Consider the following 87,679-nt stretch of genomic DNA (forward strand, 5'->3'; position numbering starts at 1 on the left):
CGAGAAGGCCGCGGCGATGGCCAAGCTGGACGAGGCCTCGCGCGGGCACGAGGAGTACCGCCTGCGGCTGGCCGCAGAGAAGGACGTCCGGCTGGCCGGGCTGGACGCCCAGCGGCAGATCGCGGAGGCCCAGGCGGCGCTGGTCGCGGCCGGGCTGGAGAAGGCGAAGATCGACATCGTCGGCGGGGACTCGGTGTTCTTCGACAGGCTGGTGCAGTCGGTGTCGGCCGGCAAGAGCGTGGACGCCTTCGTCGGCCACTCGCAGACCGCGCAGACCCTGGCCGGGCCCTGGCTGGACGGGCGGGCCAGCTTCACCGAGGACCTCACCAGGGTGCTCTCCTCGGTCTCCACGGCCGACGTGCAGAACCTGACGGTGTCCGCCCTGCTGATGAAGCTGATCGGCTCGGGGGCGGGTGACCAGGCCGGCCAGCTGCGCCAACTGCTGGATTCGGCGCGGCAGCTGGGCGTCGCGGAGACCCCGATCGGGGCGCTGGCCGGTGGCCTCGCCTCCGTGAACGGCTCCAAGTGACCTGCTGCCCGCCGGGCAACCGAGTCGACCGATTCAACTGAGTCAACTGAGGAACGTGACCGTGACCGTGGACGCCCTCGACGCCCGGCTCGACGCCGGAACCTACGAGGTCCTGCGCGACCGGCTCGCCCGAGCCGCCGCCGAACTCGCCGACCGGGCCCAGGCGTTGAACGCCCGCCGGGTCGCCGAGTTCGGCGGCGGGGAGCTGCGGCTGGCCGGCACCGGGCGGCTCACCACCGCCCGGGCCTGCCTGCCCCAGGACCTCACCGCCGCCGGCGGGCTGCTGCTGCTCGGCACCCGCGCGGCCGAACTCACCGACGGCGAAGGGGACTTCACCGACGTCCTCGGCCTGCACCACCCCGACCTCTCCCCCGCGCCCGCCGAGGGCACCCTGCTGGACGACCCGCGGCTGCACCAGGACCTCGCCGACCTGCGGCGCTACTTCCGCGACGCCCGGCTGGAGCGGCTGCGCCCGGTGGACGGCCGGCTGCTCGCCGTCTTCCGCACCGGCCCGGCCGCCGCCGACGTCCGGGTGCTGCGCTGGCGCCTGGACGGCGACGCCCGGCCCGGCTACCTGGACGGGCGCGGCGAGCGCGACCACACCCCCGCCGACGGCCGGCAGCTGCCCTGGACCACCCTCACCCGGGACGACCAGCTGCCCGCCGGCCCCGGCCGCCCGCCCCGCGCCGACCTGGCCGGCGAGCTGCTGGTCGGCGTCGACGGCGGCCGGCTGACCATCGCCGCCCCGGACGGCCGGGAGCTGCACCGGGAACCGCTGGTCGAGGCCCTCCAGACCCTCGCCGACGCCCGGATCGCCCACGCCCGGCTCGGCACCCTGCTGCTGGTGCGCGTGCGCCCGTACCAGGAGGAGACCGAGCGGCACCTGGTGGTCCACCTGCCCACCGGCACGGTCACCCGGATCGACGCGCTCGGCCAGGCCTGCCTGCGGCTGCCCGCCGACCAGGGCGTGGCGTTCCCCGGCGGCTGCCACCTGGTGGACGGCACCGTGCGCACCTTCGACCAGCCGGTCGACGGCCTGGTGTACGAGCGCACCGTCCTCTCGCCCAACGGCGAGGACGTGCTGTACGAGTTCCGCTCGTCCACCGACGGCCGCGCCCTGCTCCAGCCATACAACAGCGTCCGCCAGGAGGCCTCCGCCCCGCTGCCCTGCCAGGGCTACGCGCTGCTCGCCGACGGCACCCTCGTCGCCCTGCGCCCGGCCGAGGACGGGCCCACCCGACTGCACCCCGTCCAGCTCTGGCGGACCCCGTTCACCAGCGAACGCTTCGCTGCCGAACAGCCGCCCGGCAGCGGGCCGTTGGCCCGGATCGGCAACGCCGACCTGGTCCGCGGCCTGGCCGACTGCCTGGCCCTGGCCCGGCTGGCCGCGGCCGGCGCCGACACCCCGGCCGGCCACCAGGCCGTCCTCGCCGCCTGCACCCGCACCGCCGACCGGCACCACTGGCTCGGCCAGAGCGGCCTCGGCGACCTCGCCGCGCCGCTCGCCGAGATCCGCGACACCGCCCGGCAGGTCATCGCCGAGTACGAGGCCGTCGCCCAGCTCACCGCGCACGCCGCCCGGCAGACCGACGAGGCCGCCGAGCACGTCGAGGGCCTGCTGCGCACCGCCCGCGGCGAGACCCTGGCCGACGCCACCGAGTGGGTCGACCGGCTGGCCGGGCTGCGCCGCGCCCAGGGCCGCGTCGAGGCGCTGCGCGACCTGCCGCGCGCCGACGCGCAGCGGATCGACGCGCTCGCCGCGCACCTCGCCGAGGGCCTGGCCGAGGCCGCCGACCGCGCCGTCGGCCGGCTCGCCGAACCGACCGCCTTCGCGCCGCACCGGCAGCGGGCCGGTGAGCTGGCCGAACGGTGCGCCGCCATCGCCACCGCCGCCGAGGCGGAGCCGCTGGGTCTCGAACTGGGCGCCCAGAACGAGGCGTTGCAGACCGTCTCGGAGCTGGTCGGCACCCTCGACCTGGCCGACGCCACCACCCGCACCGCGATCCTCGACCGGCTCGCCGACGTGCTCGGGCTGCTCAACCGGGCCCGGTCCGCGCTGACCGTGCGCCGCCGGGAGCTGCGTACCCGGGAGGCCACCGCCGAGTTCGCCGCCGAGACCGCCCTGCTCGGCCAGGCCACCACCGCCGCGCTCGCCGCCGCCGACACCCCCGAGGCCTGCGACGAGCAGCTCGGCCGGCTGCTGCTGCGGATCGAGCAGCTGGAGACCCGCTTCGCCGACGCCGACCCGGCCCTCGGCGAGCAGCTCGGCCACCGGCGCACCGAGATCCACGACACGCTCACCGCCCGCCGCCAGCACCTGCTGGAGGAGCGGGCCCGGCGCGCCGACCGGCTGGCCGCCTCCGCCGACCGCATCCTCGACACCCTGCACCGCCGGCTGGCCGCACTGGACACCGCCGCCGAGATCGACGCGGCCCTCGCCGCCGACCCGACGGCCGTCAAACTCCGCGACCTGGCCGGGCAGTTGACCGCGCTCGGCGACCGGGTCCGGGCCGAGGAGCTGACCGGACGGCTGCGCGCCGCCCGCGGCCGCGCCCACCGGGCACTGCGCGACCGCGCCGAACTCGCCGGGGACGGCCCCGGCACCCTGCGGCTGGGCCGGCACCTGTTCGCCGTCACCACCCAGCGCCCCGAACTCGCCCTGGTGCCCTGGCGCGGCCGCCCCGCCTTCACCCTCACCGGCACCGACTACCGCTCCCCCGTCACCGACCCGGCCTTCGCCGCCACCGAGCGGTACTGGGACCGCCCGCTGCCCTCGGAGACCCCGCAGCTGTACCGCGCCGAGTACCTCGCGGCCAGTCTGCTGCCGGCCGCCGAGGCGGGGTCGCTGTCCGCGGACGGCGACCTGCTGGAGTACGTCCGGCGCGCCGCCGAGCAGCGGCCGGACGAGGGCTACCAGCGCGGCGTGCACGACCACGACGCGGCGCTGCTGCTCCGCGCGCTGCTCGAACTCGGCGCCGAGGCCGGACTGTTGCGCCATCCGGCGGGCGCCCGGGCGGCCGCGCAGCTGTACTGGGCGCACGGCGCCGACGAGCGGCAACGGCTGCTCTGGCACACCCGGGCCCGCTCGCTGGGCCTGGCCCGGGACGCCTTCGGAGGCGCCCCGGCGCAGGCCGCGCTGGACGCGCTGGCCGCCGAACTCAGCGCCGCCGTCGCGGACTTCAACCCGGGCGCGGAGCCCGCCGGGCCCTACCTGGTGGCCGAACTGGCCGCCGCCGCACCCAGCTTCGCCCACTCGGCGGGCGCCGCCGCACTGCTCGACAAGTTCCGTGCCGCGCCCGAGTCCTCCGGCCTCACCGAGGCGCTGGCAGCCCTTCCCGAGGAGCCGTCGCTCCTGCCCGTGCGGCGCGAACTCGCCACCGCCTGGCTGGAGTCGGGCGCCGCCGACGCCGACCCGGCCGACCTCGCCGAGGCCGCCGCCGTGCTGCTCTGCCCGTCCCTGCCGCGCCGGCCCGCGGAGGGGGCGGTGGCCACCCGGATCACCGGGCTGCTCGGTGACCACCCGCGGCTCGCGGGCGGCGCACTCGACCTTCGGCTGGACGACCTGCTCGCCCGGGTCCGGGAGTTCGAGCAGGTCGAAGTGCCCGGCTACCGGGCCTACCAGCGGCTGCGCGGCGAACTGCTGGCCGCCGAGCACGCCCGGCTGCGGCTCGACCAGTACCGGCCCGCCCCGCTCAACGGCTTCGTCCGCAACCGGCTGATCGACCAGGTGTACCTGCCGCTGGTCGGCGACAACCTCGCCAAGCAGCTCGGCACGGCCGAGTCCGGCGGACCGGTCGACCGCAGCGGCCTGCTGCTGCTGGTCTCCCCGCCCGGCTACGGCAAGACCACCCTGGTCGAGTACCTCGCCGAACGGCTCGGCCTGCTGCTGGTCTCCGTCAGCGGCCCCGCGCTCGGCCACCGGGTCACCTCGCTGGACCCGGCCGAGGCCCCCGACGCCACCTCCCGGCGCGAGGTCGAGAAGCTCAACTTCGCCCTGCACGCGGGCGACAACGTGCTGCTCTACCTGGACGACGTCCAGCACACCTCGCCCGAGTTCCTCCAGCGCTTCATCCCGCTGTGCGACGCCCAGCGCCGGATCGACGGCGTCTGGGACGGCGAGGCCCGCGAGTGGGACCTGCGCGGCAAGCGCTTCGCCGTCGTCATGGCCGCCAACCCGTACACCGAGTCCGGCCGGCTCTTCCGGCTGCCCGACATGCTCGCCAACCGCGCCGACGTGTGGAACCTCGGCGACGCCGTCGCCGGGCGCGAGGACCTCTTCGCGCTCAGCTTCGTCGAGAACGCCCTGCCCGCCAGCCGCCACCTGGCCCCGCTCGCCACCGCCGAGCGCGCCGACCTCGACACCCTGCTCGCCCGCGCCGGCGGCCTGCCCGGCGGCACCCTGGCCGGCGCCTGGCCCGCCGCCGAGGTCGAGCGGATGACCGCCGTCCTGGCCGGCCTGCTCCACCTTCGCTCCACCGTCCTGGCCGTCAACCGCGCCTACCTGGCGTCCGCCGCCCAGGACGACCGCACCCGCACCGAGCCCCCCTTCCTGCTCCAGGGCTCCTACCGCAACATGGCCAAGCTCGCCCAGCGCCTCGACCCCGCCCTCACCCGCCCCGAACTCGACGCCCTGCTCACCGACCACTACCGCGCCGAGGCCCAGCCCCTGGGCGCCGACGCCGAGGCCCAGCTCCTCAAGCTCGCCGAACTCCGCGGCACCCTGACGCCGGAACAGGCGCAGCGCTGGGCGGAGCTGAAGCGCGCGTGGCGGGCCACGGACCGATCCGAACGGCATTGACCTCAACCGCACTTCAGGTCCTACGGTCGGCCGCATGACCTTCACCGAACGAGAGCGCGAGTACCTCGTCGCCCAGCCGCTGGCCCGCCTGGCCACCATCGGCCCCGACGGCGGCCCCCATGTCCGCCCGGTGGGCTTCCGGCTCAACGAGGACGGCACGATCGACATCGGCGGGCCGGACAACGCCCGCAGCCCGCAAGTACCTCAACGCCCAGGCCCGCCCCGATGTCTCCGTGCTGGTGGACGACCTGGCCCCCGCCGACGACCCGGTGGCGGCCGGCTGGGGCCGCGGCATCGAGATCAGGGGCCGCGCGGAGCTCCTGACCGTCGACGTGCCGCCGGTGCAACCGGACGCGTTCAGCAAGGACGTCATCCGGGTGCACCCCCGACGGGTCATCACCTGGAACCTGGCAGCACGGGGGACCACCACTCGCGACGTCGGGTGACTCCCCCGCCCGTCGGCTCCGGGGGTGTAGCTGACTGCACCCCCAGGGCTGAACCCCTGCTCATTGCGCCGCCCTCGTCCCGCGCGATGAAATATGATCATGAACGCCACGGACTTTGCCGTTGAACTCCGCTCCGTCCGCCGGACCTACCGGCGCGGCCCCGAGCCGGTCGTCGGCCTGGACGACGTGAGTGTCGGGTTCCCCTTCGGCACCTTCACCGCCGTCATGGGCCCCTCCGGTTCCGGCAAGTCGACCCTGCTGCGGTCGGCCGCCGGTCTGGAGGCGATCGACGGCGGCGAGGTGCGGGTCGACGGCACCGTCCTCGGCGGTCTGCGCGACAAGGAGCTGACCGTCCTGCGCCGGGAGCGGATCGGCTTCGTCTTCCAGTCCTTCAACCTGCTGCCCGCACTGACCGCGGCCCAGAACGTGGCGCTCCCGGCCAAGCTGTCGGGCCGCCGCCCCGCGCCGGCCGAGGTGACCGCCGCGCTGGCCGCCGTCGGCCTCGCCGACCGGGCCGGACACCGGCCGGGCGAGCTCTCCGGCGGCCAGCAGCAGCGGGTCGCCATCGCCCGGGCGCTGATCACCCGCCCGGCGGTGCTGCTCGCCGACGAACCGACCGGCGCGCTGGACACCAGGAGCGGCCGCGAGGTCCTCGCCCTGCTGCGCGGGATGGCCGACGACCCCGGCCGTGCCGTGGTCATGGTCACCCACGACCCGGTCGCCGCCTCCTACGCCGACCAGGTGCTCTTCCTCCGGGACGGCCGGCTGGCCGGCTCGCTGGAGCAGCCCACCGCCGAGCAGGTCGCCGCCCGGATGACCGCGCTGGAGGCCGTGGCGTGCTGACCCTCGCCCTCGCCTCCGTCCGGCTCCGCTGGGCCTCGTTCGTCGGCAGCTTCGTCGCGCTGGCCTGCGGCGTCGCCCTGATGGCCACCTCGATCCTGGTCATCGCCGCCACCGCCGACGTCCCCGGCCAGGGCCGCCAGCGCTTCTCCGAGGCCCCGGTCCTGGTGACCGCCGACCTGACCGTGGACTTCACGCCTCCGACCGGTGAGGCCCAGCCGACTCCCGTCCCCGCCCAGCCGGGCCTGCCCGCGGGGCTGATCGCCGCTGTGGCCGCGACCGGCCGCACCGTCGAGGACCGCACCTTCTACGCCCAGCTCCCGGACGGCCCGCGCGAGCAGGTCGGACGCGCCTGGTCCGCCGCGGCCCTGGGCGGCTACCGGCTCACCGCCGGCGCCGCCCCCGCTGCCGACGACGAGGTCGTCATCGGCGGCGGCCGCCCGGAGCAGGTCGGACAGCGTGTCCGGTTCGTCACCGCCGACGGCGTGCACAGCGCGACGGTCTCCGGCGTCACCGAGGCGGTGCCGTTCGAGCACGCCGTCTTCTTCACCGACGCGCAGGCCGCCCGGTTCTGCCCCGCCGTCGGGGTACTGGCCGCCTTCGGCCCCGCCGACGCGGTGCGCCGGGCCGTGGACGCCGCCGGCGGCGCGAGCGTCGCCCGGGTGCTCACCGGCGCCGAGCGCAGCCAGGCCGACCCGCACCACGCCGAGGTCAGCAGCCGGCTGGAGAACGTACAGACCCCGCTCGGGCTCTCCGCCGCGGTCTCCGGCGGCACCGCCGTGTTCGTGGTGGGCGGAACCTTCGCGCTGTCCATCGCCCAGCGCCGCCGCGAACTCGCCCTGCTGCGCCTGATCGGCGCCACCCGCAGGCAGCTCCGCGCCCTGGTCAACCGGGAGGCGCTGGTGGTCGGCGTGCTGGCCTCCGCCGCCGGGTGCGCGCTCGGCGCGGCCGGGGCGGCGCCGGCCGGCCGTTGGCTGGTCGACCACGACATGGTGCCGGCCGACTTCACCGTCCCGGTCTCCTGGTGGGGGCTGCTGGTCGCGGCCCTGATCGGGCTGCTGACCGCGCTCGGCGGGGTGCTGCTGTCCTCGCTGAAGGCCGGGCTGATCAGCCCCGGCGAGGCGCTGGCGGAGGCGGACGTCGAACGGCGCTCGCGCGGCGCGCTGGCCTTCCGATGGGTGAGCGGCCTGCTGGTGCTGGGCGGCGGGATCGCGGCCCTCGCGGTGACGGCCCACAGCTGGCCCGACACTGCGGCCAACGCCGCCGACTCGCTCTCGCTGTTGCTGAGCATCGTCGCGGGCTGCGTGCTGCTGGCGGCCGTGCTGGCCGGCCCGGCGATCCGGCTGCTGACGGCGCTGCCCGGGCTCGCGGCCCGGCTGCGCGGGCGCTCCGCCGAGGACGGCGGCGGCATCGTCTGGTCCACCGCCCGGCAGAGCTCGCTGACCGCCTTCCGTCGCACCGCCGCGACCACCACCCCGGTGGTGCTGATCGTCGCCTTCGCCGGGTGCCTGCTCGGCAGCATCGGCACCATCAACCGCTCGCAGGTCAGCGAGGTCCGCCACCAGCTGTCCACCGCCGACCTGGTCGTCACCCCGGCCGGCACGCCCGGGCTGAGCCGGGCCGTGGTGGACCGCGTCCGGTCCGTGCCCGGGGTGCGGGCGCTGGTGATCACCCCGACCTCCCTCATGGCCGTCGACCCGACCGGCCAGGTCCTGGTGACCTACAGCGCCGCCGTGGCGGACCCCACCGCGCTGGCCGAGGTCGACCACCTCCCGGTCGTCGCGGGCTCGCTCACCGACCTCGGCCCCGGCTCGGTCGTGCTCAGCCGCACCTGGTCGGGCTCTCCCCGGGTCGGGCAGCAGGTGTCGGTCCGGCTGGCCGACGGCACCCCGCGGGACCTGCGGGTCGCCGCCCTGCTCGGCACCGGCGCCGAGACCGTCCAGGCCTGGGTGACCGGACCCGACGCCGTCACCGGCGGCGTCGGCGGCCCGGCGCTGGCGAGCCGGATCGACCTGCGGCTGCTGCCCGGCACGGATCCGCAGCAGGCCGCCACCGCGCTGCGGAGCGCCGTGGACGGGCTGGGTGCGCGGCTCACCACTCCCGCGGACATCTGGTCCGCCGCCACCGACAGCACCGAACAGGCCTCCTGGAACGCCCTGTTGATGATCCTCGGACTGGCGATCGGTTACGCGGTCATCGCGCTGGCCAACTCGCTGGTGATGACGGTCACCGACCGCCGGCAGGAGCTGTCCCTCATGCGCCTGGCCGGCGCCACCAGGGGCCAGGTGCTGTGCACCGTCGCCGTCGAGACGCTGATGTGCGTGGCGGCCGGCACCCTGCTGGGCGTGCTCGGCACGGCCGTCAGCGTCGGCGGCTCCTGGGCGGCCCTGACCAACCTGGTCGGCCCGACGCCCGCGGTCGTTCCCTGGACGGTGATGGGGGTGCTCGCCGCCGCCTGCGCGGCCGTCGCACTGACGGCGGCGGTGCTCCCGGCGGCGCTGGCCCTGCGCGGCCGGGACGGGCAGGGCATCCTGCGCGGGGCGGCGGGGGCTGCCTGAGCCCTCGATCATGACTCAAGTGCCGGTGCTCCCACGGGGGTCGCCGGCACTCGGGCTTCCGGCACCATGACGCCCGCCCGCGCAACCCGTCCAGCACCAGGTCCGTCGGCCGTTCGGGCAGGTCCGGCTCGCTCGGGCGGTGTCCGAGCAGCGCGCGGGTCCGGAGCGGGGAGCAGAGCAGGGCCGCCCGGTCCTGGCCCACGAGCGGCACCTGACGCGCACTCGCCTCGTCCCCGGGAAGTGCTCGACCGGGCTTCCGCCGCTGGGCGCGGCAGTTCTACCCCGGGTTCCGCTCCGAGCCCGCCCCCGGGTTCCACTCCGAACCCCATGCCGGGCTCCGGCCCGAGCCGGACGTCGGCGGCCGCGCCCCGGCCGATGCGGCCAGCGACTCCCAGACCGGATCGGGCAGCCCGGGGACGGAGCGCCCCTCGGCCTGCCAGCGCCGGGCCAGCTCGGCGTAGATGGGCGCGTCCGGACCGGGCGCCGCCCCGGGTGGACCGGGGTCCGTCACGGGCGGGCCGGGCGCCGCCCCGGGTGGACCGGGCGCCGAAGGCTGCTCCGCCCCGCTCGGGATGTCATGCAGGATCGTTTCCTCACCCGGCTCTCGTCGTTCCGGTACCGGCAGCCTCCCAAAACCACTCACACCCACCCAACGCACCCCACGCGCACCGGGACACGGCCCCGTCAACCGGCACGCCGCAGGTCAACCCCGTACGGGGAGCGGCCGGGTGCGCAGGAAGCCGGCCCACCCGACTTCCTGCGCACGTCCTACCCTCCCCCGCTACCGCCGCCGCCCCGCCGCCAGCAGGTCCGGCACGGTGGCGAGCTTCACCCGGGGCCGCCCCTCGGCCTCGCCCCGCTCGCGTTCCGCCCGGTCCACCGCCCGCAGCTCCCGCAGCCCGACCGCATCCGGCCGCCGGCGGCGCACCAGCCGTTCGAAGTCCTTGCGCCCCGGCCCCGGGACGGGCAGCGCGCGGGCGGCCGCGTCGTCCAGCAGCGCGTCCACCGTCTCCCGCGCGCAGGCCCGGTTGGCGCCGATCCCGCCGGACGGTCCCCGCTTGGCCCAGCCCACCACGTACGTGCCCGGCAGCGGCCGGCCGGTCGCCGGGTCGACGACCCGCCCGTCCCGGTGCGCGACCGTCCCGGCCCGCTCGTCGAACGGCAGCCCGGGCAGCGGCACGCCCCGGTGCCCGATGGAGCGCACCACCAGGCCGGCTCGCAGCACGTCCTTCGCCCCGGTGCCCTCGACCCGGCCGTCCGCCGCCAGGGCGGTCCGCTCGACGGTCAGCGCCTCGACCCGCCCGTCCCCGGACAGCTCGGCCGGCGCCGACAGGAACCGCAGCACGATCCGCCGCCCCGGTCCGGGCTCCGCGGCCCCGTCGTACGGCACCAGCGGCAGCCCCGCCAGCAGTGCCGCCCGCGAGTCCGGCCCGGCCTGCGTCCCCGAGCCCGCCTGCGACTGCGTGCGGGAAACCGCCGCCTCGACCGCCGCCCGCACCTCCGGGTGGTCCTCCACCACCACCTCGACGCCCGGCAGCTGCCGCAGCGCCAGGAACTCCGCCCTGGTCCACGCCGCCTGCCCGGGCCCGCGCCGGGCGAGCAGCACGACCTCCCGGACCCGGCTGCGGCGCAGCGCGGCCAGGGCGTGGTCGGCGATGTCGGTGGCGGCGAGCCGGTCGGGGTCGGTGAGCAGGATGCGGGCGATGTCCACCGCGACGTTGCCGTTGCCGACCACCACGACGCGCTCCGCCGACAGCTCCACCGCGTCGGCCGGTACGGTCGGTTCGGCGTTGTACCAGCCGACGAAGGCGGTCGCGGGCAGGCTGCCCGGCAGGTCCTCGCCGGGGATGCCGAGCCGGCGGTCGGCGGCCGCGCCGACCGCGTACACCACCGCGTGGTGGTGCGCGGCGAGCTCCTGGTGGGTGACGTCCGTGCCGATCTCCACGTTGAGGTGCATCCGCAGCCGCGGGTCGTGGAAGACGCTCGCGAAGCTCTCCGCGATCCGCTTGGTGGACTGGTGGTCGGGCGCGACGCCGTGCCGCAGCAGGCCTCCGGTGACCGGCAGCCGGTCGATCATGGTGATCTCGGCGCTGGTGCTGCGCAGCAGTTCCTGCGCCGTGTACCCGGCGGAGGGGCCGGTGCCGACGACGGCGATCCGCAGCGCGCCGAGCTCCCCCGGCAGGCTGCGCGGGAAGCTGGGTGCGCCCCAGGCGTGGTCGTTGGGGTGGTCGCGGAACCAGTCGCGGTTGAGGTCGCCGAACACGGTGTCCGGCCCGCGCAGCCGGTCGACCGGGAACACCGCGTCCACCGGGCAGGCGTCCGCGCAGGCGCCGCAGTCGATGCACGCCCGCGGGTCGATGTACAGCATGTCGGTGGTGCCGAACTCCGGCTCGTCCGGGGTCGGGTGGATGCAGTTGACCGGGCAGACGGACACGCACGAGGCGTCGTTGCAGCAGGTCTGGGTGATCGCGTAGGCCATGGCCGGGGTGGGGTCCTCGCTGCGCGTGTGGGATGGGGGACGGACGGGTCCGGCGGTCCGCCGGAACCTCTCTTGCCGGTCCGTCAGAGCATGTGCACCCGGCGGTAGACGGCCGCCGAGCGGCTGGTGAGCAGCCCGGTCTCGGCGAGGAAGGCCATCAGGTGCCGGGAGCTGGTGCGCATCATCGCCTTGCGGTGCTCGTTGGCCCGCACCTCGGCGAGCGCCCGCTGCACGTCGAGCCCGGCGGCCCGGTACACGCCCGGGTGCACCATGCTGGTGACGATGACGTACGCGCCGACGGCGATGCCGGTGGCCGAGGCGCGCCGGCGGGCCGGGCTCGCGTGGCGCATCCGCTCGCGGACCTCCTGCCGGGCGAACTTCATGTGCCGGGACTCCTCGACCACGTGGATCCGGGAGGTGCCGCGGACGATCTCCAGCACGTTCTCGCCGCGCATCCAGTCGCGCTGCATGACGTCGAGCACCTCTTCGGCCACCAGGATTCCGCCGTAGGCGAGTTCGCCCTTGGCGAGCGCCTTGAACGCGCGCCCGGCCTGGGCGATCACCTTGTTCGGCCGGTAGGCGGGGACGCCCATCTTCTCGCAGGCGCGGGCGAACATGATCGAGTGGCGGCACTCGTCGGCGATCTCGGTGAGCGCGAACCGGAACTCGGCGTCGGCGGGGTTCTTGAGGTACTGATCGCGCAGCACCATCTGCTGGAGGATCATCTCGAACCAGATGCCGGTGTTCATGATCGAGCAGACCTCGTGCCGGGTGAGCGTGACCCGCTGCTGCTCGGTCATCTCGTCCCACAGCCGGGTGCCGTAGAGGGTGCTCCACTCCGGGTTGAGGCCGTAGTGGTCCTCCGGGAGGGGGGCGTCCCAGTCGATCTCGGTCGAGGGGTCGAAGGAGAGGGTGGCGGCCGACTCCAGCAGCCGCTTCGAGACGTCGTCGTCAGCCTTGGTGTGGCCGTGCTCCGTCTGCCGGGTGAGAGCCATGGCTGCCTCCAGGTGCCTGCCCTGCGGGTTCCCGCTCACCCGCTTATTAGACGGACAGTACAATAAGAGCCGGTCGCCGAGAACCCCCTGCGCAGCAGCGATCCGGCGCGCGGCCGTACGGCTCACGCCCCTGTCCGCCCCGTGACACGGCGAAGGGCGGGACCCGTCCGCAGGGTCCCGCCCCTCCACTCCCGCCCCGTTCGTCAACCGCCGATCGCCTGCCGCAGCGCCTCCGCCGCCTCGGCCGTCGCCTCCCGGAAGCGGTGGCCGATGCCGATGTAGTTGGCGTACCCGTGGATGAGGTCCGGCTGCCGGCTCAGCCGCACCGCGACGCCCGCCTCCTCCAGCGCCTGCGCGTACGCCTCGCCCTCGTCGCGCAGCGGGTCGAAGCCCGCGGTGCCGATGTACGCGGGCGGCAGGCCGGTCAGGTCCTCGGCGAGCAGCGGCGACAGCCGCGGGTCGGTGCGGTCGACGGGCGCCGGCGCGTACCGGTCGGCGAACCAGTCCATGTCCGCGCTGGTCAGGAAGAACCCGTCGGCGAACAGCCCGCGCGAGGGGCGCCGGGTCGAGGCGTCGGTCGCCGGGTACAGCAGCAGCTGGAACACCGGCGCGGGGCCGCCCCGCCGGACCGCCTCCCGGGCGGCGACGGCGGCGAGGTTGCCGCCGGCGCTGTCCCCGCCGACCGCGATCCGTTCCGGGGCCGCGCCCAGGTCCGCCGCCTTCGCGTAGGCGTAGTCGAACGCGGCCAGCGCGTCCTCGGCCGCCGCCGGGAACACGTGCTCGGGCGCCAGCCGGTACTCCACCGACAGCACCCGCACCCGCGCCCGCCGGGCGAGGAAGCGGGCGACGTGGTCGTGGCTGGCCCGGCTGCCGACCACCCAGCCACCGCCGTGCAGGTAGACCAGCAGGCCGGAGCCCTCCGCCAGCCCGTCCGGGGCGTACAGCGTCGCGGGCAGCTCGCCGTGCTCCTGCGGGATGCCGACGCTCCGCGCGGCCACCGCCCGGTTCTCCGGCCCGCCCACCAGGTGCCGCGCGTACTCCATCGCGGCCCGCGACGGCCCGACCCCGCCCGGCATCACCAGGGCCGCCTTGGACAGCCGCTGGAGCTTGAGTATCAACTGCGCGTCCAGCGCGAGCGTCTGCCCGTCGCGGACCACCGGCTTGCCCGCGATGGCCCGCCGCAGACCCTCCGGCAGGGCGTACGCGGCGCGGACGACGGCGGCCTGGATCCGAACGGGGGGTGGGATCGTCATCTCTTCTGCCTCCTGAGGACGGCCCTGGAACGGTGTCGGGGCGGTTCTGCCGGGACCGGGAGCCCATGATGGGCCCCTCCCACCGGACGTGGAAGCCTCCTGGACGCCGCCTGAACCCGCCCTCGACCCCGCCGGCTACAGAATCGCCTCTCCGCCCACCGCCCGCTCCACCCGCTGCGCCCGGGCCACCAGATGACGGCGCTCCGGCGCACTGGCCGTACGGGCCGCCGCTTCCCGGTACGCGTGGGCGGCGCCCGCCGGGTCCGTGCCGAGCCGGTCGAGCAGGTGGGCCCGGACGGCGAGCAGCCGGTGATGGCGGGCCAGGCGCTTGTCCGCGGCCAGCTCCGCGACGAGCCCGAGCCCGGCCGCCGGACCGTGCACCGTCGCGACCGCGACCGCCCGGTTGAGCGCGACCATCGGATTCGGGTCGAGGCGCAGCAGCAGGTCGTACAGCACCAGGACCTGCGGCCAGTCGGTCTCCCGTGCCGTCGCCGCCTCCCCGTGCACCGCGGCGATCGCGGCCTGCACCTGGTACGGCCCGGCCTGCCCGCGCGGCAGCACCGCGGCGATCAACTCCAGCCCCTCGTCCAGCAGTTCCCGGTCCCAGCGGCCGCGGTCCTGCTCCTCCAGCGGCACCAGCCCGCCGTGCGCCCCGGTGCGGGCCGGCCGGCGGGCGTCGGTGAGCAGCATCAGCGCGAGCAGCCCCGCCGTCTCGGCGTCCCCGGGGGCCAGCCGCAGCAGCAGCCGGGTCAGCCGGATCGCCTCGACGGACAGCCGCGGCGCGGTCAGCTCCTCGCCGCCGCTCACCGTGTAGCCCTCGTTGAACACCAGGTACAGCACGTGCCGCACCTCGCCCAGCCGCGCGGCGCCGCTCTCCCCCTCCGGCAGCGCCAACCGTCCGCCGTCCGCCCCGGCCGCCACCTTCAACGTCTGCTTCGCGCGGCTGATCCGCTGTGCCATCGTCGCCTCCGGCACCAGGAACGCGGCCGCGATCTGCGCGGTCGTCAGGCCGCCGACCGCACGCAGGGTCAGCGCGATCCGGCTCGGCACGGACAGCGCCGGGTGGCAGCAGAGGAACAGCAGCGCGAGCGAGTCGTCCGCCGCCTGGTCGGGCGCGTCGGCCGCCGGGGCGAGCAGTGCCGAGTGCGGCGTGGCCAGCGCCAGCGCCTCCTCCCGGCGGCGGCGCGCCGACTCGCTGCGCACCTGGTCCACCAGCCGCCGGTCCGCGACCGTCACCAGCCAGCCCCGCGGGTTGGCCGGCACCCCGCCCTGCGGCCACTGCGTCGCGGCGGCCAGCAGCGCCTCCTGCACCGCGTCCTCGCACGCGCCGAACGCCCCGCCGTGCCGCCGCACCAGCACGCCGAGGACCTGCGGCGCCAGTTCGCGCAGCAGGCCCTCGACGGCACCGTCGGTCGTGCCGCTCACCCGCACGCCGGGAGGTCGCTCGCGGGGGACTCGTGCAGGATCGGCCACAGCTCCACCGGCTCCACGTCCGCGAACGGCATGTCCGCCGCGATCTGCTGGGCCCGCTCCAGGTTCTCGCAGTCCAGCAGGTAGAAGCTGGCCAGGTACTCCTTGGTCTCCAGGTACGGCCCGTCGGTGACCACCGGCACCCCCTCCGCCCGCCGCACCAGCTGCGCCGCCGCCGCGTCCGCCAGCCCGTACGCGCCGATCAGTTCCCCGCTCTCCCGGTACCGCGTGTTGAACGCCTCCTGCTTGGCGATCGCCTCCGGCCACGCCTCGGCCGGGAAGGAGTCCCACTTGGCCTGGTTGCCGTAGATCATCGCGACGTACTTCATCTCGGGTGTCCCCTCTGTCCCACGCGCCCCGTCGGCGCGCTGTCACCTCTCAGTCGGAGCGGCGGAACCCGGCCTCGACATCGGCCGGGACCTTTCCCGAAGAATTTTTCCGCACCCCCGGAAGCCGCGGCCGATCAAGGTACGGCACCCCGTCGGCCACCCGCGCTCAGGTTCCCCGCAGGCCACCGCGCTCAGGTTCCCCGCAGGCCACCCGCGCTCAGGCTCCGCGCCGGTCCTGCGCGTCGAAGGCCGCCAGCGACCGCGCGCCCGGTTCGAGCGAGCGGCGCAGTGCGGCCAGGACGGCGGGGTCCAGGCCGCCCAGTGCTTCGGCGAGTTCCTCCGCGGCGTCCTGGGCGATCTCGGCGGCCACCGCGTCCGGCGGGGTGCGGGGGCCCAGTTTGCTGACGGCTGCCGCGGCCCTGGTGGGGGTGAGCAGGGCGGAGGCCTGGACGAGGAGCCAGGCGGGGACGCCGGCCGCGCCCTCCGGTGGGGGGAGGTACGGGCGGGCGCCGTCGTAGCGGTCGTCCTCGGCGAAGGCCTGCTGTTTCACCTTCACGAGCGGACGGGCCGTTTCCGACTCGTGCCACTCGCCGGCCGGCTTGAGGACGTACCCCTCGGCGAGGTTGTCCGGCAGTTCGGGCAGGCCGAACAGGGCGGGCACCCGGGTGGGGTAGCGCACCGGCAGGTCGTGCAGGCTGTTCAGGGGGCCGTGCCCGAGCAGGGGCACGCAGGTGAGCCCGGCGGCCTGGGCGGCCGTGCGCAGTGTGCGGTCGGCGATCCACCAACGGCCCTCGGGCGTCTCGACGGTGGCGTCGAACGGCAGCCAGCGCAGGCCGGGGGCGTACCAGACGCCGGTCTGGACCGGGTCGACCCCGGGGACGGCGGGCACCTCGGGGTGCGGGTAGCGGCCGCCGGCCAGTTCGCCGTAGACCGTCACCACGGCCGTGGAACCCCGTGGTGCGCGCACCGCGGCGGCGAACCGGGCCGCCGCGACGGACAGTTCGGGCCAGATCCGGCTCACGCCGAAGAAGCCGTCCAGCCCCTCGTCGTCCAGCAGTTCACGCCGTTTCGCGGCCCGTACCGAGCCGCCCTCGCAGACCACGGCGAAGTGCGCCCCGTGCACCTTCTCCGCCGCGGTCCACTCGCGGCTGCCGGGCCCGCCGGAGCGGCCGCGGGCGGGGATCTTGGGATAGGGCCGCAGCCCGGGCCCGTCGGGCACCGTCTCGAACACCGTCTCGGACACGAACGGCATCCTCGCCGCCGGGCCCACCGCCTGGCAACAGGGATTCCCGGCGGGGCCCGGGCGGGGTCAGACCCCCCACGCCGCCCGCAGCCCGGCGAAGGCCTCGTGGAACCCCGGGAAGGTCTTCCGCACGCAGCCCGGGTCGTCGAAGGTGATCCCGGGCGTGCGCAGCGAGGTGACGGCGAAGGACATCACGATCCGGTGGTCGGAGTGGGTGGTGATCTCGACCGGGCGCGGCACGCCGGGCCGGATCTCGATCCAGTCGTCCCCGGTGGCCACCGTGACGCCCATCGCGCGCAGGTTGTCGGCGCAGGCCTCCAGCCGGTCGCACTCCTTGACCCGGGTGTTGTGGACGTCCTCGATCCGCACCGGCCCGGTGGCGAACGGCGCGATGGCCGCGAGCGTGGGCATGGTGTCGGAGATGTCCCGCATGTTGACGGTGATCCCGCCGAGCGTGCCGTCGCCGGCCACCGTCGTGCGGTCGCTGCCGATGTCCACCCGGGCGCCCATCCGCCGCAGCACGTCCACGAATCGCAGGTCGCCCTGGAGCGCGTCCCGGCCGAGGCCGGGGACGGTGACCTCCCGGCCGGCCAGGGCCGCAGCGGCGAAGAAGTAGCTTGCGGTGGAGGCGTCCGGCTCGATCGGGTAGTCGACGGCCCGGTAGCCGCCGGAGGGCACCTCGAACACCTCGCCGACGGGCGTCCGCTCCCGCTTCACCTCGACCCCGAAGGAGCGCATCATCGCCAGGGTGATGCCGATGTACGGCGCGGAGACCAGCCGGGTGACGGTGATCCGCAGGCCGTCCCGGGTGAGCGGGCCGAGCAGCAGCAGCGCGGTCAGGTACTGCGAGGACTGCCCGGCGTCCAGGGTGAGTTCACCGCCGCGGACGCCGTCGGCGACGACCGTCAGCGGGTGGTGCCCCTCCGCTTCCTCGTGCCGCAGGTCCACGCCCAGCTCGCGCAGCGCCCGGGTGAGCGGGGCGACCGGGCGGCGGCGCATCTGGGGGGAGGCGTCGAAGCGGTAGGTGCCGTGGCCGGTGGTGGCCAGGGCGGGCAGGAAGCGCGCGGTGGTGGCGCCGTCCCGGCAGTACACCTCGGCGCTCGGTGCGGCCGGCCCGGCCGGACGGCCCTCGACCCGCCACGACCGGGCCGTCCGCTCGATCCGGTACCCGAGGGTGTCCAGCCCCTGGGCGAAGCCCTCGGTGTCGTCCGAGGACAGCGGCCGGCGCAGGGTCGTCACGCCCTCGGCGGCGGCGGCCAGGAACAGGGCCCGGGCGGTGATGGACTTGGACCCCGGGATCTCCACAGCAGTCACGGCATGCTCTCCCCACACGAGTGTCCGACAGGTGTCTCCGGTGACGTCGGGTCCGATCCTGCCCCACCCGGCCGCCGCGTTTCCCGGCCATCCACCGACTGGACGGTGGCCTGGGCGACAACGGTGCGCGAAGGTTCGGCGGCCGGTCGCGTCCCGTCGGTGCCGGGGTCACCCGGCCGGTCGGCAGCGCTCCCAGAGCCCGGCCAGGTGGGCGTGCAGGACCTCCTCCGCCTCCTCCACCGTCCGGTGCCCGACCAGGACGTGCGCGGTGAGCCCGTCGGCGAGGGCGAGCAGCGTACGGGCCTCGGTCCGCGCCGTCACCGCCCCGCCCGCGGCCTCACCGCCCATCACCGATCCGCCGATCACCGCCCCGCCCGCGGCCTCGGTGACCAGCCGCACCATCAGCTCCTCCAGCGCCGCGTAGCTGCTCCGCAGGGACGCCGCCAGCGCCGGGTTGACGGCGGCCCCGGCGACGAAGGCGAGCCAGATCCTGGCCTCGGCCCGGTCCTCCTCGCGCAGCAGCGCCACCTCGCCCGCCACCAGCCCGAGTTCACTGGCCGCCGACTGCGCCGGGCCGGCCGTGAGCCGGCTGCGCACCCGCTCGGCGACCCGCTCGCCGACGTGGGTGAGCGCGAACAGGAGCATCTCCTCCTTGGTGCGGAAGCAGCGCTGGACGGCCCCCATCGAGACCTCCGCCCGGGTGGCGACGTCCCGCAGGGTGACGCCTTCCAGCCCGTGCTCGTCCACCAGCAGGCAGACGGCCTCGGCGATCCGCCGGCGCCGGCCCTCGTGGTCCACCTGCTTCGGCATCTCCGGTCTCCTCTTCGCCATGTCCTTCGATATTCCGATGCAAGCGTATCGGTTCCCGGGCTATGGTTCGGTTCCGATGCGACCGCATCGGAATCAGCCCGAGGAGAACCGAGGAGATCCCCATGCCCCTGTGGAGCAAGCCCGCGACCGAACTCGCCGCCGCCGTACGCACCGGCGAGGTGTCAGCCCTGGAGGTGGTGGACAGCCACCTGGCCCGGATCGCCGAGGTCAACCCCCACCTGAACGCCGTCACCCAGCTCCTCGCCGACCGCGCCCGCGAGGCCGCCCGGGACACCGACCGCCGCCGGGCCGCGGGCGAGGAACCGGGCCCGCTCGCGGGCGTGCCGTTCACCGTGAAGGAGAGCACCCCGATCGCCGGAGTGCCCACCACCTTCGGCACCCCGCACTTCCGCGACCACGTCGCCACCGCCGACGCCGTCCCGGTGGCCAGGCTGCGCGCGGCGGGAGCGATCCCGATCGGCCACAGCAACATGCCGACCCTGATCCTCGCCGGGATGCACAGCCGCAGCGAGCTGTACGGCGACACCCGCAACCCCTGGGACGCCCGCCGCACCCCCGGCGGCAGCAGCGGCGGGGACGGCGTGGCCGTCGCCGCCGGGATGGCCCCGCTCGGGCTCGGCAACGACTCCGGCGGCTCGGTCCGCGTCCCCGCCTCCTTCTGCGGGGTCGCCGCCCTCAATCCGACCACCGGCCGGTTCCCCGCCGACCAGCGCGTGATCGGCCCGGACGACCCCGGCCCGGCCTCCCAAGGCCTGGTCACCGACGGCCCGTTCGCCCGTACGGTCGCCGACCTGCGGCTCGCCTACGAGGCCCTGGCGGGCACCGACCTGCGCGACCCGCGCGCCGTACCCGTCCCGCTGTACGGAGAGCCGCTCGACGGCCCGATCAGGGTCGCCGTCGTCACCGACCCGGGCGGTCACGGCGTCCACCCCACCGTCCGCCGCGCCGTCGCCGAGGCCGCCGACGCGCTGAGCGACGCCGGGTACGACGTCCGGGAGGTCCCCGACGTCCCGCGGATGGACGAGGCGTTCGAGACCTACCACCGCCTCCCCGTCACCGAGTTCGCGCCGAACTGGCCCGCCGTCCGGCAGCTGCTGGGCGAGGGCGGCGACCGCTACATCGAGCTGACGATGCGCAGCGCCCCGCCCGCCGACGGCCCCGGCCTGATCCGCCTGATGAGCACCTGGATGGGCATCCGCCGCTCGTGGGCGGAGTTCCTGCACGAGTACCCGCTGCTGCTGGGCCCGGTGTTCACCGAGCCGCCGGTCGAACCCGGCCTGGAGTCGCGGGACCAGGCGGGCCGCGACCGGGTCGCCTCGGGCATGCGGCTCTGCTCGGTGAGCACCCTCGCCGGTGTCCCGGCCGTCGCCGTCCCCACCGGCCTCGACCCGGACGGCCTGCCCACCGGCGTCCAACTCGTCGGCCGGGCCTTCCGCGAGGACCTCTGCCTGGCCGCCGCCCAGGCCGTCGAGGACCGCCTCGGAGTGCTCACCCCGATCGACCCGAGGAGGTAGCGGACCAGGACGGGAACGGCTACCGGCGCCGGCGCCGGCGCAGACTCCGACGCAGACAGGTGGCCCACGCGAGCGTGAGGCCGGCCAGCAGGCCGCCTTCCGCCGTACGGAGCACCGACCCGACGGAGGAGTCCGCCGGCACCATCCCGTTCAGCACGAACACCGCGACCACGACCAGCACGAGGCCCAGCGTGGCCGGCCCGGCGCCGACGGCGCCTCCCCGTCGGCCTGCTCGGGCCCCCCGGTTCTCACGGGTCTCGCGGGTCATGGTCGCCTCCCCGGCGGGTGCACGATCCTTCGACATCACGAGCCCACACGGTACGGCACGGCTTCCACCGTCGGAGCCCCGGTCCCCGCCGACGCCCCCGGCCCGCTCCCGGGCGCTACGCCCCCGGCAGCCCCGGCACCACCAGCCCGCTCTCGTACGCGATCACCACCGCGTGGGTCCGGTTCTGCGCGCCGAGCTTGCTCAGCACGTTCCCGACGTGCGTCTTGACCGTCTCCTGGCTCACCGCGAGCGCCTGCGCGATCTCCGGGTTGGACAGCCCGGTGGCCATCAGCCGCAGCACGCCCTCCTCCCGTCCGGTCAGGCCCGCCCGGGGCAGTGCCTCGGCCGAGTCCAGCGGCCGGGCCGCGACCATCCGGCGCAATGCGGCAGGGAACAGCACCGCCTCCCCGGCCGCCACCACCCGCACCGCCTCGGCGATCTGCGGGACGGGCAGCCGCTTCAGCACGAAGCCGCTGGCACCGGCGCTCAGCGCGGCGGTGACGTAGCCGTCGTTCTCGAAGGTCGTGATCACCACGACCTTGGGCGGGTCGGCCTGCCCCTCAGCAGTTCGCGGGTCGCCTCGATGCCGTTGCGGCGCGGCATCCGCACGTCCATCAGCACCACGTCCGGCCGCAACAACCGGACCTGCTCGACCACCTCGACGCCGTCGGCGGCCCGCCCGACCACCGCGAGGCCCGGCTGGGCGCCCAGCAGGGTGCTCAGCCCGCTGCGGGTGACGGGGTCGTCGTCGGCGATCAGGACGGTGACGTCGGGCGGCGCGCCCGGGGCGGGGTCGGACGCGCCCGCGCCGGGCCCGCTCACGCCGACCACCGCACCGGCAGCCGGACCGCCAGCCGCCACTGCCCCTCGCCGTACGGGCCGGCCTCGAACTCGCCGTGCAGCAGCCGCACCCGCTCGGCCAGGCCGGGCAGGCCGTGGCCGGAGGTCGGGAAGCCGCTCGAACCCGGCGCGCCTGCACCCGCCACCCCGTTGACCACGCTCAGCTCCAGCGCCTGCGGCCCCGCCGTCACCCGCAGCTCGATCGGCCCGCCCGAGCCGTGCCGCAGGGCGTTGGTCAGCCCCTCCTGGACGATCCGGTAGGCGGCCCGGGAGAGCGTGCCCTGCACCTGCGCCAGGTCCCCGGTGGTCCGCGGCTCCACGATCGCGCCCGCGTGCCGCAGCCGGTCGATCAGCTCGGGCAGGTCGGTGAGGGTGCGGGTCGGCGCGGTGCCCGACTGCTCCTCGCGCAGCGCGCCCAGCACGTAGTCGAGGTCCTCCAGCGCGGCCCGGGTCGACTCCTCGATGCTGCGCATGGCGGCCCGCGCCGCCACCGGATCGGCGGTCAGCACCTCGCCGGCGACGGCCGCCTGGATGGTGGCGGCGGTCAGGGTGTGCCCGATGGAGTCGTGCAACTCGTGCGCCAGCCGGTTGCGTTCGGCCAGCAGCCGTTCCCGCTCGGCGGCCATCGCGAGCCGCTCGGCCGGCGAGGGGCCGAGCAGCCGGGGTGCCAGCCACCGCAGAGTGCCCGACACTCCCGCGAACAGCACCGCCGCGAGGGCCAGGCTGAGCGCCGCCAGCACCCAGGTCCAGACGCCCGTCACCTCCGCGCCCCAGCCGAAGAGGCTCACCCGGGCGGTGCCCTCCGCCCACCGCCCCGGCAGCGCCACCCCCGTCACGACGAGCGCGCTGCCGCCGATCAGCACCGTCCACCCCAGCGCCACGTGCACCACCACGAAGGCCGGCGTCCGCCACCGCTCGCCCGCGGCCCCCTTCACCGGGGCGGGCACGGCGACGCCCAGCAGCCGCCGCGCCCCTGCCGCCAGCACCCGGCGCACCACCTGGGGCAGCCCGGCCACCCCGAGCAGCACCGCCCACAGCGGCAGCGCCACCCAGACCGCGTCCGGCCTCCCCGACACCCCCAGCGTCATCCCGAGCGCCACCATCGCCACCGGCAGCCCCGCCAGGGCGCCGAGCACGGCGAACAGCACGCCCGTATACGTCGACCTGCGCAGCAGCAACCGCATTCCCTTGATCATGTTCGCAAGTATCGCCGGGCAGGCTGAGCCCGGTCCTCCCTCGATCGAGGGAGGATCTCCGGCACCCCCGGCGACCCGTCGGCGGCACGTCGGGGGCCGCCGCGAACTCGGCCGGATCGCGACCACCCGTTCGCGTGAATACGAGTCGAAGCCGCCGCCAGGTCGCCGGAGTTCCAGACCATCGCATTAATGACGATCAATCAAAAGCTCTTCCGACAAGGCATGTTGGCGACCGCCTCCACCGTCGCGGCTCTGGCCGCGACGGCCTCCCAGGCCGCACCCGTCCAGCGGGACGACGGCCCGCACCGCTACAAGGTTTCCACCCGGACTACCGGGGCCTGGGCGCTGCCCGCCGGCCTGGCCTCCTTCACCGTGCACGCCCGGGGTCCCGGCGGCGCGACCGGCCAGAACGGCCGGCCCGGCGACGACGGCACCAGCGGCGGCGACGGCCCGGCGGTCGCCGCCCGGTAGCGCTCCGGCCGCCACCCCGCAGACCGACCGAAAGGGGCACGATTCCGGCCGATTCGGCGATCGCCCTGCCGATGGACGGGCAATGGAGAGGACTTGGCCGGGTTCGGGGACCCTGCTGACCAATCACACGGACGCCTCGGCGCACCTGGACCTCACCAAGAGCCCGATATCGAGCGGGGCGGTACTCAGCGGCCCCGAGTCCGGCGTCGCCCGGCTCCGGCATCCCCGGGCTCCACCGGCTCCTGCGCGCGGCCGGCCAGTGACCCTCGCGGCCCGGTGAGCCCGGTGGCCGGCCGGTTCTCGGACCGGCCGGCCGTCCGCCGTCGCCGGGCCGGCGCCTGCTCCGCCCGAACGACCTCGCAAGATGATCACCCGATCGGCCATTTCCGCAGGTCGCAGCGGGATGTCTGACGATCCGTGAGGTCTGTTCGGATTGCGGCATCGCTTGCGAGGGGTGGCGGCCCGTGGCTGTCTGGTTCCGGCGGGGCCGACCGGCGCCACCACTTGCGACCTCGAACTCCACGGAGGAAACCATCATGCGTGCTGTCAAGCGTGTCCTGGCCGTCGGCGCTCTCACCGCCCCGCTCGTGATCGGCTGCGCCGGGCTGGCCTCGGCCCAGGAGGGCCTGGACGCGAACTTCGGCAAGGGCCAGTTCGTCGCCAACCAGAACGGCGCCGGCGTCGCGGACACGAACTCCGTCGTCAACGCCGACGGAACTCAGCACACCAACTTCTGGGTCTGGGCCGACGACAGCGGCGTCTCCGGCGCGTTCGCCGGCTCGGGCGCCACCTGGCAGAACGGCTGACGAACCCCACTCCACCGGAGGTGTCAGGCCCCCGCCGACGCAGGGACGGGGCGGCGCGCTGAGATCCGGTTCTCCACAGGAGGGAACGGCCGGTCGACCACGTGGTCGACCGGCCGTTCCCAGTCCTCGCGATCAGGTCAGGACGACGAGTCGGTCAGGCCGGTGGGGACCTGCCAGTCCCGGCGGCGGCCCTTGTTGGTCAGCAGCAGCCCCTCCTTGAAGACCAGCAGCCCCAGCTGGCTCGCCAGCTTCGCGGCCGGCGGCAGGGTGTCGCCCGCCTTGCCGTACCCGAAGCTCGGCACGGCGGCGGCGCTCAGCCCCAGCTGGGTGATGCTGTCCGCCGGGGGCACCTTGACGACGTCGGCGGACTTGTCGCCGATCAGGTGCCGGATCAGCGTGGGGCCCGCTCCCGGCGGGACCGGCAGCACCTCCCGGATGAAGTCCAGGACGCCCTTCGTCAGCACCGTGCCGGCTTCCGAGGGGCGCTGCTGGCGGCGGATGATGACGTCCTTCAGAGCCGAACCATCGCCGAACTTGGCCGGGTTGAGCTGCTCCTGGACACCCAGGACGTGGCCGACCACCCGCCAGATGTGGAAGTAGGCGTCACGGTCCCCGGTCGTCAGCTCGACGCCCAGCTCGGCGAGGCCGAGCGGGATGAGCACCGAGAAGCTCATCAGCGTGCCGGCCAGGTCCTCCTGGTTGACCAACTCGAACGAGGGGCGTCAGCCGCGTGGTGAAGTCGGGATCCCGGCTCTGGCCCGGCGGCGCCAGCGACGCGATGCCCGCCGTGTGACCCTGCGCCTGGCGACGTACGACGACGGGTCGGCTGAGCCGGATGGCGGACATACGAGCGGTGCGAAGGCGGAAGGGAGGCGAACCTGGTCCCGAACGTACCTCCCGAGAGCCACGACCAGGAGCTGAGACGAGCGATGGCCACCACGACGGGCGAGACGAGGGCCGACACGTCACGGCCGGCGAGTCTCCAGCTGCCGGGCATCGTCCTCGGCGTGGGCATGGGCGGATTCGTCGACGGCATCGTGCTGCACCAGCTGCTGCAGTGGCACCACATGCTCTCCAGCACCAACCACGACCGCATCGGCGTGAAGTACTACGACCCCCACACCGTCTCCGGCCTGGAGATGAACACCCTGTGGGACGGCGTTTTCCACACCGTCTGCTGGCTTGCGGTCCTCGTCGGACTGGCCGTCCTGTATGCGCGGGTCACCCACAACCGGCTGCGGGTGTGGACCTCCCGAGTGCTGTGGGGCTGGATGCTCGTCGGCTGGGGCCTGTTCAACCTCGTCGAAGGCGTCCTGGACCACCACATCCTCGGCATCCACCACGTCTACGAGGGAGCCGGCCAGGTCTGGTGGGACCTCGGCTTCCTCCTCCTGGGCGCCCTGCTGGTCGCCGGCGGCTACCTGCTCCAGCGCAGCGGCCAGCCCTTCGACCCCAACGCACCCACCGCCCGCCCCGCAGCCCGTCGAGCCTGATGGCCCACGACATGCCCGCACCCGGGCACGACGCCGGCGGCAGCCTCGCGCAGACGCTGCTGCCCGCACTCGTCCTGCTCGCCGCCTCCATCGCCTACCTGCTGCTCGCCCGCCGGGCACGACGCCGCAACCCCGCCCTGGGCTGGAGCCGATGGCGCACCCGATGGTTCCTGACCGGCACCGCCCTGCTCGGCGCCGCCCTGCTGCCACCCGTGGCCCCCTTCGCACACCACGACTTCCGCGGCCACATCGCCCAGCACATGCTCATCGGCATGTACGCCCCAGTCGCGCTCGTCCTCGCCGCCCCCACCACCCTCCTGCTGCGCACCCTGCCCGCGGCCCGCGGGCGGCAGCTGACCGCGCTGCTGCACAGCCCGCCTGCTCGGGTGATCGCCCACCCCGCGACCGCGCTCGCGCTGTCCGCCGGCAGCCTCGCCGTGCTCTACTTCACCCCCCTGTACAACGCGACCACGAGCAGCCCGGCCGCGCACTGGCTTCTCCACGCGCACTTCCTGCTCTCCGGGTGCCTGTTCGCCTACGTCATCGCCGGCCCCGACCCCGCCCCCGCACGGCCCGGTGAGCGCGCGCGGCTGGTCTACCTCGGTGCCGCGGTGGCCGTGCACGCGGTGGTCTCCCAGCTGATGTACGGCGGCTTCTGGGTCGACATCCACGCACCCGTCGACCAGGTCCAGACAGGCGCGGAGATCATGTACTACGGCGGCGACATCGCCGAACTGCTACTGGCCCTCGCCCTCGTCGCTGCCTGGCGCCCGGACCGCCGACGCGCACCGGCCACTTCGTACGACTTCGCCCCGTCGAGTTGTCGCTCGACGGGGCGAAGCAGCCGGGTCCCCTGAATTCACCGGCAGCGTCCGGGCTCGTGAGGGGCCACCAGCGTCTGCGAACGACAAAACGGCCGGTCGATCCGAGGATCGACCGGCCGTTCTCTGTGCGCGAGGGGGGAGTTGAACCCCCACGCCCTTTCGGGCACTGGAACCTGAATCCAGCGCGTCTGCCTATTCCGCCACCCGCGCATCTGGGTGATGAGGAAAACTATAGACCATCCGGAGGGGTGCCTCTGACCACCCCCGGGCGAACGGGCGGGAGACCGCCCCGTGCAGGGGCGAGGGGCGGCCGGGGCACCGGTTGGTGCCCCACCCCTTTGGGCTGGCGAGAAGCGGGTCAGCCCTCGATCGGGAAGTCGCCGGCGCGGACGGCGGTGACGAAGGCGCCCCACGCGGAGTCGGCGAAGACGAGCGCCGGACCGTGCGGGTCCTTGGAGTCACGCACCGGAACGAGGCCGGGGAATCCGGGGGCCACCTCGATGCAGTCCCCGCCGTCGTCCCCGCTGTAGCTGCTCTTCCGCCAGGCGGCTGCGGCGAGCTCGTTGCTCATCATCTCTGTAACCCTCCAGCGCATCGGCGATCAGCCGAAGCGAGTCAGCCTCTGACAGGCATTCGGCACGGAGCTGATCATAGCGACGCTGGTGCCTGGCCACGGTGTCGGAAGCATCACTCAGGTGACCTCGGTCGAGGCTCTCCGAGTAGACCCAGCGCTCTCCGTCCGGCAGCTCCAGCAACACCATCGCCGTCTTGACGAACGTCCGCCGGTTCGAGAACGGCGCCACGTGAATGATGACGTTTGGGAGCTGCGCCACCCGCAGCAGGTGCTCCATCTGACTTCTCATCACACTCGGCCCACCCACCGCCGTACGGATGGCACTCTCATCGAGAATGACGAGCAACAACGGCCCGTCGGGCACAAGAAAACGGCTCTGCCGACTGAGTCGGGCGCGGATCCGCTCCTCGATCTGCTCCGGGCTAAGGACCGCAGCACCGTTGGCGAAGAGCGCATGCGCATACTGCCAGCACTGCAACAGGCCGTGAATCAGGCTGTCCTGGTACACCCGCAGGCCGACCGAGACGGCCTCCAGCTCCGCGCGCTCCTGGAACCAATCCGGGTGCTCGACCTCCGCATCCCAGTCGACCCGACCGTACAGCCGCATCAGCAGGTCGTCAGCGTTCAACAGCCGCCCGATTTCCTCGACTTCCTCGATCGACGGCTTCCGCTTGCCACTCTCGGTTCGCGAGATCACCGTCCGGTCGAGGTGCAGGAGCTTGCCCATCTCCTCCTGCGTCCAGCCCATCTGCTCGCGCGCGTACCGGATCTCCTCGCCGAACATCCTCGCGGAGCTCACCGTGGCCGCTCGCCTGTTCTTCCCCTGTGCCATCACTGCCCCCAGCCGTGCCCTGCGTGCCCAACACGCGGTTTTGGCGCCACCGTACCTCTGCAACCTCGATCATTGACACCGAACGCAGTTATTTACATGCGCAGCGTAATTACGTGCGCCCCTCGCGCTCCCCATTCCGCCCCCTCCGAGGTCCCCCCATGCTCACTGCCCGCCGCCCCCGCACGTTCGTCGCGCGCCTCGACTCGCGGACCGAATCCACGCCCCTGGCCCGGTACTTGCTCCGCGCCTACCTCGCCGGCCTCCCCACCGGCGAGGCCTACCGCGACACCGCCGAGTTGCTCCTCGGCGAGCTGTTCGCCAACGCCGTCCAGCACTGCGACGCCCCCGCCGACCGCCACATCGAGATCCGCTTCGCCCTCACCGGCGACCGTCTGCGCCTCGAAGTCCACGACGCCGGCACCGGCCAGCCCTCCCTCCACACCCCGGCCTCCGACGACGAGCACGGCCGCGGCCTGCTCCTCGTCAACGAACTCGCCGAGCGCTGGGGCTGCGCCTCCCGGCCCGGCGGCATCGGCAAGTTCGTCTGGTCCCTCGTCGCCCCCGCCCCTGTCACCGTCACCGCCTGAGAGCCCGAACCCCTCATGCACCTCGCCACCCTGGCCCGCCACGCCCTCTCCCGCGGCACCACCCCCGCCGCCACCTACGCCCTCCTCGCCCGCCGCACCCGCAAGCCCCTGCCCTCCGCCCGCGCCGTCTGCCTCGCCCTCACCATCCCCCTCGCCGAGACCACCCGCCGCCTCGACGACTGCTACGACGTCCTCCTCGCCAACCCCCGCCCGGGCTCCGAGACCGACACCGGCGAACTCCTCGAAGCCCTCGGCGTCTTCGACATCCCCAAGTCCCTCACCCCCACCGAACTCGCCGTCGTCGAGCTCTTCCTGGTCGCGATCGACGCCATGGGCGGCATCCGCGCCGGCCACCAGCACGGCCTGAGCCGCTGGTTCACCACCGGCAACCTCACCGCCGCCTACCTCTCCCTCGCCGCCGCCCACCCGCTCCCCCGCACCGGCGACCCCGCCCGCTACTGGCCCGCCCTCGTCACCGCCGGCGAACTCCTCACCACCACCCCCAACCCCGACACCCGCATCAAACTCGCCCTCACCCACTGCCGCACCCGAGCGGCGAAGGGCCTTTTCGGGTAGTGCGGTGATCATTCGCTGAGTACTGTGAGCCATCGAACAGTTGGGCAGCTGTCGGCTGCCCTCGTGACTCCGCGCTCGGCCGCGAGGTGGTTCGCGGCATCGGAGCGGGCGACGCGCGTGCCGCCGACGCCGCGGAGGGCAGAAAGTGAGCAGACAGATGCAACCGACGTTCGTCCTGGTTCACGGAGCTTTCGCGAACTCCTTCTCCTTCGCGCCGCTCCAAGCCGAACTCGGCCTCCTCGGACACCGATCCGTCGCCGTCGACCTTCCGGGGCACGGGTTCGCGGCAACGTACCCGCAGGCCTACCAGGCGCCGCAGGACCTCGAAGGGCTCGCCACCGCGCCCGGGGCCATCAAGGGCGTCACGCTCGCCGACAACGTCGCGCACCTCATCGGGATACTGGAGCGGGCCAAGCGGAACGGGCCCGTCGTCCTCGTCTCCCACAGCCGCGGCGGCCTGACGGCCACCGTCGCGGCCAACCAGCGGCCCGACCTGATCGACCGCATCGTCTACGTCTCCGCCTGGTGCCCCGTCGACCTCCCCGTCGGCGCCTACTACGCCGAGCCGGAGATGGCCACGGTCGACGCCGCGGGACTGGCCTCGGCGATGGCCGGGAACCCCGCCGAGCTCGGGCTGCTGCGCGTCAACTTCCGCACCGCCGACCCCGGCGTCCTCACGGCCTTCAAGGCCGCTTTCCTCGCCGACGGGACGGACGAGGAGTTCATGGTGTTCCTCAACACCTTCCAGCCCGACGAGAACCTCGACGCCGGCACCCCCGACGACCGGGCACAGGCCGACACCTGGGGGCGCATCCCCAAGACGTACGTCCGGCTGACCGAGGACACCAGCGTGCCGCTCGCCATGCAGGACCGGATGATCCGCGAGGGCGACGCGCTGACGCCGGAGAACCCCTACGACGTCCGCTCGCTCCCCGGCAGCCACCTGAAGTGGCTGGTCGACCCGGCACCGGCCGCCCGGGTCCTGGGCGAACTCGCCGCGCTCCTGCCCGCCGAAGCCTGACCGGACCGTAACGGCTCCCGCGCCGAGGCAGCCGCACCCTGGCCTGAACCGGACTGGGTACGGCCACCTCGGCCCAGGGCCCGCACAGGACGTCGACCCAGCCGACTTCCTGCGCACCTGTCATCGGGCAGGCCGTCTCTTGCCGAATCGAGCTCGGCTACCAGCCCCGTCGCCCGACGTCATGGAGGCGGGCCGTGCTATTACCGGATCGAGTGACCTTCCAACGGATCACCTTGCGTGATCAAAAGCCAACCCGGTGTGCTGGCCATGCGAGGCCGACAGCCGATCCCTGGCGAGGAGTCACATCATGAAGACACCGGTCAACACCGACATCACGGTCCGGGAGAAGTCCGCCTGGATCCGCTGGCTGCCGAACGCCCTGCCGGCCGTCGGCTACATCGGCCTGAAGAACTCCTCGGACGAACGCCTCGACATCACCAGGATCACCAGCCCCGACTACCGGAGCATCACGATCTGCCGGACCGTCACCGGCGTCGAGGCCTCGAAGACGGTCAGGCACGACGGGGTCACCCTCTCCGCCAAGGGCGGGTTCGCCTTCACGCCGGGCAGCTACCACCTCGTACTGGAGAAGCCGACCCGCCTGATCACCCCCGGCGACAACGCCCGGATCGTCTTCTTCCTCGGCGACGGCAAGGTCTTCAAGGTCAGGGTTCCCGTCCGCACCTCCCCCGAGCCGCACTGACCCGCGCCCGCGCCGCCATCAGGAGACCCGGACATGACCACGTACCACCTCGACCTCGGCGACAACCGGACCGAAGCGCTCGCGGCCGTCACCAAGCTCACCCTCATCGACATCGAGCTCGACATCGACGCCTGCCTCGCCGGCAACTACGGGACCCCCGTGCCGCTGTGGGGCAACGTGGTCCTCACCCGCGGCGACATCCGCGACGAGGCCACCACCGAGTGGGTCGAGGACGTCGAGAACACCAACACCCGCCAGGACGTCATCCTCGTCGCCGGCGACCCCGCCGACCCCGCGGCCCCCCGCGTCCGACTCGTCGGCGCCTGGGCCAGCGCCACCTACCACCTGGACGAGGACGACGACCCCGACGCCTTCGCCGTCAGCTTCGCCGACATCACCGTCGAGAAGTAACCGCCGCACGCCCGCCCGTACCCGGCCGCAGTCCTTCTCTTCGGCCCTGCGCTCGCCCGGCCGACGGGTCCGCGCCCGCTCCCGGCGATCACGGGCGAAGCCGGTCGAGCCGTCCGGGCCTGACGCGGGACCGGCCGTCAGAGCCGGTCGTCCGACGACACGGCGCGGTCCTCCGTCCGGCCGCGCAGCGCCCGCCGGGCCTCCTCGGCCGACGGGGTGTCGCCGCCGAGCCGGGCCACCTCGGCCAGCGCCGCGCGGTGGGCCACCTCGTGGGCCCGGGCCGGGTCCGTCTCGGTGTCCGGGATCACGCCGGTGCCCTCCCAGTTGCCGCCCGACACCGGGTTGATCGAGCGGGCGGTCGGGATGGTGGCCTCCAGGTGGGGGTGGAGCGTGAAGCCCCGGCGGGGGTTGGCGCCGCCGCCGGACACCTCGCCGATCACCACGGCACGGCCGCGCTGCTGGAGGTCGTACGCGAGCTCCTCGCCGCCCGAGAAGGTGGCCTTGCTGATCAGCACGTAGAGCGGCTTGCTGCCGCCGAACCGCGGGCCGGGCACCAGCGCGGGGCTCCAGAACTGCTGCTCGGCGTCCTCCTCGCGGTCGTAGAGGGTGTTGAGGTGCGTCGGGTCGTCGAAGAGGTGGCCGCAGATGTGGGCGGTCGTGTACGGGTGGCCGCCGACGCACTCGCGCAGGTCCAGGATCAGTGCCTCGGCCCGCGCGACCAGGGTGAGCGCGGCGTTCAGCGACTCGCCGGTCATGTCGAGCGGGAAGATGATCGGTGCGAGCTTCAGCAGGGCGACGCCACCCTCCAGGCGCTCGATCCGGGGTATGCCGCCGAGCGAGAGGTCGGCGGCCCGCGCCAGCTCGGCGAGGACGGCGCCGTCCTCCTTCTCCGCCGGGATCGCGTGCGGGTGGAACTTCAGCCGCAGGTGGCCGTCCCCGTTGACCGACTGGAGGTCCGCGGTGACCAGTCGGCCGAGCGTCTCCGGGTCCCCGGCCCGGTGGTAGCGGCCCTGGGACAGCGCGTCGCCGAGGACCCCGGCGATCCGCTCGCCGATCTCGGGGAAGACGTAGAGCCCGGTCGTGAGCCGGCTCAACTCGGTGACGATCTCGGTGATCTCGGCCGACTGGAGCTGCGTCATGTGCTGTCCCCCGCTGGTGACTGTCGATCAGGTGGGGGACGAGTAGAGCACGCGGCTTGCGAAAGCGTCAAGAAAGTTGGACGCTTTACGCATGGAGGACCAGACCCAGGAGCAGGAACTCACCATCGAGAGCCCGCAGCAGTACAAGGCGCTCTCCCACCCGCTGCGCCAACGGCTGCTGCTGGCACTCGGCGGGCAGCCCACCACGGTCGGCCGGCTGGCGGCGGCGCTGGACAGCAGCAAGGGCACGGTGGCGCACCATCTCAAGGTGCTGCAGGACGCCGGCGTCGTCCGCATCGTGGAGACCCGGAAGGTGCGCGGCGGCAGCGAGCACCTCTACCAGCGCACCGCCCGGCGGATCACGGTGGCCGGACAGGACGCCGGACCGACCACCGCCCTGCTCGGGGCGGTGGCGGAGGAGTGCGTCAAGGCCCCGCAGGAGCCACTGCTGGTACTGCGGCACCTCCGACTGACCGCCGACCAGGCCGCGCGCCTCGGCGCCACCCTCCAGGCCCTGGTGAACGAGGCCGCCGAGGCCCCGGAGGGCGAGCCGGTGCACGGCGTGCTGGTGGCGCTCTACGAACAGGCCACCGGGCGCGATTGACCGCCCGGGCCCGGCCGGGGCACGTGCCGCAGGACCGAGGCCACCGCGCAGGAAGTCGGCCCCGCCGACTTCCTGCGCAACACCCCTGCCCGAAGCGCCGCCTACAGCGCCGCCCGGTACGCCTCCAGCCGCTCGGCCAGCTCCTTCGGGTGGCCCAGCATGGGGCAGTGGTCGCCCGGCATCTCGTCCGGCCGGAAACCGAGCCGCTCCTCGACGTGCCGCCGCAGGAACGCGGCCGGGAAGAACCGGTCGTCGGAGGACATCAGGAACCTGGTCGGCACCTGCGGCCAGGCGGCCGACGGCCACGGCTTCCCGAACGGAGCCGGTGACTGCTGCCGCTGGTGCTCCGCGATGAACTCCTCCGCCAGTGCGGCCGGAGTGTCGTGCACGACCAGGGAGCGCACGTCCTCCTCCGCACCCTCCGCCACGCCCCGGGCGGCGTCGGCTTGCCTCCGGTCCGCCCAGTAGCCGGTGTTCTCCCACCACGCGCCCGGCGACTCCCCGGGGGCCGGCACCTGGGCCTGGAGCATGACCAGCAGGTCCACCGGCAGCCGCCCGCACACCAGCGGGCCCGTGAAACCGCCGAACGAGTGGGCGACGACCACGAGTTGGCCCGTCCGCTCGCCGATCGCCGCCACCACCGCGTCCGCGTACTCGGCGAGGCCGGCCGACTCGTCCTCGCACGGCAGGTCCGGCGCGACCACCTCATGGCCCCGCTCCCGCAACTCGGCCGCCAGCGGCCCCCAGTACCAGGCGTCGACGGCCGCGGCATGGATCAGAACGTACGTCGCCATGATCAGTCCCCCTCAGGAATCGGTCACTCCCCGCACCGGGCCCGAGCCTACCGGCCGATCCGCGCCCGAACCTCCGGGCGGCACCCGCATACTCATCCCAATGACCATCCGTGAACGGCCCGTTGGGGGAAGTCCTTGTTCCACGACACCCGCCCGCGCAGCATCCGCATACCGACCCACCGCGAGACCGCCGAGGAATGGGGCGAGCAGATCGCCGTCCTCCGCGCCGCTCCGCCCGGGTGGTCCTTCCTGCTCGGGCGACTGTCCTCCGACGGCTACCTCTGCCACCTGGACCTCAACTACCACCTGGACGGCGAGCTCGTCGCCGTCGTCCAGACCTCGCGGCCCGTTCCGGCCGGCCACCGGGTGGGCTCCCTCACCACCCCGCAGTCCCAGCTCTCCACCTTCCTGGCCAATTCGGACCGCCTCGATCCCCGCACCCACCTGGCCCCGCTCGACGGCCCGCCCACCCCGGGCGAGGTGCTGCTCCACGGCGTCCCCACCCCCGTCGAGGTCCACCACAGCCACGGCTGCCGCAGCGCCCTGATCCCCCGGCTCCCCTCCCAGCAGGGCTACGTCATCGTCACCGCCACCGCCGCACACTGGGCCACCGCCACCGACCTCGCGCTCCGGCCCCCTGCGGCGTTCTGAGCGCCCCCGCGCGATTCACTCGAACGGGGCGGCGCAGGGGGCGCTCCGATCTGACTCATCGTCACGAATGCGCCGACGGAGGAGTGTTCACGCCAATCATGCACAGGGAATCCCCGGCGCGGCGGCGAGGCCGGGGTTAGCCTGTGGCCATGGTTGCAAACTACAAGGAAGAAGTAGCCATGTCCGACGCGGAGTTCGTCAGCGGTCCCGCCCTGATCCTCCGGTCCCTCGCCTCCCACCCCTCCCGGCCGGCCATCACCTCCGCCGACGGCGTCGAGCTCACCGCCGGCGACTTCGCCGCCACCACCTACCGCCTCGCCCACGAGCTGATCGCCCGGGGCGTCACCGTCGGCAGCACCGTGACCCTGCTGACCGGCAACACCCCCGAGGCCCTGAGCGCCCGGTACGCCGCGGGCCTCGCGGGCGCCCGGGTGGTGAACCTGTACGACGGCATGAGCACCCCGATCCTCGCCGAGATCACGGCGAGCGTCGACACCACCGCGCTGCTCGTGGACGCCGAACGCTACGCCGCCGCAGCCGAGTTGCTGCCGCTGATCGACGTGCCCACCGTCCTCACCCTCGGCCCCGGGCCCGGCGGCGATCCCGACGCCGTCGGCGCGGACGTGATCGCCGCCTCCGCCCACCACCCCGCCGAACCGCCGGCCGTCCGGATCGGCCCCGACGACGACCTCGGCATCCGCCACACCGGCGGGACCACCGGCATCCCGAAGGGCATCCTCAGCCTGCACGGGCCCTACCGCCGCGTGTTCGACGCCCCGATCGGCAGCGATCCCGCCGAGGGCACACCCCGACTCCTCGCCGCCACCCCGCTCGCCCACCTCGCGGGCATCCTGTGCGACCTGACGCTCCACCACGGTGGCGCGGTGATCCTCCAGCGCTCCTTCGAGCCCGGCGCGGTGCTCGCCGCCATCGAGCGCGAACGCATCACCGACCTCTGGCTGCTGCCGCCACTGCTCTACCAGCTGCTCGACCACCCGGCGATCGGCCGCACCGACCTGTCCAGCCTGCGGCAGATCGCGTACGGGGGCTGCGCCGCCTCGCCGACCCGGATCCGTGAGGCGCTCAAGGTGTTCGGGCCGGTCCTGACGGGCGCCTACGGGATGTCGGAGGCGCAGATGATCTCCGTACTCACCCCGCAGGAGCACGACCGGATCGGCCCGGGCAGCACCCAGGTGCCGGTCGGCCGGCCCGCCCCGGGCGTCGAGGTGGCGATCCGCTCGTCCGACGGCACCGACCTGCCGGCCGGCGAGCAGGGCGAGATCCACCTGCGCTCCGACACCGTCATGGCCGGGTACTGGAAGCGGCCCGACCTCACCGCCGCGGTGCTGCGGGACGGCTGGCTGGACACCGGCGACGTCGGCTACTTCGACGAGGACGGCTACCTCTACCTCTCCGACCGGGTCAAGGACCTGATCATCGTGGTCGGCGGGCACGTCTACCCGTCCGAGGTGGAGGACCTCCTGCTCACCCACCCGGCGGTCGCCCGCTGCGCCGTCTTCGGGGTGCGCGACGACCAGGAGGCGGAGCACGTCCACGTCGCCGTCGTCCCCGCCCCGGGACAGCGGCCGGAGCTGGACGAACTCCGCGCCTTCGTCACCGGACGCAAGGGGCGGATCTACGCCCCCGAGGCGCTGCACCTCGTGGCCGAGATCCCGCTGACGCCCGTCGGCAAGCCGGACAGGAAGCGCCTGCGCGAGGTCGCCGCGGGCTGAGGGCACCGGGGGTGACGGCGCCGAGGTTCCGCACCTTGCCTCCCGACTTCACCCCAAGGTGGGGTTTGGCTCAACGAACCACGGCCCCCGTGCCGAGAAGCCAACGGGGTGGCGGCGCTGAGGGCCGCCACCCCGCCCCGCCCCTCACAGCGTCGCCAGGAACTCCCCGACCACGCGCGCCAGTTCGTCGGCGGCGGTGACCGGCAGCAGCTGCCCCCTTTCCCCCAGGCGGCCCCGCGGCCACCGCGGACCGGCTCCCCCGAGTCGCATGTGCCCTGCGGATGGCGCGGCGGTCGACGCTCAGCCCTCCTCCCGGCCCCGGAAGGCCCGGCGGTACTCCCTCGGTGCGACGCCGACCCGGTCCACGAAGACCGGCCGCAGCGAGACCGCCGAGGCGAAGCCGCAGTGGGTGGCGACGGTGTCGACGGGCAGGTCGGTCTCCTCCAGGAGGCGCTGGGCGGTGAGGATGCGCTGGTCGAGGAGCCAGCGCATCGGGGTGGTGCCGGTGGTGGCGGTGAAGTGGCGGGCGAAGGTGCGTTCGGACATCAGGGCGGCGGCGGCCATCCGGCGCACCGTCCAGGGGGTGTCGAGGGAGGCCAGGACCTCCGCACGCAGCCGGGCGAGCCGGTCGTCGTCGGCGGCGGCGTCCGGGACCGGGGAGGGGATGAACTGGGCCTGGCCGCCCGCCCGGAAGGGGGCGGTGACCATGGCCCGGGCGATGGTGGCGGCGGCCTGCTGGCCGTGGGCGGTGCGGACGAGGTGGAGGCACAGGTCGATGCCCGCCGCGACGCCGGCCGAAGTCCACAGGCCCTCGCCGCCGGTGAAGAGCACCTCGGGCCGGACCGTCACCGCCGGGAAGCGGCGGGCGAGTTCGGGGACGAGCGCCCAGTGGGTGGTGGCCTCGCGGCCGTCCAGCAGGCCGGCCTCGGCGAGGACGAAGGCGCCCGCGCAGAGCGAGGCGATCGGGACGCCGGCGACGGCGACGGCCCGCAGGGCCTCCAGGATCTCCGGGCTCCGCCGGGCGGCCGGGTCCTCGACGCCCGGCACCACCACCAGGTCGCACGCGGCCAGCGCCGCCGGCCCGTCGTCGGGAACCCGCTCCAGCCCGCCGCCCAGCCGCACCCGGGCGCCCTCCGGCCCGCAGACCCGCAGGTCGAAGGCGGGCAGGCCGAACCGGGCGGACCGGTCCGTCCACACCTCGGCGATCACGGCGTAGTCGAAGGCCCGGACACCGTCGAAGATCAGGCAACCCACCGTACGCATGGCAGAAATCTATCGAGGGGTGGCATTTGCGCCCATCACGACTTCCCGGTGACGCCGACCACCATGGACGGTATGACGAACACCGATGCCTTCGACGCCCCGCTCACCCTCGACCCCGACGCCGTCCTGCTGCTCATCGACGTCCAGAAGGGCTTCGAGGCCCCGGACTTCGGCCCCCGCGACAACCCGCAGGCCGAGCAGCGGATGGCCGAGCTGATCGCCGTCTGGCAGGCCACCGGCCGTCCGATCGTCACCGTGCAGCACTCCGCCCCGGTCGGCCTGCTGGCCGAGGGCACCCCGGGGTACGAGCTCAAGGACTTCGTCGCCGGGCTCACCCCCGCGCTGCACGTCACCAAGACCGTCAACAGCGCCTTCTACGGCACCCCCGACCTGCACGCCTGGCTCCAGGAGCGCGGCGCCCGGCAGGTGGTGGTCACCGGGATCATCACCAACGTGTGCAACGAGACCACCGCCCGGATGGCCGGCAACCTCGGCTACGACGCGATCTTCCCCACCGACGCCATGCACTCCTTCGACATGACCGGCCCCGACGGCACCACCATCCCCGCCGCCGAACTCGCCCGCGCCACGGCGACGACCCTGCACGCGATGCGCTTCGCCAAGGTGGTGACGACCAAGGACGTCACCACGGCCGCTACGGCCTGAACAGCGGCTCGTAGGCGGTTCCCTCCTCGGCGTTGAGCAGCACGTACGAGGCCCCGAGGCCCAGCGCGAGCTCCCGCAGCCGCGCCAGGGCCTCGGCGGCGGAGGGGACGTCGAGCCCGAGCGCGGCGGCCGCCGCGTCCCGCTCGGCGTGGAGCCCGGGCTCGTCCTCCAGGTACTCCTCGGCCGCCTCCGCGCTCTCCTCGACCGTCAGCCGCGGGCAGTCCCGCCACCACGGCACGGCCAGCAGCAGCCGGACCAGCTCCGGTACCCCGACGGCCAGCAGGGCCGCGCCGCCCTCGGAGTCGGCGTACAGCACCGGCCGCTCCTCGCCCCCCTCCCCGCAGAGGAAGAAGGTGCCGCCCGCGCCGTCCTTGGCCACCGGCTCCAGGGCCGCGCCCGAGGCGAGCACCACCTCCTCCCCGTGCTCGTGGACGTCGAGGGAGAAGTCGCCCGGCCAGGCCAGGAAGTCGGCGGCGGCGGGCTCGGCGCGGATCGCATCGAGAAGGGACATGGCGGCCACCTTACGGACCGCCGCGGACAGTCCTCAGGCCGCCGGCCGCTGCGCCGGGTGCGCCTCCCGGGCCCGCGCCACGCCGTCGGCGGCCGGCACGGGGGTTCCTCGTCGTGATCGTCCCCGATTCGTCCCGGGAAGGGAGTTGATCTCCCCGCCGCAGCCGTTGTTGGGTGGCTCCTGCTGCCCTGCCCCCGGCGACGAAGGAATGTGACACGTGGACGAGACGGTGGACGGGAAATCCGCCCGGGTCGTGTTCTTCGAGGAGCACCGCCCGCACCTGCGCGCGGTCGCGTACCGGATGCTCGGCTCGATCAGCGAGGCCGAGGACGCCCTCCAGGAGGCCTGGCTCCGCTACGACCGCACCGACACCTCCGAGGTGGCCAACCTCGGAGGCTGGCTGACCACGGCGGTCTCGCGGGTCTGCCTGAACCTGCTGCGCACCCGCGCCCAGCGCCGCGAGGAGCCGCTGGAGCCCGCCGGGCCGGGCGGCGAGCCGGGCCCGCCGCGCATCCCGGACCCGCTGCTGCGGCGCGAGGGCGTGGTGGACCCGGAGCAGGAGGTGATGCTCGCGGACTCGGTCGGGCTGGCGCTGATGGTGGTGATGGAGTCGCTGGCGCCGGCCGAGCGGGTCGCCTTCGTGCTGCACGACCTGTTCGCGGTGCCGTTCGAGGAGATCGCCCCGCTGATCGAGAAGACCGCCGCCGCCACCCGCCAGCTGGCCAGCCGGGCCCGCCGCAAGGTGCAGGGGCAGGCGCCCGCGCCCGACCCCGACCTCGGCCGGCAGCGGGTGGCCGTGGACGCGTTCTTCGCCGCCGCCCGCAACGGCGACCTGGACGCGCTGGTCGCCGTGCTCGACCCGGACGTGGTGCTGCGCTCGGACGGCGGCACGGCGCTGGCCCGGCACACGGTGGTGCTCTCGGGCGCCGACACGGTGGCCGGCCAGGCCGTCCTGTGGGGCACGCTGTCGCCGTTCGCCCGCCCGGCGCTGGTCAACGGGACCGCTGGCGCGGTGGTCATCGGCGACAACGGCCGGGCGCTGTCGATCATGGCGTTCACCGTGGTGGACGGCGCGATCGTCGCGATCGACGTGCTCACCGACCCGGAGCGGCTGGCGGCCCTGGACCTCGCGGACTTCCGGGACGCGTAGGGCGCCCGGGAGCGGGGACGGAACGGGGTGGGAGGGCCGCGGCTCCCCCACCCCGTTCCACGCCCGGCATCATCGGCGCCGTCAGCGCCCGACCGCGCCGTCCAGCTGCTCGCGGATGATGTCCGCGTGCCCGGCGTGCCGCCCGGTCTCCTCGATCATGTGGACCAGCACCCACCGCAGCGACGGCCCCTCGGTGACGTCCGGCCGCAGCGAGCGCACGCCCGGCCGGTCGAGGTCCGGGGCGGCCGCGGCCACCGCGTTGGACCGCTCGATGGCCTCCCGGTAGGCGGCGACCTCCGCGGCCACGGTCGCGCCGTCCAGCGGCACCTCGTCCGACTCGCTCGGCTCCTCGCCCACGCCCCGGTAGGCCCAGGTGAACCAGTTGTCCTCGACCACGGCGAGGTGCCGCACCAGCCACAGCAGGCTCGTGCCGGAGGCGACGCCGGGGCGCCGGGCGTCCTGGTCGGAGATCCCGTCGAGCTTGGCGATCACCGCCGCGCGCAGGTAGTCGAGGAAGGCCAGCAGGGTGGACGGCTCGTCCGCGTTCATGCTCGGCGGACGGACGTCGGAGAGCTTGGTCGGCTCGGTGTTCTTCTCGGTCACCGCGTCACCCTAGCCAGCGCTCCGGCACCCTGAGAAGGCGTCACCAGCCCTGTGCGGCCACCCAGTCCGCGAGGTGCCGGGCGCACTCGTCCACCGACTCCTTCCAGGTGTGCCCCGCGCCGTCCCCGGCCTCGTCGCTGACGTGCTTGACCAGCCGCACCGGCACCCCGGCCCGGTGCGCGACGGTGGCGACGGCGTAACCCTCCATGTCCACCAGGTCGGCGTGCTCGGCGAGCCGGTCGCGGGCGGCCTCCTCAGAGACGAAGAGGTCGCCGGTGGCCAGCACCGGGCCGTCGCCCTTGCCGATCACCAGCGGGGCGCCGTACTCCCGCCCGGTGAGCGCGTGCAGGGCCGCGGTGTCCAGGTCGTGCTGGATCACCTGGACCACGTGGTGGGTGCCCTCCCAGCCGGGGCGCAGCGCGCCGGCCGTGCCCAGGTTGATCACCTCGGAGGGCTTCTCGCCCTGCGCGAGGACGGTGGCCAGCGCGACGGCGGCGTTGACCTTCCCGATCCCGGTGAGCAGCACGGGCAGGCGGTCGTCCAGGTGGGCGGCCTCCTCGCGCACGGCGACGACGAGCAGCGGGCGGTCGGGCGAGATCGTTCCAAGCAGGCGCATACCTCCATCGTACGGAGCGAGGGGGCGCCGCACCCGGGATTGCGCGCCCGTAAACGGACCCCTGCGCTCCGCCCGGTCGGGGGAACCGCGTAGGGTGCGGCCCGCGTCGGACGGTTCGCCACCTCTCGGGAGGAGCTGCACGAACGGCAGGAGCGGTACGGGCCGTACCAACGGCACGGACAGCACCAGCCGTACCAGCGGCACGAGCCGTCCCGGGGAGCGTGCACGACATGCTCAAGATCGGCGCAAGTCGGGTGTGGCCGGGGGGAGTCACGGCCATACTGCTGCCATCGGTCGGGCCCCGGGGACGGGCCCGGCCCCAGGGGAGGATGAGGCGGGTGGCAACACCAGTAGGCAACGGCGCGTCCGGCGCCGCGTTCCCGGCACGGCCGAACCAGCCGCCGGGGACGCCGGGCGCACCGATCGCGACAGCCGCGCCGGCGACGACGGCCGGGACGGGGAGCCCGGCCGTCGTCGGAGCGGCCCCGCTCGCGAAGCCCGGCGGCACTCCCCCGGCGCCCAGGCCCGGCGGGGCGCCCGCGAAGCGCCCCCCGACGGCCGTCGCCACCGGCGTGCGCGCCCGGCTCGCGCAGGCCACCCGCACGCCGCCCGGCCGGCTCCGGCTGGCCGGAGTGGTCCTCGCGGTGCTCACCGTGGCCTTCGGCGGGCTCACCGCCTGGCAGTTGGAGACCAGGGCGCAGGCCGCCGACCGGGTGGTCTCGTACAGCCAGCCGCTCAGCCGGGACGCCGCCGAGATCCACCGCAGCCTGGCCGACGCCGCCACCACCGCGGCAAGCGGCTTCCTGCTGGCCGGCGCCGAGCCCGACGAGGTCCGCAGCCGCTACGAGCAGGACATCGCCACCGCCGCCAAGCTGATCGCCCAGGCCGCCGCGCGGACCACGGCGACCTCCCCCGCACAGGGCTCGCTCGCCCGGCTGAACCAGCAACTCCCGGCGTACGCCGGGCTGGTGGAGACCGCGCGGGCCGACAACCGACAGGGCATACCGCTCGGCGGCGCCTACCTGCGGTACGCCTCCGAGCAGATGCAGACCGTCCTACTGCCGGCCGCCGCCGAACTGGCCGCCGCCGAGAACCGGGAGCTGGCCGACGACTACGCCGCCGCCCAGGCGGTGCCGTGGGGGGCGTACGGCCTGGCGCTGGTCGCCCTGGCCGCGCTGGCCTGGGTGCAGCTGACGCTGTTCCGCCGCACCAACCGGGTGTTCAACATCGGGCTGCTGGGCGCCACCGCCGCCGTCCTGGCCGGCGCCCTGTGGCTGACCGTCGCCGGGCTGACCACCCGTTCCGCGCTCGAACAGAGCGCCCGCGAGGGCGCGACCCCGCTCCGGGCGCTCAACTCCGCCCGGGTGGACGTGCTGACCGCCCGGCTGGCGGAGAACCTGCACTTCGTCGCCCGCGGCTCGACCACCCGGTACGCCGACCAGTGGACGAAGGCCACCGAGCACCTGGCGGGAGCCAAGGACCGGCCCGGCGGCTCGCTGTCGGAGGCCGTCCGGCTGGCGCCGGCCGCCGCCGGGCCGAGCCTCCAGGACGCCTCGAAGCAGTTCGACCAGTGGCGCCGGCGGCACGACGCCGCCCGGGAGCTGGAGGTCGGCAACGCCGACTACCAGGGCGCGCTGGAGGCCACCGTGACGGCCACGGGCGGCGCGGACACCGCCGACGCCTTCTTCAACGCCACCGACAAGGCGCTCGCGCAGGCCGCCGACATCGAACAGAACCGCTTCAAGCGGGCCGCCGAGGGCACCGGCGGGGACCTGCGCACCGCCGCCGTCGCCGCCGCGCTGCTCGGCCTGGTGGCCGCGGCCGCCGCGCTGCGTGGCCTGGGCCGGCGGCTGGCCGAGTACCGGTAACGGGCAGAGGGGGAGACCGACCGATGCGCACCAGAGGTTTCAGGAGAAGGACCAGGCCCGCCGCCGCGCTGGCCCTGCTGGCGGCCGGCGCGGCCGTGCTCGCCGGGGGCGGCCCGGTCGGCGCCGCACCCGCGGCCACGACCGCCGCGCCCCTGGCCGTACAGCAGGAGCAGCAGGAGCAGGCCGACGGCTGCGACGTGTACAAGAGCGTGCCGCCGAGCACCGAGGACGGCCCGGCCGTGAAGGCCATCAAGGCCAAGCGCAGCCTGGTGATCGGGGTGGACCAGAACAGCTACCGCTGGGGTGCCCGCAACCCGAACACCGGTCAGATCGAGGGCTTCGACATCGACCTCGCCCGGGCGATCGGCGCGGCCGTCATGGGCGACCCGGAGAAGGTGGTGCTCAAGCCGGTGGCCACGGCCGACCGGATCGACGCCATCAAGAAGGGCCGGGTCGACCTGATCGTCCGCACCATGACGATCAACTGCAAGCGGCTGGAGGACGTCGCCTTCTCCAAGCCGTACTTCAACATCAGCCAGCGCGTCCTGGTGCCGAAGTCGTCGCCGGCGAAGAACATCGACGACGCGATCAAGGACAGGGCGGTCTGCGCCGCCGACGGCTCCACCGCGCTGAACGTGGTCAACGGGATGAAGACGGCCCGGCAGGTCGTCACGGTGGAGAACCAGCTGGACTGCCTGGTCCTGATGCAGCTCGGCAAGGTCGACGCCACCATGACCGACAACGGTCTGGCGGCCGGTCAGGCCGCGCAGGACCAGACCGTGCGGATCGTGGACGGCGAGGCCCAGCCGGAGGTGGTCGGCGTCGCCATGCTGAAGGACGGCACCGATCTGACCGCCCGCGTCAACCAGGTGCTCGCCGACTACTACGCGCGCGGCGACTGGGCCCGTTCGTACGACCACTGGCTCAAGCCGTACATGCTCAACGAGGCCGACCGCTACTGGCCGGGCACGCACTGAGCCGGTCCGGGGGGCGACGGGGAGGACGGCGCGGGAGAGGTGGCGCACGGTCCGTCACCGGGGCGTTGACGGCGCCTTGACGCCCCGCGCCCGCTCGGCCCGAACGGCCACCGGTTAGGGTTCGGGACGATCACCACGGGGAGACCGGTGGTGGACACGGGGGTTGTCGTGGGACCGCACGTCAGGCACGTCGGGATCGCACGCGAGGAAGGAAGGACACCGCGGTGGCGGCATCGGCTGGCCCGGTACTGAGCCGGGAGGAGGTGGACCGCGCGCTCGCCCGCCTCGGCGCGGAGCGGGACGCGGTCGAGTCGGCGCTGCTCGCCCTCCAGGACCACCCGGGCCTGCGGCTGCTGGACGGCGCCGAGCTGTCCGGGCGCACCCTGGAGCGCTGGTCCGTCGCCGGCCGGGGCCTGCCGCTGCTCTGGGCGCTGTTCGACCGCTACTCCGAGGCGCTGGCCTCGGCGCGTGCCGTCCGGGCCCGCAAGGCCAAGCCCGGCGCGCCCGAACTCGCCGAGCTGAGCGAACTGCTGACCGGCGACGCGGTGACCGTCCCGGGCGGCGCGGTGCCGGACGGCCCGCAGCTGCTCGGCGCGCCCGCCAAGCTGGTCGAGCGGATCAGCCTGGACGCCCTGATGGCCCGGATGAACTCCTGGTACGCCACCGTGCTGGAGGTGGTCAGCGCCGCCGACGCGGTCTGGTCGGCCCTGCCGGCCCGGATCGACCTGCTGCTGGCCGAGCTCCGGCGGGTGCGCACCCTGGCCGCCTCGCTCGGCGTGCGCACCGGCAACCACCCGCTGGGCGACGACCTGGCCAGGATCGAGAAGGACCTCACCGAGCTGCGCGCCGAGGTGCACGGGGACCCGCTGGCGCTGTGGCGCCCGGCCCGGGTGCCCGCCCAGCGCGGCACGGTCCCGGAGGGCTCGGCCTTCGCCGGCCCGGCCGGGGTGGTGGACACCGAGCGGTTCGACCGGGCCGGGCGGGCGCTGGACGGCGTCCGGCTGGAGCTGGAGGACCTGCTGCGGCTGCGCGACGAGGCCGAGGAACGCCTCCAGGGCGTCGGCGACCTGCTCCAGCGGGCCGACGCCACCCTGGCCGAGGCCCGTCGGGCGCGCGGCGAGGTGCTGGCGAAGATAGCGTCCAGCGACGTCCCGGCGGTGCCCGGACCGGCCTCGGCGCTGCGCGAGCGGATCGTCGCGGCGCTGGACCTGCGCCAGGCCGGGCAGTGGGGCCGGCTGGCGCCGCTGCTGGACGCGTTGGAGGACGCCGCCGCCAAGGAGCTGGGCCGGGCCCGGCAGTCGCTCACCGAGGTGACCCAGCCGCTGGCCGTCCGGGCCGAGCTGCGCGGCCGGCTGGACGCCTACAAGGCGATGGCGGCCCGGCTGCGGGTCTCCGAGGACCCGGAAGTGATCGAGCGGTACGAGAAGGCGCGCTGGCTGCTGTGGAGCGCGCCCTGCGACCTGCGGGCGGCGGCCGCCGCGGTGGCCCGGTTCCAGCAGTCGCTGCGGCCGGCCCACACCGAGGCCGAGGCCGGGCAGGATCAGGAGGGGGTCGGCCGGCCACCGGTCGACGGACAGGTCCAGGGGGGCTGAGGGTGATGGGCGAGACATGCGAACGGCCGGAGTGCTCCGGCAGCGGCAGGATCGACGCCGACGGCTACTGCGACGAGTGCGGGCTGGCCCCGGCGGGCAGGGCCACCGCGACGCCCGGGGCCTCCGGGGCGTCCGCCCCCTCGGCCACGGCGGCCGGCCCCGGCTCGCCCTGCCCGCGCGACTGCTCCGGCACCGTCGACCCGGACGGCTACTGCGACGAGTGCGGGCTGACCCCGCCCACCGGCGACACCGGCGTCACCCAGCCCTACGTCCCCTCCGCCCGGGTCTCCCCCGGCTCCGGCCACAACGGCTCCGGCCACAACGGCTCGGCCCGCTCGCTGTCGGCCCGCACCGGCTCGGCCCGTTCGATGTCCGGCCGCTCCCGCTCGCACCGTTCCACCCGCACCGGCAGCAGCCGCTCGCTCTCGGTCCGCTCCACCCGGGGCGGCGTCACCGCGGGCACCCGCAGCCGGCTGGGCGCCGGTCTGGTCACCGTGCCGACCGTCGCGGCGGCCGACCCTGCCCGGGCGGTGCTGGCCGACCCCGAGGTGCCCGAGCACAAGCGCTTCTGCTCCAGGTGCGAGGCCCCGGTGGGCCGGGAGAAGAACGGCCGCCCGGGCCGCCCGGACGGCTTCTGCACCAAGTGCGGCACGCCGTACTCGTTCACGCCCAAGCTGCGCCGCGGCGACCTGGTCGGCGGGCAGTACGAGGTGGTGGGCTGCCTGGCGCACGGCGGGCTCGGCTGGATCTACCTGGCGGTGGACCGGCGGGTCAACGACAAGTGGGTGGTGCTCAAGGGCCTGCTGGACACCGGGGACGAGGACGCGCTCGCGGCGGCCGTCGCCGAACGGCGCTTCCTGGCCGAGGTGGACCACCCGAACATCGTCCGGATCATCAACTTCGCCGAGCACCCGGACCTGCGCACCGGCGCCACCGACGGCTACATCGTCATGGAGTACGTCGGCGGGAAGTCGCTCAAGGACATCGCCAACGAGCGCCGCACCCCGGACGGCCGGCGCGAGCCGCTGCCGGTCGAGCAGGCGATCGCGTACGCGCTGGAGGCGCTGCCGGCCCTGGGCTACCTGCACGGCCGGGGCCTGGTGTACTGCGACTTCAAGATCGACAACGTGATACAGAGCGGCGACGCGCTCAAGGTCATAGACATGGGCGCGGTCCGTCGGTTCGACGACGACGGCCCGATCTACGGCACCATCGGCTACCAGGCCCCGGAGATCGCCACCGACGGCCCGTCCGTCGCCTCCGACCTGTACACCGTGGCCCGCACCCTCGCGGTGCTCACCTTCGACTTCCAGGGCTACAGCGGCACCTACCGCCACTCGCTGCCCGGCCCCGAGCAGGTCGAGGCCTTCGCCAGGTACGAGTCGTACTACCGCTTCCTGGTCCGCGCCACCGACCCGGACCCGGCCCGCCGCTTCGCCTCCGCCGAGGAGATGGCCGACCAGCTCACCGGCGTGCTGCGGGAGGTCCTCGCCCTCCAGGACGACCGGCCCCGGCCCGCGCCGTCCACCCTGTTCGGCCCCGAACTGCGCGTCGTGGACACCGAGTTGGTGCTGCCCACCGAGCAGGCCGGGCAGCTCCGGGTGGCCCCGCTGGACGCGGCCGCCGCCGCCCTCGCGCTGCCCGTCCCGCGGGTCGACCCCGGCGACCCCAACGCCGGCTTCCTGGCCGTCCTGGTCACCCCCGACCCCGAGGAGACGCTCGCCGCACTGGCCGCCGCGCCCACCGTCTCGGTCGAGAGCCGACTGCGCGAGCTGCGCGCCCTGCTCGAACTCGGCCGCCACGGGGACGCCGCGAGCCGCCTCGCCGAGCTGGAGCAGGACCAGCCGGACGACTGGCGGGTGGTCTGGTACCGCGGCCTGACCGCGCTGGTCGGCGCAGCCCGGGCCGAAGGGCCCGCCGGCGCCGGAAGCGAGGAGCGAGGGAGCGGCGCAGGAGCGCGGGAGCGACGGCCGTCGGTGCCGGGCCAGGAGAGCCCGGAGGCGAGCGGGCGGGTCACGTCCGGCCTGCGGGCCGCCGCGGAAGCCTTCGACGCGGTCTACGACGCCTTCCCCGGCGAGGCCGCCCCCAAGCTGGCCCTCGCCATCTGCGCCGAACTGCTCGGCGACGGCGGCGACGCGGCCGAGTTCTACCGGCTGGTGTGGGCCACCGACCACGCCTACCTGAGCGCCGCCTTCGGGCTGGCCCGGGTCCGGCTGGCCGAGGAGGACCGGACCGGCGCGGTCCGCGTCCTGGAGACCGTCCCGGCCACCTCCAGCCAGTACACCGCCGCCCGGATCGCCGCCGTCCGGGCCCGGCTGCACGAGCGCCGGCCCACCGACGACCTGGCCGCCGACCTCGGCGCGAGCTCCGCGCAGCTGACCGCGCTGCGGCTGGACGACCGCCGCCGCGAGGAGCTCGCCGTCGAGGTGCTCCACGCGGCCCTCGGCTGGGTCTGCGCCGAGGCGGCCGCCGGCCGGCGGGCCACCGATCTGGTGGTACTGGGACGTCCCGCACAGGAGCGGGAACTGCGCTTCGCCCTGGAACAGTCCTACCGGGTACTCGCCCGGTTGGCCGACCGGGCGGAGACCAGGATCGAGATGGTGGAACGGGCCAACCGTGCCCGTCCCAGGACGTGGGTGTAGCAGATGCCGCAGCAGACCGAGTGCCCGAGCTGTTCGGAGCCGATGGACCCGGAGGACGCCTACTGCGGCTCCTGCGGGACCGGCCGGGACGGCCGGGCGGCCCCCGGCGCGATGCCGGCGAGCTGGGCCGCCGCGCGAGGCGAGGCCGTACCGTCGCCGCGCGGGCCGGTCTGCGTGCACTGCGGGCAGCCGCAGGTCGCCGCGGACGGCTACTGCGAGGGCTGCGGCGGCGCCCAGCCGCGCCCGCGCGACCACATGGAGAAGGCGCTCGGGGGCGTCGCCGGGGTCAGCGACCGCGGCGTGCGCCACCACCGCAACGAGGACTCCTTCACCGTCGCCGCGACCTCGCTGCCCGGCGGCGAGCCGGTCGTGGTCGCCGTGGTGTGCGACGGCGTCTCCTCCTCCGACCGCCCGGACGAGGCCTCGGAGACCGCCGTGGACGCCGCCTCCGAGTCGCTGCTGACCGCCCTGGAGGCCGGCCGGGACCCGAACCAGGCGATGCGCCAGGCCATCGCCGACGCCGCCAAGGCCGTCGCCGACCTCGCCACCGACGGCGCCGGCCCCACCCGGCCCGACCTCAACGCGCCCGCCTGCACCTACGTCAGCGCCATAGCCTCCGGCGGCCGGGTCACCATCGGGTGGGTCGGCGACACCCGGGCGTACTGGATCCCGGACGACCGCGCGGCCGCCGAGCCGTTCCGGCTCACCCAGGACGACTCCTGGGCCGCCCGGATGGTCGAGGCCGGGCTGATGGGCGAGGCCGAGGCCTACGCCGACCCGCGCGCGCACGCGATCACCGGCTGGCTCGGCGCCGACGCCGAGGAGGTCGTGCCGCACACCCTCGACTTCACCCCGCACGTCCCCGGGGTGGTGCTGATCTGCACCGACGGGCTGTGGAACTACGCCGAGGCGGCCACCGACCTGGCGTACTACGTGCGCCCGGACGCCCGCACCGAGCCGCTCGCCACCGCGCAGACCCTGGTGAAGTTCGCGGTCGCGGCCGGCGGCCACGACAACATCACCGTCGCCGTGCTGCCGATCGACCCGCCGGCCGCCGCCGTCGAGGAGGCCGACGAGACCCCGACCGCGCTGGACCTGCCGCTGATCACCGCGCGGCCCGCCGGCCAACCGGCCGCGCAGGAGGACGAGGACCACGAACCGACCCTGCCGGACATCCCGGTGATCGGCTCGCCCGCAGCCCCGCTGCCTCCGGCCCCGCCCGCGCCCCCGGTGGCACCCCCGACGCCGTCCGTCCCGCCGACCGCCCCCGCCGCTCCGGCCCCGCCCGCCGTCCCGCCCGTCCCGCCGCAGCCGCCGCACCCGCCGACGGCCTGACCGACCGCCCGCCGGACGCCCCGGCGCCACGGCCCGCCGGCCCGCCCGGCGGGCCGCCCGACCGTCCTGAGCACGTCCACCCCTCACCCGACGGGAGCCGACCGCCCCATGGCAACACTGGCGAAGCCGAACCTGCCCAGGTTCAACGTGGAGATCTTCCAGAACGAGTACCTGGCCGACGGCGCCCGCGAGGTCAACGCCATCGTCACCGTCACCGCGACCGGCGGCGGCACCTCCGGCGGCCGGCCGCTCGGCTTCGCCGACGCCACCCCGGCGGGCACCGACACCGCGGCGGCCGTGGTCATCCTGGTGGACTGCTCGGGCTCGATGGACTACCCCAAAACCAAGATCAACGGCGCCCGCGAGGCCACCGCCGCCGCCATCGACGCGCTGCGCGACGGCACCGCCTTCGCCGTGGTCGCCGGCACCCACGAGGCCCGCGACATCTACCCCGGCGACGGCACCCTCGCCACCGCCTCCGCCACCACCCGCGCGCAGGCCAAGGAGTCGCTGCGCCGGCTCACCGCGGCCGGCGGCACCGCGATGGGCACCTGGCTGGCCAAGGCCGACACGCTCTTCCTCACCCGCCGCGACATCGCCATCCGGCACGCCATCCTGCTCACCGACGGCAACAACGAGCACGAGTCGGCCGAGGAACTGGCCCGCAACATCGAGCGGGTGACCGGCCACTTCACCGCCGACTGCCGCGGCGTGGGCACCGACTGGCGGATCGACGAGCTGCGCAGGATCTCCTCGGCGCTGCTCGGCACCACCGACATCGTCGCCGAACCCTCCGGCCTGGCCCAGGACTTCCGCGCGATGATGACCGGTGCGATGGGCAAGCAGGTCGCCGACGTCGCGCTGCGGATCTGGACCCCGGCCAACGCCACGGTCAGGTTCGTCAAGCAGGTCGCCCCCTCGGTCGAGGACCTGACCTCCCGCCGCACCGAGGCCGGCCCCCGGGCCGGCGACTACCCCACCGGCTCCTGGGGCGACGAGAGCCGCGACTACCACGTCTGCGTCGAGGTGCCGGCCGCCTCGGTCGGCAACGAGATGCTCGCCGCCCGGGTCAGCCTGGTGCTGCCCGAACAGGTCGCCGGCGGCACCTCGGAGGTGCTCACCCAGGGCCTGGTCAAGGCGGTCTGGACCGACGACCTGGCCTCCTCCACCCGGATCAGCCCGCAGGTCGCCCACTACACCGGGCAGGCCGAGCTCGCCTCCTCCATCCAGGAGGGCCTGGAGGCCCACCGGGCCGGGGACGTCGACCGCGCGACCTCCAAGCTGGGCGCCGCCGTCCGGATCGCGCACGCGACCGGGAACGAGGGCACCTACAAGCTGCTCCAGAAGGTGGTGGACGTGGTGGACCCGAAGGAGGGTACGGTTCGGTTCCGTAAGAACGTGAGCGAGGCCGACTCGATGACCCTTGAGACCCGGTCGACCAAGACGGTACGTGTGAAGAAGTGACCGCTGAAGACGTGACCGGGCCGGCATCCCGGCGCGACACCGCACCGAGCCGGCCCGAAACGAGGGGGACCTGATGCCGATCTGCCCGAGGGGCCACGAGTCGCAGGCCGAGGACTGGTGCGACTTCTGCGGCTTCCCGATGACTCCGCCGGCCCCCACGCCGGGGGCGCCCGGAGGGTACCCGGCGGCGCACGGAGCCGCCCCCGCGCCCGGCACGCACGCCGGGCACCCGGGGCACGGCGGCGCGCCCTTCGGTGCGCCGCCGCCTCCGCCGCCGATGCCCCCGGGGGCCGTCCCGCCGCCCGGGGCACCCCTGCCGCCCCCCGGCATGGTGCCTCCGCCTCCGGGCGCGGTGTCCCCGCCTCCGCACGGGGCCGTCCCGCCGCAGGCCGGGCCGCAGGGCCTCACCGCGGGCCTGGCGGTCTGCCCGATCTGCCGCAGCCCGCAGACCGGACGGTTCTGCGAGGAGTGCGGCTACGACTACGAGCTCTCCACGCCCTCGCGCCGCCAGGTGCCCGGCGCCGGCCACACCCCGCCCGGCCCGGCCCAGCAGCCGCCGCTGAACATCCCGGCGTCCTACGGCGGCACCCCGCCGCAGGCCCCGCCAGGCCAGGACCCGTACGGCCACGCCCCGGCCGGCCAGCCTCCGCTCGGGCAGCCGCCGCTCGGGCAGCCCCCGGCAGCCCAGCAGGCCGTCGCCCCGCCCGTCCAGCAACAGCCGCACACCTACGGCTACCCGCCCTCCTTGCCCGCCAGCGGGCAGGAGGGGCCCACGCCGGAGGGCGCGTTCCCCGACACCTCGGTGCGGGAGGACTCCGGCCCGGTGTACGCCCAGCCGGCCGGCCCCGGCCCGAACAGCCGCGGCGGCGACTTCGGCACCTCCTTCAACCTGGCCCCGCCGCAGCAGCCCCAGGAACCCGTCCCGGCCGAGCCGGTACGGACCAACTGGATCGCCGTGGTGTCCGCCGACCGGGACTACTTCACCGAGATGATGGCCCGCAGCGGCCCCGAGGCGGCCGGCCTGTTCTTCCCGCCGTACTGCCCCGAGCGCCGGATCCCGCTGACCGGCCGCGGCCAACTGCGGATCGGGCGGCGCAGCCAGCACCGCGGCACGGTGCCGGAGATCGACCTGTCCGTACCGCCGGAGGACCCGGGCGCCTCGCACCAGCACGCGATGCTCGCCGAACAGGCGGACGGCAGCTGGGTCCTGGTGGACCAGGACTCGACCAACGGCACCACCATGAACGGTGGCGCGGAGCCGATCGCCCCGCACACCGCCGTGCCGCTGAACGACGGCGACCGGATCCACATCGGCGCCTGGACCACCATCACCGTGCACCGCGGCTGAACGACGCGGCCCATTGGCAGGCCGTCAGCTGAAAGTCCATCGGGCAATTCGCCCGGTGGTCCGACGGCGACAACTCCGGCCGGGCCGGGCGGAATTCGACATCCGCCCGGCCCGGCTTTGTTTGGCCCTTCCTCAAAACATCCGCAAATTCGCCGTCCCGGATGTGCACAAGAGCCTTCACAACCCCTAGGCTCATGGCACATGACTGCTGCTATATCCGCTGACGGCATCCGCCAGCGGTACGGGGATGTGCAGGCCGTCGACGGGGTGTCCTTCACCGTCGAGGCCGGCGAGTTCTACGGGATCCTGGGCCCCAACGGCGCCGGGAAGACCACCACGATGGAGATCCTGGAGGGCGTCCGGAAACCGGACGAGGGCCGGGTCCAGCTCCTGGGCATGGAGCCCTGGCCGCGCAATCCGAAACTGCTGCCGCGAATCGGCGTGCAGTTCCAGGCATCCGCTTTCTTCCGGAAACTGACGGCCCGGGAGACCATCCGCACCTTCGCGTCGTTCTACGGGGTCGGCCCCAAGCAGGCCGACGCGATGCTGGAGCGGGTCGGCCTCTCGGACAAGGCCGAGACCCTGACCGACCAGATGTCCGGCGGCCAGGCCCAGCGCCTGTCGATCGCCTGCGCACTGGCCCACGACCCGGAGCTCGTCTTCCTGGACGAGCCCACCACCGGCCTGGACCCGCAGTCCCGGCGCAACCTCTGGGACCTCCTGCGGGACATCAACGCCGAGGGCCGCACGGTCGTGCTGACCACGCACTACCTGGACGAGGCCGAGGTGCTCTGCGACCGGGTCTCGATCATGGACCACGGCAAGATCCTGCACACCGGCGCCCCGGCGGCGCTGATCCGCGAGATCGACGACACCGTCCGGATCAGCGTGGCCTCCGGCCAGCTCCCGCTCGACCGGGCCCGGGAGCTGCTGACCGCGGCCGGCGCCGACATCGCCACCCTGGAGGACGACACCGTCTCGCTCTCCGTCTCCACCCGCCTCCCCGCCCCGGTGCTCAGCGTCCTGGCCGAGCAGAACGCACTGCGCGGCCTGGAAGTGCGCGGCGCCACCCTGGAGGACGTCTTCCTCCAGCTGACCGGACGGGAGTTCCGCGCATGACCGCCACCATCCCCACCGAGCCGCAGTCCCCCGCCCGGCGCGGCGGCCCGGCCGCCGGCGAGCGGGAGCGGGTCAGCGCGTTCTGGAGCCTGTCCCGCGCCATGCTGCTCGGGATGAAGCGCGACCGCACCGCGACCTTCTTCATCCTGCTGTTCCCGCTGGTGTTCCTGGTGTTCTTCGGCACCGTGACCAAGAGCTCCGGCAGCCCGCACGCCAAGGTGGCGCAGGTCGGCGCGGTGAAGCTGTTCGACTCGATCCAGGGCGACGAGCGGGCCGGGCTGGACAAGGTCCTCACCGTCACGAAGACCGACGACGAGGCCGCCACGCTGGAGAAGGTCCGCAAGGGCGACTACGACGCGCTGATCAAGCAGGGCCCGGACGGCAAGGTCGAGCTGCGTTACACCGCCGCCGACCAGGTCCGCGCCGGCGCGCTCCAGGGCATCCTCAACTCGGTGGTCCAGAACGCCAACCAGGCGGCCACCGGCCAGAAGCCGGCCTTCGTGCTGGACTCCCAGCAGGTCGAGGACAAGTCGCTCAAGCCGATCCAGTTCCTCACCCCCGGCCTGCTCGGCTGGGCCGTCGCCACCGGCGCGGTGTTCGGTGCCGCGCTGACCCTGGTCAACTGGCGCAAGACCAAGGTGCTGCGCCGGCTGCGGCTGGCCCCGATCAGTGCCGGCACCGTGGTCAGCTCCCGGATCCTGGTCTCGCTGCTGACCGCGTTCCTGCAGACCGCCGTCTTCCTGGTGGTCGCGACCAGCTTCTTCGGGCTCAAGCTCACCGGCAACTGGTGGCTGGTCATCCCGCTGGTGGCCTGCGCGACGCTCGCCTTCATGTCGATCGGCCTGCTGGCCGGCTCGGTCGCCAAGACCGAGGAGGCCGCCAACGGCATCTCGCAGATCATCGTGCTGCCGATGTCCTTCCTGTCCGGCTCGTTCTTCCCGCTGGACGGCGCCCCGGGCTGGCTGAAGGCCGTCTCCGAGGTCATGCCGCTGCACTACCTGGTCAACTCCGCCCAGTCGGTGCTCACCCGCGGTGGGGGCGTCATGGACGCCCTGCCGACCATGGGCGGCCTGCTGCTCTTCGCGGCCGTGCTGACCGGCATCTCCTGGAAGCTGTTCCGCTGGGAGGACTGACCGTCCGCGGTTGACATCCACTGATCCCGACGGGGTCGTACGCCTTTGGTCCCGGTGTACGACCCCGTCGGCGTCTGCGACCATGGTCGGGTGAGAGAGATCCGGCGAGGCACGTTGAGCGAGGAGACCTTCTACGACCAGGTCGGCGGTGAGCCGACCTTCCGGCGGCTGGCCCACCGGTTCTACGAAGGCATCGCCGAGGACGAGTTGCTGCGGCCGATGTACCCCGAGGAGGACCTCGGGCCGGCCGAGGAGCGCATGGCCCTCTTCCTGATGCAGTACTGGGGCGGCCCGCGCACCTACAGCGAGCGGCGCGGCCACCCGCGGCTGCGGATGCGGCACGCGCCGTTCAAGGTCGACAAGGCCGCGCACGACGCCTGGCTCACCCGCATGCGGGCGGCCGTGGCGAGCCTGGAGCTGCCGGCCGAGCACGAGCGGCAGCTGCTCGAGTACCTGACCTACGCCGCCGCCTCGATGATCAACACCCCGGGCTGAGCCCGTTTCCCGGAGCCCGCGCGCCGGAGCCCGTCCCCGGAGCCCGTGCGCCGGGCCGCCGGGCAGGGCTGCCGGACCGGGGGCCGACGGACCGGGGCTACCGGACCGGGCTGAGCCCCAGCCCCGCGCCCGGCGCGGCCACGGTGCGCACCGCCACCGAACCCGCCGGGGCGCTCAGCCGCAGCCAGCCGCCCGCCCGGTGCACGGTCAGCGCGGCGCCGGGCTTCAGGAAGCCGATCACGTACGCGGCGTGCAGCGCGCGCAGCGGCAGCTCGGGCAGCGCGGTCACCGGGCGGGACCAGATCTCGTCGGCCAGCGCGTCCAGCGCCGCGCGGCTGCGGTGGTGCGCCGGGACGGCCTCGCTGCGCTCGCGGAACTCCTGCACCCCGGCCATGAGTTCGGGGTACACCTCGGCCGCCGGCGGGGCGCCGACCGGCCGCCAGCCGGTGCGCGGCGGCAACAGTCCCGCCCAGGCCGGGCCGGTCACCGGCGCGGGCAGCGCGACGGCGCCCGCCTCGGTGTCCACGCCGTCCAGCAGTTGGCCCGCCGAGACGGTCAGGTCCACCGGCTCGTCCAGGCCGCCCAGCCGCACGGTGCGGATCGCCAGCGCGCCCGAACCGCCCAGCGGAAGCCGTCCGAAGACCGCGAGCACGCCGTCCCCGTCGCCCGGGGCCACCGCCTGGAGCCGGACGGCCGCCGACCGGTCGAAGCGCAGCAGGCGCAGCAGGAAGGCGGAGAGGTCGGCGGCCTCCCCGGTGTCGGCCAGGGCGAGACGGGCGGTGATGGTCACAGCGGTTCAGCTCGAATCGTCAGATGGGGTCAGACGGCGGCGACTGCCGGCTCTTCGTCCATGAAGCGGCCGAGGAACTCCCGCTCCACCGGCGAGATCCGGCGCGGCCGGCCCTCGGCCAGATCGTAGGGGACGACCACGGTGGACGCGCGGACGTACACGACGTCGCTGCCGTCCTCGGCGACGTCCTTGATCTCGTACGAGACGGTCAGCGAGGCGCCACCGATCTTCGTCACCCAGGTCTCGATGGTGACCGGCTCGGGCCGGTGCACCAGTGGACGCTTGTAGTCGATCTCGTGGCGCGCCACCACCGAGCCGCCCGCGAACTCCCCGGCGCCGGCCGCGGCGGCCTGGGTGAACATGAAGTCGATCCGGGCCTCCTCCAGGTAGCGCAGGAAGACCACGTTGTTGACGTGCCCGAAGGCGTCCATGTCGGACCAGCGCAGCGGGCAGGCGTAGATGTGGCGAGCCACGGGAGTTCTCCTCGGTGTCCGGTCGCCCGCCGCCGTGCACCGCCGGTGCGGCGGACGGTGGCGACGGGCCGCGGCCCGGCAGGCCGCCCCGGAGGGCAGTCTGCCGGGCCGTCGTGACGGCTGGGTGTCAGCCTCGGGTCAGCTTCTTGTAGGTGGCCCGGTGCGGACGGGCGGCGTCGGCGCCGAGCCGCTCGATCTTGTTCTTCTCGTACGACTCGAAGTTGCCCTCGAACCAGAACCACTTGCTGTCGCCCTCGTAGGCGAGGATGTGGGTGGCCACTCGGTCCAGGAACCAGCGGTCGTGGGAGATGACCACGGCGCAGCCGGGGAACTCCAGCAGGGCGTTCTCCAGCGAGGAGAGCGTCTCGACGTCGAGGTCGTTGGTGGGCTCGTCGAGGAGCAGCAGGTTGCCGCCCTGCTTGAGGGTGAGCGCCAGGTTCAGGCGGTTGCGCTCACCACCGGAGAGCACACCGGCCGGCTTCTGCTGGTCCGGGCCCTTGAAGCCGAAGGCCGACACGTAGGCGCGGGACGGCATCTCGACCTGGCCGACGTTGATCCAGTCCAGACCGTCGGAGACGACCTCCCAGAGGGTCTTCTTCGGGTCGATGTTGGCGCGGGTCTGGTCGACGTAGCTGATCTTGACGGTCTCGCCGACCTTGACCGTGCCGCTGTCCGGGGTCTCCAGGTCCTGGAGCATCTTGAACAGGGTGGTCTTGCCGGCGCCGTTCGGGCCGATGATGCCGACGATGCCGTTGCGCGGCAGGGTGAAGCTCAGGTCGTCGATCAGGACCTTCTCGCCGAAGGCCTTGTTGAGGTTCTCGACCTCGATGACGATGCTGCCCAGGCGCGGGCCCGGCGGGATCTGGATCTCCTCGAAGTCCAGCTTCCGCATCTTGTCCGCCTCGGCCGCCATCTCCTCGTAGCGGGCCAGACGGGCCTTGGACTTCGCCTGGCGGCCCTTGGCGTTGGAGCGGACCCACTCCAGCTCCTCCTTGAGGCGCTTGGCGCGCTTGGCGTCCTTCTGCCCCTCGACCTTGAGACGCGACTGCTTGGTCTCCAGGTAGGTGGAGTAGTTGCCCTCGTAACCGATCGCGCGGCCGCGGTCGAGCTCCAGGATCCAGCCGGCCACGTTGTCCAGGAAGTACCGGTCGTGGGTGACGGCCACGACGGTGCCCTTGTACTTGGCCAGGTGCTGCTCCAGCCAGTTCACCGACTCGGCGTCCAGGTGGTTGGTGGGCTCGTCGAGCAGCAGCAGGTCCGGGGCCTCCAGCAGCAGCTTGCAGAGCGCGACGCGGCGCTTCTCGCCACCGGAGAGCTTGGTGACCGCCCAGTCGCCGGGCGGGCAGCCCAGGGCGTCCATGGCCTGCTCCAGCTGGGCGTCCAGGTCCCAGGCCTCGGCGTGGTCCAGCTCCTCCTGGAGCTTGCCCATCTCCTCCAGCAGCGCGTCCGAGTAGTCGGTCGCCATCAGCTCGGCGATCTCGTTGAAGCGGTCGAGCTTCCCCTTGATCTCCTTGACGCCGTCCTGGACGTTCTCCAGGACCGTCTTGGACTCGTCCAGCGGCGGCTCCTGGAGCAGCATGCCGACGGTGAAGCCGGGCGAGAGGAAGGCGTCGCCGTTGGAGGGCTGCTCCAGGCCGGCCATCATCTTCAGCACGGTGGACTTACCGGCACCGTTGGGGCCCACGACGCCGATCTTCGCTCCGGGGAGGAAGCTGAGCGTCACGTCGTCAAGGATGACCTTGTCTCCGTGAGCCTTGCGCACCTTGCGCATCGTGTAGATGTATTCCGCCACGTGAGATCGCTCCGGCGTCGTCGGGAGTAATTCGGCTTGCAGCCTTCCATTGTGCCGCACCCGGCCCGGAGCCCCGAATCGCCCGGGTGACCCCACGGGGGTATCCGCAGCCGCTCCCCACCGGCGGGAGCCCGGCGGCCCGGCTCCCCCTCCGCTCCTGCCGTCCCGTACCCGGAAACACGGCGGCCCGGCTCCGCCGCTCGGCCCCCTCACCACAGCCGACGCCCCTCCCCGCCCCGCGCCGCACAGCGCGACGGCCGGCTCCCCGCAGCGGGTGCGGGGAGCCGGGCCGGTTGCCGCTCTCAGGGCCTCGGGAGGTCAGTGCCTCCCGGCCCGCTCGGGCGGTTCAGTCGGTTCAGGCGGTGCTGCGACCGTGGCGGCCGCGGCGGCGCAGGACGAAGACGGCAGCGCCACCGGCCACGACCAGGCCACCGGCGACGGCGGCGAGGATCGGGGTGGAGTCATTGGCACCGGTCTGGGCCAGGCCACCGGTGCCCGGGGCGGCGCTGGTGGTCGCCGGGGTGGGCTGGCCGGCGCCGCTGCTCGGGGTGCCCGACGGGGTCGCGCTCGGGGTGCCCGGCGGGGTGCCGGTCGCGGCCGGGGTGGTCGGGGTCGGGGTCACGCCGACCTTGCAGTCGAGGACGCCCGTGAACTGCTTGGAGTAGCCGTTCGGGCCGGTCACGGTGAACTCGTAGTGGGCCTTCTCCTCGACCTTGACGAGCACGCTCTCGGTCTTGCCCGGCTGGACGGCGACCTGCTGCTTGCCGACCGTGACGGTGGCGGCCTCGTCACCGCTGTTGGTGACGGACACCCGCACGCCGCCGGCGGCGCACTCCTCCTTGGCGGTGCTGTCGATCAGCGCGCCCTTGCCCTGCTTCCAGGTGGCCTTGGCGCCGGCCGCGACGTTCACCTTGGTGGAGCCGGCCAGGATCATGGTCTGGCTGTGGCGGCCCCGGTCGTCCACGCCACTCATGAAGACCCGGCCGCTGAGCACGTTGGCCTCGGCGGTGGCGTTGATGGCGGCCTTGCCGTCCGGGGTGCCGGCCGGCACATCCAGGAACAGCGGGGTGTCCTTGCCGATCGGACCGGCCAGGCTGCCGTTGACCGGCTTGTTGTCCTTGTCCAGCAGCTTGATCTTGTCCGCGGCGTCACCGGTGACGGTCAGCTTGACCTCGTTCGCGCTGGAGTTCAGCAGGAACGGGCCGAGCTTGCCGCCCGACTTCCCGGAGACCGAGTCCGGGGAGAGGACCAGTGAGGGCTTCGGCTCGGCCGCGACGCCCTTGTTGGCGTCGCCGACCAGGTAGTCCCGCAGCTTCTTGGCCTTGTCGTTGCGCGGGATGGCGTTCTTGTTGTCCGAGAACTTCCAGATCGCGGCCTGGGTGCCGGCAGCGGCGTCCGCCTCGCTCAGGCCCTCGATGTGGCTGTTCGTGATCAGGGACGCCAGGGTCGCCTGCGGGTACGAGTTGTCCAGGATCCAGCGGATCTTGGGGGCGTTGGCGTTGCTGTTGAGGGAGCTCGATGCCCAGTCCGCCTCGTGGTACTTGGCGTTGCTGTCCAGGTAGACCGGGTTGTCGAAGTCGATGCAGTACGTCCGGAGCTTCTCGCCAGCGTCCGTCTTGAGGGTGAACAGACCACCGTCGACGGTCCGGTCCCCGACGTCGATCTTCTCGCCGAGCATCTCGTTCTGGACTTCCGCGGTCACGCCCGAGGTCGGGGTGCCGGCCGCGGCCGCCGCACCGGCCGCGAACAGGCCACCACCCAGCGCCAAGCTGGTCGTGAGCATGACAGTGGTTATCCGGGACAGACTCCGCCCCTGCCTCTGGAACATCTGGGATCCCTCCGGGCCGGGCCGCACCGAGTGGGCAGCCCGCCGACTTGCCGTTCCGCGCGTGCCCCCTGTGGCACCGCTGCGGTATGAACCAGACGAATCCTATTGAGCCCCGGAGGCCCCGAGCTCCCCATGCGAAATCAGGACGATTCCGTATCTGGATCGTTATCAATCCCCTCAGGTCCCACACAAGTTGACGGTCGGCCGGAAAACCGCCGCCGTTTTCCGTTATCCGGCCGGATTGCGCGTGCGGACGCAACAGCCTTCTCGATCAACATATTTGTCGACAGGTAAGGCCATCGACACGTCAGATCGGCGCGCCCGCGGCGTCACCTCCCCACTCCTTCCCGGCCGCCTCGCCCGACTCTCCCGCAACCGGCCGCCCACCCGGCGGCAGCGCCCGCACGGCGGGGGCCGCGACCGCCGCCGAGGCTGCCAGGGAGGGCGCCCCGGACACCGCCGCCGAGCCCCTGCGCGCCTCCACCGCGCTGACGATCCACTGCGGCACCACCTCGCCCCCGGCCTCCGCCCCGGCCGGCCCGGCGCCACCCGGCGGCTGCCCGCGCACCCCCGCCGCCCACCGGAAGGCCGTGGTACCACGGGTGAGATCGTGCCCGACCGATCGGGCGTCGATCTCGGCCCGGCTCCGCTTCACCTCTCCGTCCATCCACTCGCGCACCCGCAGCCGGCCGCTCACCAGCACCGGATCGCCCTTGGCCAGCGAGCCGATCAGGTTGACCGCCAGCGCCCGCCAGGCCGTCACCGCCACCCACTGCGTCTCGCCGTCCACCCAGCACTCGCGCTGCCGGTCGTACCGCCGCTCGGTGCAGCCGAGCCGGAAGTTGGCCATCGGCACCCCGCCGTTCGTTTCGCCGTAGCTCACCTCCGTCGCCACATTGCCGATCACCGTCACGTGCGTCTCGCTCACGGCACACCCTCCGTTCTCGCCGATGCACCGTACGGAATCGATCGGTGCGCCTTGAGCGTGCACTTCGGAAGAAATCCCGGCGACCGACTTCCGAAATCCTGTGGATAACTCGGGCCTGTGGAACTGTTGTCACTCGCGGGGGTGAATTTCAGCGTTCCGCTGCCGCTTCGACCCCCATCTCTTCGCGGCCATGACAACAAACCCGCTGCTCCCCGCCCCGCCGGCGCACCCGGGAGCCCGCCCCGGAACCCGCCCGGGAACGCCCTCCGGAACGCACCCCCGGCGAGCGTCCGCGCACGTCATCCGACCGGCGCAACCGCGATTAAGGCCCCCCACCCGCACCGTCGGCGACGCATTCTCCGTGCCGAATCCATAACGGGTGAGGAGGCAGCCCCGTAACGACTGCACAACGTCCGGCTCGGAACACTCCCAGACCGCTGCACTCACGGCCTTCACCTGCGATTATCGGACCGCTCCACCGAACCGACACACCAACGGCGGTGTCGTCACACCCAGCCTGGGAACTGGACACCCTTATCCTGTCCCCGACAGGACGAGGGCCCACCACCCCCACCCTCAGGCACGGGGCCGGACAGCGCGCGCCCCGGCGCTCGCCAGCCCGATCCCGGCCACGGTCGCGCCCACCAGGGCGCCGCCCGTCCCGCCCCCATAGCTCAGCGGATAGAGCACCCGCCTTCTAAGCGGTAGGTCGCAGGTTCGAATCCTGCTGGGGGCACCACCCGCCGATTCCACAGGCCGCCGCGCCGACGGACACTTTCCGTGCCCGTTTCGGACCAGTCGGTAATCCTGCGCGCCGACCGCCCTGCACGCCCGTCGCACAGAACTCGTGACCGTGCGTGTCGTGGCCGCCGCGAAAACGGGCCGAAAGCGGGGTCAACCGGAACAAGCGGAATTCCCGTGAATCCCCGCCCGAACGCACCGGTCAGCCCCCCGACCGGGCCGGGACGGACCGCTCCGCCCCCGACCGGACCGCCCCGGCCTACGCCGCCAGCCCGGCCAGATAGGCATCCAGCAGCTCCGTCTGCCGCTCCGCCGGGAAGTCCTCCGGGGCGAACAGCGCCTGGACCACCAGGCCCAGCACGAAGGCCTGCGCCCCCGCAGCGAGCGCGGCCGGGTCGGCCTGCGCCGGGAGCTCCCCCAGCCGCTGGGCGTCCGCGACGTGCCCCGTGAGCGCCGTGCGCGAGCGCGCGTAGCGGCCCGCGTGCGCGGCCGCCAGCTCCGGGTCGGCCAGGGCGTGGTCCCAGGAGCCGACCCAGATCCGGTTGTCGGCCGCGGACTCACCGTCCAGCGGCAGGACGTCCAGCAGCGACGCCCGCACCCGGGCCAGCCCGGCCGGCGGCAGGCTGCCGTCGGTGGGGGCGGTGCGCCGGGGCCGGGCCAGCGAGCGCCGGTCCAGCTCGTCCAGCGCATGGCTCAGCAGCGCCCGCTTGTTCGGGAAGTAGTGCGTCAACATCCCGGTGGAGGCGCCCAGTTCGGCGGCCACCGCGCGCAGGGTCAGCCCCTCGAAGCCGCGGGTGGAGAGCACTCGCCACACCCCCTCGGAGACTTCCGAGCGGCGGGCGTCATGGTCTCCACGGGCCGGTGTCATGGGGGCTATCGTACATACCAAACGTTTGTTATGAATGATCCAGCCAACCTCAGCACCACCCCGTGAAAGGCCGCCCGTGTTTGCCGTACCGCTCACCGAGAACGCCGAACTGCGCCCGCTGGAGCCCTGGCAGGCCCCCGAGTTCCTGACCCACCTCGACCGCGCCCGCGCCCACACCGACCCGTGGATCCCGTGGGCCACCTTCTCGGTCGACCTGGACTCCGCCCGCGCCACCCTCCAGCGCTACGCCGACGGCCTGGCCGCCGACCAGAAGCGGATCTACGGCATCTGGCTGGACGGCACGCTGGTCGGCGGCGTGATGTTCGTGCACTTCGACGCCCAGTCCGGCGTCTGCGAGATCGGCGCCTGGACCGAACCGGCCGGCGAGGGCCACGGGCTGATCACCGCCGCCGTCAGGCAGTTGCTCGACTACGCCTTCGTCACCCGCGGCATGCACCGCGCCGAGTGGTGGTGCTCCTCCGTCAACGCCCGCAGCCGGGCGGTCGCCGAGCGGCTCGGCATGACCCGCGACGGCGTGCTGCGCGAGTGGTACCCGTACAACGGGGTCCGCTACGACAAGGAGATCTGGGCCATCCTGGCGCCGGAGTGGACCAGCCGGGCCTGAAGGGCCCGAACCGGGTGCGACGCCGGGCCCGGTGGACTCCCCGTCCACCGGGCCCCGCACCCGCCGTCGGCCCCCGGCCGCCGGCCCGTCAGGCGGTCGACGCCTCCTCGGCCGGCCGCAGCCGCAGCACGCACACCAGCGCCAGCGCCAGCACCCCGCCCGCCGACAGGAACACCACGTCCACCGCGTCCGTGAAGCTGCGCACCGCGTGCTCGTGCGCCGCACCGGTCAGCGCCCGGACCGCGCCGAGCGGCCGCCCCGGCTCGCCCGCCTCGAAGACCCGGGACAGCACGGTGCCGAACAGCGCCGCGCCGAGCGCGCTGCCGAGGCTCTGGAAGAACCGGATGCCGGTGGTCGCCACGCCGAGCTGGTGCCGGGGCGCCGCCTCCTGCACCACCGTGATCAGCTGGCCGATCAGCTGCCCCAGCCCACAGCCCAGCAGGGCGAGTTCGGCCAGCACGGCCCACAGCCCGGTGTCCGGCCCGCTGAGGCCGAGCAGGGCGAGGGCCAGCGTCGCGCAGGCCGCGCCGACCACCAGGAAGGTCCGGGCCGGGTGGCCGCGCCCGGTCAGCCGGCCGACCACGATCCCGGCCGCCGTCATCCCGGCCGCCATCGGGATCAGGTAGAGGCTGGCCGCGGTCGGGGCGACGCCCCGGGCGACCTGGAGGTAGAGCATCACGTACATGATCGAGCCGATCATGCCCATCCCGACCAGGCCCTGGATCGCGAAGCCCAACCGCACCGCGCGGATCCGGAACAGCGAGAGCGGCAGCACCGGCTCGGCGGCGGTGGCCTGGCGCCACAGGAAGAGGCCGAACGCGCCCAGGGTGGCGGCGGACAGCCCGAGGATCACCGGGGACGTCCAGGCGTGCTCCTTGCCGCCCCACTCGGTGACCAGCAGCAGCCCGGTCGCGAAGGCCGCGGCAAGGGCCGCGCCGACGAAGTCCAGGCTCCGGCGGCCGGTCGCCGGCGGCAGCTTGACCACCAGGGCGACACCGACCAGGACCAGCAGCCCCAGCGGCAGGTTGATGTAGAAGATCCAGCGCCAGCTGAGGCGGTCGGTGAACAGCGCGCCGACCAGCGGCCCGACCGCCATGCCGAGGCCCGCGATGATCCCGCCGATCGCCCCGCCCCTGCCGCCGCCGCGCTCCTCGGGGTCCTTGAACTGGGCGATGACCACCATGGTGACGCTCATCAGCCCGCCCCCGCCGATGCCCTGCACCGCCCGGAAGGCGATCAGCTGGTCCATCGACTGCGCCGCCCCGCAGAGCGCCGAACCGAGCAGGAAGGTGCCGACGGCCCCGAGCAGCACGCGCTTGGCGCCGTACGCGTCGCAGAGCCTGCCGTACAGCGGCAGCAGCGCGGTGGCGGCCAGGGCGAACGCGCTGACCAGCCAGGGCAGCCGGTCGACGCCGTGGACGGGGTCGAGGTCCCGGACGATCGGCACGGTGGCCGCCGACACGATGTTCATGTCGAGCACCGCCAGCACGATCGTGACCAGGCAGAGCAGCATGCCCAGCCCGCGCTGGGCCCGGGTCATCAGAGCGGGTGCGGTCGGGTCGGACGCGGTCGGCGCGGGTGCGCCCAAGGTCTCGGATGGCATCGGAAAGTCCCCCGGAATCAGTGGAGTCGGGCCCGGACCGGCGTGGTCGGGCGGGCTCGGCACCACCATGGCAGACTTTTTATACCTGGTCAATTCTTCATCCGAGCCAATCATTCGGCCAGGTCGACCTTTGATCCTGGTACAGTTCCCCTCATGGCGACCCGCACCGGCATGAACCTCGGCCGCGACATCGACCTCGACGCGCTCCCGCTGCGCGAGCGCAAGAAGATCCAGACCGGCATCCGGATCTGGAACACCGCGATCGCCCTGTTCGCCGAGCGCGGCTTCGACCAGGTCTCGGTGGCCGAGATCGCGGCCGCCGCCGAGGTGTCCAAGATGACCGTCTTCAACTACTTCCCGAGCAAGGAAGACCTGGTCATGGGCCCCATGGAGCAGCACCTCGACGAACCGGCCGAGGTGGTGCGCGAGCGCGCCCCGGGCACCTCGGCGGTGGCGGCGCTGCGTGAGCAGTACCTGTCCGCGCTGGAACGGTTCGACCCCGCCACCGGACTGAGCGACCAGCAGGCCGCGCTCGACGTGATCCGGCTGGTCCACCACACGCCCGCCCTGCTGATGCGCGCCACGGCCGGCTTCGACCACCGGGCGCAGTCCCTGCTGACGGCCGAACTCCTCGCCCAGGACCCGGACCACGACGAGCTGACCGCGCGGATCGCCGCCGCTCAGCTGCTGGCCACCCAGCTGGCGCTGACCGGCGAGAACCAGCGCCGCATGATGGCCGGCGAGAGCGCCGCCGACGCCCTGCCCGAGGCCCTCGACCGGGCCCGCCGCGCCTTCGCCCTGGTCGAACACGGCCTCGGCGACTACTGCGCCCGCACCGCCTGAGAGAGTTGGCGCACCACGACCGACCGGAGGTGCGCATGGACCAGCCGCTGCTCACGCGGGACCGCTCCGCCCTGCCCGCCCAGGCCGAGGGCCTCAACGCGTACGTCGGCGAGGACGGCGTCGCGGTCCTGGAGTTCGCCCGCCCGCACCGCCGCAACGCGGTGACCCTGGCGATCTGGCAGGCGCTGCCCAAGGTGCTGGAGCAGCTGGCCGGCCACGGTGGCGTGCGCGTCCTGCTGCTCACCGGCGCCGGCAACACCTTCAGCGCGGGCGCGGACATCGCCGAACTCTCCGAGGTGTACGGCGATCCGGACCGCGCGGAGGCGTACCACGCCACCAACGTCGCCGCCGAGGAGGCGCTGGCGGCCTTCCCCCACCCGACCCTCGCCGTGGTGCACGGCGCCTGCGTCGGTGGCGGCTGCCAGCTGGCCGTCGCCTGCGACCTGCGGTTCGTCGCCGAGGACGCCCGGCTCGGGATCACCCCGGCCAAGCTCGGCGTGGTCTACTCGGCGGCACCGACCGTACGGCTGGCCCGGCTGGTCGGCCCGGCCCGGGCCAAGTACCTGCTGTTCTCGGGCGAGTTGGTGACCGGCCGGGACGCGCTGCCGCTGGGTCTGGCCGAACGCGTCCTGCCGGACGCCGAACTGGACGTCGCCGCGCTGGACTTCGCCCGACTGCTGACCCGCCGCTCGACCCACACCATCGGCGCGGCCAAGGCCGTCCTGGACGCCCCGCCCGAGCGGGCCGACGAGGTCCTGGCCCCCTGGCTGCTGCGCTCCCGGGAGGGCTCGGACGTCCGCGAGGGCCTGGCCGCCTTCCTGGAGGGCCGCCCCGCCCGGTTCTGAGCCGGGCCCGCCACCGGGCCGGGGAGCCGGCGGACGGGGCCGCACCGACACCCGTACGATCATCCGGCCGGAATCCGTCCGCCCCTTCACGCCCCCCGGAGCACCCACCCCGATGACGACCGAGGCCGAGGCCGCGCCCGCCCCCACCCCCCGGACGATCCGGGCCCGCCGCATCACCGACGGCCTCGAACCGAAGAACGTGATCATCGTGCTGCTCCCGCTGCTGGGCGGCCTCCGCTACGGCTGGCCGGGCATCGGCTGGGCGGTGTTCGCCGTCCTGTTCGCCGCCGTCGTCCCGACCCTGTTCATCCGGCGCGGCATGCGCCAGGGCACGGTGGCGGACCGTCACGTCGGCCACCGGCAGCGCCGGCTGACCGTCCTCCCGTTCATCATGGGGTCGGTACTGCTCAGCTTCGCGGTGATGATCGGACTGGACGCCCCGGCCGACCTCACCGCGCTGGTGCTGGCGATGTTCGCCTCGCTGATCCCGATCCTGGTGATCACCGCCTGGTGGAAGGTCTCCGTGCACACCGCCGTGGCCACCGGCGCGGTGGTCTGCCTCGCCATCGCGCTCGGCCCGCTCTGGCTGCTGCTCGGACCGCTGGTCCCGGCGATCGGGTGGTCCCGGGTGGTGCTGCGGGACCACACCACCGCGCAGACGGCCGTCGGCGCGGTGGTGGGCGCGCTCACCGCTGGGCTCACCTTCTGGGCCGCCCGATAACGGGCCGCCCACGGACAGGCCGCCCACCGCTGGACCGCCCGCCAGCCGGCTAACGGATCGGCATCCCCGAGATCGCCCGGGCGATCACCAGCCGCTGGATCTCGCTGGTCCCCTCGAAGATCGAGTAGATCGCGCTGTCCCGGTGCATCCGCTCCACCGGGTACTCCCGGGTGAAGCCGTTGCCGCCGAGGATCTGCATCGCCTGCGCGGTCACGTACTTGGCGGTCTCGCCCGCGTACAGCTTGGACATCGAGCCCTCGGCCGCGGTGAACGGCTGGTTGTTGACCGCCATCCAGGAGGCCCGCCACACCAGCAGCCGGGCCGCGTCGATCCGGGTCTTCATGTCGGCGAGCTGGAAGGCCACGCCCTGGTTGTCGATGATCGGCCGGCCGAACTGCTCGCGGGTCTTCGCGTAGTCCAGCGCCACCTCGTACGCGGCCCGGGCGATGCCGATCGCCTGCGCGCCGACGGCCGGGCGGGAGGCCTCGAAGGTGGCCATCGCCGCGTTGCCCCTGCCGCCCGGGCGCTTGACGCCCTCGCGGGCCCGGGCCAGCCGCTCGTCCAGCTTGTCCTTGCCGCCGAGCAGGCAGTTGCCGGGCACCCGGACGCCGTCCAGCACCACCTCGGCGGTGTGCGAGGCGCGGATGCCGTGCTTCTTGAACTTCTGGCCCTGGCTCAGCCCCGGGGTGCCCGGCGGGACGACGAAGGAGGCCTGGCCCTTCGCCCCGAGCTCCGGGTCGACGGTGGCCACCACCACGTGCACGGCGGCGATCCCGCCGTTGGTGGCCCAGGTCTTGGTGCCGTTGAGCACCCACTCGTCCCTGGCCTCGTCGTACACCGCCCGGGTGCGCAGCGCCGAGACGTCGGAGCCGGCGTCCGGCTCGGAGGAGCAGAAGGCGGCCACCTTGACGTCCTCCGGGGTGCCGAACATCTGCGGGGTCCAAGTGCCGATCTGCTCGTCGGTGCCGTTGGCCAGCACCGCGACGGCGGCCAGGGTGGTGCCGACGATGGACAGCCCGATGCCCGCGTCGCCCCAGAACAGCTCCTCCATGGCGATCGGGATGCCGACGCCGGAGGGGTCGAAGTACTGCTGGGCGTAGAAGTCCAGCGAGTAGATGCCCAGCTTGGCGGCCTCCTGGATGACCGGCCAGGGGGTCTCCTCGCGCTCGTCCCACTCGGCCGCGGCCGGTCGCATCACGTCGGCGGCGAAGCCGTGCAGCCAGTCGCGTACGGCGAGCTGGTCCGCGCCCGGGTCCAGCGAGAACGTGCTGCTCATGGTGCTTGCCTCCGAAGACGTGTGCGGCCGGCCAGGGTGTTACCTCCGGTAACATCGTCGGAGTCTGCTACTGATTGGTAACCGGTGTCAACGCCCAGGCAGACCCCGCCGAACCCGACCCCGAGGAGCAGCGCATGTCCCGAGAGCCCCGCCGCGAGCAGCTGCTCAACGCCGCCGACCGGGTCATCCAGCGCGAGGGGCCGGGCGCCAGCATGAACGCCATCGCCGCCGAGGCCGGCATCACCAAGCCGATCCTCTACCGCCACTTCGGCGACCGGAACGGCCTCATCAGCGCCCTGACCGAGCGCCACACCGGCGGACTGCTGGCCGCCGTCCGGGCCGCCCTCGCCGAGCCGCTGGAGCGCCGCGACCGGGTCGAGCACGTACTGGACACCTATCTCGCCGGCATCGAGGCCCGCCCCCAGGTCTACCGGCTGCTCACCCACCCCGAGCCGGGCGACCCGAACGGCGCCGGCAACGCGCTCGCCCCCGCGCTCAAGCAGATCGCCGAGGAGATCACCCGGGCCGTGCAGAGCCAGGTCGACCTCGGCGCCGACCGCGACCTGCTCGCCGAGGCCTGGGGCCGGGGCATCACCGGCATGGTGCTGGCCGCCGGGGACTGGTGGCTGGAGACCAGGCCCTGCTCGCGCACCCGGATGGTGCAGGCGCTGGCGGACCTGCTCTGGGGCCGGCTGGCCGCCGCCGCGGACCTGCCGACCGCCGTCCTGCCGCCCGCGCCCGCCGAACCGCAGGCCCCGGCCCAGGCTTAGGCTTAGGCCGCCAACTGAACTCCCCTTGCGCGTAAGGCCCTTGCCTGTACGAGCCTTGTGTGCACGACCCTTGTGCGGCGGGCGGCAGCACGGGCATCATCGGGCCCCACCCCCACCCCCACCCCCCGCCGTGTGAGGTCCCCGATGCGCCTGCGCCGCACCGCCGTCGCCCTGCTGCTCGCCGCCACCGCCGTCCTCACCGCCGTCCCGGCCTCGGCCCACGGCGGACAACCGGACCGCTTCCCCACCGGCACCGTCACCGCCGCCGACGGCCGCACCGCCCTCACCGACACCGAGGGCCGCCGCCTGCGACTGCGCGGCTTCAACCTCGACAAGTACGCCGAGGCCACCGCCGCCGACCTCGACGCCGTCGCCGCCCAGGGCTTCACCCTGGTGCGGCTGCCGGTCTCCTGGACCAGGCTGGAGCCCGAGCGCGGCCGTCTCGACCCCACCGAGCTGCACCGCCTCCAGCGGCTCCTCGACCGGGCCGACCGGCTGGGCCTGCTGGTCCTGGTCGACTTCCACCAGGACGTCTACGGGCCGAAGTTCGGCGGCGGCACCAACGGCATCCCCGTCTGGGCCACCCGGGACGACGACCTGCCGTTCACCCCGGACCCGGACGACTGGTTCGCCGGCTACTTCCAGCCCGCCGTCCAGGCCGCCTTCCGCCACCTCTACGACGACCCCGACCTGCGCGCCTGGCAGGCCGACTTCTACACCCGGCTCGCCCGCGAACTGCGCGGCCACCGCTCGCTGCTGGGCTACGACCTGTTCAACGAGCCGTTCGGCCCGGTGGACGGCGACCCGAGCGACCCGGCCGTGCTGGCCGCCGCCTCCGCCGCCCTGGAGCAGGGCCGGCTCGCCGACATGTACCGCCGTCTGATCGCCGCCGTGCGCCGCTCCGACTCCCGCGCCTGGCTGTTCGTCGAGCCGACCGTGCTGGTCGGCCAGGGCGTGCCCACCCGGCTGCCCGGCTTCGCCGACCCGCGCCCCGGCGCACCCCGGCTCGGCTACGCCCCGCACTTCTACGACACCGCGGTCGAGGGCGGCGCCGACTGGAACCCCGCCGACGGCTTCGTGGAGCAGTACACCGCCGCGATCACCGGCTACCCGGCCGCCCACCGCCTGCCCGTCCTGGTCGGCGAGTGGGGCCCGCCCAACTCCCGCACCCCGGGCAACTCCGAGCTGGTCCGCCGTCAGGTCGCCGCGATGGACGGCTTCGCCGAGGGCTGGACGATGTGGTACTGGTGCCGGGGCAACGGCGGCTACTGCGCGCTCGACCCGGCCGGACGCCCCGCCCCCGGCGACGAGCCCGCCTTCGGCCCCTACCCGGTGGCCGTCGCGGGCACCGACGTCCGCGCCGACGGCGGAACCGTGCGCTGGCGCGCCGACGGCACCGGGCGCGGCAGCGAACTCCTGCTGCCCCCGGCCGCGTTCCCGCACGGCGCCCGGGTCGCCGTCTCCCCCGCCGACGCCCGGGTCGAGGTCGTGCAGCCGGCGGACGGACGCGCGGGAACCGTACGCATCCGGCTCCCGCACGCCCGCCCGGGCACGACCGTGACGGTCTCGCTCACCGCGCGTTAGGGCCCGTCCCGTCGACCGGCCCGGCCCGGCCCCGGGAACGACCGGCAGGACGGGCCCCGGTCACACCAGCCCCCGACGGACCAGCAGCGGCCCGGTCTCGGGCGCCCGGCCGACCACCGCGCGGAAGGACTCCAGCGGGTCCCGGCTGAACCCCCGCGACAGCAGCTCGCGCCGGAACAGCTCACCGCTCTCCCGCACCGGGCGCCCGTTGCCCTCGAACCACTGCACGGTGTCGGCGTCCAGCACCTCCGACCAGATGTACGCGTAGTACGCCGCGCTGTAGCCGCTGGCGAAGATGTGCTGGAAGTACCCCGTCCGGTAGCGCGGCGGGATCGCGTCCACCGCGATCCCGGCCGCCGCGAGCGCCCGCGCCTCGAACTCCTCGGCGTCCGCGATCCCCTCGCCCTGCGGCACGGTGTGCCACGCCCAGTCCAGCAGGGTGGCCGCCAGGTACTCCACCGTCCGGAAGCCCTGCCCGAAGCCCTCGGCCGCCGTCATCCGCTCGACCAGCTCGGCCGGCAGCGGCTCCCCGGTCGCGTGGTGGCGGGCGTAGTTGGCCAGCACCTCCGGCCGGACCATCCACATCTCGTTGACCTGCGAGGGGAACTCGACGAAGTCCCGGGGCACCGAGGTGCCCCAGAACAGCGGGTAGCGCACGTCCGAGAACAGCCCGTGCAGCGCGTGCCCGAACTCGTGGAACAGCGTGCGCACCTCGTCCCAGTCCATCAGCGCCGGCTCGCCGGGCGCCGGGCGCGGGATGTTGAGGTTGTTCAGCACCACCGGCCGCTGCCCGGTCAGCCGGGACTGGGCGACCAGCTCGGACATCCACGCGCCGCCGCGCTTGGACGCCCGGGCGTGGAAGTCGCCGATGAACAGGCCCAGCGGGCTGCCGTCCTCCTCGAACACCTCGTAGACCCGCGCGTCCGGGTGGTGGGCCGTCAGGTCCGGCCGCTCCGTGAAGGTCACCCCGTACGCCAGGTTCGCGGCGAAGAACACGCCGTCCCGCAGCACCCGCTCCAGCTCGAAGTACGGGCGCAGCACCGCCGCGTCCACCTGGTAGGAGCTCTGCCGGACCTTCTCCGAGTAGTACGCCCAGTCGTGCGCGGCGATCTCCCCGATCCCGTCCGCGGCGGCCTCCCGGGCCAGCTCCCCGGCCTCCCGGCGGGCCATCGCCACGGCCGGGCCGACCAGCCGGGACAGCAGCGCCGAGACCGCCTCGACGGTGCCGGCCGTCTCGTCCGCCACCACGTACGCCGCGTGACTCGGGTACCCCAGCAGCGCGGCCCGCTCGGCGCGCAGCGCGGCCATCCGGATCGCCAGCGGGCCGTTGACCTCGACGCCCCGGCCGAGCGAGGCGGCCAGCAGCCGCTCGCGCACCGAGCGGTCGGTGAGCTGGGCCAGCTCGGCCTGACCGGAGGTGTTCCGCAGGCTCAGCACGTACTTCCCCGGGTGGCCGAGCACCCGGGCGTTCTCCGCGGCACCGGCGATCGCGCCCTCGGAGAGCCCGGCCAGCTCCTCGGCGGAGTCCACGACCAGCGCCGCGGCCCGGGTGTCGGCGTTCACGTTCTGCTGGAACGTGGTGCCGAGTGCGGCGAGTTCGGCGTTCAGCTCGCGCAGCCGGGCCTGCTCGGCCGCGCCCAGCCGGGCGCCCGAGCGCACGAAGGCGGTGTACCGGCGCTCCAGCAGGCGCAGCGACTCCGGGTCCAGGCCGAGCCCGGCGCGCTGCTCGTACAGCGCCTCGATCCGGGCGAACAGCGCGAGGTCCAGGTGGATCGCGTCGTGGTGGGCGGCGAGCAGCGGGCTCAACTTCGCCTCCACCTCGTCCAGCACGTCGGTGGTGTCCGAGGAGGACTGGTTGAGGAACACCGCGTCGACCCGGCGCAGCAGCGTCCCGGAGCGCTCCAGGGCCACCAGGGTGTTCTCGAAGGTCGGCTGGCTCCGGTCGGCGGTGATCGCCGCGATCTCGGCCAGCTGCTCGGCCATCCCCCGCTCGTACGCGGGCAGGTAGTGCTCCTCGCGGATCTCGGTGAACGGCGGGAGCTCGTAGACCAGCGGACTGGCCTGGAAGAACGGGTTCTCGGTCATTTCGCGAACCATACGCCGTGTCCCCCGCCCTGCCCACGGGCTTTCCCACCCGTTGCAGATGCCTGCCTGCCGCCCGTTGTCGTACCCACCCGTTAACGTCGACGCCGCGGACCCGTCGGTCGCGGGCCGCGGCGCGCCCGCCCGCGGGCCCGCGCCCCGTACCCGTCCCCGCACGCCCGACCGCGCGCCGGAGAGGAGCAGCCCCCGTGGCACCCAGGACCGCCCTCGCGCCCGACCCGCACGGCCCCGGCGGCCGGCTCCAGCCGCTGGACGACGCGGGCGCCCCGCTCGGCCCGCCGGAGGCCGTCCGCGACCTCGCCGCCGCCGTCGCCGCCCGGGAGGCCGCCGGGAGCGACGGTCGGCCCGGGACGCGCTGGGTCTGGGCCGCCGCCGACTCCGGGTACGCCCCGCTGCTGCCGCGCCTGCCCGACCGGCTCGCCCGCTGCCACGACCTGCGGCTGGTCGAGGCGCTGCTGCTGGCGCACGAGGGCCGGTTCGGAGCGCCCCGCTCGCTCGGCGCCGCCTGGTCCCGGCTGCGCGGCCTGCCCGTCCCGGAGGACCTGCCCGAGCCCGGCCTGGCCGAGGCGGACGGCGGCCAGGACACCCTGTTCGCTCCCGACCGGCTGCAACTGCCGCCCGGCGCCGACCCGCTGACGGCCGTGGTCGCCGTCCACGCCGAACAGCAGCGCCGGATCGCCGCCATCGCCGACCCGGGCGCCCGGCAGCGGTTCCGGCTGCTGGTCGCCGCCGAGTCGGCGGGCGCCCTGGTGGCCGCCGAGATGGCCCATGACGGGCTGCCCTGGCGGGCCGACGTCCACGACCGGCTGCTGACCGAGCTGCTCGGCCCCCGCCCGACCGTCCCCGGCACCCAGCCCAGGATCCTCGCCGAACTCGCCGTCGACCTCCAGCAGGCCCTCGGCACCAAGCCGTTCAACCCGGACTCGCACACCCAGGTGCTGCGCGCCTTCGCCGAGGCGGGCATCCAGCTGGGCTCCACCCGCTCCTGGGAGCTCAAGGGCATCGACCACCCGGCCGCGCAGCTGCTGGTCCGCTACAAGGAGCTGTCCCGGATCCACGTTGCGCACGGCTGGGCCTGGCAGGACGCCTGGGCCCGCGGCGGCCGGTTCCGGCCCGAGTACGTGGTCGGCGGCGTGGTCTCCGGCCGCTGGGCCAGCCGCGGCGGCGGCGCCCTGCAGATCCCGCGCATCCTGCGCCGCGCCGTGGTCGCCGACCCGGGCTGGCTGCTGGTCGTCGCCGACGCCGCCCAGCTGGAACCGCGGGTGCTCGCCGCGCTCTCCCAGGACACCGGGCTGGCCCGCACCGCCGCCGGCGGCGACCTGTACGAGGCGCTCGCCGCCCACGCCTTCCAGGGCGACCGGGACAAGGCCAAGCTCGGCCTGCTCGGCGCCATGTACGGGCAGACCAGCGGCGACATCGGCCCGCTGCTGAACACCCTGCACCGCCGCTACCCGGCCGCCATGGGCTACGTGGAGGCCGCCGCCCGCACCGGCGAGGACGGCGGCGTGGTCGCCTCCCGGCTCGGCCGGGTCTGCCCGCCGGCCTCCGCCGCCTTCCTCGACCTCACCGAGGCCGAGACCGCGGGCGAGGCCGGCGGCCGCACCGCCCGCGCGCGCGGCCGCTTCACCCGCAACTTCGTCATCCAGGCCAGCGCCGCCGACTGGGCGCTGGCCCTGCTCGCCGCGCTGCGCCGCCGGCTGAACGAACTGCCGGCGGCGAGCCCGGCGGACCGCCCGCACTTGGTGTTCTTCCAGCACGACGAGGTGATGGTGCACACCCCGGCCAACCTCGCCGACGAGGTGGCCGCCGCCGTCGCCGGGGCGGCCGACGAGGCCAGCCGGCTGGTGTTCGGCGACACCCCGGTGCGCTTCCCGCTCAGCACCGCGGTGGTGGACTGCTACGCCGACGCGAAGTAGCCGCTACAGCTTCCGGAAGGAGCGCGCGTCCTCGGCCGCCGCGACCACCTCGGCCAGCCCCGCCCCGGTCGAGGCGGTGACGGCGGCGGCCACCGCGCCCTCCACGAACGGCGCGTCCACCAGCTTCGCGTTCGGGCGCGGCTCGTCCTCCAGCACCGTGACGGCGGTGAGCACCGAGCTGCCGAGATCCGGCAGCACGACCACGCCCGCCCCGGCGTCGGCCCGCTCGATCGCCCCGGCGATCAGGTCGTAGCTGGTGCCCAGCCCGCCGTCCTCGGTGCCGCCCGCGACGACCACCCGCACGCCGTCCGAAGCGAGTTCGCCGAGCAGCTCGCGCAGCCCCTCCGCGAGCCGGGCGCTGTGCGAGACCAGAACAATGCCCACGTTTCCGCTCATGTCCGCGACCCTACGGCCGGATCCCACTGCTCCGGGAGAGTGATCGGAATCCCGCGTGTCGCACCCCGTGCCCGACACCCCCGTCTGGCGTAGCGTCGGGGCAACGGCGTCGACCGCCGTGGCGTCCTCACCAAGGGAGCGAGAGCGTTGAAGAAGCTGATCAACACCCCGGAGAGCGTCCTGGAGGACGCGCTGGCCGGAATCGCCGCCGCCCACCCGGAGCTGACGGTGGACGTCCCCAACCGGGTGATCACCCGGGCCGCCCGCCCGGCCGGGCCCAAGGTCGCGCTGATCTCCGGCGGCGGCTCCGGCCACGAGCCGCTGCACGGTGGCTTCGTCGGCCCCGGCATGCTCGATGCCGCCTGCCCCGGCGAGGTGTTCACCTCGCCCGTCCCGGACCAGATGCTGGCCGCCGCCAAGGCCGTGGAGAGCGGCGCCGGCGTGGTCTTCATCGTGAAGAACTACACCGGCGACGTGATGAACTTCGAGCTCGCCGCCGAGCTGGCCGCCGAGGAGGGCCTGGAGGTCCGCACCGTCCTGGTCAACGACGACGTCGCGGTCGAGGACTCCACCTGGACGGCCGGGCGCCGGGGCACCGGCGCGACCGTGCTGGTCGAGAAGACCACCGGCGCGCTGGCCGAGCGCGGCGCCCCGCTGGACGAGGTGGCCGCCCTGGGCGAGCGGGTCAACGCCGCCTCCCGCTCCTTCGCCGTCGCGCTCACCGCCGCCACCGTCCCGGCTGCCGGCAAGCCCGGCTTCGACCTGCCCGAGGACGAGATCGAGGTCGGCGTGGGCATCCACGGCGAGCCCGGCCGCCGCCGCGAGAAGCTCCGTCCGGCCCGCGAACTGGCCGCCGAGGTGGTCGAGACCATCCTGACCGACCACCACCTGACTCCGGGGGACGAGGTGATCGCCCTGCTCAACGGCCTCGGCGCGACCCCGCTGCTGGAGCTGTACGTGGTCTACGGCGAGGTCGCCGCCAGGCTCGCCGAACGCGGCATCACGGTGGCCCGCAGCCTGGTCGGCAACTACGTCACCAGCCTGGACATGGCGGGCTTCTCGCTCACCCTCACCAAGGCCGACGCCCAGCTGCTGGAACTCTGGGACGCCCCGGTCGACACCCCCGCCCTCAAGCGGGCCTAGGGCGGGTCTTCGCCCGACCCGGCAGGACCCGCAGGACGCCGACCCGACAGGACCCGCAGGACGCGCCCTGATCCGTACCGAAGGAGACCGGATGGACCCCGACACCCCGCAGTTCGACATCCCGCTGGCCGAGGCCTGGATCCGCGCGATCGCCGCCGCCGTCGAGAAGGAGCAGTCCCGGCTCACCGAGCTGGACTCCGCGATCGGCGACGGCGACCACGGCAGCAACCTCCAGCGTGGCTTCGCCGCCGCCCTGACCGCCCTGGACGGCCTCCAGCCGGCCGGGCCCGGCGCCGTCCTCACCAAGACCGGCACCACGCTGATCTCCAAGGTCGGCGGCGCCTCCGGCCCGCTCTACGGCAAGGCCTTCCGCGCCATCGGCGCCGCCCTGCCCGAAGCGGCCGGCCCTGCCGACGTCGCCGAGGCCCTGTCGGCCGGCCTGGACGCCATCCGCCTGCTCGGCAAGGCCGAACCCGGCGACAAGACCATCGTGGACGCCTGGACCCCGGCCGTCGCCGCCTTCCGGACCGCGGCCGCCACCGGTGCCGGCCTCCCCGCGTCGGCGGCCGCGGCCGCCGACGCCGCCGAACAGGGCGCCCGCGACACCGTCCCCCTCCAGGCCCGCAAGGGCCGCGCCTCCTACCTCGGCGAACGCAGCATCGGCCACCAGGACCCGGGCGCCACCTCCACTGCCCTCGTCTTCCGCGCCCTCGCGGACGTCACCGCCGCCTGAGCCTGCCTTTCCCCCGCGCAGTCCCCCCGGGCCCCGTCAGGGGCGCGAGGGGGCGTCCGTCCGCGCGATCAGCAGCAACAGCGCGTCGTCCTGCAGCTCCCCACCCGTGTGCGCCAGCAGGTCCGCGTACACCCGCCCCACCGCCGCCTCCAGCTCCCCCTCCGAGCGCGCGGCTCCCCGCACCAGCGGCCCGACCCGCTCCACCAGCGGGTAGAACTCCCCGCTCGTCCGGTGCCGCGCCTCGATCACCCCGTCCGTGCAGAGCACCAGCACGTCCTGCGCCCCGAACGGCTGCCCCCAGGTGGTCGGCTCCCCCGCCGCCAGCCGGCCGAGCCCCAGCGGCACCCACGGGTCGGGCGCGTGCAGCACGTGCGCCCGCCCCTCGCCGTCCACCCGGATCGGCGGCACGTGCCCGTACTGCAGCAGCTCCATCGTCCCCGGCGTACGGAACTCCGCGAACAGCGCCGTGGTGAACTCCCCGTCCGGCACGTGCCGTTCGACGCTGGCCTCGATCCGCGCCGCGACGCCCCGCAGCCCGGCCTCGTCGTACGCCGCCTCGCGGAACGCGCCCAGCACCACCGCTGCGGTCTGCACCGCCGCCAGTCCCTTGCCCCGGACGTCCCCGACCGCGACCCTGGTGCCGTGCGGCGTCCGCAGCACCGAGTAGAGGTCCCCGCCGATCTGTGAGGCGTCCGCCGCCGACACGTACCGCACGGCGAGCCGCAGCGGCCCGACGGTCGGTCCCGGCAGCTGCAGCAGCGCCCGCTGGGCGGCCTCGGCGACGGAGCTGACGGCCGCGAAGGCCGCCGCGCGCCGCATCCGGATCTTGGCGACCCAGGCCGAGAACAGCGTCAGGACGACGTAGCTGATCATCGCCCCGTACAGGAAGCGGACGTCGCTGATGGTGTCGGCCCGGTCGTAGTGGCTGAGCCCGAACACCGCGAGCAACCCGAGCGAGCAGACCAGGAGCAGCTCGCCGGGTTTCAGGGTCAGCGCCGCGATGGTGGGCACCACGGTCATCAGCGGGGCCAGGTAGCGGTCCTTGCCGGAGAGGAAGTCCGCGAGCGCGACCAGCAGGACGGCGCTCAGCGCCGGGGTGGCGCGCCGCCAGAACGGCACGTCCTGGAGGTCGGCGGCGAGCAGGGCGCCGCGCTGCCGGTCCGGCGGCAGTCCGGCTGCCGTGGGAGTCGAGGGAGACTGGGCGCGGCGGAGCGGAAACACATATCGAACATAAGGGACGATCACGACAAAGGCCCGACCAGCCCTGAGCCCGTGCGACGCGAGACCGCCCACCCCGCCGCCCCCTGAAATACCCTAGAGGGGTATGGTGTCAGAAGAGTCGTTGACAGCGCCGCATCCGGGCGAACGCCCGGGCCGCCAGACCTCCCGGAGGCCTCCGATGTCCAGCACCATCACCTACACCGTGTCCGGCATGAGCTGCGGCCACTGCGAGAAGGCCATCAGCGAGGAGGTCTCCGCCCTGGCCGGGGTCACCGAGGTCACCGCCGACGCCGAGGCCGGTACCGTGACGATCTCCTCCGCCGGCCCGCTGGACGAGGAGCAGGTGCGCGCCGCGGTCGACGAGGCCGGCTACGAGCTGGTCGGCCGCAGCGCCTGAACCACCCGGGGCGGCGGGGCCTGCGCAGCATCCCCCGCCGCCCGCCCGCACCAAGGAGCTGATCCGCATGAGCACGTCCGCCCCGGACCTCGGGGCCCGGGACCGGGTCGAGCTGTCGATCGGCGGGATGACCTGCGCCTCCTGCGCGGCCCGGATCGAGAAGAAGCTCAACCGGATGGACGGCGTCGAGGCCACCGTCAACTTCGCCACCGAGAAGGCCCGGGTCGACTTCGGCCCCGGCACCACGGTGGAGGACCTGATCGCCACCGTCGAGCGCACCGGCTACACCGCCGAGCTCCCCCCGCCCCCGGCGCCCGCCGCCCCCGAACCGGCCGCCGGCGCCCCGGCCCCCGAGCGGCCGGCCGCCGACCCCTTGCGGGACCGGCTGCTGATCAGCACCGTCCTCAGCGTCCCGGTGGTCCTGCTGTCGATGGCCCCTGCCCTCCAGTTCACCAACTGGCAGTGGCTGGCCTTCGCACTCACCGGCCCGGTCGTGGTCTACGGCGGCCTGCCCTTCCACCGCGCCGCCTGGACCAATCTGCGGCACGGCGCCGCCACCATGGACACCCTGGTCTCGCTCGGCACCCTGGCCGCCTTCGGCTGGTCCTGCTGGGCGCTGTTCTGGGGCCACGCCGGCATGCCCGGGATGCACCACGACTTCTCGCTGTCCATCGGCGACACCGACGCCTCCGCCACGCTCTACCTGGAGACCGCCGCCGCCGTCACCGTGTTGATCCTGCTCGGCCGCTACCTGGAGGCCCGCTCCAAGCGCCGGGCCGGCGCCGCGCTGCACGCCCTGCTCGATCTCGGCGCCAAGGACGTCGCCGTCCTCCAGTACGAGGGGGGCGGGCGCGAAGCGTCCTCGGACGAGGGCGACGGCGGGCGACGGGTGGGGCGCGAGGTACGGCTGCCGGTGGACCGGCTGACGGTCGGCACCCACTTCGTGGTCCGCCCCGGCGAGAAGATCGCCACCGACGGCGTGGTGGTGGAGGGCGCCTCGGCGGTGGACGCCTCGATGCTCACCGGCGAGTCCGTCCCGGTCGAGGTCACCGTCGGCGACGCCGTCACCGGCGCCACCGTCAACGCGGGCGGACGCCTGGTGGTCGAGGCCACCCGGGTCGGCGCCGACACCCAGCTCTCCCGGATGGCCAAGCTGGTCGAGGAGGCCCAGAACGGCAAGGCCGCGGCCCAGCGGCTGGCCGACCGGATCTCCGCGGTCTTCGTCCCGGCCGTCATCCTGATCGCCCTGGCCACCCTGGTGGTCTGGCTGCTGGTCACCGACAGCCCCACCGAGGCGTTCACCGCCGCCGTCGCCGTGCTGATCATCGCCTGCCCGTGCGCCCTGGGCCTGGCCACCCCGACCGCGCTCATGGTCGGCACCGGCCGGGGCGCCCAGCTCGGCATCCTGATCAAGGGTCCCGAGGTCCTGGAGACCACCCGCACGGTGGACACCGTCGTCCTCGACAAGACCGGCACCGTCACCACCGGGCGGATGGCCCTGGTCGCCGTGCACACCCCGGAGGGCGTGGACGGGGCCGAGGCCCTGCGCCTGGCCGGCGCCGTCGAGCACGCCTCCGAGCACCCGATCGCCCGGGCGATCGCCGAGGCCGCCGCCGGGGCCGGTGAACTGCCCGCCGTCGCGGACTTCCACAGCGTGCCCGGACGGGGCGTGCAGGGGGTCGTGGCGGGCCGCACGGTGGTCGCCGGGAGCGAGGCCCTGCTGGCCGACCGCGCGCAGCACCTGCCGCCCTCCCTGGCCCGCTTCAAGGCCGCCGCCGAGGCGGCCGGCCGCACCGCGATCGCGGTCGGCTGGGACGGCGAGACCCGGGCCCTGCTGGAGGTCGCCGACGCGGTCAAGCCGACCAGCGCCGAGGCCGTCGGCAGGCTGCGCGCACTGGGCCTGACCCCGGTCCTGCTGACCGGTGACAACCGCGCGGTGGCCGAGGCCGTGGCGGCCGAGGTCGGCATCGCGCCGGAGCACGTGATCGCCGAGGTGCTCCCCGAGGACAAGGTCGCCACCGTCAAGCGGCTGCAGGCCGAGGGCAAGGTCGTGGCGATGGTCGGCGACGGCGTCAACGACGCGGCCGCGCTCGCCCAGGCCGACCTGGGCCTGGCGATGGGCACCGGCACCGACGCCGCCATCGAGGCCGGCGACCTCACCCTGGTCCGCGGCGACCTCCGCTCGGCGGCCGACGCCATCCGGCTCTCCCGACGCACCCTGGGCACCATCAAGGGCAACCTGTTCTGGGCCTTCGGCTACAACGTGGCGGCGGTCCCGCTGGCCGCCGCCGGCCTGCTCAACCCGATGATCGCAGGGGCCGCGATGGCCTTCTCCTCGGTCTTCGTGGTCACCAACAGCCTCCGGCTGCGCCGCTTCCAGCCCGACTGAGCCCGGATGTGGGAGGGCCCCGGACAGGTACCGCGGTACCGGTCCGGGGCCCTCACGCGAACGGGGCGTTCCGGGGCCTCAACGCCCCAGCAGCTCGCCGCCGTTGCAGTGCAGGATCTCGCCGGTGATGAAGCCGGCCTCGGGCGAGGCCAGGAAGTGCACCGCCGCGGCGACCTCGCCGGTCTCGCCGATCCGCCCGAGCAGGGTGCGGGCGGCCCGGCGGGCGACCTCGGCCTCGTCCAGCCGCGGCCCGAAGAACTCGGTGCCCGCGACCGTACCCGGCGCGACGATGTTGGCGGTGATGCCCGAGGTGCCCAACTGGGCGGCCAGGAAGTGGTTCCAGGCGTGCAGCGAGGCCTTCGCCGCACCGTACGAGCCGGCCCCGCGCAGGGCGGCGATGGAGCTGATGGTGACCACCCGGCCGGAGCCCGGGGTGAGCCGGTCGCGGACCGACTCCGTGAGCAGCACCACGGTCAGCACGTTGCGCTCGAAGTCGCCGCGCCAGCGCGCCAGCAGGGCGTGCGGCCCGCCGCCGACCACGGTCTCCCGGCTGCCGGCGTTGTTGACCAGGACGTCGATCCGCTCGGGCAGGTCGGCGAGCGCGGCCTCTACGGCGTCCGGATCGGCGAGGTCGCACACCAGCGGGGTGACGTTCGGCCCGAGGTCGGCCGCGGCCTTCTCCAGGACCTCCCGGCGGCGGCCCACGATCACCACGTGGTCGCCGGCCTCGACGAACCGACGCGCGACTTCGTACCCGATTCCCGTGCCACCGCCGGTGACGACGACGTTCCTGGCCATCTGCCCACTCCCTCCCCAGTCCCGCCGTCGCGCTGCGAATGTGCGCGACGGTCCGTACCGGAATGCCACGATTCCTATCACGCTCGGTTGCCGTGACTGCGGGGAGGGTGACGTCCCGCGCGAGTGAACGTGTGATATGGGCGTGGTACGACGTGCACACAGAGCGTGGCGAGAGGCAGCTCACACCCCCCGGGCGTAACTTCTCGCACCCTGATACGTCTTAGGTTGGTAGTGCGGCAGTTTTTCCGATGGGCGGGGACACGCTGAACGGCAACGTGTTCCCGCGCTTCCACCGGGCTGTCGCCGACGGGGCTCCGGCGGGCCCCGGGAACGGTCGTCGGTCTCGACGGCCATCGCGCACGACGCCGGGGTTCTGGCGGGCCAGGGACGCTTTGAGCGGCCGTCCCCGGTTGCGGCCGGCCCCGGAGTCGTGCGCCGTTCGGTTCCGACCCCGCGCGGGCCCTCGGGCACGCCACCGGGGCGCGAAGGGGCCCGGCCGCTCAAGCAGCGACCGGGCCCCTCTCAGCTTCCGTGCGGGCCGGTGATCGGCTCCGCTCCGGTCAGCGGGCGTCCAGCGGCACGTAGTCGCGGATCGCGGTGCCGGTGTAGATCTGGCGCGGACGGCCGATCCGGCTGGTCGGGTCGTTGATCATCTCGTGCCAGTGGGCGATCCAGCCCGGCAGCCGGCCGAGCGCGAACAGCACGGTGAACATGCTGGTCGGGAAGCCCATGGCGCGGTAGATCAGGCCGGTGTAGAAGTCCACGTTCGGGTACAGCTTGCGCGAGATGAAGAAGTCGTCCTTGAGGGCGTGCTCCTCCAGCTTGAGCGCGATGTCCAGCAGCTCGTCGCTCTTGCCGAGCTGGCCGAGGACCTCGTGCGCGAGCAGCTTCACCTGGGCGGCGCGCGGGTCGAAGGCCTTGTAGACCCGGTGGCCGAAGCCCATCAGCTTGACGCCGGCTTCCTTGTTCTTCACCTTCGTGATGAAGGAGTCGACGTCGCCGCCGTCCTTCTGGATGCTCTCCAGCATCTCCAGCACGGCCTGGTTGGCGCCGCCGTGCAGCGGGCCCCACAGGGCCGAGATGCCGGCCGAGATCGAGGCGAACAGGTTGGCGTGGCTGGAGCCGACCAGGCGCACGGTGGAGGTCGAGCAGTTCTGCTCGTGGTCCGCGTGCAGGATGAGCAGCTTGTCCAGCGCGTTGACGACGACCGGATTGAGCTCGTAGTCCTCGGCGGGGACGGCGAAGGTCATCCGCAGGAGGTTCTCGACGTAGCTCAGGTCGTTGCGCGGGTAGACGAAGGGCTGGCCCATCGCCTTCTTGTACGCGTACGCCGCGATCGTCGGCAGCTTGGCCAGCAGGCGGACGGTCGACAGGTGGCGCTGGGCCGCGTCGAACGGGTTGTGGCTCTCCGGGTAGAACGTGGACAGCGCGCCGACGACCGAGGACAGCATGGCCATCGGGTGGGCGTCCCGCGGGAAGCCCTGGAAGAAGCGCTTGACGTCCTCGTGCAGCAGGGTGTGCTGGGTGATCTCGCGGTTGAACTCCGCCAGCTGGTCCGCGTTCGGCAGCTCGCCGTTGATCAGGAGGTACGCGGTCTCGATGAAGCCGCCCTCGGAGGCGAGCTGCTCGATCGGGTAGCCGCGGTACCGCAGGATGCCGTTGTCACCGTCCACGAAGGTGATCGCGGACTTGTACGCGGCGGTGTTACCGAAGCCGTTGTCCAGGGTGACCAGGCCGGTCTGCGGGAGCAGCTTCGAGATGTCGAAGCCGGAGTTGCCCGCAGTGCTCTCGACGACGGGGTACTCGTACTCGCCGTCCTGGTACCGCAGTACTACCGAGTTGTCGCTCACGTCTTCCTCACCGACGAAATGAATCCTCTTCCAAGGTGCCCTGACTGTCTCTACCATCCCCCATCCGGAGGACAGTCGCGCACCCGGGGTGGCCCGAAAGGGCCCGCCCCTACAAAACCTGCCGCCGCAGCCGGTACGAACCGGACAAGATCGGCACCCACCCTAGGCTCTGCCGTAAATCTCTTCACGTCAAGAGAACATTAGAGGCAACCATCCCGTTGGATAATCATCCAGCTGTCAGCCGATGGTCGAGCGCAGTATGCCTCCGACCTGCACTGACGGCCCGGACGGCCTGCCCGATCGCCCTGCGTGACCCCACCAGCACGACGAGTTTCCGGGCCCTGGTCACAGCGGTGTAGAGCAGGTTCCGCTGGAGCATCGTCCAAGCGGACATGGTGACCGGAATCACCACCACCGGGTACTCGCTGCCCTGCGAGCGGTGGATCGTCACCGCGTACGCGTGGGCCAGCTCGTCCAGTTCGTCGAAGTCGTACGCCACCTCCTCGTCCTCGTCGGTGAGCACCGTCAGCCGCTGGTCGTCCACGCTGAGGGCGGTCACCACTCCCACTGTGCCGTTGAAGACGCCGTTCCGCCCCTTGTCGTAGTTGTTGCGGACCTGGGTGACCTTGTCCCCCACCCGGAACGTGCGGCCGCCGAAGCGGCGTTCGGCCAGCCCCTCCCGGGCCGGCGTCACCGCCGCCTGGAGCAGGGTGTTCAGGTTCCCGGCGCCGGCCGGGCCGCGGTGCATGGGCGCCAGCACCTGCACGTCACGGCGCGGGTCGAAGCCGAACTTCTGCGGGATCCGGCGCGCCACCACGTCCACCATCAGCCCGGCCGCCCGCTCCGCGTCGTCCTCGGCGAACAGGAAGAAGTCCGCCAGCCCCTCCGTCAGCGGCGGCCTGCCCTCGTTGATCCGGTGCGCGTTGGTCACCACGCCGGACTGCTGCGCCTGCCGGAAGATCCTGGTCAGCCGCACCGACGGGATCGGCCCGCCCTCGGCCAGCAGGTCCCGCAGCACCTCCCCGGCACCCACCGAGGGCAGCTGGTCCACGTCCCCCACGAACAGCAGGTGAGCGCCCATCGGCACCGCCTTGACCAGCTTGTTCGCCAGGATCAGGTCCAGCATCGAGGCTTCGTCGACCACCACCAGGTCGGCGTCCAGCGGCCGGTCCCGGTCGTACGCGGCGTCCCCGCCCGGCTTCAGCTCCAGCAACCGGTGCACCGTCGAGGCCTCCACCCCGGTCAGCTCCGCCAGCCGCTTCGCCGCCCGGCCGGTCGGCGCCGCCAGTACCACCTTCGCCCGCTTCGCCAGCGCCAGCGCCACGATCGACTTCACCGTGAACGACTTGCCGCAGCCCGGACCGCCCGTCAGCACCGCGACCTTCTCGGTCAACGCCAGCCGCACCGACTGCTCCTGCTCCGGCGCCAGCTCCGCCCCGGTCCGCTTCGCCAGCCAGTCCAGCGCCACCGGCCAGTCCACGTTCCCGAACCACGGCATCCGGTCCGCGTCCGACCGCAGCAGCCGCACCAGCTGGTTGGCCAGCGAGATCTCCGCCCGGTGGAACGGCACCAGGTACACCGCGGTGACCGGCTCGCCGCCCTCCCCGGGGACCGCCTCGCGCACCACCCCCTCGGCCGCCACCAGCTCCGCCAGGCAGTCGATCACCAGCCCGACGTCCACCTGGAGCAGCTTCACGCCGTCCGCGATCAGCCGCTCCTCCGGCAGGAAGCAGTGCCCCTGGTCGGTGCTCTGCGACAGCGCGTACTGCAGGCCGGCCTTCACCCGCTCCGGACTGTCGTGCGGAATGCCCACCGCCTGGGCGATCCGGTCCGCCGTCAGGAAGCCGATGCCCCACACATCCGAGGCCAGCCGGTACGGCTCGTTCTTCACCACCCCGATCGAGCCGTCGCCGTACTGCTTGTAGATTCGCACAGCCAGCGAGGTGGACACCCCGACCCCCTGCAGGAAGACCATCACCTCCTTGATGGCCTTCTGCTCCTCCCAGGCCGCCGCGATCTTCTTCGTCCGCTTCGGCCCCAGCCCCGGCACCTCGATCAGCCGGCCCGGCTCGTTCTCGATCACCTCCAGGGTGTCCAGCCCGAAGTGCTCCACGATCCGCTCGGCGAACCGCGGCCCGATCCCCTTGATCAGCCCCGAGCCCAGGTACCGCTGGATCCCCTGGACCGTGGCGGGCAGCATCGTGGTGTAGTTCTCCACCGTGAACTGCCGCCCGTACTGCGGGTGCGAGCCCCACCGCCCGTGGAGCCGCAGCGATTCTCCGACCTGCGCCCCGAGCAGCGCGCCCACCACCGTCAGCAGGTCGTTCCCGCCCCGGCCGGTGTCCACCCGGGCCACCGTGTAGCCGGTCTCCTCGTTGGCGTAGGTGATCCGCTCCAGCACGCCCTCGACCTGCGCCAGCTGGCGCGGCACCTGCTGCCCGGACTGCGCCGCCTGCTTGCTCACCGGACCCCCTTCGACCGGTACGGGTGGATCGATTCCGCTACGCACCGTACCGCCCCGCCCCGACAACCCCGCCGTTCCGATCCCGCAGCTCCTGCCGTGCACCGCCCCGGCCGAGGTGCCAGGCTGGGAGGAACCGTGGGGGGCCCGCTGTCGACCGCGCCCGCCCGGGCCCCGTCCTAGGAGCAGTGCCGCCATGCTCAACACCGACTTCCGCCCCGGTTCCCCGAACTGGCTCGACCTGAGCAGCCCCGACACCCGGGCGTCCGTCGACTTCTACACCGCACTGTTCGGCTGGACCTTCGACTCGGCCGGTCCCGAGGCCGGCGGCTACGGCTTCTTCCAGCTCGACGGCCGGACCGTCGCCGCTCTCGGCCCGCTCGCCGACGAGAGCGTCCCTCCCGGCTGGACGCTCTACTTCGCCACCGAGGACGCCGACCGCACCACCGCCCTGGTCGAACAGTCCGGCGGCCGCGTCCGGTTCGCCCCCTTCGACGTCTTCACCGCGGGCCGGATGGCCGGCTACACGGACCCGACCGGCGCCGACTTCGCGGTCTGGCAGCCGCACGGCACCCGGGGCCTGGACCTCGTCACCGAGGAGGGCAGCCTCTGCTGGGCCGAGTGCTACAGCATCGACGCCGAGCGTGCCAAAACCTTCTACCGCGCCGTCTTCGGCTGGCAGGAGCAGGACGTCCCACTCGGCGAGGTGATGTACACCGTCCTCACCCCTGCCGGCGGCGGCACCGACGACGCCCACGGCGGCATCATGCAGCTCGGCCCCGAGCACACCGCGCGCGGCACCAGCTCGCACTGGCTCCCCTACTTCGAGGTCCCCAACACCGACGCCAGCATCGCCATCGCCGGCACCCTCGGCGCGACCGTCCGGATCCCGGCCATGGACGTGCACGGCGTCGGCCGCCTGGCCCAGCTGGCCGACCCGCACGGCGCCGTCTTCGCCGTCATCACCAGTGCCAAACCCGGGGAGTGACGCCGGGTGGGGTCCCGTGGCCCTTCTGAAGGGCTGCGAAGGGGCGCTACGGGCGTAGACAGGGTGTGGTGGCGGTAAGAGCTGCTTCTAGTCTCTGATCATGACTGAAACGGCTGTTCTGACGATCCGGCGGGCCACCGCCGAGGACCTGCCGGCGATCGTGGCCATGCTGGCCGACGACCCGCTGGGCGCCACCCGCGAAAGCCCCGACGACCTCACCCCCTACCGCGCCGCCTTCGCCCGCATCGACGACGACCCGCACCAGCACCTGATCGTCGCCGACCGGGCCGGCCGCACCGTCGGCACCCTGCAACTCACCGTCGTCCCGGGCCTCTCCCGAGCCGGCGCCACCCGCACGATCATCGAGGGCGTCCGCATCCACGCCGACGAACGCGGCAGCGGACTGGGCAGCGAACTGATCCGGTGGGCCGTCGAACGCTCCCGCGAACTCCGCGCCGACCTCGTCCAGCTCACCTCCGACGCGACCCGCACGGACGCCCACCGCTTCTACGAGCGGCTCGGGTTCACGGCCTCGCACGTCGGATTCAAGCTCAAACTCTGACCCTGCTCCGGAAATGCGAAGAACCCCCATCCGGGTCCCGGATGGGGGTTCTTCTGAAGAATTGTTCGGCGGCGTCCTACTCTCCCACAGGGTCCCCCCTGCAGTACCATCGGCGCTGTAAGGCTTAGCTT

The 87,679-nt window shown here is 73.9% G+C and carries 76 protein-coding genes, 2 tRNA genes and 2 pseudogenes (1 of these 80 only partly in view); 45 read left to right on the forward strand and 35 right to left on the reverse strand.

Features of this window, described 5'->3' with window-relative positions; genetic code table 11:
* The 6 genes and pseudogenes from ACIRRH_RS13320 to ACIRRH_RS13345 all read left to right on the forward strand — a co-directional run.
* On the forward strand, positions 1–529 hold the end of the coding sequence (locus ACIRRH_RS13320; RefSeq protein WP_403066114.1) for a flotillin family protein. 1,502 nt of this gene lie to the left of the window's left edge; 529 of the gene's 2,031 nt are visible here — the last part of the coding sequence; its start codon lies off the left edge, out of view; it ends in the stop codon at positions 527–529.
* Positions 530–590: 61 nt separating this feature from the next.
* Positions 591–5,327, forward strand: coding sequence for a DNA repair ATPase (locus ACIRRH_RS13325; RefSeq protein ID WP_403066116.1), 4,737 nt, complete (start codon positions 591–593; stop codon positions 5,325–5,327).
* A gap of 34 nt (positions 5,328–5,361) precedes the next feature.
* Positions 5,362–5,454, forward strand: a pseudogene (locus ACIRRH_RS13330) (PPOX class F420-dependent oxidoreductase); the annotation flags it as partial.
* Positions 5,455–5,560: 106 nt separating this feature from the next.
* Complete coding sequence (locus tag ACIRRH_RS13335; protein ID WP_403066283.1) at positions 5,561–5,773, forward strand: hypothetical protein; 213 nt, start codon at positions 5,561–5,563, stop codon at positions 5,771–5,773.
* A 99-nt stretch (positions 5,774–5,872) separates the two neighbouring features.
* On the forward strand, positions 5,873–6,616 hold the full coding sequence (locus ACIRRH_RS13340) for an ABC transporter ATP-binding protein (RefSeq protein WP_403066118.1): 744 nt from the start codon (positions 5,873–5,875) through the stop codon (positions 6,614–6,616).
* Positions 6,610–9,171 carry an FtsX-like permease family protein gene (locus tag ACIRRH_RS13345; RefSeq protein WP_403066120.1) on the forward strand — a complete coding sequence of 854 codons (2,562 nt, stop codon included), beginning with the start codon at positions 6,610–6,612 and terminating at the stop codon, positions 9,169–9,171. Before ACIRRH_RS13340 ends, ACIRRH_RS13345 begins: the two co-directional genes overlap by 7 nt.
* A 781-nt stretch (positions 9,172–9,952) precedes the next feature.
* Here ACIRRH_RS13345 and ACIRRH_RS13350 read toward each other — a convergent pair.
* The 8 genes from ACIRRH_RS13350 to ACIRRH_RS13385 all read right to left on the reverse strand — a co-directional run bounded on the left by ACIRRH_RS13350 (position 9,953) and on the right by ACIRRH_RS13385 (position 19,064).
* On the reverse strand, positions 9,953–11,650 hold the full coding sequence (locus ACIRRH_RS13350; RefSeq protein WP_403066122.1) for an FAD-dependent oxidoreductase: 1,698 nt from the start codon (positions 11,648–11,650) through the stop codon (positions 9,953–9,955).
* 83 nt (positions 11,651–11,733) lie between these two features.
* Positions 11,734–12,645, reverse strand: coding sequence for a diiron oxygenase (locus ACIRRH_RS13355; RefSeq protein ID WP_403066124.1), 912 nt, complete (start codon positions 12,643–12,645; stop codon positions 11,734–11,736).
* 203 nt (positions 12,646–12,848) lie between these two features.
* A complete protein-coding gene (locus ACIRRH_RS13360; RefSeq protein ID WP_403066126.1) occupies positions 12,849–13,898 on the reverse strand; it encodes an alpha/beta hydrolase in 1,050 nt (349 codons plus the stop codon).
* Positions 13,899–14,033: 135 nt separating this feature from the next.
* Positions 14,034–15,323, reverse strand: coding sequence for an RNA polymerase sigma factor (locus ACIRRH_RS13365; RefSeq protein WP_403066128.1), 1,290 nt, complete (start codon positions 15,321–15,323; stop codon positions 14,034–14,036).
* A complete protein-coding gene (locus ACIRRH_RS13370; protein WP_403066130.1) occupies positions 15,320–15,697 on the reverse strand; it encodes a YciI family protein in 378 nt (125 codons plus the stop codon). Before ACIRRH_RS13370 ends, ACIRRH_RS13365 begins: the two co-directional genes overlap by 4 nt.
* A 217-nt stretch (positions 15,698–15,914) precedes the next feature.
* Positions 15,915–16,940, reverse strand: a complete 1,026-nt coding sequence (locus ACIRRH_RS13375; RefSeq protein ID WP_403066132.1) for an RNA ligase family protein — start codon at positions 16,938–16,940, stop codon at positions 15,915–15,917.
* Positions 16,941–17,006: 66 nt separating this feature from the next.
* Entirely contained in the window at positions 17,007–18,254 is a 1,248-nt protein-coding gene (gene aroA / locus ACIRRH_RS13380; protein WP_403066134.1) for a 3-phosphoshikimate 1-carboxyvinyltransferase, read from the reverse strand.
* A 168-nt stretch (positions 18,255–18,422) separates the two neighbouring features.
* Complete coding sequence (locus ACIRRH_RS13385; RefSeq protein ID WP_403066136.1) at positions 18,423–19,064, reverse strand: TetR/AcrR family transcriptional regulator; 642 nt, start codon at positions 19,062–19,064, stop codon at positions 18,423–18,425.
* Between the two features lie 122 nt (positions 19,065–19,186).
* On the opposite strand from ACIRRH_RS13385, the gene ACIRRH_RS13390 reads away from it, so the two are divergent.
* Positions 19,187–20,599, forward strand: a complete 1,413-nt coding sequence (locus ACIRRH_RS13390) for an amidase (RefSeq protein WP_403066138.1) — start codon at positions 19,187–19,189, stop codon at positions 20,597–20,599.
* Positions 20,600–20,618: 19 nt separating this feature from the next.
* On the opposite strand, the gene ACIRRH_RS13395 is transcribed toward ACIRRH_RS13390, so the two are convergent.
* From ACIRRH_RS13395 to ACIRRH_RS13405, 3 genes and pseudogenes are all read right to left on the reverse strand, one after another.
* Positions 20,619–20,867 carry a hypothetical protein gene (locus ACIRRH_RS13395; RefSeq protein WP_403066140.1) on the reverse strand — a complete coding sequence of 83 codons (249 nt, stop codon included), beginning with the start codon at positions 20,865–20,867 and terminating at the stop codon, positions 20,619–20,621.
* A 115-nt stretch (positions 20,868–20,982) separates the two neighbouring features.
* Positions 20,983–21,689: pseudogene (locus tag ACIRRH_RS13400) on the reverse strand (response regulator).
* Positions 21,686–22,903 carry a histidine kinase gene (locus ACIRRH_RS13405; RefSeq protein ID WP_403066142.1) on the reverse strand — a complete coding sequence of 406 codons (1,218 nt, stop codon included), beginning with the start codon at positions 22,901–22,903 and terminating at the stop codon, positions 21,686–21,688. The pseudogene ACIRRH_RS13400 and the gene ACIRRH_RS13405 overlap by 4 nt, the downstream one beginning before the upstream one ends.
* Positions 22,904–23,092: 189 nt before the next feature.
* Here ACIRRH_RS13405 and ACIRRH_RS13410 point away from each other — a divergent pair, with 189 nt between their 5' ends.
* Together ACIRRH_RS13410 and ACIRRH_RS13415 are read left to right on the forward strand one after the other, a co-directional pair.
* Positions 23,093–23,374 (forward strand): hypothetical protein, encoded by a 282-nt coding sequence (locus ACIRRH_RS13410; RefSeq protein ID WP_403066144.1) that lies wholly within the window; start codon positions 23,093–23,095, stop codon positions 23,372–23,374.
* Between the two features lie 536 nt (positions 23,375–23,910).
* Positions 23,911–24,180: a hypothetical protein gene (locus ACIRRH_RS13415; protein WP_403066146.1), complete on the forward strand. Its 270-nt coding sequence runs from the start codon at positions 23,911–23,913 to the stop codon at positions 24,178–24,180.
* A 137-nt stretch (positions 24,181–24,317) separates the two neighbouring features.
* Here ACIRRH_RS13415 and ACIRRH_RS13420 read toward each other — a convergent pair whose 3' ends face one another.
* Entirely contained in the window at positions 24,318–24,887 is a 570-nt protein-coding gene (locus ACIRRH_RS13420) for an oxygenase MpaB family protein (RefSeq protein WP_403066148.1), read from the reverse strand.
* 222 nt (positions 24,888–25,109) lie between these two features.
* On the opposite strand from ACIRRH_RS13420, the gene ACIRRH_RS13425 reads away from it, so the two are divergent.
* Positions 25,110–25,673 carry a DUF2243 domain-containing protein gene (locus ACIRRH_RS13425; protein ID WP_403066150.1) on the forward strand — a complete coding sequence of 188 codons (564 nt, stop codon included), beginning with the start codon at positions 25,110–25,112 and terminating at the stop codon, positions 25,671–25,673.
* A gap of 11 nt (positions 25,674–25,684) precedes the next feature.
* Positions 25,685–26,530 carry a cytochrome c oxidase assembly protein gene (locus ACIRRH_RS13430; protein ID WP_403066152.1) on the forward strand — a complete coding sequence of 282 codons (846 nt, stop codon included), beginning with the start codon at positions 25,685–25,687 and terminating at the stop codon, positions 26,528–26,530.
* 93 nt (positions 26,531–26,623) lie between these two features.
* Here ACIRRH_RS13430 and ACIRRH_RS13435 read toward each other — a convergent pair.
* The 3 genes from ACIRRH_RS13435 to ACIRRH_RS13445 all read right to left on the reverse strand — a co-directional run bounded on the left by ACIRRH_RS13435 (position 26,624) and on the right by ACIRRH_RS13445 (position 27,855).
* Positions 26,624–26,707 (reverse strand) — tRNA-Leu (locus ACIRRH_RS13435).
* Positions 26,708–26,855: 148 nt separating this feature from the next.
* Positions 26,856–26,993 (reverse strand): DUF397 domain-containing protein, encoded by a 138-nt coding sequence (locus tag ACIRRH_RS13440; protein ID WP_403066154.1) that lies wholly within the window; start codon positions 26,991–26,993, stop codon positions 26,856–26,858.
* On the reverse strand, positions 26,956–27,855 hold the full coding sequence (locus ACIRRH_RS13445) for a Scr1 family TA system antitoxin-like transcriptional regulator (RefSeq protein ID WP_403066156.1): 900 nt from the start codon (positions 27,853–27,855) through the stop codon (positions 26,956–26,958). Before ACIRRH_RS13445 ends, ACIRRH_RS13440 begins: the two co-directional genes overlap by 38 nt.
* Before the next feature lie 206 nt (positions 27,856–28,061).
* Here ACIRRH_RS13445 and ACIRRH_RS13450 point away from each other — a divergent pair, with 206 nt between their 5' ends.
* The 5 genes from ACIRRH_RS13450 (at position 28,062) to ACIRRH_RS13470 (ending at position 31,201) form a co-directional block, all read left to right on the forward strand.
* Complete coding sequence (locus ACIRRH_RS13450; RefSeq protein ID WP_403066158.1) at positions 28,062–28,490, forward strand: ATP-binding protein; 429 nt, start codon at positions 28,062–28,064, stop codon at positions 28,488–28,490.
* 15 nt (positions 28,491–28,505) lie between these two features.
* Positions 28,506–29,066 carry a hypothetical protein gene (locus ACIRRH_RS13455; protein ID WP_403066160.1) on the forward strand — a complete coding sequence of 187 codons (561 nt, stop codon included), beginning with the start codon at positions 28,506–28,508 and terminating at the stop codon, positions 29,064–29,066.
* 157 nt (positions 29,067–29,223) lie between these two features.
* Positions 29,224–30,087 (forward strand): alpha/beta fold hydrolase, encoded by an 864-nt coding sequence (locus ACIRRH_RS13460; RefSeq protein WP_403066162.1) that lies wholly within the window; start codon positions 29,224–29,226, stop codon positions 30,085–30,087.
* Between the two features lie 307 nt (positions 30,088–30,394).
* A complete protein-coding gene (locus ACIRRH_RS13465) occupies positions 30,395–30,790 on the forward strand; it encodes a copper chaperone PCu(A)C (protein WP_403066164.1) in 396 nt (131 codons plus the stop codon).
* Between the two features lie 33 nt (positions 30,791–30,823).
* Entirely contained in the window at positions 30,824–31,201 is a 378-nt protein-coding gene (locus ACIRRH_RS13470) for a hypothetical protein (protein WP_403066166.1), read from the forward strand.
* A gap of 137 nt (positions 31,202–31,338) precedes the next feature.
* Here the strand turns inward: ACIRRH_RS13470 and ACIRRH_RS13475 are convergent, their stop codons facing one another.
* A complete protein-coding gene (locus ACIRRH_RS13475; protein WP_403066168.1) occupies positions 31,339–32,340 on the reverse strand; it encodes a S41 family peptidase in 1,002 nt (333 codons plus the stop codon).
* A 91-nt stretch (positions 32,341–32,431) separates the two neighbouring features.
* Between ACIRRH_RS13475 and ACIRRH_RS13480 the strand changes: the two genes are divergently transcribed.
* Positions 32,432–32,944 (forward strand): ArsR/SmtB family transcription factor, encoded by a 513-nt coding sequence (locus ACIRRH_RS13480; protein WP_403066170.1) that lies wholly within the window; start codon positions 32,432–32,434, stop codon positions 32,942–32,944.
* A gap of 101 nt (positions 32,945–33,045) precedes the next feature.
* Here the strand turns inward: ACIRRH_RS13480 and ACIRRH_RS13485 are convergent, their stop codons facing one another.
* Positions 33,046–33,738 carry an alpha/beta fold hydrolase gene (locus ACIRRH_RS13485; RefSeq protein ID WP_403066172.1) on the reverse strand — a complete coding sequence of 231 codons (693 nt, stop codon included), beginning with the start codon at positions 33,736–33,738 and terminating at the stop codon, positions 33,046–33,048.
* Between the two features lie 135 nt (positions 33,739–33,873).
* Between ACIRRH_RS13485 and ACIRRH_RS13490 the strand changes: the two genes are divergently transcribed.
* Both ACIRRH_RS13490 and ACIRRH_RS13495 read left to right on the forward strand, forming a co-directional pair.
* Complete coding sequence (locus ACIRRH_RS13490) at positions 33,874–34,389, forward strand: hypothetical protein (protein ID WP_403066174.1); 516 nt, start codon at positions 33,874–33,876, stop codon at positions 34,387–34,389.
* 179 nt (positions 34,390–34,568) lie between these two features.
* Entirely contained in the window at positions 34,569–36,122 is a 1,554-nt protein-coding gene (locus ACIRRH_RS13495) for an AMP-binding protein (protein ID WP_403066176.1), read from the forward strand.
* A 300-nt stretch (positions 36,123–36,422) separates the two neighbouring features.
* Here ACIRRH_RS13495 and ACIRRH_RS13500 read toward each other — a convergent pair whose 3' ends face one another.
* Positions 36,423–37,385 carry a GlxA family transcriptional regulator gene (locus ACIRRH_RS13500; protein WP_403066178.1) on the reverse strand — a complete coding sequence of 321 codons (963 nt, stop codon included), beginning with the start codon at positions 37,383–37,385 and terminating at the stop codon, positions 36,423–36,425.
* A 72-nt stretch (positions 37,386–37,457) separates the two neighbouring features.
* On the opposite strand from ACIRRH_RS13500, the gene ACIRRH_RS13505 reads away from it, so the two are divergent.
* Positions 37,458–38,051, forward strand: coding sequence for a cysteine hydrolase family protein (locus ACIRRH_RS13505; RefSeq protein WP_403066180.1), 594 nt, complete (start codon positions 37,458–37,460; stop codon positions 38,049–38,051).
* Here ACIRRH_RS13505 and ACIRRH_RS13510 read toward each other — a convergent pair.
* Positions 38,041–38,562 carry a hypothetical protein gene (locus ACIRRH_RS13510; protein WP_403066182.1) on the reverse strand — a complete coding sequence of 174 codons (522 nt, stop codon included), beginning with the start codon at positions 38,560–38,562 and terminating at the stop codon, positions 38,041–38,043. The two genes, ACIRRH_RS13505 and ACIRRH_RS13510, sit on opposite strands and share 11 nt — an antisense overlap.
* A 217-nt stretch (positions 38,563–38,779) precedes the next feature.
* Between ACIRRH_RS13510 and ACIRRH_RS13515 the strand changes: the two genes are divergently transcribed.
* Positions 38,780–39,712: a sigma-70 family RNA polymerase sigma factor gene (locus ACIRRH_RS13515; RefSeq protein ID WP_403066184.1), complete on the forward strand. Its 933-nt coding sequence runs from the start codon at positions 38,780–38,782 to the stop codon at positions 39,710–39,712.
* An 81-nt stretch (positions 39,713–39,793) separates the two neighbouring features.
* Here ACIRRH_RS13515 and ACIRRH_RS13520 read toward each other — a convergent pair whose 3' ends face one another.
* Both ACIRRH_RS13520 and ACIRRH_RS13525 read right to left on the reverse strand, forming a co-directional pair.
* A complete protein-coding gene (locus ACIRRH_RS13520; RefSeq protein ID WP_403066186.1) occupies positions 39,794–40,315 on the reverse strand; it encodes a DinB family protein in 522 nt (173 codons plus the stop codon).
* A 40-nt stretch (positions 40,316–40,355) separates the two neighbouring features.
* Complete coding sequence (locus ACIRRH_RS13525; RefSeq protein WP_380769848.1) at positions 40,356–40,931, reverse strand: nucleosidase; 576 nt, start codon at positions 40,929–40,931, stop codon at positions 40,356–40,358.
* A gap of 338 nt (positions 40,932–41,269) precedes the next feature.
* On the opposite strand from ACIRRH_RS13525, the gene ACIRRH_RS13530 reads away from it, so the two are divergent.
* The 10 genes from ACIRRH_RS13530 (at position 41,270) to ACIRRH_RS13575 (ending at position 54,904) form a co-directional block, all read left to right on the forward strand.
* Positions 41,270–42,799 carry a hypothetical protein gene (locus ACIRRH_RS13530; protein ID WP_403066188.1) on the forward strand — a complete coding sequence of 510 codons (1,530 nt, stop codon included), beginning with the start codon at positions 41,270–41,272 and terminating at the stop codon, positions 42,797–42,799.
* A 23-nt stretch (positions 42,800–42,822) separates the two neighbouring features.
* Positions 42,823–43,776, forward strand: a complete 954-nt coding sequence (locus tag ACIRRH_RS13535; RefSeq protein WP_403066190.1) for a glutamate ABC transporter substrate-binding protein — start codon at positions 42,823–42,825, stop codon at positions 43,774–43,776.
* Between the two features lie 224 nt (positions 43,777–44,000).
* On the forward strand, positions 44,001–45,368 hold the full coding sequence (locus ACIRRH_RS13540; protein WP_403066192.1) for a hypothetical protein: 1,368 nt from the start codon (positions 44,001–44,003) through the stop codon (positions 45,366–45,368).
* A 5-nt stretch (positions 45,369–45,373) separates the two neighbouring features.
* Entirely contained in the window at positions 45,374–48,010 is a 2,637-nt protein-coding gene (locus tag ACIRRH_RS13545; protein ID WP_403066194.1) for a tetratricopeptide repeat protein, read from the forward strand.
* A gap of 3 nt (positions 48,011–48,013) precedes the next feature.
* Positions 48,014–49,345 (forward strand): protein phosphatase 2C domain-containing protein, encoded by a 1,332-nt coding sequence (locus ACIRRH_RS13550; RefSeq protein ID WP_403066196.1) that lies wholly within the window; start codon positions 48,014–48,016, stop codon positions 49,343–49,345.
* Between the two features lie 108 nt (positions 49,346–49,453).
* Positions 49,454–50,809: a VWA domain-containing protein gene (locus ACIRRH_RS13555; protein ID WP_403066198.1), complete on the forward strand. Its 1,356-nt coding sequence runs from the start codon at positions 49,454–49,456 to the stop codon at positions 50,807–50,809.
* Positions 50,810–51,137: 328 nt separating this feature from the next.
* Positions 51,138–52,157 (forward strand): FHA domain-containing protein, encoded by a 1,020-nt coding sequence (locus tag ACIRRH_RS13560; protein ID WP_403066200.1) that lies wholly within the window; start codon positions 51,138–51,140, stop codon positions 52,155–52,157.
* 201 nt (positions 52,158–52,358) lie between these two features.
* Positions 52,359–53,276: an ABC transporter ATP-binding protein gene (locus tag ACIRRH_RS13565; protein WP_363392509.1), complete on the forward strand. Its 918-nt coding sequence runs from the start codon at positions 52,359–52,361 to the stop codon at positions 53,274–53,276.
* Entirely contained in the window at positions 53,273–54,409 is a 1,137-nt protein-coding gene (locus tag ACIRRH_RS13570) for an ABC transporter permease (RefSeq protein ID WP_403066203.1), read from the forward strand. The genes ACIRRH_RS13565 and ACIRRH_RS13570 overlap by 4 nt, the downstream gene beginning before the upstream one ends.
* A gap of 90 nt (positions 54,410–54,499) precedes the next feature.
* On the forward strand, positions 54,500–54,904 hold the full coding sequence (locus ACIRRH_RS13575) for a globin (RefSeq protein WP_224284852.1): 405 nt from the start codon (positions 54,500–54,502) through the stop codon (positions 54,902–54,904).
* A 97-nt stretch (positions 54,905–55,001) separates the two neighbouring features.
* Here the strand turns inward: ACIRRH_RS13575 and ACIRRH_RS13580 are convergent, their stop codons facing one another.
* From ACIRRH_RS13580 to ACIRRH_RS13600, 5 genes are all read right to left on the reverse strand, one after another.
* A complete protein-coding gene (locus ACIRRH_RS13580) occupies positions 55,002–55,694 on the reverse strand; it encodes a hypothetical protein (protein ID WP_403066205.1) in 693 nt (230 codons plus the stop codon).
* A gap of 29 nt (positions 55,695–55,723) precedes the next feature.
* Entirely contained in the window at positions 55,724–56,167 is a 444-nt protein-coding gene (locus ACIRRH_RS13585; protein WP_363392503.1) for a thioesterase family protein, read from the reverse strand.
* A gap of 127 nt (positions 56,168–56,294) precedes the next feature.
* Complete coding sequence (ettA, locus tag ACIRRH_RS13590) at positions 56,295–57,959, reverse strand: energy-dependent translational throttle protein EttA (protein ID WP_403066207.1); 1,665 nt, start codon at positions 57,957–57,959, stop codon at positions 56,295–56,297.
* Positions 57,960–58,314: 355 nt separating this feature from the next.
* Positions 58,315–59,742: a Cys-Gln thioester bond-forming surface protein gene (locus ACIRRH_RS13595; RefSeq protein WP_403066209.1), complete on the reverse strand. Its 1,428-nt coding sequence runs from the start codon at positions 59,740–59,742 to the stop codon at positions 58,315–58,317.
* Positions 59,743–60,094: 352 nt separating this feature from the next.
* The gene (locus tag ACIRRH_RS13600) at positions 60,095–60,715 is read right to left on the reverse strand and encodes a single-stranded DNA-binding protein (protein ID WP_403066211.1); all 621 of its coding nucleotides are present in this window, start codon (positions 60,713–60,715) and stop codon (positions 60,095–60,097) included.
* A gap of 663 nt (positions 60,716–61,378) precedes the next feature.
* On the opposite strand from ACIRRH_RS13600, the gene ACIRRH_RS13605 reads away from it, so the two are divergent.
* Positions 61,379–61,454, forward strand: a tRNA-Arg gene (locus ACIRRH_RS13605).
* 261 nt (positions 61,455–61,715) lie between these two features.
* Here ACIRRH_RS13605 and ACIRRH_RS13610 read toward each other — a convergent pair.
* The gene (locus tag ACIRRH_RS13610; RefSeq protein WP_403066213.1) at positions 61,716–62,324 is read right to left on the reverse strand and encodes a TetR/AcrR family transcriptional regulator; all 609 of its coding nucleotides are present in this window, start codon (positions 62,322–62,324) and stop codon (positions 61,716–61,718) included.
* 76 nt (positions 62,325–62,400) lie between these two features.
* On the opposite strand from ACIRRH_RS13610, the gene ACIRRH_RS13615 reads away from it, so the two are divergent.
* The gene (locus ACIRRH_RS13615) at positions 62,401–62,949 is read left to right on the forward strand and encodes a GNAT family N-acetyltransferase (protein WP_403066215.1); all 549 of its coding nucleotides are present in this window, start codon (positions 62,401–62,403) and stop codon (positions 62,947–62,949) included.
* A gap of 88 nt (positions 62,950–63,037) precedes the next feature.
* On the opposite strand, the gene ACIRRH_RS13620 is transcribed toward ACIRRH_RS13615, so the two are convergent.
* Positions 63,038–64,552, reverse strand: a complete 1,515-nt coding sequence (locus ACIRRH_RS13620) for an MFS transporter (RefSeq protein ID WP_403066217.1) — start codon at positions 64,550–64,552, stop codon at positions 63,038–63,040.
* A 153-nt stretch (positions 64,553–64,705) separates the two neighbouring features.
* Here ACIRRH_RS13620 and ACIRRH_RS13625 point away from each other — a divergent pair, with 153 nt between their 5' ends.
* The 3 genes from ACIRRH_RS13625 (at position 64,706) to ACIRRH_RS13635 (ending at position 66,961) form a co-directional block, all read left to right on the forward strand.
* The gene (locus tag ACIRRH_RS13625) at positions 64,706–65,395 is read left to right on the forward strand and encodes a TetR family transcriptional regulator (protein WP_403066219.1); all 690 of its coding nucleotides are present in this window, start codon (positions 64,706–64,708) and stop codon (positions 65,393–65,395) included.
* A 35-nt stretch (positions 65,396–65,430) separates the two neighbouring features.
* A complete protein-coding gene (locus tag ACIRRH_RS13630) occupies positions 65,431–66,240 on the forward strand; it encodes an enoyl-CoA hydratase/isomerase family protein (RefSeq protein ID WP_403066221.1) in 810 nt (269 codons plus the stop codon).
* 112 nt (positions 66,241–66,352) lie between these two features.
* Complete coding sequence (locus ACIRRH_RS13635; RefSeq protein WP_403066223.1) at positions 66,353–66,961, forward strand: hypothetical protein; 609 nt, start codon at positions 66,353–66,355, stop codon at positions 66,959–66,961.
* A gap of 49 nt (positions 66,962–67,010) precedes the next feature.
* Here the strand turns inward: ACIRRH_RS13635 and ACIRRH_RS13640 are convergent, their stop codons facing one another.
* On the reverse strand, positions 67,011–68,237 hold the full coding sequence (locus ACIRRH_RS13640; protein ID WP_403066225.1) for an acyl-CoA dehydrogenase family protein: 1,227 nt from the start codon (positions 68,235–68,237) through the stop codon (positions 67,011–67,013).
* Between the two features lie 134 nt (positions 68,238–68,371).
* Here ACIRRH_RS13640 and ACIRRH_RS13645 point away from each other — a divergent pair, with 134 nt between their 5' ends.
* Positions 68,372–69,007, forward strand: a complete 636-nt coding sequence (locus tag ACIRRH_RS13645) for a TetR family transcriptional regulator (RefSeq protein WP_403066227.1) — start codon at positions 68,372–68,374, stop codon at positions 69,005–69,007.
* 132 nt (positions 69,008–69,139) lie between these two features.
* Complete coding sequence (locus tag ACIRRH_RS13650; RefSeq protein ID WP_403066229.1) at positions 69,140–70,591, forward strand: cellulase family glycosylhydrolase; 1,452 nt, start codon at positions 69,140–69,142, stop codon at positions 70,589–70,591.
* A 60-nt stretch (positions 70,592–70,651) separates the two neighbouring features.
* On the opposite strand, the gene ACIRRH_RS13655 is transcribed toward ACIRRH_RS13650, so the two are convergent.
* On the reverse strand, positions 70,652–72,676 hold the full coding sequence (locus ACIRRH_RS13655) for a M3 family metallopeptidase (protein WP_403066231.1): 2,025 nt from the start codon (positions 72,674–72,676) through the stop codon (positions 70,652–70,654).
* Between the two features lie 206 nt (positions 72,677–72,882).
* Here ACIRRH_RS13655 and ACIRRH_RS13660 point away from each other — a divergent pair, with 206 nt between their 5' ends.
* The gene (locus tag ACIRRH_RS13660; RefSeq protein ID WP_403066233.1) at positions 72,883–74,610 is read left to right on the forward strand and encodes a bifunctional 3'-5' exonuclease/DNA polymerase; all 1,728 of its coding nucleotides are present in this window, start codon (positions 72,883–72,885) and stop codon (positions 74,608–74,610) included.
* Positions 74,611–74,613: 3 nt separating this feature from the next.
* Here ACIRRH_RS13660 and dhaM read toward each other — a convergent pair whose 3' ends face one another.
* Positions 74,614–75,006: a dihydroxyacetone kinase phosphoryl donor subunit DhaM gene (dhaM, locus tag ACIRRH_RS13665; protein ID WP_403066235.1), complete on the reverse strand. Its 393-nt coding sequence runs from the start codon at positions 75,004–75,006 to the stop codon at positions 74,614–74,616.
* A 147-nt stretch (positions 75,007–75,153) separates the two neighbouring features.
* Here dhaM and dhaK point away from each other — a divergent pair, with 147 nt between their 5' ends.
* Complete coding sequence (gene dhaK, locus ACIRRH_RS13670; RefSeq protein ID WP_403066237.1) at positions 75,154–76,149, forward strand: dihydroxyacetone kinase subunit DhaK; 996 nt, start codon at positions 75,154–75,156, stop codon at positions 76,147–76,149.
* A gap of 91 nt (positions 76,150–76,240) precedes the next feature.
* Positions 76,241–76,882, forward strand: a complete 642-nt coding sequence (dhaL, locus tag ACIRRH_RS13675; RefSeq protein WP_403066238.1) for a dihydroxyacetone kinase subunit DhaL — start codon at positions 76,241–76,243, stop codon at positions 76,880–76,882.
* A gap of 36 nt (positions 76,883–76,918) precedes the next feature.
* Here dhaL and ACIRRH_RS13680 read toward each other — a convergent pair whose 3' ends face one another.
* Entirely contained in the window at positions 76,919–78,103 is a 1,185-nt protein-coding gene (locus ACIRRH_RS13680) for a PP2C family protein-serine/threonine phosphatase (protein WP_403066239.1), read from the reverse strand.
* Positions 78,104–78,281: 178 nt separating this feature from the next.
* On the opposite strand from ACIRRH_RS13680, the gene ACIRRH_RS13685 reads away from it, so the two are divergent.
* Both ACIRRH_RS13685 and ACIRRH_RS13690 read left to right on the forward strand, forming a co-directional pair.
* On the forward strand, positions 78,282–78,500 hold the full coding sequence (locus tag ACIRRH_RS13685) for a heavy-metal-associated domain-containing protein (RefSeq protein ID WP_403066241.1): 219 nt from the start codon (positions 78,282–78,284) through the stop codon (positions 78,498–78,500).
* Between the two features lie 67 nt (positions 78,501–78,567).
* Positions 78,568–80,889, forward strand: a complete 2,322-nt coding sequence (locus ACIRRH_RS13690) for a heavy metal translocating P-type ATPase (RefSeq protein ID WP_403066243.1) — start codon at positions 78,568–78,570, stop codon at positions 80,887–80,889.
* Between the two features lie 78 nt (positions 80,890–80,967).
* Here the strand turns inward: ACIRRH_RS13690 and ACIRRH_RS13695 are convergent, their stop codons facing one another.
* From ACIRRH_RS13695 to ACIRRH_RS13705, 3 genes are all read right to left on the reverse strand, one after another.
* Positions 80,968–81,687, reverse strand: a complete 720-nt coding sequence (locus ACIRRH_RS13695; RefSeq protein WP_403066245.1) for an SDR family NAD(P)-dependent oxidoreductase — start codon at positions 81,685–81,687, stop codon at positions 80,968–80,970.
* Between the two features lie 560 nt (positions 81,688–82,247).
* The gene (locus ACIRRH_RS13700; RefSeq protein ID WP_224282239.1) at positions 82,248–83,537 is read right to left on the reverse strand and encodes a citrate synthase; all 1,290 of its coding nucleotides are present in this window, start codon (positions 83,535–83,537) and stop codon (positions 82,248–82,250) included.
* Between the two features lie 226 nt (positions 83,538–83,763).
* Entirely contained in the window at positions 83,764–86,001 is a 2,238-nt protein-coding gene (locus ACIRRH_RS13705; protein WP_403066247.1) for an ATP-dependent RecD-like DNA helicase, read from the reverse strand.
* Between the two features lie 193 nt (positions 86,002–86,194).
* On the opposite strand from ACIRRH_RS13705, the gene ACIRRH_RS13710 reads away from it, so the two are divergent.
* Positions 86,195–86,986 (forward strand): VOC family protein, encoded by a 792-nt coding sequence (locus ACIRRH_RS13710; RefSeq protein ID WP_403066249.1) that lies wholly within the window; start codon positions 86,195–86,197, stop codon positions 86,984–86,986.
* Between the two features lie 100 nt (positions 86,987–87,086).
* Complete coding sequence (locus ACIRRH_RS13715; RefSeq protein ID WP_403066251.1) at positions 87,087–87,548, forward strand: GNAT family N-acetyltransferase; 462 nt, start codon at positions 87,087–87,089, stop codon at positions 87,546–87,548.
* Positions 87,549–87,679: the final 131 nt, after the last annotated feature.

Source organism: Kitasatospora sp. NPDC101235, assembly GCF_044767505.1.
Lineage (GTDB): Bacteria > Actinomycetota > Actinomycetes > Streptomycetales > Streptomycetaceae > Kitasatospora.

Coding starts and splice junctions, on each gene's coding strand:
- ACIRRH_RS13360 (WP_403066126.1), bottom strand. CDS start 13,898: ATGACGATCCCACCCCCCGTTCGGATCCAGGCCGCCGTCGTCCGCGCC.
- ACIRRH_RS13495 (WP_403066176.1), top strand. CDS start 34,569: ATGTCCGACGCGGAGTTCGTCAGCGGTCCCGCCCTGATCCTCCGGTCC.
- ACIRRH_RS13505 (WP_403066180.1), top strand. CDS start 37,458: ATGACGAACACCGATGCCTTCGACGCCCCGCTCACCCTCGACCCCGAC.
- ACIRRH_RS13500 (WP_403066178.1), bottom strand. CDS start 37,385: ATGCGTACGGTGGGTTGCCTGATCTTCGACGGTGTCCGGGCCTTCGAC.
- ACIRRH_RS13640 (WP_403066225.1), bottom strand. CDS start 68,237: ATGAGCAGCACGTTCTCGCTGGACCCGGGCGCGGACCAGCTCGCCGTA.
- ACIRRH_RS13510 (WP_403066182.1), bottom strand. CDS start 38,562: ATGTCCCTTCTCGATGCGATCCGCGCCGAGCCCGCCGCCGCCGACTTC.
- ACIRRH_RS13570 (WP_403066203.1), top strand. CDS start 53,273: ATGACCGCCACCATCCCCACCGAGCCGCAGTCCCCCGCCCGGCGCGGC.
- ACIRRH_RS13415 (WP_403066146.1), top strand. CDS start 23,911: ATGCGTGCTGTCAAGCGTGTCCTGGCCGTCGGCGCTCTCACCGCCCCG.
- ACIRRH_RS13535 (WP_403066190.1), top strand. CDS start 42,823: ATGCGCACCAGAGGTTTCAGGAGAAGGACCAGGCCCGCCGCCGCGCTG.
- ACIRRH_RS13620 (WP_403066217.1), bottom strand. CDS start 64,552: ATGCCATCCGAGACCTTGGGCGCACCCGCGCCGACCGCGTCCGACCCG.
- ACIRRH_RS13480 (WP_403066170.1), top strand. CDS start 32,432: ATGGAGGACCAGACCCAGGAGCAGGAACTCACCATCGAGAGCCCGCAG.
- ACIRRH_RS13690 (WP_403066243.1), top strand. CDS start 78,568: ATGAGCACGTCCGCCCCGGACCTCGGGGCCCGGGACCGGGTCGAGCTG.
- ACIRRH_RS13550 (WP_403066196.1), top strand. CDS start 48,014: ATGCCGCAGCAGACCGAGTGCCCGAGCTGTTCGGAGCCGATGGACCCG.
- ACIRRH_RS13595 (WP_403066209.1), bottom strand. CDS start 59,742: ATGCTCACGACCAGCTTGGCGCTGGGTGGTGGCCTGTTCGCGGCCGGT.
- ACIRRH_RS13710 (WP_403066249.1), top strand. CDS start 86,195: ATGCTCAACACCGACTTCCGCCCCGGTTCCCCGAACTGGCTCGACCTG.
- ACIRRH_RS13390 (WP_403066138.1), top strand. CDS start 19,187: ATGCCCCTGTGGAGCAAGCCCGCGACCGAACTCGCCGCCGCCGTACGC.
- ACIRRH_RS13405 (WP_403066142.1), bottom strand. CDS start 22,903: ATGATCAAGGGAATGCGGTTGCTGCTGCGCAGGTCGACGTATACGGGC.
- ACIRRH_RS13610 (WP_403066213.1), bottom strand. CDS start 62,324: ATGACACCGGCCCGTGGAGACCATGACGCCCGCCGCTCGGAAGTCTCC.
- ACIRRH_RS13625 (WP_403066219.1), top strand. CDS start 64,706: ATGGCGACCCGCACCGGCATGAACCTCGGCCGCGACATCGACCTCGAC.
- ACIRRH_RS13645 (WP_403066227.1), top strand. CDS start 68,372: ATGTCCCGAGAGCCCCGCCGCGAGCAGCTGCTCAACGCCGCCGACCGG.
- ACIRRH_RS13630 (WP_403066221.1), top strand. CDS start 65,431: ATGGACCAGCCGCTGCTCACGCGGGACCGCTCCGCCCTGCCCGCCCAG.
- ACIRRH_RS13635 (WP_403066223.1), top strand. CDS start 66,353: ATGACGACCGAGGCCGAGGCCGCGCCCGCCCCCACCCCCCGGACGATC.
- ACIRRH_RS13470 (WP_403066166.1), top strand. CDS start 30,824: ATGACCACGTACCACCTCGACCTCGGCGACAACCGGACCGAAGCGCTC.
- ACIRRH_RS13445 (WP_403066156.1), bottom strand. CDS start 27,855: ATGTTCGGCGAGGAGATCCGGTACGCGCGCGAGCAGATGGGCTGGACG.
- ACIRRH_RS13565 (WP_363392509.1), top strand. CDS start 52,359: ATGACTGCTGCTATATCCGCTGACGGCATCCGCCAGCGGTACGGGGAT.
- dhaM (WP_403066235.1), bottom strand. CDS start 75,006: ATGAGCGGAAACGTGGGCATTGTTCTGGTCTCGCACAGCGCCCGGCTC.
- ACIRRH_RS13555 (WP_403066198.1), top strand. CDS start 49,454: ATGGCAACACTGGCGAAGCCGAACCTGCCCAGGTTCAACGTGGAGATC.
- ACIRRH_RS13695 (WP_403066245.1), bottom strand. CDS start 81,687: ATGGCCAGGAACGTCGTCGTCACCGGCGGTGGCACGGGAATCGGGTAC.
- ACIRRH_RS13475 (WP_403066168.1), bottom strand. CDS start 32,340: ATGACGCAGCTCCAGTCGGCCGAGATCACCGAGATCGTCACCGAGTTG.
- ACIRRH_RS13450 (WP_403066158.1), top strand. CDS start 28,062: ATGCTCACTGCCCGCCGCCCCCGCACGTTCGTCGCGCGCCTCGACTCG.
- ACIRRH_RS13685 (WP_403066241.1), top strand. CDS start 78,282: ATGTCCAGCACCATCACCTACACCGTGTCCGGCATGAGCTGCGGCCAC.
- ACIRRH_RS13715 (WP_403066251.1), top strand. CDS start 87,087: ATGACTGAAACGGCTGTTCTGACGATCCGGCGGGCCACCGCCGAGGAC.
- dhaL (WP_403066238.1), top strand. CDS start 76,241: ATGGACCCCGACACCCCGCAGTTCGACATCCCGCTGGCCGAGGCCTGG.
- ACIRRH_RS13340 (WP_403066118.1), top strand. CDS start 5,873: ATGAACGCCACGGACTTTGCCGTTGAACTCCGCTCCGTCCGCCGGACC.
- ACIRRH_RS13655 (WP_403066231.1), bottom strand. CDS start 72,676: ATGACCGAGAACCCGTTCTTCCAGGCCAGTCCGCTGGTCTACGAGCTC.
- ACIRRH_RS13410 (WP_403066144.1), top strand. CDS start 23,093: ATGACGATCAATCAAAAGCTCTTCCGACAAGGCATGTTGGCGACCGCC.
- ACIRRH_RS13525 (WP_380769848.1), bottom strand. CDS start 40,931: ATGCGCCTGCTTGGAACGATCTCGCCCGACCGCCCGCTGCTCGTCGTC.
- ACIRRH_RS13455 (WP_403066160.1), top strand. CDS start 28,506: ATGCACCTCGCCACCCTGGCCCGCCACGCCCTCTCCCGCGGCACCACC.
- ACIRRH_RS13355 (WP_403066124.1), bottom strand. CDS start 12,645: ATGGCTCTCACCCGGCAGACGGAGCACGGCCACACCAAGGCTGACGAC.
- ACIRRH_RS13465 (WP_403066164.1), top strand. CDS start 30,395: ATGAAGACACCGGTCAACACCGACATCACGGTCCGGGAGAAGTCCGCC.
- ACIRRH_RS13425 (WP_403066150.1), top strand. CDS start 25,110: ATGGCCACCACGACGGGCGAGACGAGGGCCGACACGTCACGGCCGGCG.
- ACIRRH_RS13460 (WP_403066162.1), top strand. CDS start 29,224: ATGCAACCGACGTTCGTCCTGGTTCACGGAGCTTTCGCGAACTCCTTC.
- ACIRRH_RS13395 (WP_403066140.1), bottom strand. CDS start 20,867: ATGACCCGCGAGACCCGTGAGAACCGGGGGGCCCGAGCAGGCCGACGG.
- ACIRRH_RS13545 (WP_403066194.1), top strand. CDS start 45,374: ATGGGCGAGACATGCGAACGGCCGGAGTGCTCCGGCAGCGGCAGGATC.
- ACIRRH_RS13560 (WP_403066200.1), top strand. CDS start 51,138: ATGGTGCCTCCGCCTCCGGGCGCGGTGTCCCCGCCTCCGCACGGGGCC.
- ACIRRH_RS13385 (WP_403066136.1), bottom strand. CDS start 19,064: ATGCCGAAGCAGGTGGACCACGAGGGCCGGCGCCGGCGGATCGCCGAG.
- ACIRRH_RS13350 (WP_403066122.1), bottom strand. CDS start 11,650: ATGGCCTACGCGATCACCCAGACCTGCTGCAACGACGCCTCGTGCGTG.
- ACIRRH_RS13430 (WP_403066152.1), top strand. CDS start 25,685: ATGCCCGCACCCGGGCACGACGCCGGCGGCAGCCTCGCGCAGACGCTG.
- ACIRRH_RS13370 (WP_403066130.1), bottom strand. CDS start 15,697: ATGAAGTACGTCGCGATGATCTACGGCAACCAGGCCAAGTGGGACTCC.
- ACIRRH_RS13485 (WP_403066172.1), bottom strand. CDS start 33,738: ATGGCGACGTACGTTCTGATCCATGCCGCGGCCGTCGACGCCTGGTAC.